This is a genomic window from Citrobacter sp. JUb117, from assembly GCF_024809055.1.
Classification (GTDB): Bacteria; Pseudomonadota; Gammaproteobacteria; order Enterobacterales; family Enterobacteriaceae; genus Citrobacter; species Citrobacter gillenii.
On record NZ_JANUFB010000008.1, the window covers coordinates 113,038 to 200,255 of the forward strand.

At 53.0% G+C, this 87,218-nt stretch carries 72 protein-coding genes, 2 tRNA genes, 1 other RNA gene and 1 pseudogene (1 of these 76 running past the window's edge); 42 read left to right on the forward strand and 34 right to left on the reverse strand.

The window, feature by feature from the left end; all coding sequences use genetic code 11:
- On the reverse strand, window positions 1-48 hold the 5' end (the start) of the coding sequence (gene aroH / locus M2374_RS18270; protein ID WP_096757239.1) for a 3-deoxy-7-phosphoheptulonate synthase AroH. The gene continues 999 nt to the left of window position 1, outside the view; the window shows 48 of its 1,047 coding nt (coding positions 1-48); the start codon lies at window positions 46-48; its stop codon lies off the left edge, out of view.
- 155 nt (window positions 49-203) lie between these two features.
- Window positions 204-1,037 carry a posphoenolpyruvate synthetase regulatory kinase/phosphorylase PpsR gene (gene ppsR, locus M2374_RS18275; RefSeq protein WP_096757238.1) on the reverse strand — a complete coding sequence of 278 codons (834 nt, stop codon included), beginning with the start codon at window positions 1,035-1,037 and terminating at the stop codon, window positions 204-206.
- Window positions 1,038-1,366: 329 nt separating this feature from the next.
- Between ppsR and ppsA the strand changes: the two genes are divergently transcribed.
- On the forward strand, window positions 1,367-3,745 hold the full coding sequence (ppsA, locus tag M2374_RS18280) for a phosphoenolpyruvate synthase (RefSeq protein ID WP_117343008.1): 2,379 nt from the start codon (window positions 1,367-1,369) through the stop codon (window positions 3,743-3,745).
- A 93-nt stretch (window positions 3,746-3,838) separates the two neighbouring features.
- On the opposite strand, the gene fadK is transcribed toward ppsA, so the two are convergent.
- From fadK to M2374_RS18305, 5 genes are all read right to left on the reverse strand, one after another.
- On the reverse strand, window positions 3,839-5,464 hold the full coding sequence (gene fadK / locus M2374_RS18285; protein WP_181688190.1) for a medium-chain fatty-acid--CoA ligase: 1,626 nt from the start codon (window positions 5,462-5,464) through the stop codon (window positions 3,839-3,841).
- Window positions 5,465-5,545: 81 nt separating this feature from the next.
- The gene (locus tag M2374_RS18290) at window positions 5,546-5,839 is read right to left on the reverse strand and encodes a ferredoxin family protein (RefSeq protein WP_096757235.1); all 294 of its coding nucleotides are present in this window, start codon (window positions 5,837-5,839) and stop codon (window positions 5,546-5,548) included.
- Window positions 5,836-7,125: an FAD-dependent oxidoreductase gene (locus M2374_RS18295; protein WP_181688189.1), complete on the reverse strand. Its 1,290-nt coding sequence runs from the start codon at window positions 7,123-7,125 to the stop codon at window positions 5,836-5,838. Before M2374_RS18295 ends, M2374_RS18290 begins: the two co-directional genes overlap by 4 nt.
- Before the next feature lie 57 nt (window positions 7,126-7,182).
- A complete protein-coding gene (locus tag M2374_RS18300) occupies window positions 7,183-8,118 on the reverse strand; it encodes an electron transfer flavoprotein subunit alpha (RefSeq protein ID WP_117343011.1) in 936 nt (311 codons plus the stop codon).
- Between the two features lie 21 nt (window positions 8,119-8,139).
- Window positions 8,140-8,904 (reverse strand): electron transfer flavoprotein, encoded by a 765-nt coding sequence (locus M2374_RS18305; RefSeq protein ID WP_117343012.1) that lies wholly within the window; start codon window positions 8,902-8,904, stop codon window positions 8,140-8,142.
- A 507-nt stretch (window positions 8,905-9,411) separates the two neighbouring features.
- Here M2374_RS18305 and M2374_RS18310 point away from each other — a divergent pair.
- Window positions 9,412-10,302: an AraC family transcriptional regulator gene (locus tag M2374_RS18310; RefSeq protein WP_181688188.1), complete on the forward strand. Its 891-nt coding sequence runs from the start codon at window positions 9,412-9,414 to the stop codon at window positions 10,300-10,302.
- A 53-nt stretch (window positions 10,303-10,355) separates the two neighbouring features.
- Here M2374_RS18310 and M2374_RS18315 read toward each other — a convergent pair whose 3' ends face one another.
- The 7 genes from M2374_RS18315 to M2374_RS18345 all read right to left on the reverse strand — a co-directional run bounded on the left by M2374_RS18315 (window position 10,356) and on the right by M2374_RS18345 (window position 18,044).
- Window positions 10,356-11,507 (reverse strand): acyl-CoA dehydrogenase, encoded by a 1,152-nt coding sequence (locus M2374_RS18315; protein WP_115258643.1) that lies wholly within the window; start codon window positions 11,505-11,507, stop codon window positions 10,356-10,358.
- Window positions 11,508-11,520: 13 nt separating this feature from the next.
- Complete coding sequence (locus tag M2374_RS18320) at window positions 11,521-13,116, reverse strand: acyl CoA:acetate/3-ketoacid CoA transferase (RefSeq protein ID WP_115258642.1); 1,596 nt, start codon at window positions 13,114-13,116, stop codon at window positions 11,521-11,523.
- Between the two features lie 155 nt (window positions 13,117-13,271).
- A complete protein-coding gene (aroD, locus tag M2374_RS18325; protein ID WP_181688187.1) occupies window positions 13,272-14,030 on the reverse strand; it encodes a type I 3-dehydroquinate dehydratase in 759 nt (252 codons plus the stop codon).
- A gap of 35 nt (window positions 14,031-14,065) precedes the next feature.
- Window positions 14,066-14,932, reverse strand: coding sequence for a quinate/shikimate dehydrogenase (gene ydiB, locus M2374_RS18330; protein ID WP_115258641.1), 867 nt, complete (start codon window positions 14,930-14,932; stop codon window positions 14,066-14,068).
- A gap of 21 nt (window positions 14,933-14,953) precedes the next feature.
- Window positions 14,954-16,189: an MFS transporter gene (locus tag M2374_RS18335; RefSeq protein WP_117343014.1), complete on the reverse strand. Its 1,236-nt coding sequence runs from the start codon at window positions 16,187-16,189 to the stop codon at window positions 14,954-14,956.
- A gap of 239 nt (window positions 16,190-16,428) precedes the next feature.
- The gene (locus M2374_RS18340; RefSeq protein ID WP_181688186.1) at window positions 16,429-17,640 is read right to left on the reverse strand and encodes an MFS transporter; all 1,212 of its coding nucleotides are present in this window, start codon (window positions 17,638-17,640) and stop codon (window positions 16,429-16,431) included.
- Window positions 17,641-17,687: 47 nt separating this feature from the next.
- Window positions 17,688-18,044: a YdiL family protein gene (locus tag M2374_RS18345; RefSeq protein WP_146717030.1), complete on the reverse strand. Its 357-nt coding sequence runs from the start codon at window positions 18,042-18,044 to the stop codon at window positions 17,688-17,690.
- A gap of 272 nt (window positions 18,045-18,316) precedes the next feature.
- Here M2374_RS18345 and M2374_RS18350 point away from each other — a divergent pair, with 272 nt between their 5' ends.
- Window positions 18,317-20,692: a glycoside hydrolase family 3 N-terminal domain-containing protein gene (locus M2374_RS18350; RefSeq protein WP_181688185.1), complete on the forward strand. Its 2,376-nt coding sequence runs from the start codon at window positions 18,317-18,319 to the stop codon at window positions 20,690-20,692.
- A 3-nt stretch (window positions 20,693-20,695) separates the two neighbouring features.
- On the opposite strand, the gene rprA is transcribed toward M2374_RS18350, so the two are convergent.
- Window positions 20,696-20,803: antisense sRNA RprA (gene rprA, locus M2374_RS18355), an RNA gene on the reverse strand.
- Window positions 20,804-20,988: 185 nt separating this feature from the next.
- Window positions 20,989-22,098 (reverse strand): AI-2E family transporter YdiK, encoded by a 1,110-nt coding sequence (gene ydiK / locus M2374_RS18360; protein WP_115258636.1) that lies wholly within the window; start codon window positions 22,096-22,098, stop codon window positions 20,989-20,991.
- A 213-nt stretch (window positions 22,099-22,311) separates the two neighbouring features.
- Between ydiK and M2374_RS18365 the strand changes: the two genes are divergently transcribed.
- The 3 genes from M2374_RS18365 to M2374_RS18375 all read left to right on the forward strand — a co-directional run bounded on the left by M2374_RS18365 (window position 22,312) and on the right by M2374_RS18375 (window position 26,041).
- Window positions 22,312-25,368, forward strand: coding sequence for an FAD-binding and (Fe-S)-binding domain-containing protein (locus tag M2374_RS18365; protein WP_181688184.1), 3,057 nt, complete (start codon window positions 22,312-22,314; stop codon window positions 25,366-25,368).
- Entirely contained in the window at window positions 25,365-25,775 is a 411-nt protein-coding gene (gene menI / locus M2374_RS18370) for a 1,4-dihydroxy-2-naphthoyl-CoA hydrolase (protein WP_115258634.1), read from the forward strand. The genes M2374_RS18365 and menI overlap by 4 nt, the downstream gene beginning before the upstream one ends.
- 77 nt (window positions 25,776-25,852) lie before the next feature.
- Window positions 25,853-26,041: a YdiH family protein gene (locus M2374_RS18375; protein WP_135912127.1), complete on the forward strand. Its 189-nt coding sequence runs from the start codon at window positions 25,853-25,855 to the stop codon at window positions 26,039-26,041.
- Window positions 26,042-26,109: 68 nt separating this feature from the next.
- Here the strand turns inward: M2374_RS18375 and M2374_RS18380 are convergent, their stop codons facing one another.
- Complete coding sequence (locus M2374_RS18380) at window positions 26,110-26,961, reverse strand: Vmh family MBL fold metallo-hydrolase (protein WP_181688183.1); 852 nt, start codon at window positions 26,959-26,961, stop codon at window positions 26,110-26,112.
- Window positions 26,962-27,083: 122 nt separating this feature from the next.
- Between M2374_RS18380 and M2374_RS18385 the strand changes: the two genes are divergently transcribed.
- From M2374_RS18385 to M2374_RS18420, 8 genes are all read left to right on the forward strand, one after another.
- Entirely contained in the window at window positions 27,084-27,959 is an 876-nt protein-coding gene (locus tag M2374_RS18385) for a LysR family transcriptional regulator (RefSeq protein WP_115258632.1), read from the forward strand.
- 497 nt (window positions 27,960-28,456) lie between these two features.
- Window positions 28,457-28,825 (forward strand): Fe-S cluster assembly scaffold SufA, encoded by a 369-nt coding sequence (gene sufA / locus M2374_RS18390; protein ID WP_115258631.1) that lies wholly within the window; start codon window positions 28,457-28,459, stop codon window positions 28,823-28,825.
- 8 nt (window positions 28,826-28,833) lie between these two features.
- Window positions 28,834-30,321 (forward strand): Fe-S cluster assembly protein SufB, encoded by a 1,488-nt coding sequence (sufB, locus tag M2374_RS18395; protein WP_096757217.1) that lies wholly within the window; start codon window positions 28,834-28,836, stop codon window positions 30,319-30,321.
- Between the two features lie 16 nt (window positions 30,322-30,337).
- On the forward strand, window positions 30,338-31,084 hold the full coding sequence (gene sufC / locus M2374_RS18400; protein ID WP_115258630.1) for a Fe-S cluster assembly ATPase SufC: 747 nt from the start codon (window positions 30,338-30,340) through the stop codon (window positions 31,082-31,084).
- Window positions 31,059-32,330: a Fe-S cluster assembly protein SufD gene (gene sufD, locus M2374_RS18405; protein WP_153880380.1), complete on the forward strand. Its 1,272-nt coding sequence runs from the start codon at window positions 31,059-31,061 to the stop codon at window positions 32,328-32,330. Before sufC ends, sufD begins: the two co-directional genes overlap by 26 nt.
- Complete coding sequence (gene sufS, locus M2374_RS18410; RefSeq protein ID WP_117343024.1) at window positions 32,327-33,547, forward strand: cysteine desulfurase SufS; 1,221 nt, start codon at window positions 32,327-32,329, stop codon at window positions 33,545-33,547. The genes sufD and sufS overlap by 4 nt, the downstream gene beginning before the upstream one ends.
- A 12-nt stretch (window positions 33,548-33,559) precedes the next feature.
- Window positions 33,560-33,976: a cysteine desulfuration protein SufE gene (sufE, locus tag M2374_RS18415; protein ID WP_181688182.1), complete on the forward strand. Its 417-nt coding sequence runs from the start codon at window positions 33,560-33,562 to the stop codon at window positions 33,974-33,976.
- A gap of 123 nt (window positions 33,977-34,099) precedes the next feature.
- The gene (locus tag M2374_RS18420; RefSeq protein WP_115258626.1) at window positions 34,100-35,101 is read left to right on the forward strand and encodes a L,D-transpeptidase family protein; all 1,002 of its coding nucleotides are present in this window, start codon (window positions 34,100-34,102) and stop codon (window positions 35,099-35,101) included.
- 69 nt (window positions 35,102-35,170) lie between these two features.
- Here the strand turns inward: M2374_RS18420 and lpp are convergent, their stop codons facing one another.
- Together lpp and pykF are read right to left on the reverse strand one after the other, a co-directional pair.
- On the reverse strand, window positions 35,171-35,407 hold the full coding sequence (gene lpp / locus M2374_RS18425) for a murein lipoprotein Lpp (RefSeq protein ID WP_003029373.1): 237 nt from the start codon (window positions 35,405-35,407) through the stop codon (window positions 35,171-35,173).
- A 308-nt stretch (window positions 35,408-35,715) separates the two neighbouring features.
- Window positions 35,716-37,137, reverse strand: a complete 1,422-nt coding sequence (pykF, locus tag M2374_RS18430; RefSeq protein WP_096757211.1) for a pyruvate kinase PykF — start codon at window positions 37,135-37,137, stop codon at window positions 35,716-35,718.
- Window positions 37,138-37,709: 572 nt separating this feature from the next.
- Between pykF and M2374_RS18435 the strand changes: the two genes are divergently transcribed.
- From M2374_RS18435 to M2374_RS18445, 3 genes are read left to right on the forward strand one after another with little or no spacing between them, the layout of a single operon-like run.
- The gene (locus M2374_RS18435) at window positions 37,710-38,732 is read left to right on the forward strand and encodes a methionine ABC transporter ATP-binding protein (protein WP_115258625.1); all 1,023 of its coding nucleotides are present in this window, start codon (window positions 37,710-37,712) and stop codon (window positions 38,730-38,732) included.
- Window positions 38,725-39,393, forward strand: a complete 669-nt coding sequence (locus M2374_RS18440; RefSeq protein WP_117343026.1) for a methionine ABC transporter permease — start codon at window positions 38,725-38,727, stop codon at window positions 39,391-39,393. Before M2374_RS18435 ends, M2374_RS18440 begins: the two co-directional genes overlap by 8 nt.
- 21 nt (window positions 39,394-39,414) lie before the next feature.
- Window positions 39,415-40,227: a MetQ/NlpA family ABC transporter substrate-binding protein gene (locus tag M2374_RS18445; RefSeq protein ID WP_096757208.1), complete on the forward strand. Its 813-nt coding sequence runs from the start codon at window positions 39,415-39,417 to the stop codon at window positions 40,225-40,227.
- Between the two features lie 87 nt (window positions 40,228-40,314).
- On the opposite strand, the gene ttrA is transcribed toward M2374_RS18445, so the two are convergent.
- The 3 genes from ttrA to ttrB are packed head-to-tail and all read right to left on the reverse strand — an operon-like array spanning window position 40,315 to window position 45,136.
- Window positions 40,315-43,386 (reverse strand): tetrathionate reductase subunit TtrA, encoded by a 3,072-nt coding sequence (gene ttrA / locus M2374_RS18450; protein ID WP_181688181.1) that lies wholly within the window; start codon window positions 43,384-43,386, stop codon window positions 40,315-40,317.
- Entirely contained in the window at window positions 43,379-44,401 is a 1,023-nt protein-coding gene (gene ttrC, locus M2374_RS18455) for a tetrathionate reductase subunit TtrC (RefSeq protein WP_181688180.1), read from the reverse strand. The genes ttrA and ttrC overlap by 8 nt, the downstream gene beginning before the upstream one ends.
- A complete protein-coding gene (gene ttrB, locus M2374_RS18460; RefSeq protein WP_217439024.1) occupies window positions 44,402-45,136 on the reverse strand; it encodes a tetrathionate reductase subunit TtrB in 735 nt (244 codons plus the stop codon). It abuts the gene before it with no gap.
- A 179-nt stretch (window positions 45,137-45,315) separates the two neighbouring features.
- On the opposite strand from ttrB, the gene ttrS reads away from it, so the two are divergent.
- The 9 genes from ttrS (at window position 45,316) to ydhT (ending at window position 54,338) form a co-directional block, all read left to right on the forward strand.
- A complete protein-coding gene (gene ttrS / locus M2374_RS18465) occupies window positions 45,316-47,049 on the forward strand; it encodes a tetrathionate respiration histidine kinase TtrS (protein WP_181688179.1) in 1,734 nt (577 codons plus the stop codon).
- Window positions 47,050-47,071: 22 nt separating this feature from the next.
- Complete coding sequence (gene ttrR, locus M2374_RS18470; RefSeq protein ID WP_181688178.1) at window positions 47,072-47,656, forward strand: tetrathionate respiration response regulator TtrR; 585 nt, start codon at window positions 47,072-47,074, stop codon at window positions 47,654-47,656.
- 93 nt (window positions 47,657-47,749) lie between these two features.
- Window positions 47,750-47,959 carry a fumarate hydratase FumD gene (fumD, locus tag M2374_RS18475; protein ID WP_096757203.1) on the forward strand — a complete coding sequence of 70 codons (210 nt, stop codon included), beginning with the start codon at window positions 47,750-47,752 and terminating at the stop codon, window positions 47,957-47,959.
- Between the two features lie 510 nt (window positions 47,960-48,469).
- Entirely contained in the window at window positions 48,470-49,096 is a 627-nt protein-coding gene (locus M2374_RS18480; RefSeq protein ID WP_096757202.1) for a ferredoxin-like protein, read from the forward strand.
- Between the two features lie 120 nt (window positions 49,097-49,216).
- A complete protein-coding gene (locus M2374_RS18485) occupies window positions 49,217-51,319 on the forward strand; it encodes an aldehyde ferredoxin oxidoreductase (RefSeq protein WP_115258620.1) in 2,103 nt (700 codons plus the stop codon).
- 10 nt (window positions 51,320-51,329) lie between these two features.
- Window positions 51,330-52,007 (forward strand): YdhW family putative oxidoreductase system protein, encoded by a 678-nt coding sequence (locus tag M2374_RS18490; RefSeq protein WP_115258619.1) that lies wholly within the window; start codon window positions 51,330-51,332, stop codon window positions 52,005-52,007.
- A gap of 64 nt (window positions 52,008-52,071) precedes the next feature.
- Window positions 52,072-52,740: a 4Fe-4S dicluster domain-containing protein gene (locus tag M2374_RS18495; RefSeq protein ID WP_096757199.1), complete on the forward strand. Its 669-nt coding sequence runs from the start codon at window positions 52,072-52,074 to the stop codon at window positions 52,738-52,740.
- Entirely contained in the window at window positions 52,737-53,522 is a 786-nt protein-coding gene (gene phsC / locus M2374_RS18500; RefSeq protein WP_181688177.1) for a thiosulfate reductase cytochrome B subunit, read from the forward strand. The genes M2374_RS18495 and phsC overlap by 4 nt, the downstream gene beginning before the upstream one ends.
- Window positions 53,523-53,525: 3 nt before the next feature.
- Window positions 53,526-54,338, forward strand: coding sequence for a protein YdhT (gene ydhT / locus M2374_RS18505; RefSeq protein WP_117343031.1), 813 nt, complete (start codon window positions 53,526-53,528; stop codon window positions 54,336-54,338).
- A 9-nt stretch (window positions 54,339-54,347) separates the two neighbouring features.
- Here the strand turns inward: ydhT and M2374_RS18510 are convergent, their stop codons facing one another.
- Genes M2374_RS18510 through M2374_RS18525 form a run of 4 tightly spaced genes read right to left on the reverse strand, consistent with a single transcriptional unit; the run spans window position 54,348 to window position 57,453 of the window.
- On the reverse strand, window positions 54,348-55,025 hold the full coding sequence (locus M2374_RS18510; RefSeq protein WP_096757196.1) for an amino acid ABC transporter permease: 678 nt from the start codon (window positions 55,023-55,025) through the stop codon (window positions 54,348-54,350).
- Complete coding sequence (locus tag M2374_RS18515) at window positions 55,015-55,800, reverse strand: amino acid ABC transporter permease (protein ID WP_181688176.1); 786 nt, start codon at window positions 55,798-55,800, stop codon at window positions 55,015-55,017. Before M2374_RS18515 ends, M2374_RS18510 begins: the two co-directional genes overlap by 11 nt.
- On the reverse strand, window positions 55,800-56,618 hold the full coding sequence (locus M2374_RS18520) for an amino acid ABC transporter ATP-binding protein (RefSeq protein WP_115258615.1): 819 nt from the start codon (window positions 56,616-56,618) through the stop codon (window positions 55,800-55,802). Before M2374_RS18520 ends, M2374_RS18515 begins: the two co-directional genes overlap by 1 nt.
- Window position 56,619: 1 nt before the next feature.
- Window positions 56,620-57,453 (reverse strand): ABC transporter substrate-binding protein, encoded by an 834-nt coding sequence (locus M2374_RS18525; protein WP_181688175.1) that lies wholly within the window; start codon window positions 57,451-57,453, stop codon window positions 56,620-56,622.
- A gap of 272 nt (window positions 57,454-57,725) precedes the next feature.
- On the opposite strand from M2374_RS18525, the pseudogene M2374_RS18530 reads away from it, so the two are divergent.
- Window positions 57,726-57,818 (forward strand): annotated as a pseudogene (locus M2374_RS18530) (LysR family transcriptional regulator); the annotation flags it as partial.
- Window positions 57,819-57,857: 39 nt separating this feature from the next.
- On the opposite strand, the gene M2374_RS18535 reads toward M2374_RS18530, so the two are convergent.
- The gene (locus M2374_RS18535) at window positions 57,858-57,998 is read right to left on the reverse strand and encodes a hypothetical protein (protein ID WP_096757192.1); all 141 of its coding nucleotides are present in this window, start codon (window positions 57,996-57,998) and stop codon (window positions 57,858-57,860) included.
- Window positions 57,999-58,540: 542 nt separating this feature from the next.
- On the opposite strand from M2374_RS18535, the gene M2374_RS18540 reads away from it, so the two are divergent.
- Window positions 58,541-60,022, forward strand: a complete 1,482-nt coding sequence (locus M2374_RS18540; RefSeq protein WP_096757191.1) for an APC family permease — start codon at window positions 58,541-58,543, stop codon at window positions 60,020-60,022.
- Window positions 60,023-60,056: 34 nt separating this feature from the next.
- On the opposite strand, the gene M2374_RS18545 is transcribed toward M2374_RS18540, so the two are convergent.
- Both M2374_RS18545 and M2374_RS18550 read right to left on the reverse strand, forming a co-directional pair.
- Window positions 60,057-60,755, reverse strand: coding sequence for a cache domain-containing protein (locus tag M2374_RS18545; protein WP_096757190.1), 699 nt, complete (start codon window positions 60,753-60,755; stop codon window positions 60,057-60,059).
- A gap of 24 nt (window positions 60,756-60,779) precedes the next feature.
- A complete protein-coding gene (locus tag M2374_RS18550; RefSeq protein WP_181688174.1) occupies window positions 60,780-61,505 on the reverse strand; it encodes a FadR/GntR family transcriptional regulator in 726 nt (241 codons plus the stop codon).
- Between the two features lie 291 nt (window positions 61,506-61,796).
- Here M2374_RS18550 and M2374_RS18555 point away from each other — a divergent pair, with 291 nt between their 5' ends.
- The 4 genes from M2374_RS18555 (at window position 61,797) to M2374_RS18570 (ending at window position 66,898) form a co-directional block, all read left to right on the forward strand.
- Window positions 61,797-63,224, forward strand: a complete 1,428-nt coding sequence (locus M2374_RS18555; RefSeq protein ID WP_117343037.1) for an aminobutyraldehyde dehydrogenase — start codon at window positions 61,797-61,799, stop codon at window positions 63,222-63,224.
- An 11-nt stretch (window positions 63,225-63,235) separates the two neighbouring features.
- Window positions 63,236-63,709: an ester cyclase gene (locus M2374_RS18560; RefSeq protein WP_117343038.1), complete on the forward strand. Its 474-nt coding sequence runs from the start codon at window positions 63,236-63,238 to the stop codon at window positions 63,707-63,709.
- Window positions 63,710-63,790: 81 nt separating this feature from the next.
- Window positions 63,791-65,683, forward strand: coding sequence for an FAD/NAD(P)-binding protein (locus tag M2374_RS18565; protein WP_115258602.1), 1,893 nt, complete (start codon window positions 63,791-63,793; stop codon window positions 65,681-65,683).
- 3 nt (window positions 65,684-65,686) lie between these two features.
- Window positions 65,687-66,898, forward strand: a complete 1,212-nt coding sequence (locus tag M2374_RS18570; RefSeq protein WP_174361082.1) for a cytochrome c — start codon at window positions 65,687-65,689, stop codon at window positions 66,896-66,898.
- Between the two features lie 91 nt (window positions 66,899-66,989).
- Here the strand turns inward: M2374_RS18570 and M2374_RS18575 are convergent, their stop codons facing one another.
- Window positions 66,990-68,465, reverse strand: a complete 1,476-nt coding sequence (locus tag M2374_RS18575; protein WP_259155595.1) for a PLP-dependent aminotransferase family protein — start codon at window positions 68,463-68,465, stop codon at window positions 66,990-66,992.
- A 107-nt stretch (window positions 68,466-68,572) separates the two neighbouring features.
- Here M2374_RS18575 and puuE point away from each other — a divergent pair, with 107 nt between their 5' ends.
- The 4 genes from puuE to M2374_RS18595 all read left to right on the forward strand — a co-directional run bounded on the left by puuE (window position 68,573) and on the right by M2374_RS18595 (window position 72,819).
- Window positions 68,573-69,838 (forward strand): 4-aminobutyrate transaminase, encoded by a 1,266-nt coding sequence (puuE, locus tag M2374_RS18580; protein ID WP_115258599.1) that lies wholly within the window; start codon window positions 68,573-68,575, stop codon window positions 69,836-69,838.
- Between the two features lie 185 nt (window positions 69,839-70,023).
- A complete protein-coding gene (locus M2374_RS18585) occupies window positions 70,024-71,079 on the forward strand; it encodes an ABC transporter substrate-binding protein (RefSeq protein WP_181688173.1) in 1,056 nt (351 codons plus the stop codon).
- Window positions 71,066-72,070 (forward strand): iron ABC transporter permease, encoded by a 1,005-nt coding sequence (locus M2374_RS18590; RefSeq protein WP_181688172.1) that lies wholly within the window; start codon window positions 71,066-71,068, stop codon window positions 72,068-72,070. The genes M2374_RS18585 and M2374_RS18590 overlap by 14 nt, the downstream gene beginning before the upstream one ends.
- On the forward strand, window positions 72,067-72,819 hold the full coding sequence (locus M2374_RS18595) for an ABC transporter ATP-binding protein (protein WP_115258596.1): 753 nt from the start codon (window positions 72,067-72,069) through the stop codon (window positions 72,817-72,819). Before M2374_RS18590 ends, M2374_RS18595 begins: the two co-directional genes overlap by 4 nt.
- On the opposite strand, the gene M2374_RS18600 is transcribed toward M2374_RS18595, so the two are convergent.
- Both M2374_RS18600 and M2374_RS18605 read right to left on the reverse strand, forming a co-directional pair.
- Window positions 72,803-73,528 (reverse strand): substrate-binding domain-containing protein, encoded by a 726-nt coding sequence (locus M2374_RS18600; protein ID WP_174361084.1) that lies wholly within the window; start codon window positions 73,526-73,528, stop codon window positions 72,803-72,805. The two genes, M2374_RS18595 and M2374_RS18600, sit on opposite strands and share 17 nt — an antisense overlap.
- A 99-nt stretch (window positions 73,529-73,627) precedes the next feature.
- Window positions 73,628-74,563, reverse strand: coding sequence for a LysR family transcriptional regulator (locus M2374_RS18605; protein ID WP_115258594.1), 936 nt, complete (start codon window positions 74,561-74,563; stop codon window positions 73,628-73,630).
- 545 nt (window positions 74,564-75,108) lie between these two features.
- On the opposite strand from M2374_RS18605, the gene M2374_RS18610 reads away from it, so the two are divergent.
- From M2374_RS18610 to M2374_RS18620, 3 genes are all read left to right on the forward strand, one after another.
- The gene (locus M2374_RS18610; RefSeq protein WP_181688171.1) at window positions 75,109-78,993 is read left to right on the forward strand and encodes an inverse autotransporter beta domain-containing protein; all 3,885 of its coding nucleotides are present in this window, start codon (window positions 75,109-75,111) and stop codon (window positions 78,991-78,993) included.
- 54 nt (window positions 78,994-79,047) lie between these two features.
- On the forward strand, window positions 79,048-79,710 hold the full coding sequence (locus tag M2374_RS18615; RefSeq protein WP_223240221.1) for a ZirU family protein: 663 nt from the start codon (window positions 79,048-79,050) through the stop codon (window positions 79,708-79,710).
- A gap of 75 nt (window positions 79,711-79,785) precedes the next feature.
- Window positions 79,786-81,447 (forward strand): hypothetical protein, encoded by a 1,662-nt coding sequence (locus tag M2374_RS18620; protein ID WP_181688170.1) that lies wholly within the window; start codon window positions 79,786-79,788, stop codon window positions 81,445-81,447.
- 162 nt (window positions 81,448-81,609) lie between these two features.
- On the opposite strand, the gene M2374_RS18625 is transcribed toward M2374_RS18620, so the two are convergent.
- Window positions 81,610-81,686: transfer RNA gene (locus tag M2374_RS18625), tRNA-Val, on the reverse strand.
- 4 nt (window positions 81,687-81,690) lie between these two features.
- Window positions 81,691-81,767 (reverse strand) — tRNA-Val (locus M2374_RS18630).
- A 1,858-nt stretch (window positions 81,768-83,625) separates the two neighbouring features.
- Between M2374_RS18630 and M2374_RS22390 the strand changes: the two genes are divergently transcribed.
- The 3 genes from M2374_RS22390 to M2374_RS18640 all read left to right on the forward strand — a co-directional run.
- Complete coding sequence (locus M2374_RS22390) at window positions 83,626-83,907, forward strand: LysR family transcriptional regulator (protein ID WP_181219691.1); 282 nt, start codon at window positions 83,626-83,628, stop codon at window positions 83,905-83,907.
- A 496-nt stretch (window positions 83,908-84,403) separates the two neighbouring features.
- Complete coding sequence (locus tag M2374_RS22295) at window positions 84,404-85,147, forward strand: hypothetical protein (protein ID WP_181688169.1); 744 nt, start codon at window positions 84,404-84,406, stop codon at window positions 85,145-85,147.
- Window positions 85,126-87,218: autotransporter-associated beta strand repeat-containing protein (locus tag M2374_RS18640; RefSeq protein ID WP_259155607.1), on the forward strand; the 2,093-nt coding region annotated here is incomplete at its 3' end. The genes M2374_RS22295 and M2374_RS18640, both read left to right, overlap by 22 nt.

Here is an 87,218-nt window from a genome sequence, read left to right on the forward strand (position 1 = left end):
GACCAGATTGTCAATACGCGCAGTACGGAGTTCATCAGTTCGGTTCATTACGTGTCTCAGAAATTTGTTGCTTCAACGGCAGGACTACCGGGAAGTGATGCGCATCACGATAAACCAATCCCTGCTGATTTCAAGTGCGAGGCGTGTCACACCTCGCAAGCCAAAGTTTATGCTAACAAAAAATGAACCATTGCACTAGCATTCTAGTACATGCGGCGATTTAGTCCCATAATATCGAGGATCTTGGTGGCAATTTCTTCTACCGAATAGTTGGTACTGTTGAGCCATGGGATCTTGTTTTTACGGTATAACGCTTCAACTTCGGCTACTTCCATGCGGCACTGACGCAGCGAGGCATAACGACTGTTTTCTCTACGCTCCTCGCGGATCGCCGTCAGACGTTCCGGATCAATGGTCAGACCAAAAAGTTTGTGTTGCAGCGGTTTTAGCGACGCGGGCAGTACCAGGTTATCCATATCATCGGCAATAAAGGGGTAGTTCGCCGCCCGAATGCCAAACTGCATCGCCAGATACAGGCTGGTTGGCGTTTTACCGCAGCGGGAGACGCCGAGCAAAATAACCTGCGCCTGATCGAGGTTGCGCAACGAAATACCGTCATCGTGGGCGAGGGCGTAATCAATGGCGGCAATGCGTGCGTCGTACTTATTGAGGTTGCCGGGATTCAGTCCGTGCGTGCGATGAGCGATTGGAGTCGGGTCGAGTTTCATCTCATGTTGCAGCGGTGCGACCAGCGCCTGGACGATATCCTGACAGAAGCCCTCGCTTTGCAAAATGATTGCGCGAATCTCCGGCAAGACAATGGAGTAGAACACTAACGGGCGTACGCCCGTTTGCTGGTAAATGGCGTCAATCTGGTCTTTCACCGCGCGGGCGCGGCTCTCATTTTCAACAAACGGCAGCGTAATACTGCTGATCGTAACCGGAAATTGCGACATCACTGCGTGGCCCAATACCTCTGCGGTGATGGCCGTGCCATCAGAAATATAAAATACGTGACGATCAACAGCATTATCCATTTTGCTCATCCTGGGGGCAGATATAATTCTCTGAAAGCATAAATTAAAATGCGTCAGAAGCGAATATTGTTGTCGCCATTTTATAAAATGAAACGGTATTTTTATATTTACTGAAAAGTACATTTCATTTTTCGGAACGAATGTTTAGACCGACTGTTTTTGTGGTGATCCCGTGCCGCTCGTGGGTTTGCGCAAATGCGGAAACAATCTGAAAAAATAAAAAATAAAGTTGCTTGAACGATTCACCGTTTTTTTCGCCGCGGTAAATATGCCAAGATAATTACGCAAAATTGAGTTTCCTAACCTCGTTCATATATAAGGATTGTTCGATGTCCAACAATGGCTCGTCACCGCTGGTGCTTTGGTATAACCAACTCGGCATGAATGATGTAGACAGAGTTGGAGGCAAAAATGCCTCCCTGGGTGAAATGATTACTAACCTTTCAGGTATGGGTGTTTCCGTACCGAATGGTTTTGCAACGACCGCCGATGCGTTTAACCTGTTTCTGGAGCAAAGCGGTGTAAACCAGCGCATTTATGAACTGCTGGATAAAACGGATATTGACGATGTCACCGAGCTTGCCAAAGCCGGGGCGCAGATCCGCCAGTGGATTATCGACACTCCTTTCCAGCCTGAGCTGGAAAATGCCGTCCGTGATGCCTACGCGCAGCTTTCCGCGGACGATGCCCATGCCTCTTTTGCCGTGCGCTCCTCCGCCACTGCAGAAGATATGCCTGATGCTTCATTTGCCGGTCAGCAGGAAACGTTCCTCAACGTCCAGGGCTTTGATGCCGTGCTGGTGGCCATCAAGCACGTCTTTGCTTCGCTGTTTAACGACCGTGCAATTTCTTACCGTGTGCACCAGGGTTATGACCACCGTGGCGTAGCGCTTTCTGCTGGCGTTCAGCGGATGGTGCGATCCGATCTGGCCTCTTCGGGCGTCATGTTCTCTATCGACACAGAATCTGGCTTCGATCAGGTGGTGTTTATCACCTCTGCATGGGGCCTGGGCGAAATGGTGGTGCAGGGTGCCGTTAACCCGGATGAATTCTATGTGCACAAACCGACCCTGGCGGCTAACCGTCCGGCTATCGTGCGTCGCACCATGGGTTCGAAAAAAATCCGCATGATCTACGCGCCGACCCAGGAACACGGCAAACAGGTGACGATCGAAGATGTGCCGCAGGAACAGCGCGATATTTTCTCACTGACGAACGAGGAAGTGCAGGAACTGGCGAAGCAGGCGGTGCAAATCGAGAAGCACTACGGTCGTCCGATGGACATTGAATGGGCGAAAGACGGTCACACCGGCAAGCTGTTTATTGTGCAGGCGCGTCCGGAAACCGTTCGTTCTCGCGGCCAGGTGATGGAGCGTTATACGCTGCATGCGCAGGGCAAAATCATTGCTGAAGGCCGTGCTATCGGCCACCGCATCGGTGCGGGTCCGGTAAAAGTCATTCATGACATCAGCGAAATGAACCGCATTGAACCTGGTGACGTGCTGGTTACTGACATGACCGACCCGGACTGGGAACCGATCATGAAAAAAGCGGCGGCGATTGTCACCAACCGTGGTGGTCGTACCTGTCACGCGGCAATCATCGCCCGTGAACTGGGGATCCCGGCGGTAGTAGGCTGTGGTGATGCAACCGATCGCATCACGGAAGGCGAGAATGTGACCGTCTCCTGTGCCGAAGGTGACACCGGCTACGTGTATGCCGATATGCTCGACTTTAGCGTTAAGAGTTCCAGCGTCGAAACGATGCCGGACCTGCCGTTGAAGGTGATGATGAACGTCGGTAACCCGGACCGTGCATTCGACTTCGCTTGCCTGCCAAACGAAGGTGTCGGGCTGGCGCGTCTGGAATTTATCATCAACCGCATGATTGGCGTGCATCCTCGCGCGCTGCTGGAATTTGATGACCAGACGCCGGAACTGCAAAACGAAATCCGCGGAATGATGAAAGGTTTTGATTCGCCGCGTGAATTCTACGTCGGTCGTCTGACCGAAGGGATCGCGACGCTGGGTGCGGCGTTCTATCCAAAACGCGTCATTGTGCGGATGTCAGACTTTAAGTCCAACGAGTATGCCAACCTGGTCGGCGGCGAGCGTTACGAGCCGCATGAAGAGAACCCGATGCTGGGCTTCCGCGGGGCAGGCCGTTACGTGGCAGACAGCTTCCGCGACTGCTTCGCACTCGAATGTGACGCGGTGAAACGTGTGCGCAACGAGATGGGACTGACTAACGTTGAAGTGATGGTGCCGTTTGTGCGTACCGTGGCGCAGGCCAAGGCAGTGGTGGAAGAGCTGGCTCGTCAGGGTCTGAAGCGCGGTGAAAACGGGCTGAAGATTATCATGATGTGTGAGATCCCATCCAACGCCTTGTTGGCTGAGCAGTTCCTTGAGTACTTCGACGGTTTCTCTATCGGCTCGAACGACATGACGCAGCTGGCGCTGGGTCTGGACCGTGATTCCGGCGTGGTGTCTGAACTGTTTGATGAGCGTAACGACGCGGTGAAAGCGCTGCTGTCGATGGCGATTCGCGCGGCCAAGAAACAGGGTAAGTACGTGGGTATTTGCGGTCAGGGCCCCTCTGACCACGAAGACTTCGCGGCCTGGCTGATGGAAGAGGGGATCGACAGTCTGTCGCTGAACCCGGACACCGTCGTACAGACCTGGCTGAGCCTTGCGGAACTGAACAAGTAATACCCTGCCGGATGGCGGCTTAAATGCCCTATCGGCCTACGGTCAGCATTATTCGTAGGCCGGATAAGGCGCGAGAGCGTCGCCATCCGGCATTCATACCTTGCTCAGGCGCTGAATAATATCCTGACGAAGTTGATACTTCTGAATTTTACCGGCGGCGGTGCGTGGTAATTTATCGACAATCACCAGATGTTCTGGATATTTGTATTTTGCTACCCGCTTACGGCTAAAGAAGGCCACCACCGATTCCAGCGACAGCGAGTGATGTGGCGGTTTAAGCACTACGTAAGCGCACGACCTTTCCCCTAAACGCTCGTCCGGCATCGCCACCACGCAGGCATCGTGAATACGCGGATGCTGCAATAAAATGTCCTCGACCTCACGGCTGCTGATATTTTCGCCACCGCGCACGATAATATCTTTCTTACGTCCGGTAATCTTAATGTAGCCCGCCTCGTCCATGCGGCATAAGTCACCGCTGTAGTACCAGCCGTCTTGATCCAGTGCTCTGGCAGTCATTTCGGGTTCATCAAGGTAGCCCATAAACACGTTCGGCCCGCGCGAGGCTTCTTCGCCCTCCACGCCAGGTGGCAGCGTATTACGTGCCTCGTCAACCACTTTAATTTCAACGCCCGCAGCGGCGTAGCCGTCGGTATTCATCATGTGGGAAAGCGAATCATCGAGATTCACCACTGCATGCGGTGAGCTTTCGGTCGAGCCGTAAACACTTAACAACTTAATGCCGCGCTGCTGACACTCGCGGGCAATTTTCTGCGGAATGGTGGTGCCCCCGCATAAGAAAAAGCGTAACGATGAGAGGTCGTAAGGCCGTTTTTCCACGCAGCACAGCATGTCATAGACGAAGGGCGTGGCGCCGAGGACGCAGGTACAGCGCTGTTGCTCCAGTAGTTCAAGACAGGCTGTTGGGGTAAAAATATCCAGCAGCACGCTGCGTGCGCCGATTAAAAAGGGGGCCGTGACACCGTGCAGAAAACCGGTGGCGTGCCCCAGCGGTGCAGGCATTAAAAAAACATCCTGCCAGTTGAGGTTAAGGCGGGCGCAGTAGGCGCGTTCGCTGGCGAGAATATTGTTATGAGTCAGCATTACTCCTTTTGGCATACCCTCTGTGCCGGAAGTGAACAGCACGGCGGCTAACGCGTCGGCGTGCACGCTAACGGTGTGGGTTAACGGGGGGTAGGTCAGAAGCTGGCTTAGCGCCAGCGAAGCAGTTGCTGGGGCCAGTTTATCCACGGCAATAATTTGTTGCAGGTGCGGCAACTGATTCTGTAAGGGCAGGATCAGATCCACCGGGCGAGTCTGTTTAAACAGGGTTGGCGCAAAGAAGAGCTTCGCCTTGCATTTGTTTAGCACCCATACCAGCTCTGCTTCGCGCCAGGCAGGCAGTAGCGGTACGGAAACGGCACCAGTTTTCAGGCAAGCCAGATAAATCACGGTAAATTCACACCAGCCCGGCAACTGGAAGGCCACACGATCGCCGGGTTGAATGCCGCTGGCTAAAAACCAGGTGGCCAGGCTGCTGGCGGCGCGGTCGAGTGCGGCGTAGGTGTAGGCATCGCCGTGATTATCGACCACGGCAATTTTATCCGGTACGGCTCGGGCGGTCTGGCTCCAGTAATCGCCCAGTGAGGCATCACCCCACAGTCCTTGCTGTCGCCAGGCATGACGACGCTCGGCGTTAAACGTTAATCTGACACTCATTGCTTTGTCCCTGGATGATTGCGGCATACGTCTTGCCGGACGGCGACTGGGCCTTATCCGGCCTGCAACTGGCAATATCCGTTATCCATAACGAAAATCGATGCCAAAAGTGCCGAGCGGGTACGTCCATTGTTCAAGTATTGTTTCGCCGCACAGCACCCGACAGGTTCCGCACTCCAGACATCCGGCGGAATCAAAATGGATATTTCCGGCCTCGTCCTGCTTGTACAGTCCGGCGGGGCAGGCATAGAGCAGTTTGCGAAACTCGTTCAGATCCGGGTGGGTGGCCAGAATAATGTGCGGATGTCCTTCATCAACGTTGAATTTATTGACGCCCAGCTTGACGTCAACGTTCACGGTGTTGTCCTGGTTCATAACGCGGTCGCTCCCTTAATGCCGTCTTTCAGTAAGTTCATTAACCCAATGCGTTTTACATGGGGCATGATCCTTTTGCGCATTGGGGGCGTCGGACGTCCGTCAACGGTGAATATTTCGCTCATAATATCCGCCACCATGCGCGGGTACTGGGTGAACAGACGTGGGTTTTCCATCAGTGCCGGGATCTTGCGAAAATGCTGTAACTCATGCATGACGCAACCCTGCTCGAGGGAGCGCTTGTATTCCATCAAGCTGTTGGCGGAGAAATCCCGGCGTTCTTTCGCCGCGATAGCCGTTTTCGCCGCCGCCTCTGCGGAGGCAATGGCCAAATCCATGCCGCGGATCGTATACCCCAGATTCAGGCAGAACCCGGCGGCATCGCCGACGATCATCACACCGTCATCGACCAGTTTAGGCACCATTGCCAGGCCGCCTTCTGGCACCATATGCGCTGAATATTCCAGCAGTTCACCCCCGGCAATCAGCGGACGAATGGTTGGATGCTGCTTAAAGTCTTCCAGCATTTGTGGAACGCTCTTCGTTGCGTGGGCGATATCGCCCAGCCCACAAACCAGGCCCAGAGAAATTGAATCCTGATTGGTGTACAGAAAACCACCGCCCATCAAGCCGTTTGACGGGGAACCGGCAAACAGCCAGGCTGCGCCGTCGTTGCCCGAAAGATTGAAACGGTCTGCAATGACCGCGGGCGGCAAGCCAATCAACTCTTTAACGCCGACGGCGTAGTGGTGTGCTGAAGCGGGCGGGACCATGCCGAGCGAGCGACCGAGTAGGGAGTTGACGCCGTCAGCGAGGATGACGATGTTAGCCTCCAGAACATCGTCACCGGCCTGAACGCCCGTAACCTTATTACCTTCGCGGAGTAATGCATCGACGCGTACGCCTGGAATAAACTGCGCGCCGGCCTGTTCGGCTTTATCCATTAGCCACGGGTCAAAACGGCTGCGTAAAACCGTGTACGAATCCTGCGTTGCGGCCGTGTTTTTTTCACCATGAAAATCGAGCGTGACGGCGCTTTCTTCGGTTAGAAAAGAGATTTTTTCGCGCGTCACTTTGCGTTCGACAGGCGCTTCCTCGGCAAATCCTGGCATGATGCTTTCAAGGCTGTGTGCATAGAGACGCCCGCCGGTCATGTTCTTACTGCCCGCACGGTTTCCGCGCTCGATGACCAGTACGTCCAGTCCGGCTTTTGCCATTACGTAGCCAGCGACCGCTCCCGCCACGCCAGCACCAACCACAATGGCATCAAATTTTTCATCTGACATGCTTATGCTCCCTTCCCGCCGCGAGCGCAGCGGGAGATGTGGATTAAATGAGGGGGGTTAGCGGCTTAACTGTTCGATCAGGGCCGGCACAACTTTGTAGATATCGCCCACCAGGCCGTAATCGGCATAATTAAAGATCGGCGCTTTTTTATCTTTGTTGATGGCGACGATGACTTTTGCACCATTACCGCCGACCATATGCTGGATTTGTCCGGAGATGCCCAGCGTCAGGTACAGGTCAGATTTCAGCAACACGCCGGAAACGCCAATGTAGCGTTCGCGCTCCATCCAGTTTTCGCCTTCAGCAATCGGGCGGGAACAACCGACCTCTGCGCCCAGCACGGCCGCCAGTTTATGTACCATCTCCAGATCGGCTTGTGCCACCAGACCGCGGCCGACGCCCACCACGCGTTTGGCTTTGCTGAGATCCACGCTGCTCAGGGGTTTGGCGCGACGCTCCTGACACATAATTTCATGGCGAGGGGGGATGTACGGCGCAGCGGTAACAGGGCAGGTGTGTGCCGGGTTGGCCTCGCTCGACTCCAGTACGCCGGATGCAAGCGTGATTATGGCCAGCGCGCTATTGAGTTTTTCTTTACCGAATGCCAGACCGCCATACATGCGGTGTTCAACGAACAGTGCGCCAGCATCAAGACTTACCGAGGTGGCGTCATTCACCATCGCCGCATTGAGTTGAATGCTCAGACGCGCGCCAAGGGATTTCGCGCGCTTGGTGGCGGGCATCAGCAGTAAACCGTTGTGATCTTGCAGCAGCGAAGTGAAGGTTTCGGCATAGTTTTCAATGCGCTGTAAGCCGGAAGATTGCTCAAGCACGATAATGCTATCGGCCCCCAGCGGCAGAACCTGATTTGCCTGCTCGCTACCTTGCACAATGATATGGACCTGTTCACCCCATTGACGCGCGCCGGTCATTAATTCTGCGTAGCGTTCAGCGTTATCGCTAAATACCCAGACGTTGGCTAATTTACTCATAATGTTTTCTCTCCGTTGGGCTTAATTCAGGGCTTTTTTCAGGTGGTCGGCCAGTTCAGCAATGGCGTCCGCTGAATCATTTTCCAGAATGATGCGTTTACGCTCGGTTTGTGGCGGAACCGTTATTGCCACCAGTTCCGCTAACGGCGGCACAGGCGTCCAGCCAATATCGCTGGCCTGCCAGGGGGTGACGGCTTTTTTCCCGGCGCCAAGAATGGCTTTCATTGACGGAATACGCGGCGTGTTGATATCTGACGTGACGCAAAGCACGGCGGGGAGCGGGAGTTCAAGCACTTCGATCTCGTTCTCAAGCGTGCGCTCGACCAGAATCCGCTCACCGTGACGTTCAATCTTGCTCACCGCGTTGACGACGGGCAACTGCAGGAGTTCGCCTACCAGCAAGCCCACCTGCTGTGCATAGATATCGCCCGACCCTTCGCCGAATAACATCAGGTCACATTCGATTTTTGTTGCGGCGCAGGCCAGCGCCTGGGCGGTATCTCTGGGCAGTGCATGTTCCAGTTGCGCATCCTGGACCATAAACAGGCTGTCCGGCCCGCGGGACAAGACGTCTTTACGCACTTTGGAGTTTTGCAACAGCGAGCCGCCAACCGTTAAGGCGACGATCTCGTCACTTTCTGCAGCCAGTTGCGCTGCGGCTTCGATGGCGTTTAAGTCAAATTGGCTGATTTTGGCTTCGGCTCTGTCGAAATTAAGCGAACGCTCAGGGGTAACGACAATGTCCTGTTCTTCAGGGACCAACTTAAAGCAGGTGACTATTTTCATGGCATCTCCGGTGAATCATGTTCAGATGATGACGGGGAGCGTCATTATCGGCAGTAGGGAAAGTTGACTGAAATTAGTGTGCGGCAGGTGAGGGGCATTTTCGACGGGACAATCTGTTTTCGTTTCCAACAATCTTGCAAAAAAAAGTGTCGACCGGACGCTTTACTGATAAGCGCTGATTAAACGTCATGGGGGGCGGCAATAAACAGAAAAAACGCGCAGGATGTGAAAATTGCGAAATGCATCATGTTTTTAATCAACATATGATTATTTATGTTTCTGTTATGTGAATAATTGACGGCTAAATAATAACATTTATGCTTTTTATTAATTTTAAAACGTTAATAAGCTGTGCGGATAATGCCTGTTGACTATGCGTACCATCTTGCAGGAGGCCCCAATAATTTTGTTTCTTCAGGGTGAAATAACGTTGTATAACATGCTCAGTCTCTTTATTTCATCGCTATTATTCATCCAAAATTATCCGGTCTTAAGGTGGAGGTTGTCATGTATCAACGATGTTTTGATAATGCCATGGAAACCCTTTTTGAGCAGGGGAAAACCCCTGTGTTTTCACGCTTCGTCATCAGCGACGATCCGAACTGGGAGTCAGGCCACCATGTCCATGACAATGAAACCGAGCTCATTTATGTCAAAAAAGGTGTCGCCAGGTTCATTATCGACTCGTCACTGTATGTTGCCCACGCCGGCGATATTGTGGTGATAGAGCAAGGCAGGCTGCATGCGGTCGCGTCTGACAGCAGCGCACCGGCAACCACCTACACTTGCGCACTGGCAGGATTCTGCTTTAACGGCTGGCAGGATAACCAACTGCTGCAGGCGCATTCGTGCCCGGTTATCAGCGTCGGACAGGGAAAGGAGGTGATTAAAAGTATTTTTAATGAACTGAGTATTATGCTGCCACGAAGCAAAAATAACCCGACCTCGACGGCTTACGCAGCTTTCGCCTATGCGTTAACCGTGCTGTATTATGAAAATTTCAAAAATGCGTACCGTTCGGAGCAGGGATATATTAAAAAAGATATCTTAATTAAAGATGTGCTGGTGTATTTAAATAACAACTTTCGGGAAAAAATTACACTTGAACAGTTGTCAAAAAAATTTCGCGCCAGCGTTAGTTACATTTGTCATGAATTTACTAAAGAGTATCGGATCTCACCGATTAATTATGTTATTCAGCGGCGAATGACGGAGGCTAAATTTTCTCTGACCAATACCGAATCATCACTGGCAGAAATTTCGTGGCGAGTGGGATATGAAAATGTCGATCACTTTGCCAAACTCTTTCAGCGCCACGTAGGCTGCTCGCCCAGCGAGTATCGCAAGCAATTTAAAAACAATCTGCTTGAGCAGGAATGCCTGATGCCGGAGATCTAATTAGCGGTTTTCTGCGTGCCCGGTAAGTTTGACGCCTACCGGGCCATTAACGCTTACTTGTTCTGGTAATCTTTCAGGATCTGACGGCCCGCAACGTAAATCATGATTTCATCCGTGCCGCCGCCAATGCGCTCACAGCGTACGTCGCGCCAGAAGCGGGACACGCGAGCCTCATCGGTATACCCCAGTCCTCCCATAATTTGAATCGCGTCGTCAATCACTTCCATCGCCGTACGGGCGCAGTACAGTTTTGCCAGCGCAGCGCTGGTCCTCAGTGATTGCTTCTGATCGGCCTGCCAGGCGACCTTCAACACCATATTGCGCATGTTTTCGATTTTAACGGCCATTAACGCCAGTTTTTCCTGGATCATCTGGTTGTGGCCGATCGGCTTGCCGAAGGCAATTCGTTGATTAGCATAACGCGCGGCATCTTCGAAGGCACACTCGGCAAAGCCGGTACTGCGTGCGGCGTTGATCAGCCGCTCCATTTCGAAGTTGTACATTACGTTAAGGAAGCCCATGCCTTCTTCGCCAACCCTATCGCTTTCGTCAACTTCAACGTCGTCGAGGTAGACTTCGCAGGTGCTTAACATGTGCCAGCCGATCTTGTGCAACGGGTTCACCTTAATACCCGGTTTACTGGAATCGACCCACCACAGCGTAAAGGCTTTCTTCGGATCTTTTGGCTCCGGGTCGCGGGCCAGTACCAGCATGTACGGGTACTCTTTAGCACCGGTAATGAACGTTTTTTGCCCGTTGAGATACACTTTGCCGTTTTTACGCGTGTAACTGGTGGTGGCACTGTTGTTGTCAGATCCGGCACCCGGTTCGGTTAACGCCAGCGCATATGCGGGATCACCGGTTTCCATGGTGCTTTCCGCCGTTTTACGTAACTGCTCGGCGGAACCAAAACGGAGCATGCTGTGAATACACTGCCCGTTAGTGATTAAAAATGCCGGAGCGCCGCATTTTGACACTTCCATCAGCGCCAGCATCTGGGTGACATAATCTGCCGGTATGCCGCCGAACTCTTCCGGCACGCCCAGCATCGAAATACCGTTATCCGCAAGGGCGCGCATAAACTCTTTTGGGTAGGTGGCGGTCTGATCGCAGGTGCGGAAATATTCTTCCGGAAAATGGCTGGTGATCAGTTCGCGAATGCTGGCAAGCAGCAGCTCTTGTTCTTCAGTTAACGAAAAGTCCATTAGGGTACTCCTTTTAATTGGCTGCGTCGGGCAAGACAAAACCCATGGGGGTATTGATAAATAATCTTTCGTCCATCAGTTTTAACTCAGGAGAAATAACCGGGGCGAAATCCATTTTGTCCAGAATATCGTTTTGCAAAGAAACGCCGGGGGCAATTTCTACCAAATGGAGACCATCCTCTTTTAAGGTAAAGACGGCACGTTCGGTGATGTAACGCACCTCTAATCCGCGTTCGAGAGCAATTTTTCCACTGAAGGTTATTTCAGGTAATTCACTGACGAATTTTTTCACCCGACCTTCCTGGACAATATTCAGCTTGCCGTCGGCGACGTCTGTTTTCAGACTTCCGGCAGTGAGTGTGCCGCAGAAAATAATTTTCTTGGAAGTGGCGCTAATATCGATAAATCCACCGGTGCCCATAATCTTGCCATTGAATTTATGTACGCCGACGTTGCCGTGGCTGTCCACTTCAGCAAAACTCAAATAGCATACATCCAGACCGCCGCCGTGGTAGAAATCGAACTGGGTGGTCATATCCATAATGGCACGGGTGTTAACGTTGGCACCGAAGGCAATGCCTTGCGAGGTTATCCCTCCCACTGGGCCGGTTTCGACCGTCAGAATAAAGTCGTCGGCGCAGCCTTCTTCACGAGCAACCAGACCAATACCGTCAGCGATACCGACCCCCACGTTACCCACCGCGCCTTTGCGCATTTCGAACAGGGCGCGCCTGGCCACCAGTTTGCGCTGGTTGAGCGGCAGGGCGATTTGCTGGCTGTCATCAAGGACAAAGTCGCCGGAAATAAAACGGTTAACCGGCGCCCCGCCGTACAGTTGGGTCTGATCAGGGTCAACCACCACGATGTCCACCAGATAGCCCGGGATCCGCACCGCTTTGGGGTGTAAGGTGGCTTTCTTGACCATTTTTTGTACCTGCATCATGACGATGCCGCCGTGGTTATGCACGGCCTGGGCAATCACCAGCGCATCGAGGTACATCACCTCATCCTCAAAAGTGGCGTAGCCTTCGCTGTCACAGGTGGTAGCGCGAATGAAGGCGATGGTGGGCGCGATGGCCTTGTAGTAGAGGTACTCCTTGTTGTCTATCTCCACCAGTTTGATCAGATCGTCGGTGGTTACGTCATTGAGCTTGCCGCCCTGCTGGCGGGGGTCAACAAACGTGCCGATCCCAATATCACTCAGAATACCCGGCTGGTGGGCTGCGGCTGCACGCAGCGTTTGCGTCAATACGCCCTGAGGATAGTTATAGGCGGCGATTTTATTTTGTTCAGCTAAATCGGAAATGCGCGGTGATTGCCCCCAATGTCCGCATAGCGCCCATTTGACCAATCCTTCTTGTGCCAACGGGCTAATACCCCGGTCGGCGCGATCGCCCAATCCCGTCGGACTAATTAGCGATAAATTACGCGGAGTTTGGCAGGTTTTATATTTTTCGGCCAGTGCGCTAATTAATGTGGTGGCCTCCAGAATACCGCCGCCGGCGCCTAATACGCAGAGCGTGGCTTCATCAGGAATATAATCAACTGCATCCGCTGCCGATAATACCGGCACCCGACCGTTAATGCGTTCAGGTCTGTTAAGTTTCATATAAACTCCAGGTTACAGGCGTAAGGCTGCCTATCGTTTTATTCGATAAAAGAAATTTATTTATTTTAAAAATAACTAACCGTCTGCCCGATATTCAAAATAATATGAATAACAGGGCAGGGGGGTATTTAAAACAGTACAGAAATATTCTGTTATTAAGCCTGATGTAAAATGGTCAGTACGCTGCGCAAATCTGAAACCGAGATCTGCCCGGGCGCTGAGGCTTTTTTCACCGCACCAAAGGTCGCCGCAGAACCAAAAACTTCACCCGCCAGTCGCGAAATTACGCCGGTTTTGGCCATCGACATAGTAATGATTGGGCGGTCGGCGTAGTGCTCCTGCATCTCAAGCGTAGCGCTAAGCAGTGTCAGGACATCCGTCTTGTTTTGTGGCATCAGCGCAATTTTCGGGATATCTGCGCCCAGTTCCTGCATTTTACGCAGCCGCTGGATAATCTCTTCTGCCGCCGGTGTTTTGTGGAAATCATGATTCGACATAATCACCAAGACCTGCTTCGCGTGCGCATGCTCGACGGTGGCTTTGACCTGTTCATCGCCGGTGAACAGCTCCAGATCGATCATATCCACCAGCCCGCTATCCACCGCCGCACGGTTAAGCGCAATATAGTCTGCAACAGACAGCGCCTGTTCACCGCCTTCTTTGGCGCTGCGGAAGGTGAAAAGTAGCGGCTTATCGCTCATCACGTCGCGGATTGTGCGGGCCGCTTCCAGCACCGCGTCAATGGAAGAGACATCGGCAAAATGGTCAACACGCCATTCCAGGATGTCGAAGTCCGCGTCGCGGTAGGCCAGCGCTTCGGTTTTTACCATGGCGATGTCTTTACCCATTAACGAAACAATGATCTTCGGCGCACCCTCGCCAATCACGAGGTTTCTTACGGTTACGGTTTTCATTGATTACCCTTTAAAAATTCACAGATTGTTGCCCGTCAGGCGGCAAACCCCATAACCTGCTTAACGTATTCCAGCGGAAAATCTTTCCCGGTCCACAATTTGAACTGCTCAGCACCTTGCCATAACAACATGCCGTAACCATCAATGGTTTTGCAACCGGCACGCTGCGCCTGCTGCAGTAACTTGGTCATATGCGGATTGTAGACGCATTCGGTTACCAGCAGATCCGGGCGTAACAGCGATTCATCGCTAACAATGGATTCGTTTTCCAGTGGTTTCATGCCGACTTTTGTGCCGTTGGTCAAAATGTCTGCGCTGGCCAGGGCCTCAGCGAAGGCCTGTTGGTCGGCCAGATCGATAACGGTCACCACACAGTCGGTGTTTTCATTCACGCGTTTGGCGAACTCAAGCGCCTTGCTAAAGAAATCATCCTGACGGTTAAACAGTTTAATCTCTTTAATGCCCTCAATGGCGGCCTGTGCGCCGATCGCGGTCGATGCACCGCCCGCGCCCAACAGTACCATGGTTTTGCCTTTTATATCGAAGCCGCTTTCCTTTATGGCGCGAATATGGCCGGTGCCGTCGGTGTTGTAGCCACGAAGATAGCCATTGTCATTGACGATGGTATTGATGGCACCGACCAGTTTAGCTGCCGGGGTTAATTCATCGACATATTCGCACGCCAGCTGTTTATTGGGCATCGAGACGCCGGTACCGCGCATTTTTAACGCTTTCAACCCTTCAATGGCACCCGCAAAGGTTGTGTTATCGACTTCAAATGCCATATAGGTAAACGGCAGTCCGGCTTTTTCCAGCGCCTTATTTTGCATTTCTGGCGACAGGCTGTGTCTGATGGGGTAGGCCATCAGGCCAATCAGTTCATATTTTGCAGTAACATCCATTTTTAACTCCTTGTGAACTCTTTATTGAAAATAACGTTCGCCCAACCGCACATCGTTTTTGGGTATATCAAATACGCGGTAGTAACGGATAAAGACGATAATGGCCGTGATAAATGCCAGCAGGGCAAAGACCAGATCGAGCAAAATAATGTATTGCAGGCCGATGTTAGACAGGTATCCGGTGATCAGCGGGATAATGAAGTTAGCAACGCCGCCCATCATCATATAAACGCTGGTGACTTTGGCTTTGCTCTTCGGGAAGAACTCCGACATCACCGAGACGCCCAGTTGTAAAATACCGCCAGCGGCAGAGAACCCGATGAGAAATGAGCCTGCGTTGCAAACCAGCGGCGAGGGGTACAAATAGATAACCGCTGCTGTGATCGTTGCCAGCCCGGCGTTAAAGACGTTGGCCCAGATCGGACGGACTAATTTCTTCAGCAGTGCAGCAAAAATAAACACGCAGACCAGGGAACCCATACTGTAGTAAGAGATGGTTTTCAGCGCGTCGGCTTCGGCCATCCCGGCAAAAGCCATGGCGTATTTCGGCATCCACACCACGATGACGTAAAAGGTTGAAAATGCGGCCACGCCGAACATCACTGATGCCACACCTTCCAGCCACACCAGCGGCTTACTGTTCATCTGCGGCAGATCTTTCGCCACGCCTGCGTCCACCACTTGGCTGGGGAAGCGACTCTTGAGCAGCATTAAGGTAATCACCACGAACAGGATGCCCGGGACAATGACGGCATAGCCGTACCAGATATGATTCAATAACATGGTGCTGACAACGAGCGGGTAGATCATCTGCCCAAAAGACACCATCGCCTTCACCAGAATAACCGCCGAACCGGACGCTTTGGGGAAGCACTCCATTAACGCCGGATAGCCACCGGTATCCAGCGCGGAGTTGGCGACGCCCACACAAACCGCCAGAATAAAAGCAATCATCAGATTTGGGCTGGCGGGAATACCGAAGAAGAACAGCATATAAAGAATGACGCCTAACAGGATAATGGCCCGACGACCAAATTTATCGGAGAGTACGCCAAAGAATAAAATACTGACCAGACGGCCCAATCCGATACCGGAAATTAAATAGGCAATCCCCGCATTGTCGGTGGAAAATTTCTCTGCCAGGGAAGTCATGTTTTGTGCCAGCGTAATGACACTAATGCCATGCAGGAAATAACTGAGATAAATACAGGTTATCGCCAGAAGAAATGGCGTATTAAAAGCCTTGCTCTGAGACATTTCGCATAACTCCTTGCAGATTTTAATAGGGTTCATTTTCATCGTGATAATATTGATTGCGATGATGATGTCATTACTATACCGAGTGACGGATGCTGTACCTACATAGCATGACGCTTAAGTGACCAGGTATATTGCATAGCAAAGTGTGAAATTAATTCTTCCTGTTGCCGTTTTGCTGTTGTTTTAAATAGTCCGCAAATTATTTTGCAGACGGGGGGAACAATATTGCATCCGTGCTATTCGGCGAGTGGCGCCATTTTTAATGGATACTTTGTCGCCATGCGGCTGCGATAACCAATGAACAGTGCCAGCAAGAAGCCGATGGCAGCCATGCCGGTATCAAACCACATGATATGGGCAATGCTGGATTGTGAGAGTTTTGCTGTAATCAAGGGAATGGTGAAAGTGGCAATACTGCCCGCACTGTAATAGATCCCGGTGGCTTTCCCCTTGGCATGCGGGAAGCGTGCAGCCATCAGCGTTAGCCCGATTTGCACCACGCCGCCAGCAGATGAAAAACCGATGACAAAAGCAAACGCGATCACCACCGTTGGCGTAGGGTGCAGGCAGACCGCCAGCAGAGCAATAAACGAGATGAAGGTGTAAAGCATTAACAGCGTCGGTGCGCGTTCGGCCTTCCTCGCCAGCGGGGCGGTGATCAGCACGCACAGTAGCGAACCGCACGTGTAAACGCTCAACAGCTTGATGGATAACGTATAGGACATGCCAGCGACAAACTGACCGTACTGAGCCAGCCACTGGCTCACCAGGTAAAAGGTGGCCATTGAGATGTAGCCGTACAGGGTGTAGCTGCCAAGATCGATCAGGGAACAACGATGCGTAGCCATCGTTGTTTCGGGTGCTTCCTTGACGGTGGGTTGGCGTCCCGGATGCGCAGGAAATCGGCAGCGAAATAAAAATATGCCGTTGGAAATCATGATGCCTGCCGCCAGCAGGAAGGACCAACCAAACCAACATTCGCCCCACACCAACAGGCTGATGATCATCGGCAACAGGAACTGTCCGCTGGAGACAAAGGCTTTAATCAGAATATTGGCGGTGCTGGGGGAGCGAGGAAACGCCTCCATCAGGCTGGGATAGGTACCTGCATCAAGAAAACTGTTTGCCATCCCGGCTAAAAAACCAAACGCGTAGGCAATATAAATGCTGTGCGTATTAATAATACCTACAAAGAAACACAGGTAGCAGATCATACCGAGCAGGATAAACGGTCTACGTCCATAGCGATCGGAGAGTAAACCTGCCAGTAATAAGACGCTTAATCGACCGATACCGAGAGAGGAAATGACAATTGAAACACCAGCCGTATTGGTTTGCCACTGTTGTTCCAGTGAGGACATATTGAGGCTCATCAGAATGACCCCCATACCGTGTACCAGATAATTAAGGTACAGCCCTATCGCAGTGGAGAAATAGGTATTTTTCATAATGTGTTACTCAGCGAAGAGGCTAAAGGGTGTGGCGTCGCGGTTTCCTAGCACAAACGCTCGAGGTCATGGGCAAAAAGTTCAACTGCCGTCGATTGATAAATTTTCCAGTCGAGGAAATTATCGTCGTGATAGACCGCCTGAAAAGACATCAGGTCGGGGAAAAAACGCATCGTATTATTACCAATACGATTGTTGATTTTTTCGATGATGGCATTAATTCGCAATTTGCGCTTTGCTTTCATTTCTGCACAGCGCTGTACAATGCTCTCTGGTATATCACGATCACCATTTTCCCATTGTTGCCAGGTGGTAACATTGCCATCACCCGCAATATAACTCGCACTTTCTTCAATCGATAGCGCAAAAAGGTGGCGGAATGCCTGCAATTCGAATGCGTTCATCATGTCATCACTTAATAAAAACGGTGGAGTAGTAATAACATTACTGTGGATATTTCAACTTGAAGAGAGTCACACTATCTTGTGCAATATTATTTGTTATTGATCTGTAAATACGACGGGGATTGGCCTTTCAGGTCGCGAGTAAATCACCCCTTGCGGCCGATCACATTAACTAAATAACGTAATTCCACTGGCTATTTCCGCAATTGTTCACGTTGTCGCGCCTCTTGATACTTGTCAGAGCAATGGTTGATGGAGAGAGGGGAGTTACAATGATGAGTATTTACAAGGATGCAAAACGGCCGGTGCACGAACGCGTGGCTGATTTGCTGGCGCGCATGACACCTGAAGAGAAGTTCGCGCAAATGCATGCTTACTGGTTGGTGCTATCTGAAAAGGGCGACCACCGGGAACGCAGCGACATGAGTGACGAGTTTGCCGGTATGAGCGGTCAGGCTGCACTCACCGAGCGACTGAGAATGGGTGTTGGACAGATTACGCGCCCGCTGGGTACCCATATCGTTGAGGCAAAAACGGGCGTGCGGGCGGCGAATCGTTTACAAAAGATGTTAGTGGAAGAGACGCGACTGGGCATTCCCGCGCTGTTTCATGAGGAGTGCCTGGTGGGGTTGTTATGTAAAGATGCCACCCTGTTTCCCTCGTCGCTGAACTACGGTTCAACCTGGGATCCTGAACTGGTCAAGCGTGCCGCCAGGCAGATTGGCCTGGAGGCGCGTTCAACCGGATGCCGCCAGGGGCTGGCACCGGTGCTGGATGTCTCACGCGATGTCCGCTGGGGTAGGACGGAAGAAACCTTTGGTGAAGATCCATGGCTAGTGGGGGTGATGCCCTGTGCCTATGTGCAGGGCTTACAGGGCGAAAAACGCGATGTGCTGGCGACGCTGAAGCATTATGTCGGGCATTCGTTCAGCGAAGGTGCGCGCAACCATGCGCCGGTGCATCTGGGATTCTGTGAGCTTAACGATACCTTCCTGCTGCCGTTCGAGATGGCAGTTAAATTGGCCAATGCCGGATCGGTAATGCCTGCCTATCATGATATTGATAACCAGCCGGGGCACAGTGACAATTATCTGTTAACCACCGTTTTGCGCGAGCAATGGGGATTTGATGGGATTATTGTGGCGGATTACGGTGGTGTGAGTTTGCTGCATCAGCATCATGGCGTGTCGCATGATGCTGCGCAATCTGCAGCGCTGGCCTTTAATGCCGGGTTGGACGTTGAGTTGCCGAAAGACGACTGCGCCCGCCATTTAGCTATGGCGGTTGAGCGTCGACTGATGACCATGACCAAAGTCGATGAGATTGTCTCCCGCATCCTGACGGAGAAATTCCGACTTGGCCTGTTCGAACAGCCGTATACCGATGTATCCGCGATTGACCTACAGTCCGATGAGGCACGCAAGGCAGCGCGTGATGTTGCCACTAGCTCAATAACGCTACTGGAAAATAACGGTATTTTGCCGCTGCAGGGCAGACCGCGCGTTGCGGTGATCGGCCCCACGGCGGACGACTCGCTGGCGCTGCTCAGCGGTTACAGCTTCTCGGTGCATCTGATCATCAGCGATATGGCTGACAGCGCCGTGCAGGTGACGACCCCGCTGGCCGCGCTGCGCCACTATCTGGGCTATGACCATATCGACTATGCGAAGGGCTGTCATATCATAGAGAAACGGTTGGCGGGCGCACCGGTGTTTCCCGGTGACAGCAGTGGCAAACCGATGCAGTCCTCCCCGGTCTCCACTGACCAACGTTTGATTCCTGAAGCGGTTGCCGTCGCCCGTCGCAACGATGTGGTGGTGGTCTGTGTCGGCGATCTGGCCGGACTTTTCCAGAGCGGCACGGTGGGAGAAGGCTCGGATACAGACAGCCTCACTCTGCCGGGTGTACAGCAACAACTACTGGAGGCTCTGGTGGCGACGGGTAAACCGGTTGTTGTGGTGATGACAGGCGGTAGGCCATACAACCTGCAGGGGCTGGAGGACCATGTCGCCGGGCTGTTAATGGCCTGGGCGCCGGGTCAGGAAGGTGGCTGGGCTATTGCCGATGTGCTGACCGGACGGGCTGAGCCGCTGGGCAGGCTGGTGGTTAGCGTGCCGAAAAGCGCAGGTGCTATGCCCTATTACTACAATCACAAACTGAAAAGCGGCGGAACGCCGTTTGCGTTCCACTTTGGATCCCGCTATCCCTTCGGCTACGGCAAAGGCTGGACCGAGTTTGCCTGTGAGGAGGTAGCAGCGCTGGCGAAGGATGTCCCAGTGGAAGGCGAGATTGCTTTGCAGGTAAGGTTAAGTAACCGTGGCGAGCGCAGGGGAAGTGAGGTGGTGCAGGTGTATGTCCACGATAAAGTGGCTTCGATGGTACGCCCCGTTAAAGAGCTGAAAGCGTTTCAACGCCTCACGCTGGAGCCCGGTGCACGCGCGACGCTGACCTTTTATGTGCCGGTGGATATGCTTAACTTCACCCGCCGGGATGGCAAACGGGTGGTTGAACCTGGCGAGTTCGACCTGATGGTCGGGAATTCATCTGCGAACATCTGGGCGAGCACGACGGTCAATGTGGTTGGTACGCTACAGATTATGCCGAAGAATTGGCAGATGATGAGCCGCTGCGTGGTGAGCTGCGAGTAAATGTTAAAAAAAAGCCCATCGTGGGAGATGGGCAAAGACTACACACAGCAATTCGTTGTTTCACTCAGGGGATTTCCATGCTTATAAATCAATGTGTTGATCTAAAGCCTTGAGACAATAGTAGGCATGTCGATTTTTCACGTCGATCAGATTCATCTCAATAGTTTAAAAACTGTAAAGAAATTGCGACACAAATGAGGGTTTTAAGGCAGGAGGCGTGGGATTGGGGCAATGAGTGCTGAAGCATCAATAAGCAGCGTTAAACAATCAGGCGGCGATGCCGCCTGATGTCAGGGTTATTTGTTGTTTTCGATTTCAGCGATTTCTTCGAGGATTTCGTCCGGATCGTTACCTGGCGCCGGGGCTTCGTTCACCCAAGCGGAGAACAGACGCCAGGATACCGCCAGGACCACTGGGCCGATAAACAAGCCAATCATGCCGAAGGCAATTAACCCGCCGATGACACCCGACAGGATGAGGATCAGCGGTAAATCGGCGCCCATACGAATCAGCATCGGGCGGATTACGTTATCCAGCGTGCCGACCACGGCACTCCAGACCAGCAGCACCGTGCCCCAGGTGGAGTCCCCCGTCCAGTACAGCCAGATAATGGCCGGGATCAGCACCGGTAGAGGACCCAACTGCACCAGGCAGGACAGGATCATCAACACCGCCAGCAGCGTGGCGTACGGCACACCCGTTACCGCCAGACCAATACCCCCGAGAACGGCCTGCACCAGTGCGGTGACGACCACACCCAATGCCACCGCGCGGATCGCTTGTGCCGCCAGCAAAATAGCAGCATCACCACGCTTAGAAGCCAGGCGACAGGCGAAGTGCCGAATCCCTAATGCCACCTGCTCGCCGCGCCAGTAGAGCAGGGCGCTGAACAGCAGCATCAGGCCACAGTGCATCATAAAGCGACCAATGTGCGCGGCCTGACCAACAAACCAGGTCGTTGTGGAGCCGATATAAGGACGCACTTTGGCCATAATTGCCGCGCCGCCCATATCCAGCAGGCTGTGCCATGCGCCATAAATTTTGGCACCTACTAACGGAATACTGTTCAGCCACTCCAGGTCCGGCAAGGTCATATCGCCTGCGGTTACGGCATGGATCAACGGTCCGCTACCATCAACAATACTGTTGACCAATAGCGCGATGGGAATGATAAACAAAAGGACCAGCAGCAGGGTCATTACCAGCACGGCCAGAGAACGGCGTCCCCATAACAATTTCTGTATACGTAGCAAGATAGGCCAGGTTGCAATGACCACGGTTCCAGCCCACGCAAAACCAAGGATAAAGGGCTGCACTATCCATAAACAGGCCACAATCAGGATGGCTAAAAACAGCACCGAGAGCAGCACTTGTGCGATATCCCTGGGCTGACGGAAATTTACCATAAATACTTTTTCACCTTTTCTGTACGTCAGGACGTTGACGCGACGTGAACGCTATAACCCCACCCTATAATGATGAGCAATTTCAGCGGTTTTTAACAGGTAGATTCTGCCTTTAAATCTGCCGGGCGTATTAGAAAAAAATGTGATACAACAAACAAAGCAACACGCAAACGATTAAATTCACAACACAGACCGCAGGAAAGGGTCACTATAATGATTCCACAAATTTCTCAGGCACCTGGTGTCGTTCAACTGGTGCTTAATTTTTTGCAGGCGCTGGAGCAGCAAGGGTTTACGGGCGACACGGCAACGAGCTATGCCGATCGCCTGACAATGTCGACAGATAACAGTATTTATCAGCTTCTTCCTGATGCCGTGGTTTTTCCCCGTTCAACGGCGGATGTGGCGCTGATCGCCCGTCTGGCGGCAGAACCTCTCTTTTCCTCGTTGATTTTTACCCCGCGCGGCGGCGGCACGGGTACCAATGGTCAGGCGCTGAATCAGGGCATTATCGTGGATATGTCCCGTTATATGAGCCGCATTATTGAAATCAATCCGCAGGAGGGTTGGGTACGGGTCGAAGCCGGGGTGATAAAAGACCAGCTTAACCAGTATCTAAAGCAGTACGGCTATTTCTTCGCACCAGAATTGTCGACCAGTAACCGGGCAACGCTTGGCGGGATGATCAACACCGATGCGTCCGGACAGGGCTCGTTGGTATACGGTAAAACCTCCGACCACTTACTGGGCGTACGTGCGGTACTGATGGGCGGCGATATCCTTGATACGCAGCCGATGCCGGTGGAACTGGCTGAAATGCTCGGTAACACCAATACCACCATCGGGCGCATCTATAAGACCGTTTACCAGCGCTGTCGCGAAAATCGTCAGCTGATCGTGGATAAGTTTCCGAAGCTGAATCGGTTTTTAACCGGCTACGATCTGCGGCACGTCTTTAACGATGAGATGACCGAGTTTGATTTAACCCGCATCCTCACCGGTTCCGAGGGCACGCTGGCATTTATTACCGAGGCTCGCCTCGATATCACGCCATTGCCGAAAGTGCGGCGGCTGGTCAACGTCAAATATGACTCATTTGATTCCGCTTTGCGCAATGCCCCGGTAATGGTTGACGCGCGCGCGCTGTCGGTAGAAACCGTGGACTCCAGGGTGCTGAATCTGGCGCGCGAAGACATTGTCTGGCATTCGGTTAGCGAACTGATTACCGATGTACCGAATAAAGAAATGTTGGGACTGAATATCGTCGAGTTTGCCGGTGACGACGAAGCATTGATTGATGAGCAGGTCAGCGCGTTGTGTGAACGCCTGGACGGTTTAATTGCCCGTCAGGAAGCTGGCGTCATTGGCTGGCAGCTGTGTACTGAGCTGGCGGGCGTGGAGCGTATCTACGCGATGCGCAAAAAAGCCGTCGGTCTGCTGGGTAATACAAAAGGGGCCGCCAAGCCGATTCCGTTCGCGGAGGATACCTGCGTACCGCCTGAACATCTGGCGGATTATATCGCGGAGTTCCGTGCGTTGCTTGACGGCCACGGCCTGAGCTATGGCATGTTTGGTCACGTGGATGCCGGGGTGTTACACGTCAGGCCGGCGCTGGACATGTGCGATCCGCAGCAGGAAGTGCTGATGAAACGCATTTCTGATGACGTGGTGGCATTGACGGCAAAATACGGTGGCCTGCTGTGGGGCGAACACGGCAAAGGATTCCGCGCGGAGTACAGCCCGGCTTTCTTTGGCGATGAATTGTACGGTGAACTGCGCAAGGTTAAGTCGGCGTTTGATCCGCAAAACCGACTGAACCCTGGTAAAATATGCCCACCGGAAGGCGTCGATGCGCCGATGATGAAAGTCGATGCGGTTAAACGCGGTACCTACGATCGCCAGATCCCACTGGCCGTAAGGCAGGAGTGGCGTGGGGCGCTGGAGTGTAACGGCAACGGGTTATGTTTTAACTTCGATGCCAACAGCCCCATGTGCCCGTCGATGAAAATCAGCATGAACCGAATTCACTCCCCCAAAGGACGCGCAACGCTGGTACGGGAATGGTTACGCCTGCTGGCTGACCGCGGCATCGATCCGGTTCGCCTGGAAAAAGAGTTACCGGAAAAAGGTGCCAGCTTGCGCACGTTAATCGCCCGCACGCGTAACAGCTGGCATGCGCGCAAGGGGGAGTACGATTTCTCGCACGAAGTCAAAGAGGCGATGTCCGGCTGTCTGGCGTGTAAAGCGTGTTCCACGCAGTGCCCGATCAAAATTGACGTCCCGGAGTTCCGCTCTCGCTTCCTGCAACTGTACCACACGCGTTATTTACGCCCGCTGCGCGATCATATGGTGGCAACCGTCGAAAGCTATGCGCCGCTAATGGCGCGCGCGCCAAAAACATTCAACTTCTTCATTAACCAGCCGCTGGTGCGTACGCTGGCCAAAAAGCATATTGGCATGGTGGATTTGCCGCTACTGTCCGCGCCGTCGTTACAACGTCAGCTGGTCGGGCACCGCTCCGCCAATATGACGCTGGAACAGCTCGAGCTATTGAGTCAGGAACAGAAAGCCCGCACGGTGCTGGTGGTCCAGGATCCGTTCACCAGCTATTACGATGCACAGGTGGTAGCTGATTTTATCCGCCTGGTGGAAAAACTCGGTTTACAGCCGGTCCTGCTACCGTTCTCGCCTAATGGCAAGGCGCAGCACATTAAGGGTTTCTTAAACCGTTTTGCCAAAACGGCGAAAAAGACCTCTGAATTTCTCAATCGGGTGGCGACGTTGAACATCCCGATGGTCGGCGTCGATCCGGCGCTGGTATTGTGCTATCGCGATGAATACAAGCTGGCGCTTGGCGATCAGCGTGGAGACTTCCATGTACTGTTGGTGAACGAGTGGCTGTCAACCGTCCTGGCCTCTCAGCAGCCTGCTGCTGTTGCGGGTGAGCCGTGGTATTTCTTTGGACACTGCACCGAAGTAACGGCCCTGCCGGGTGCGCCAGCGCAGTGGGCGGCCATTTTTGCCAAATTTGGCGCGCAGCTGGAAAACGTCAGTGTCGGGTGCTGCGGCATGGCGGGCACGTACGGTCATGAAGTGAAGAATCACCAGAACTCGCTGGGCATCTATGAGCTATCATGGCATCAGGCGATGCAGCGACTACCGCGCAATCGCTGTCTGGCTGCGGGATATTCTTGTCGCAGCCAGGTGAAACGCGTGGAAGGTACGGGCGTTCGCCACCCATTACAGGCACTGCTGGAGATTATTGGATGATCTGGAAACGTGAAGTTTCACTCGAGGCGCTCAATGCCATGGGTGAGGGAAATATGGTTGGTCTGCTTGATATTCGTTTTGAGCACATTGGTGACAATACGCTGGAAGCCACGATGCCGGTGGATCACCGGACCAAACAGCCTTTTGGCCTGTTACACGGTGGCGCGTCGGTGGTGCTGGCCGAAAGCATTGGCTCGGTGGCCGGGTATTTATGCACTCAAGGTGATCAAAAAGTGGTGGGTCTTGAGGTCAATGCCAACCATATCCGCTCCGCGCGGGAAGGGCGAGTGAGAGGGGTGTGCAGCGCGCTGCATACCGGTTCTCGCCATCAGGTCTGGCAAATCGAAATCTTCGATGAACAGGGACGGTTGTGTTGCACATCGCGTCTGACGACTGCTATTTTGTGATGCATGTTGCGTTTGGTCATTATCTGCGCAGGGAAAGGTGCTATACTGTGCAGGTTTTGAACACAAGCGAGGATGATATGTCTACCCAATTAGACCCGGCCCAACTGGCAATAGAATTTATACGTCGTGATAACAGCGATCTTTCACCGGCTCAGTACCTGAAAAGACTGAAACAATTAGAGCTGGAGTTTGCTGATTTACTGGCGCTCTCTTCGACTGAACTCAAAGAAGAAATCTATTTTGCCTGGCGGCACGGCGTTCATTGATTCCGGTATGCTTATCGTGATGAAAACCCCGACACCTGTTCGGGGTTATTTTTTGCCTTAAATCGGGTTTACCATTTCATCTCCCCGGTATTGACCTTCGCACTCAGCTCCAGCGAGCTGTCGTCCGCAAGCCCAGGCCATGCCGCCTTCATCGTCTGAATCACATATGCAGACCCTTTTTTTGCGCCCAGCGCCTGCTCAAAAGCGTGCAAGTAATCACCGGTGAAGCGGATCGCTTGATCGCCTGCCGGGCGTTCGCCGATGTAGTGACCGGGGATCACCTCGGTTGGGCGTAAGGTTTGCATTTCGCTCAGCACGTTGCGCCATGCGCGACGCTGTTCAGGAGACTGTGTGTCCGCAGTCCAGACATGAATACCGGAAGCCACGCCGGTGCCGCCGAGGATCGCCCGGTTAGCCGGGATCCAGACATAGGCAGCGTAATCATTTGAGCGGCGCAGTTCCAGCGTTTCACCATCAATGGTAAAGCGCGTTTGCGTCGTGACCTGCGGCACGATGAGCGTCGTTGGTGCGCCGTCTTTCATCTGCGGGCCCCAAAACTGCAGTTTGGCATCTTTGGTAGCACGAATGTGCTCCACGACGTGCGGTGTTGCCAAAATCTTTACCTCGGGAAAGGCGTTAACAATCGGCTGCAGACCAAAATAAAAATCCGGATCGCCGGAGGTGATCACGATGGCCTGCAGTTTTTTGCCGCTGTTGCGAATTATCTGCGCCAGCTTTTCACCGTCTTTGGTGCTGAATTGCGCATCAAATAAAATGGCCTCTTTCGGGCCGGACACCAGCGTTGAGGATACCGGGAAAATAGCTTTTTCCTGGGGATTGTAGACGTCAAGCTGGAGTGGCGCGGCGAATACCGGCGAGGCAAACAGAGGTAACAGCAGGGCGAGGGCGTTCACTTTCATGGGGGATAACCTTTTGCAGATGAAATGTCTTTTTCTTGTTCTTTATTTTACGGATATTTGGATCTGTTAGAATTCCTCTATCAGGACATGCTGAGTTTCATAAAACGATCGGATGGGATGCAATGGACAGAGTCATGGCGGCAACGGTGTTTAACCACATCTGCGATTTGGGCAGCCTGAGCGCCGCAGCGCGCGCGCTGGGGCTTTCCCGTCCGATGGTCAGTCGCTACCTCGACGAGATGGAAAAATGGGCGGGTGCAAGGTTAATCCACCGTTCATCGCGTCGGCTGACCATTACGCCCGCGGGGGAAGAGGCGTTAGTGAAGACGCGCTCGCTGGCGCAGCTGTCGCTGGATATCAGCGCCGCCAGCGCAGCAGAGATTCCTTCCGGCACGCTACGTGTGGCTTGCGCGCATTTTACTGCGATGCATATTTTGGCGCCGGTACTGCCCGTTTTTCTGGCGCGTTTCCCTGAACTGCGCATTGAGGTTGAGATTAACAATCAACCGGTGAGCCTGGTCGGTGAACGTATTGATGCGGCGATCCGCATTACGGATAATCCTGAACCGGGTACTATCGCCCGTCGTCTGGGTGACTGTGAGTCGGTGTTATGCGCCTCTGCGGACTACCTGCGCCAGCATGGCATTCCGCAAACCCTGGACTGTCTCGCCCAGCATAATTGCCTTTACTACAGCGGGTTTGCCGGAAAATCATGGCACTTTGATGATGAGCAGGGCAACGCTGTATCGGTGGCGATAAAGGGAAATCTCAGCGCGGGGATCTCTGCGCTATTATGTGAGTCGGCGTTGGCTGGTATGGGTATTGCGCTGGTGCCGGAACAAGAGGCGCGTGAAGGGCTGGCACGCGGCCAGTTGATCCGGCTTTTGCCCCAACTCAAGCCGCGACGTCTGCCAATTTACGGCTTATACCTGTCTCGTGAGCATCAACCGGCAGGGCTGCGTCTGCTATTGGATGCCCTGCATGAGATTCTGGTCTGAATATGTGAGCTGCGTCCGCCTGTAAATCAGACAAACCGCAGTTTGTGTTAAAAACACGGCGTCAGGTCGTGAGACTATTCTTATCGCCCCTTCAAGAGCTAAGCCATCGTGAGTGCCGGAGATAAGCGCCGGATGGGGTCGGAACCCTTAAGCCTGCTAACATAGCAGCCTTAAGGGTTTTTTATTGTCTGTCTGCGCCGTTTTGCACGCGGTTACCTCTATTTCTCCGTCTTTCCCCTATCTCTTAAATAGACATTTTCTATACATCTTTTTGCGTTTTACCTTGCTGAACGATTAACGGTTTGTAACCCATTATTTATCAAAGCATTGAACAAAATAATCCCTCTCTGTAAACCCTCGCCGCAGGGTCTATGCTTAATAAAAGTAACCAAAAAGGGCGGTTAACCCGAATGCCCCTGCTGAACAGGGGTTGAAGTGATAATCATTATCACTAACATGGTGTTGTAGCGTGCAGGTTAATGACTCGAGGTAACCCTATGGAATTGCATTCAGGAACATTTAATCCGAACGATTTTGCATGGCGTGGGTTGACGTTAACGCCAGCCGCAGCGGCGCATATTCGTGAACTGGTGGCAAAACAGCCCGATATGCTGGGCGTGCGGTTAGGCGTGAAGCAAACAGGATGTGCGGGGTTTGGCTATGTGCTGGATACCGTCAGCCAACCGGAAAAAGACGATCTGGTGTTCGAAACCGATGGCGCCAGGCTGTATGTGCCGTTACAGGCGATGCCGTTTATTGACGGAACCGAAGTCGATTTTGTTCGTGAAGGATTAAATCAGTTATTTAAATTTCATAACCCGAAAGCCCAGAACGAATGCGGCTGTGGCGAAAGTTTTGGGGTATAGGCGGTACTATGTCGCGTAACACTGAAGCAACTGACGATGTCAACACCTGGGCTGGCGGACACCTCAATTATAAAGAGGGATTCTTCACCCAACTAAAAACCGATGAACTGGCGAAGGGCATCAATGAAGAAGTCGTGCGGGCGATTTCCGCGAAACGCAACGAACCGGACTGGATGCTGGCATTTCGCCTGGATGCGTTTAAGGCGTGGCTGACGATGGAGGAGCCGCACTGGTTAAAAGCGCATTACGATAAGCTGAATTATCAGGATTACAGCTATTACTCCGCACCTTCCTGCGGCAACTGCGATGAGACCTGCGCCTCAGAGCCGGGAGCGGTACAGCAAACGGGCGCGAATGCGTTTTTAAGTAAAGAGGTTGAGGACGCTTTCGAACAACTTGGCGTGCCGGTACGTGAAGGGCGAGAAGTGGCGGTCGATGCCATTTTTGACTCGGTATCGGTGGCGACCACCTATCGTGAAAAGCTGGCTGAGCAAGGCATTATTTTCTGCTCGTTCGGTGAGGCCATTCATGATCACCCGGAACTGGTGAAAAAATATCTCGGCACGGTGGTGCCGGGCAACGACAATTTCTTTGCCGCGCTGAATGCGGCGGTTGCCTCAGACGGTACGTTTATCTATGTGCCGAAAGGCGTACGCTGCCCAATGGAGCTTTCCACCTATTTTCGTATTAATGCGGAAAAAACCGGGCAATTTGAACGCACTATCCTGGTGGCGGATGAAGGCAGCTACGTCAGCTACATTGAAGGATGTTCTGCTCCGGTGCGCGACAGCTATCAGCTGCACGCGGCGGTGGTGGAAGTGATCATCCACAAAGATGCTGAAGTGAAATACTCGACGGTGCAAAACTGGTTCCCTGGCGATGGCAACACCGGCGGCATTCTGAACTTCGTGACCAAACGTGCACTGTGTGAAGGCGAAAACAGCAAAATGTCGTGGACCCAGTCGGAAACTGGCTCGGCCATCACCTGGAAATACCCCAGCTGTATTTTGCGCGGCGATAACTCCATCGGCGAATTCTACTCCGTTGCGTTGACCAGCGGTCATCAGCAGGCCGATACCGGCACCAAGATGATCCACATCGGCAAGAACACCAAATCGACCATTATCTCGAAAGGGATCTCCGCCGGGCACAGCCAGAACAGCTATCGCGGCCTGGTAAAAATCATGCCGACGGCCACCAACGCCCGTAACTATACCCAGTGTGACTCGATGCTGATTGGTGCGGACTGCGGGGCGCACACCTTCCCGTACGTAGAGTGTCGCAACAACAGCGCCCAGCTTGAACACGAAGCCACCACCTCACGTATTGGTGAAGACCAGCTGTTCTACTGTCTGCAGCGCGGTATCAGCGAAGAAGACGCCATCTCGATGATCGTCAACGGGTTCTGTAAAGACGTGTTCTCTGAACTGCCGCTGGAGTTCGCTGTTGAAGCGCAAAAACTTCTCGCCATCAGCCTTGAACACAGCGTCGGTTAAAATTTAAGGAAAGCACATGTTAAGCATTAAAGATTTACAGGTCAGCGTCGAAGAGAAGGCGATCCTGCGTGGGCTGAGCCTGGAGGTCCGCCCGGGTGAAGTTCACGCCATTATGGGACCGAACGGTTCAGGAAAAAGCACGCTGTCGGCAACATTGGCCGGGCGTGATGATTATGCCGTCACCGGGGGAACGGTGGAATTTAACGGTAAAGATTTACTGGAACTGTCGCCGGAAGATCGGGCCGGTGAAGGCATCTTTATGGCGTTTCAATACCCGGTGGAAATTCCCGGCGTCAGCAATCAGTTTTTCCTGCAAACCGCGCTTAATGCAGTGCGCGGTTACCGTGGCGAAGACGCGCTGGATCGATTCGACTTCCAGGATTTGATGGAGGAGAAAATCGCGCTGTTGAAAATGCCGGAGGATTTGCTCACCCGCTCGGTAAACGTCGGTTTCTCCGGCGGTGAGAAAAAACGCAATGATATTTTGCAGATGGCGGTGCTGGAGCCTCAGCTGTGCATTCTCGACGAGTCTGATTCGGGGTTGGATATTGATGCACTAAAAATTGTCGCTGATGGCGTCAATTCGCTGCGCGACGGCAAGCGTTCATTCATTATTGTCACCCACTATCAGCGCATCCTCGACTATATCAAACCCGATTACGTCCATGTTTTGTATCAGGGACGCATTGTTAAGTCCGGCGATTTCACGCTGGTTAAACAGCTGGAGGAGCAAGGATATGGCTGGCTTAGTGAACAGCAGTAATGTGCTGCAGCAGTGGCATCACTTGTTTGAGTCACAGGGCGAAACCCGCTCGCAGCACGCGCAGCAGCACTTACAGCAGATGCTGCGTCTTGGGCTGCCTACGCGTAAGCATGAAGACTGGAAATACACGCCGCTGGAAGGATTAACCAGTAGCCAGTTTGTTAGTCATCTTGCCGCGATAACCCCGGCGCAGTGCGAGGCGTTAGCCGCTGGCATTGATGCTGTGCGTCTGGTGTTTGTCGACGGGCAATTCTGCGAAGCGCTTAGCGACAGCACGGACGGTAGCGGCTTTGACATTACCGTTGACGATGCGCACCTGTCGCTACCGGCACCGATTCAGCCAGAGGTTTTTCTGCATCTGACGGAAAGCCTGTCGCGCAGTGTGACGCATATCAAGGTGAAGCGTAATCAGCGCCCGGCGAAACCGCTACTGTTGATGCACATCACCCAGGGAGTGGCGGGCGATGACGTCAATACCGCGCATTATCGCCACCACCTTGAACTGGCGGAAGGCGCAGAAGCCACCCTCATCGAACATTTTGTCAGCCTCAATGCGCTGAAGCACTTTACCGGCGCGCGCGTTACGATGAACGTGGCGGCCAATGCCCACTTGCAGCATATCAAGCTGGCGTTTGAGAACCCGGTCAGCCATCACTTCGCCCATAACGACATTCAGTTGGGCGCAGATGCTACGGCGGTGAGCCACAGCTTTTTGCTCGGCGACGCGGTGTTGCGCCATAACACCAGCACCCAACTGAACGGCGAAAACACCACGCTGCGGATTAACAGTCTGGCGATGCCGGTGAAAAACGAAGTCTGCGATACCCGCACCTGGCTTGAGCATAACAAAGGCTATTGCAACAGCCGCCAACTGCATAAAACCATCGTCAGCGATAAAGGTCGGGCGGTGTTCAATGGTCTGATCAACGTGGCGCAGCACGCGATTAAAACCGACGGACAGATGACGAACAATAATTTGCTGCTCGGTAAGCTGTCGGAAGTGGACACCAAACCGCAACTGGAAATCTATGCCGATGACGTGAAATGCAGCCACGGCGCGACGGTAGGGCGGATCGACGATGAGCAGATGTTCTATCTGCGTTCGCGTGGGATCGGCCAGCAGGATGCTCAACAGATGATTCTCTATGCGTTTGCCGCTGAGCTGACGGAAGCCCTGAGCGATGAAACGCTTAAACAACAGGTTCTGGCGCGTATAGCCCAACGCCTGCCGGGAGGCGTAGCATGACATTTCCGATTGAAAAAGTGCGGGCCGACTTTCCGGTCCTGACCCGTGAAGTGAACGGCCTGCCGCTGGCGTATCTGGACAGCGCTGCCAGCGCGCAAAAGCCGAATCAGGTGATTGATGCCGAAGCTGAGTTTTACCGCCACGGCTATGCGGCGGTTCACCGTGGTATTCATACCTTAAGCGCCCAGGCGACGGAAAAAATGGAGAATGTGCGTAAGCTGGCGTCGCTGTTTATTAATGCCCGCTCCGCTGAAGAACTGGTATTTGTGCGTGGCACGACCGAAGGCATTAATCTGGTAGCCAACAGTTGGGGCACCAGCAATGTGCGGGCGGGGGATAACATCATCATCAGTGAGATGGAACACCACGCCAACATCGTGCCATGGCAGATGCTGTGTGCCCGCGTGGGTGCTGAGCTGCGTGTCATTCCCCTGAATGCTGATGGCACCTTGCAGTTGGATACTCTGCCAACTCTGTTCGACGAACGCACCCAACTGCTGGCGATTACCCATGTATCCAACGTGCTGGGCACCGAAAACCCGTTAGCGGAGATGATTGCGCTGGCGCATCAGCACGGGGCAAAAGTGCTGGTCGATGGCGCGCAGGCGGTGATGCACCATAAAGTAGACGTGCAGGCGCTGGATTGCGACTTTTATGTCTTCTCCGCCCATAAGCTGTATGGACCCACGGGCATTGGCGTGCTGTATGCCCGTGAGTCGCTGTTGCAGGAGATGCCGCCCTGGGAAGGCGGGGGTTCAATGATAGCAACGGTTAGCCTGAGCCAGGGAACCACCTGGACGAAAGCGCCGTGGCGTTTTGAAGCGGGAACGCCCAATACCGGCGGTATTATCGGCCTGGGCGCTGCCATTGAATATGTGAGTGCGCTGGGTCTGGATAACATCAGCGAGTACGAGCAGTTCATGATGTGCTACGCGCTAGAACAGCTGGCCAGTGTGCCGGATCTGACGTTGTACGGTCCGCAGGCGCGTCTGGGCGTCATCGCGTTTAACCTCGGTAAACACCACGCCTACGACGTGGGTAGTTTTCTTGATAACTACGGTATTGCCGTACGCACCGGGCACCACTGCGCCATGCCGTTGATGGCATATTATAACGTCCCTGCGATGTGCCGGGCTTCGATTGCCATGTACAACACTCAGGAAGAGGTGGATCGACTGGTAACGGGACTTAAACGTATTCATCACTTATTGGGATAACAGGGAGGGGGTATGGCTGCGCTACCGGATAAAGAAAAGTTGTTGCGTAATTTTCAGCGCTGCGCGAACTGGGAAGAGAAGTATCTGTATATCATTGAATTAGGTCAGCGTTTACCAGAATTAAATGCTGATGATCGCTGTGAGAAAAATAGTATTCAGGGCTGTCAGAGTCAGGTATGGATAACAATGCGTCAGAATGCTGACGGAATTATTGAATTACAGGGCGACAGTGATGCGGCAATTGTGAAAGGACTGATTGCTGTGGTATTCATTTTATATGATCGAATGACTGCCGAAGATATTGTGCGTTTTGATGTGCGTCCGTGGTTCGAGAAAATGGCACTGACGCAACATCTCACGCCATCGCGTTCACAGGGGCTGGAAGCGATGATTCGCGCTATTCGTACGCAAGCGGCAACTCTTAGCTAAACTGATAAAACACGTTATCCGGCAAACCTTGCAGGATAGCGCTGAGCAGATTTATGCAATGACTCGTCGGCCGGATACCGCAGCAGCCGTTATCCGGCAATAACGCCAGGGGGGTGAGTGAGTATGAAACGCGCGTCTATTATTACTCTAATGCTAATTGGCGCTTACAGCGCTATACAGGCCGCCTGGGCGGTCGATTATCCTTTGCCTGCGGCGAACAGTCGTCTTGTCGGGCAGAATCAAACCTACACCGTGCAGGAAGGCGATAAAAACTTGCAGGCAATAGCCCGCCGGTTTGATACCGCCGCGATGCTGATCCTCGAAGCGAATAATACGATCGCCCCGGTACCCAGCCCCGGCACCCTGATTACGATTCCTTCGCAACTGCTGTTACCGGATGCGCCGCGCGAAGGTATTATTGTTAATCTGGCAGAATTGCGTCTGTATTATTTCCCGCCGGGAGAGAATATTGTTCAGGTATTCCCGATTGGCATTGGTTTACAGGGACTGGAGACCCCGGTGATGGAAACTCGGGTGGGACAGAAAATCCCTAACCCTACATGGACCCCAACACCAGGCATCCGTAAGCGTTCTCTGGAGCGCGGCATTACGCTACCCCCTGTAGTGCCCGCCGGGCCCAATAACCCGTTAGGACGCTTTGCGCTGCGTCTGGCGCATGGAAACGGTGAATACCTCATCCACGGCACTAGCGCACCCGACAGTGTAGGCCTGCGCGTCAGCTCTGGCTGTATCCGCATGAACGCGCCGGACATCAAAGCCCTGTTTGCTCAGGTCAGAACCGGCACGCCGGTCAGAGTGATTAATGAGCCGATAAAGTACGCCATCGAGCCTAACGGCATGCGTTATGTTGAAGTGCACCGACCATTGTCGCCAGAGGAAGAACAAAACGTACAGACCATGCCGTATGTACTGCCTGCCGGTTTTACCCAGTTTAAAGACAGTAAAGCCGTAGACCTGGGGCTGGTGGATCGGGCGCTGTATCGTCGGGCAGGTTATCCGGTTACCGTTACGGCCGGGCAGGCACCGATTGTGGCCAACGGGCCAGAGGTGAAGTCGGCACAGAATGGATTGCCAGAAGCAGGGGACGTGCGGACGATGCAGTAACAGGGAAGGAGGAATGAAGGGCAAAAAAAATGGCGCACAATGTGCGCCATTTCTATTACACAGATACTATTACTTACGGTATTTAGTAGCTGCGTTGTCCAGACGCTGGTTAGCGCGTGCTGCGTCATCTTTAGCAGCCTGAACGTCGGAACGCATTGCGTTCACGTCGTTGCTCAGCTGGTCAACTTTAGCGTTCAGAGTCTGAACGTCAGAAGACAGCTGATCGATTTTAGCATTGCTGGAGCAACCTGCCAGCAGAGTAGAACCCAGGATTACCGCGCCCAGTACCAGTTTAGTACGATTCATTATTAATACCCTCTAGATTGAGTTAATCTCCATGTAGCGTTACAAGTATTACACAAAGCTTTTTAGGTTGAGAATATTTTTTTGATGCGAATGCACTTATTTTTGATCGTTCGCTCAAAGAAGCATCGAATTGTGCAAAAACGGCTAAAAACCCGAGTGAAAACAGAAAGCTTCCATCGGATTCATCTTAGATAATCTCTAATTAGATAGTGAAATCCGATTTGATTTTTTATTAATAGTAGCTAACGCGGAAATAAAAAAAGCGCCGCAAGGGCGCTTTTTAGGCAAATTAATTCCCGATGGAATTATTACAGCACGTGAACAGATGCCGTGTTGGTGGTGCCGCTCGGTACCAGCGCACCGGAAACCATCACTACAACGTCACCTTTCTGTGCCAGGCCGCGCTCAACTAACTGCAGCGCAACTTCTTTACCCAGACGGTAGAAATCATCAGTAGAAGCGATTTCTTTCACCAGGTGCGGCACCACGCCTTTGCTGAGAACCAGCTGACGCGCAGTCACTTCGTTGGTGGTCAGCGCCAGAATGGTCGCGTTCGGGAAGTATTTACGTACGGCTTTAGCGGATTTACCACCCTGGGTCGCTACGACGATCAGCGGAGCTTCCAGTTTTTCAGCGGTTTCTACAGCACCACGGCAAACGGCTTCGGTAATACGCAGTTTGCGGTTGTCATGGCTGTTGTCCAGACGGCTGGTCATCACGCGGTCGGTACGTTCACAGATGGTTGCCATGATAGAAACGGCTTCCAGCGGGTATTTACCTTTAGCGGATTCACCAGACAGCATGACTGCATCAGTACCGTCGAGGATGGCGTTTGCCACGTCACCGGCTTCAGCACGGGTCGGACGTGGGTTTTTGATCATGGAGTCCAGCATCTGAGTCGCGGTGATAACCACTTTACGTGCGCGTACGCATTTTTCGATCATCATCTTCTGCGCGAAGATAACTTCTTCAACCGGGATTTCTACGCCCAGATCGCCACGTGCAACCATGATGCCGTCAGACGCTTCGAGGATCTCGTCGAAGTTGTTCAGGCCTTCCTGGTTTTCGATTTTGGAGATGATCTGAATGTTTTCGCCGCCGTGCGCTTTCAGGTGCTCACGAATTTCAATGACGTCAGAACGTTTACGGATAAAGGACGCCGCAACGAAGTCAACGCCTTGCTCGCAACCGAAGATCAGGTCCTGTTTGTCTTTTTCAGCCAGTGCTGGTAGTGCGATAGAAACGCCCGGCAGGTTAACGCCTTTGTTTTCGCCCAGGTCGCCGTTGTTCAGCACTTTACAGATAACTTTGTTACCTTCGATTGCGGTAACTTCCATGCCGATCAGACCATCGTCAACCAGCACGGTGTTGCCAACGGACAGGTCATTGGTGAAGCCTTCATAAGTAACAGCAACGATTTCGTTGTTACCTACGACAGATTTGTCGGTGGTGAACGTGAAGGTCTGACCCGCTTTCAGAGAAACGTCGTTACCGCCTTCCAGTTTAATAGTACGGATTTCCGGACCTTTGGTGTCGAGCAGGATGGCCGCTTTCTTGCCGGTCTTGCTCATCACGTTGCGCAAGTTCTTAATGCGCTGACCGTGTTCTGCGTAATCGCCGTGGGAGAAGTTCAGACGCATGACGTTCATGCCCGCGTCCAGCATTTTGGTTAACATCTCTTCGGATTCGGTTTTCGGACCGATGGTGCAAACAATTTTCGTCTTTTTCATGACAGTCTTAGTCTTTAAGTTGAGAAGGATATGGAAATCTGGCTTCCGTCGCGCACGGATGGGAAGCTAAACCTGAGTTACGAAAGTTGTGATGCCTCGCTCTAAGGATAGGTGACATCGAAAGAGCGTGCAGAGGAATGTGTGCTTGCGTTTCAGCCCAACGGGTAGGAGAGTTTTGTAGTCGTTGAGTTTTACAGGTCAATGTGCTGAAACCATTCAAGAGACAATTGGCGCGCATTATACGCTGAAAATTATCTAAAAGGAAAATGGAAACGGTGTTTCAAAAGCGTTCTGTGCAGTTTCACGAAAAAATATTCACGAATTTGTTCATTGCTATGGATAAAGAGGTTGTCCGCAGCGGTGGTCTGTTGCGCAACAACACGAGGTTCTTCATTCCCGGCTCTTGCAAACGACAATAGTGCAAAACAGTTATTCCTTAAAGTTATATCAAATTCTTTTTAATTCATATCAAAAGCCCATTTCCCTGATTACACTCGTTTGGACATCCATACTGCTAAACAGCCAAAAGCGTTAGCAGGATAACGATAAGCAGCAGCGGATACCCAAACGACATGATTGTCCTGAAAAATATTTCGAAAGTGTTTACGCCAGGCAGGCTTGCTATTACCGCTGTCGATAACGTCAACCTGACGGTTGAACAGGGGCAGATTTACGGAATTATTGGCTACAGCGGTGCCGGTAAGAGCACCCTGATTCGCCTGCTTAACGGCCTTGAACAGCCAACTTCCGGCAGTGTGACCGTCAATGGTCACGATATCTCCACGGCGCGCGGGGAATCGTTACGCCAGGCACGACTGAAAATCAGCATGGTGTTTCAGCACTTTAATCTGCTGTGGTCGCGGACCGTCAGCGAAAACATTGCCTTCTCAATGCAAATCGCCGGTGTACCAAAAGCAAAAATTAAAGCACGTGTGGCCGAACTGATTACATTGGTCGGGCTGGATGGTCGAGAAAACGCCTGGCCGTCGCAGCTCAGCGGTGGGCAAAAACAGCGTGTCGGGATTGCCCGTGCGCTGGCGAACAACCCGGACGTGCTGTTGTGCGACGAAGCCACCTCCGCGCTGGATCCGCAAACCACCGATCAAATCCTGGATTTGCTGCTCGATATTAACCGGCGTTTCAAATTAACCATTGTGCTGATCACTCATGAGATGCACGTGGTGCGCAAAATTTGCGATCGCGTGGCGGTGATGGAGAACGGCAAAGTGGTTGAAGAGGGCGATGTGCTCAGCGTGTTTAGCCACCCGCAGCAGCCGATCACCCGTCAGTTTGTCCGTCAGGTAAGTCAATATGCCGAGGAAGATGAGTTTAATCCGCAACTGGCAAGCGAACTCGGCGGTGCGGTGATTAAGTTAACGTTTACCGGACAGCGTACCCATCGGCCGGTGGTCGGGGAGCTGACGCTGCGCTACGGCCTGCCGTTTAACATTCTGCACGGCAAGATGACGCAAACCGCCCATGGCGCGTTTGGTCAACTGTGGGTGCACGTGGTGGCCACTGAAGAACAACTCAACAATATTCTGGCCGATCTGCGCCACAGCGACGTTGACGGCGAGGTTATCCAACATGGCTGATTCCCTGTTTCCCCATCTGAAATGGGACCAACTGTTCGCGGCAACTCAGGAAACGCTCTACATGACCGTGCTTTCCGGTGTGGCGACCTTTGTACTGGGTATTGCGCTCGGACTGGCGCTATTTCTGACCGCGCGTGGCGGCCTGTATCAGAACCGCACGCTGTACAGCGCCATCTCGTTGATCGTGAATATTTTCCGCTCAATCCCGTTCATCATTTTGATCGTGCTGCTGATCCCGGTGACCAAAACGCTGGTTGGCACCATTCTTGGTGCCAACGCCGCGCTACCCGCGCTGATCGTGGGTGCCGCACCGTTCTATGCCCGTCTGGTCGAAATTGCCCTGCGTGAAGTAGATAAAGGCGTTATTGAAGCGAGCCGCTCCATGGGGGCACGTCTGAGTACGCTTATTTTTCGGGTTTTACTGCCGGAATCATCGCCCGCTCTGGTGTCCGGTATCACCGTGACGCTGATTGCCCTGGTTAGCTACAGCGCAATGGCTGGTGTGATTGGTGCCGGTGGTTTAGGGAATTTGGCTTATCTGGAAGGATTCCAGCGCAACCACAGCGACGTTACGCTGGTGGCGACGGTGACCATTCTGGTTATTGTCTTCATCATCCAGTTTTGCGGCGATGTGATCACCTCTCTGTTAGATAAACGCTAATAAAATACGGAAACCATTATCATGAAAAAATCACTGACATTACTCGCCGCCGCCACCTTAAGCGCCCTGAGCTTTGCGTCGTGGGCAGATACGCTGACCGTGGGCGCGTCCAACGTGCCGCACGCTGAGATCCTCGAACAGGCGAAACCGATCCTGGCAAAGCAGGGGATCGAGCTGGAGATTAAACCGTTCCAGGACTACATTCTGCCAAACACCGCGCTGGCGGGGCGTGAGATTGACGCCAACTACTTCCAGCATATTCCGTACCTGAACAGCGTACTGAAGGATCATGCGGGTGATAAGACCTATGATTTCGTCAGCGCCGGGGCGATTCACATTGAGCCGATTGGTATCTATTCTAAAAAGGTAAAGTCGCTGAAGGACCTGCCGGAGGGCGGAAAGATCATCATGCGTGATGCGGTGTCCGAAGAAGGGCGCATTCTGTCGATTTTCGAAAAAGAGGGTGTGATTAAGCTCAAGCCAGGCGTTGATAAAGTCACCGCGCGCATCAGCGACATCGTTGAGAACCCGAAAAAGCTGAAGTTCCTGCCTAACGTTGAAGCGGCACTGTTGCCGCAGATGTATAACAACGATGAAGGCGATGCAGTGGTGATCAACGCCAACTACGCTATCGATGCCGGGCTGGATCCGGTGAAAGATCCGATTGCTGTCGAAAGCGGCGAAAACAACCCGTATGCCAACATCATTACCGTGCATCGCGGCGATGAGAAGAAAAAGGATATTGTGGCGCTGGTTGACGCACTGCACTCAAAAGAAATTCAGGACTGGATCCGCACCAAATATAAAGGCGCGGTGATCCCGGTAAATAACTGATCCACTTTCTGCCGGGTGGCGGCTTCGCCTTACCCGGCCTACAACGTCTGTAGGCCGGGTAAAACGCAGTAGCGTTGCCATCCGGCGCTAGAGTTGCACTCGCTCGATTCTCGCCGGTAGCCCTTGGCGCACAGACGCTCCTGAGACCCAGTCCAGCCAGGTATTGGCCACCTGACGCGTCGGGTCGGCAAAACCCAAATCGTTAATATTAATCCCCGATTTAATCTTTTCATCAAACGCCATCGGCTCTCCGTCAAGCGTATGCTGTGCTGCCCCCATTTCTTTATGTCCGTAGCCATGTTCAATTGCGATAACGCCCGGCATAACGCCGTTGAGCAGGCTGACCTGCGCTTGTGCGTGTCCACCCGGCGTGATGATGCGCACCGTGTCGCCGTGTGACACACCATAACGCGCGCCGTCCTGCGGGTTGAGCGCCACCAGATTCACAGGCTTGAGATGGTGAAGACGTGGGATCACCGCCGAGGCGCTGGACATGGTATTGGACTTAAAGGAGATCATCTTCAGTGGCCATTCCTGCTGCGGAAACAATTCGTCCACCGAACGCCCGTCGGACAGGCGGGAAGGATACCAGGCCGGACAGCCGCTGTAGCGCTCGCCGGTGATCGCATGGCGGTGTGCGGCGACATCCGCGTTCCAGATTTGCAGAGGTTTCTCCCACGCATTACCGACGCGGTTATCGGTGCGGCCACTCTTATCTGGCGCAAAACGACCACCGCGCGAGTAGACAAACGCCACGCGACGAACTTCGTCGGCTTTTAGCGTGTCGGTGATGACCGGCAGGATCCGCGTCACGCCGGTCAGCGAGATATCTTCCGGCGCGGCTTCGGCGACCGGCGCCTTACCCATAAACGCAATGTTGGCGGCCAGTCGCAGGTAGTAATCTTCCGCGCGGTTCAGCGGATAGTGATTGCCCTGCGGATCGGTAATGGCGTTATCGCCAAAGCCCGGCAGCCCAATGCGTTTTGCCACCGCGATGCAAAATGACTCCATGGATGCTGGTTGGCCGTCGGCGGTTTTGCTGGTGGCGGGTGCAACAATCGGCCAGCGGGCGGTGGTGGCCTTGCTCGCCACGCCTGCCCACGGGGCGCTGAATCCCCAGCTTTCGAAGTTGTGGGTATCCGGGACAATATAGTCCGCCAGCGCGGTGGTTTCGTTCATAAAAGCATCAATGGCAATAAATAGCGGCAGACGCGCCGGATCTTTGAGCTTTTCTTCCGCTACGCCACGCAGCCCCGCAATGCCGTAAAACGGGTTGGTCATGTTGGAGATCCAGGCTTTTAGCGGATACGGGTAGCCTTCGAGCGCCGAGACGAGTAATTCGGTCAACTGCCCGGCGACAAACGGATACCATGGGGCTTTCGCCGGGAAGGGCGATTGTCCGGCAGCCACTTTATTACGGTACTCTTCCGAGGATTCATAGGCGGTTTTACTGCGCGCGATGCTCAGGCCTTTCGGCTTCACCTTTCCGGCGAAACTGTCCATATTGTAGCGCGGTCCGTCAGTGGCACCGTTGAATTTACCGCCGCCCACAAAGACCCCGCCTTCGAGGCTGAGGTTGCCAATCAGCGCATTCAGCATCATCACCGCCCAGGCGTTGTAAAATCCGTTGCCTGCCATCATCCCGCCGTGGGTGATCACCGCCGCTTTACGCCCGTGACGGGTAAAGGCGTCTGCCAGCGCGCCTATTTTTGCCTCCGACACGCCGCACTGCTGGCTGTATTGCGCCAGTGACAGCTTTTCGGCAGACTCTTTCAGACGCTGGAATCCGCTTTTGACCGTCACGGTTTGCCCGTCGGCCAGCGTTACTTCGCGGGTCACGAACAGCTGTGCGCGTTGACAGCTGCTGGCTGCTACCATGTCACCGGCCTCGTTAACGGCCAGCGGTTCGCCAGGCGCGTCGGTGTTCAGATGGGCGAGCGTGAGATGCTGTCCGGCAAGCGTTGGGATCTCATCGGTAATCACCAGATGCGTGGCGTTGGTCCAGCTTTTTTCTCCGGCCTGTTGCATGGCCTGGACACCAGGGATGGCGAGGTAATCGGCGTTGTAACGCTGCTTTTCGATTATCCAGCGGATCATTCCCATTGCCAGCGCCGAGTCGCTCCCCGGGTGCACAGGCTGCCAGTGACCGCGATCGTCAGCCAGTACCGTGGTTAATGGCAGGGCGGGTGCGACAACGACATACTCGAAATCATTGCGTAAGCGGGCGCTGGCGAGTTGGCGAGCCTGGCGCTTAAACGGGTTGCCGGACTGCGCCGGGGAGGTGCCCATAAATAACGCGAACTCAACGTTATCCCAGTCCGGTTTGACGTGGGTGTTTTTATCCAGATCGCCCATTAGCGCGCCGGAACCGGCCCGATACGCTAGCCCACAATACGCACCGTGCGCGCCGAAGTTTTTACTACCAAAACTGTTCAGTGCGAAACGGCGGATAAACGTATCGCGTCCCTCGTCGCTGGTATTGGTGACCAGCAGTTGATTGGATTTCGGGCCAAAGCCGGGGTGCTTAGCATCTAACGGGGTGATGGGGTCGTGGATGGCCCGCAGGCCGTCAATGTGACCTTCGCCAAACAGGTTGCCGCCTTCCACCACCTCTTTGATGAGCTGTTCAAAGCTGATGCGCTGCCATTTACCTTCGCCACGTTTACCGACGCGCTTCATCGGCTCCAGAATTCGCAGCGGGCTGTACAGGCCTTCGAGCAGGGTTGCGCCCCGGGCGCAGGCGGTGGAACGCGCATCAAGACCGCTTTCGCCCGCCAGTTGTTCCATTGCCGTGGCAAACGGAACCGACGAATCAATGTGATGTTCATGCGACAGTGGGTGGTAGGGGTTGCCCGCAATGCGCAGAACTTTCCCCGCTTTGCTGTCGACGCGGACTCGCACACCGCACTGGGTCCAGCAGCCGAAGCACTGGGTCATGGCGATCACCTGCTGCGGATCCTGCTGCCAGCGCGGTTGGGCGTTGGCTTCGGGGATCAGCGCATTGCCGAAGATGCGATCGCGGGTGATTTTCCCCGAGGTGCCATCCAGCAAACCGTCAATCGCGCGCTTTGCCACATCCCGATAACTCAGGCCAAAGGTCACCATCCCGCCAACGGCGAGACCAACTTTAAGCCACTGACGACGGGTTAAATTAGCCATGTTGCATTCTCCTTGCGATCGCGTTGAGGCCTTCATGAACAATAATGAGTAGCGCAACCCACAGGCCAAAGGTGCCTACAATGGCCAGCCAGCCATCTGTGCCGCCGGGCAGGGAGTACGGATTGAATTGCGCGTTAAATTTGGGGATGGTCTGCACCTGAATCAGTATCGTCCAGCGCATCAGCCAGCACAGCGCCATGGCGCTGAAGGCCAGCGTAATACGCAGCGGTAATGACGATGGGTGACGTAACACCCATCCGCAAAGTGCCAGTGAGACAGCCCACAGCACTACCCAGCCGATGGCGTAGTGCCGTGCAGACGCGGCGACATCCAGCCACTGGCGAATCGCCGAGCCGGAAAGCGTATCGCCGCTCACCCACCACGCCATCACAATGGCCAGGGCGATCAACGTGACAATCTGCCCCCATGCCAGCTTGCGCGGCAGTGTGCTGTCGCGGTTTATGCTGGCGATAAGCAGGGCGAAGAAGGTTTGCAGCGCGCTGAGGAACATCGCCAGCGGGAAGGCATAGCTGAACCAGATGGGACGCGCCTGCACGACGGAGACTTCGCGGCCGGTATACACCAATAATCCAATGGCTGAGAGCGCGCTGCCCACAGCCAGCCATCTAGTGACACTGTAACTTTTATGCGTAAACCGTTTGACCTGCTGCGCCAGAAACCACAGCCCGAGAAACCCGGTGAACAACGGTAAAAACAGTGCCCCCCACGGCATCCATGACCACGGTGTCGGATAGGCATAGAAATGCCAGACGCGCGCGGTCTGGTGCAGATCCGCGGTCAGCGCCAGCGGGGCGGTGATGGCACAGGTCAGGGCGATCAGCAGCGTCAAGTTTTCTAGCTGCGGCTGCGCTTTTTTACGCCAGTGGAGCACGCAGGCGAACAGCGCCGCGCAGGCGGCAATGCCAATGAAAAAGAAATACTGTACCGCCCAGGGTAACCAGCTTATTTCCTGCGGATGGGCCAGCACCTCTTCGATAATCAGTGAATGGGTCATTTAAACCTCCTGCCACAGAGCGGGTTGAGCACGTCCCATCAACGGGGTGACGAAGGCGTCATCTAGCCCCAGATAGAACACGTGAGGCGAGGTGCCGCTTTCCGGTTTCAGGACTTTGATGGTGTCATGGTGTTCGTGCAGCATGCGTGAAATCCGGCTGTGCGGATCGTTGATGTCGCCAATGATGCGCGCGCCCCCCACACAGGACTCCACGCAGGCCGGGAGCAGCCCGGCTTCCAGGCGGTGCACGCAAAATGTGCATTTGTCGGCGGTCTGCGTTTCATGGTTAATAAACCGAGCATCGTATGGGCAGGCTTGCACGCAGTAGGCGCAGCCCACACAGCGCGTATTGTCGACCACTACAATGCCATCTTCACGCTGAAAGGTGGCCTGCACGGGACAAACGGGCACACAAGGTGGGTTATCGCAATGGTTACACAGGCGCGGCAGCAGCACGTTGGTGACGCTTTGCTGACCCTCAACCTGTACCTGATACTGGTTGACGTTGGTACGAAACGCGCCCTGAGGCGTCTGGTTTTCAATGGCGCAACTGACGGTACAGGCCTGACAGCCGATACACCGCCGCAGATCAATCAACATGGCGTAGCGATGCTGGCGCGACCCCTCATGGCGTTCTGGCGAGAAGGGAAACTCGGCCTGAGCCAGGGGAACCAGGGATGCGCCTGCGGTCAGAACGCCCAGTTGCTGGAGAAACTGCCGTTTACTGCTGTCCATATTTTCTCCCGTCACAATGCAACAACGAAACATTGGTCACGCCGTTGGTTTGCGTGTGATGAATAAAGAATCTTGATGATTTACAGTGTAAAAATCGTGGCGGGGGGTACTCTATTGTGGTTAACCACATACCCGACTTGTTGTTGATCTAAAACAACATAAATGACAGGGATAATGGCGTGAGATGTAAAGTAGTACATTGCCTGACGGTGCTGGCAGCGTTGTGGATGCTGAGTGGAGCGGCCTGGGCGCAGACATGGAACATTGGCGTCTTAGCCATGCGTGGGGAGGTCACCACACGTAATCACTGGCAGCCGCTGGAAACCCTGCTGAATCAGCAAATCGCCGGTGAACGATTTCATATTCAACCGCTGGACCTGCACCAGATGCAAGATGCCGTGAACCGGGGAACCGTGCAGTTTGTGGTGACCAATCCGGCGCAGTTTGTGCAGTTAAACAACCGCGCAGCGCTACGCTGGCTGGCATCCTTACGCTCCACCCGCGGCGGAAAAGCGACCAGCAATGTGATTGGTAGTGCGATCCTGGTCAGGCGTGACGGAGAGATCGCGTCGGCACACGATCTGATCGGCAAAACGGTTGGGGCGATCGATGCCCAGGCATTTGGCGGCTATTTGCTGGGTTATAAAGCGCTTATCGATGCGGGATTGCGCCCGGAGCGCGATTTGCGCCTGAGGTTCACGGGTTTTCCTGCCGATGCGTTAGTGTATTTATTGCGTGAGAAAGCCGTTCAGGCCGTGATTGTGCCGGTGTGTCTGCTGGAAAAAATGGATGAAGAAGGGCTGATCCATAAAGCCGATTTTAAGGTGGTGCTCAACCATCCGACGTCGATTCCCTGCCTGAGCAGCACGCCGCTTTATCCTGACTGGTCCTTCGCCGCACTGCCTGCAGTGAGTGATGAACTTGCCGATCGCGTCACCCGGGTTCTGTTTAATGCACCACAAGATGCGCCTTTTCGCTGGGGAGCTCCCGCCTCGACCCGCGAGGTCGAAACGTTACTACGTGACGTTCGTCAGCACCCGCAGCAGCGTCAACTGTGGCTGGATATCAAAAGCTGGTTTATCCAGCATCAACTGGTAATGGGGGCAGCAGCGGTGGTTCTGCTGTTGCTCACACTCAACTACATCTGGGTGATGCTGTTGGTCCGTCGTCGCGGCAGGCTGCTGGAGCGTAACAATGTGCTGTTGCGCAAGCAGGAGCAGGCACTGGAAACCGCGCGTCAGATGAGCGTCCTCGGCGAGATGACGTCCGGGTTTGCCCATGAACTTAACCAGCCGCTCTCGGCTATCCGTCACTATGCGCAAGGCTGCCTGATTCGCCTGCGCGGTCAGGATCAACAGCATCCGCTGTTACCTGCGCTTGAACAGATAGATGCTCAGGCACAGCGGGGGGCCGATACGTTGCGCAATCTGCGTCTGTGGGCCAGCCAGGCCCAGGGCAATCCAGTAATGACGGATGACTGGCAGGCGATCAACATCCGTGATGCTGTCCACCACGTGTGGCAATTATTGCGTATGACACAGCAATTCCCTGACGTCACGCTGCAAACGACGGTCAGCGCAAACTTAACGCTGACGCTGCCCAGCGTTCTGCTGGAACAAGTACTGGCAAATCTGGTGCTTAACGCCGCTCAGGCAGGGGCCAGCACGGTGTGGTTTACCGCTCAACATGAGGACGACGGTATCAGCATACAGGTACAGGATAACGCCGGGGGAATCGATGAAACTCAGCTTTATCAAGCGTTCCAACCGTTTATGACTACCCGCAAAGAAGGAATGGGGCTGGGATTGGTCATATGCCAACGCCTGGTTCGCTATGCCGGCGGCGAGATTAGCATCAACAATCAACAGGCTCCAGATGGTCGGGCGGGTGTCGCGGTAAGATTACAATTTTAGCCAACACAGAAAGGGGGCGATTGTGGCGATCATTCATCTGCTGGATGACGATGTAGCCGTCACCCAGGCCTGCGCATTTTTACTGGAAAGTCTGGGATACGAGGTCCGGTGCTGGCAGCACGGAGAAACCTTCCTGGCCGAGGTCAATCTGCATCAGGTCGGGGTTGTATTGCTGGATATGCGTATGCCGGGACTGGATGGACAAGGTGTACATGACGAGATGCTACGGCGCGGCAGCACGCTGGCGGTGGTCTTTCTTACCGGGCATGGCGATGTACCGATGGCGGTCGCGCAAATGAAACGTGGAGCGGTCGATTTTCTGCAAAAGCCGGTTTCTGCCGGACCACTTCAGGTCGCGTTGGAACATGCTCTGCAGGTTTCCATTACGGCATGCACGCGCCATGAGATTGTCGCTTGCTACCAACAGCTTACCCCAAAGGAACGCCAACTGGCCGGTCTGGTGGCACAAGGGTTGATGAACCGGGAAATCGCAGATGCAATGAATATTGCGGTCCGTACCGTTGAGGTTCACCGGGCAAGAGTGATGGAAAAAATGCAGGCGGGGAGCCTGGCTGAGCTGGTTCACCGACTCCAGCAGATTCTGTAGATTCATGACAGTTATTTGATTTTCATTGATTTTTTGTCTAATAAGCCAGACTGATATATGCTGTTGGTTTGAGCTAATGACGAGCAGGCAAATATGGGTAATCAGACCAAAGATGACGAACTGTACCGCGAGATGTGCAGAGTTGTTGGTAAAGTAGTACTGGAAATGCGCGATCTGGGACAAGAGCCTAAGCATATCGTCATTGCCGGTGTACTGAGAACCACCCTCGCCAATCAGCGTGTGCAACGCAGTGAGTTAGAAAAACAGGCCATGGAGACGGTGATTAAAGCGTTAGCCGGTTAATCCTGAAAAGGGCGGTGGAGAAAGGCTACCGCCCTGTAATTCTGCCACGGTATTCTATCAATATATATAATTCATCTTTGAAAATAAAAAGTGCAGAAAAATGTATTTGTCGTTATGTATTATATTATATATCGATTAAAACAAACGCTTATATTTGGAGGTGTAATCACAAATATTTGTAATGCAGATGAAATACTATTTCAACCTGCCTTAATGATAATAAATATCACTCCGCATTAATTATTCTCCTTCCCGTTTTTACTTGATAACGATCAAGGTTACAGGCTATGAATAACCACATTATTTATCCGCCTAACCCTAAAGGGTTATTCCTGTCTTGAGGGTAAAGATTCACTCCGTTTAACCACCGTCATTGATGCGATCAGGTTAGGGCAAAAATATCACGTGTTGTCGGCAACATCAGTGGCCCGATTTGGCCTGCCCGGCGCGTATAAACATGAGCACTGGATGTGTTGCTGCTACAGCGTTTGCGAAGAGGAAGCGAAATAAATGAACCAGGTTGATCGTCCATTTTTAGATTGTGGTTTAACGCGACTTGAATTTCTACGGATATCAGGAAAAGGTCTGGCAGGGTTAACCATTGCCCCCGCACTGTTATCACTTTTTGGCTGTAAGCAGGAAGATGTCGATAGCGGCACTGTCGGGCTGATTAACACGCCGAAAGGAGTGCTGGTGACGCAACGCGCACGCTGCACAGGATGCCACCGCTGCGAAATTTCCTGTACGAATTATAACGATGGCGCCGTTGGCACCTTCTTTTCCCGTATCAAAATCCATCGCAACTTTTTCTTTGGTGACAACGGTGTCGGTTCCGGTGGCGGACTATACGGCGATTTAAACTACACCGCCGATACCTGCCGCCAGTGCAAAGATCCGCAATGTATGGCTGTCTGCCCGATAGGCGCAATTACCTGGAAACAGGAAGACGGTTGTATTGCGGTGGATCACAAGCGCTGTATTGGCTGTAGCGCGTGTACCACGGCCTGTCCTTGGATGATGGCGACCGTGAATACCGAAACTAAAAAATCCTCGAAATGTGTGTTGTGTGGGGAATGCGCCAATGCTTGTCCGACTGGAGCATTAAAAATTATCGAATGGAAAGAGATTACCGTTTGATGGATCGCAGGCTTGCCTGATACGCGTCATTAATTGCCAAAAAAATTGCCGCTATGTACAGAAATGCGGCCAGTAAAATGACGGGTATATCTATTAAACCTTCTCGCAAAGGAAAACATGATGGCTAATGGTTGGACAGGTAATATTTTACGGGTCAATCTCACGACGGGTAATATCACCGTGGAAGATTCCAGTAAATTTAAAAAATTTGTCGGTGGGATGGGCTTTGGTTATAAAATTATGTACGACGAAGTCCCGCCAGGCACAAAACCTTTTGATGAAGGGAATAAACTGGTTTTCGCCACCGGTCCCCTCACTGGCTCGGGCGCACCCTGCAGTTCACGCGTCAATATCACCTCATTATCAACCTTTACCAAAGGTAATTTAGTCGTTGATGCCCATATGGGCGGCTTCTTTGCGGCACAAATGAAATTTGCCGGCTATGACGCGATTGTGATTGAAGGTAAGGCGGCATCGCCTGTCTGGATCAATATCAAAGACGACAAAGTCAGCATCGAAAAAGCCGACTTCCTGTGGGGCAAGGGTACACGCGCTACGACCGAAGAAATTTGTCGCATCACCAGCCCAGAAACCTGCGTCACCGCCATCGGTCAGGCGGGAGAAAATCTGGTACCTCTGTCCTGTATGATCAACAGCCGCAACCACAGCGGCGGTGCTGGCACCGGTGCGGTGATGGGCTCGAAGAACCTGAAAGCCATTGCGGTTGAAGGCACAAAAGGGGTCAACATCGCCGATCGCAAAGAGATGAAGCGGCTGAACGATTACATGATGACCGAGCTTATCGGCGCTAACAACAACCATGTGGTGCCGAGCACGCCACAGGCGTGGGCTGAATATTCATCGCCAAACTCACGCTGGACGGCGCGTAAAGGGCTGTTCTGGGGCGCGGCGGAAGGCGGCCCGATTGAAACGGGGGAAATCCCGCCAGGCAACCAAAATACCGTCGGCTTTCGTACCTACAAGTCGGTGTTCGATCTCGGACCGGCCGCAGAAAAATACACGGTCAAAATGAGCGGCTGTCACTCATGCCCGATTCGCTGTATGACCCAGCTCAACGTCCCGCGTGTTAAAGATTTTGGTGTACCGAGTACCGGTGGTAACACCTGCGTGGCGAACTTCGTGCACACCACGATTTTCCCGAACGGCCCGAAAGATTTTGACGAGAAAGATGATGGCCGCGTGGTGGGGAATCTGGTTGGCCTGAACCTGTTCGACGACTACGGTATCTGGTGTAACTACGGGCAATTGCACCGTGATTTCACCTACTGCTATGCCAAAGGCGTTTTTAAACGCGTGCTGCCGGCTGAAGAGTATGCCGAGATCCGTTGGGATCAGCTGGAAGCGGGCGATCCTAATTTTATTAAAGATTTCTACTACCGCCTGGCGCATCGCGTCGGCGAACTCAGCCACCTTGCAGATGGGTCATATGCCATTGCCGAACGCTGGAATTTAGGCGACGAGTACTGGGGCTATGCCAAAAACAAATTGTGGTCGCCGTTTGGTTTTCCTGTTCACCATGCTAACGAGGCCTCGGCACAGGTGGGGGCGATCACCAACTGCATGTTTAACCGTGACTGCATGGCGCACACCCACATCAACTTTATCGGCTCTGGTTTGCCGTTGAAATTACAGCGTGAAGTGGCGGGTGAGTTGTTTGGCTCACAGGATGCCTACGACGAAACAAAAAACTACACCCCAATCAACGCCGCCAAAATTAAATATGCCAAATGGACGCTGCTGAAGGTCTGTCTCCATAACGCCGTCACGCTGTGCAACTGGGTCTGGCCGATGACGGTGTCGCCGTTGAAGAGTCGAAACTATCGTGGGGATCTGGATCTGGAAGCGAAATTCTTCCAGGCGGTAACCGGTGATGAAACAACGCAGGCAAGCCTGGATCTCGCCGCCGAGCGTATTTTTACGTTGCACCGTGCCTATACAGTGAAACTGATGCAAACCAAAGATATGCGCAATGAGCACGATCTTATCTGCTCTTGGGTCTTCGACAAAGATCCTAAGATCCCGGTGTTTACCGAAGGGACCGACAAAATGGATCGGGAAGATATGCGCCAGTCATTGACGATGTTCTATCAGGAAATGGGCTGGGACCCGGAACTCGGCTGCCCAACGCGTGAAACCCTGAATCGCCTCGGTCTTGAGGATGTGGCAGCCGATCTGGCTGCGCAGAATCTGCTGCCGGCGTAAGGAACGCGAGATGACTAACGTGAGCGACGTTCTGGTCGCCGATGAGGAAGCGTGTATAGCGCTTCCTGATGAGGTGGATAGCCAAAAACGACAGTGGCTACAGGCGTTACACCCGGCCGTAGAGCACAGCAACACGCCGCAGGTCGAAGAGCCGGTGACGGCGGAGTCAATAATGGCGGATTTTATCCGCCAGCACTCTACGTCGGGCCAGTTGGTGGCGCGCGGTGTGTTTTTGCAGCCACCTTATTCAATGCCTGAAACAGACCTTACGCTGCTGCTGGACGCCATGCATGAGCAGGCGGGAAGTGCGGATATTACCTGCGTGCAGGGTGCGGAAGATGTGTATTTCTACTCGACGCAGACCATGACGGCTAACTATGCCGACATGTGCGTGCAGGTGGTGGAAAACGATATCTGCCGGGCGATCGCCGAGGCTGTGCGCTTTGACTGCCGAACGTATCCTCGCCCGTATAAGGTCGCCATGCTCGGACAGTCGCCGTATCACTTTGCACCTCAACAGATAGCCGCGGCGCTGACTGCCATGGAAACGCACCCGGATTACGCAGATATACGCGTTGTGGAAGCGTCGAATGCGGAACCTTATCTGTTTAGCGAGCGCTTTATGCGCTACGGCAAGGCGTACGGCCTGTGTGAATGGCTTGAGGTTGAGCAGTACCAGAACCCCTGAATTGATCAGGTAAATGTCATGGAACGTGTGGACGATCACTGTCACAGCATTAGAGGATAACCCGATGTCCTTCACCCGACGAAAATTTGTCATTGGCATGGGGACGGTGATTTTTTTCACCGGCCCAGGCCAAACCTTGTTAGCAAGTACCAAAAATACGCAAGCGGTTCGTTATGTCATGATTCATGATGAGTCATTGTGCAACGGCTGTAATATTTGTGCCCGAGCGTGCAGAAAAACCAACCATGTTCCAGCCCAGGGTAGCCGTTTGTCGATTGCCCATATTCCGGTGTCGGATAACGACAACGAAACCCTGTATCACTATTTCCGCCAGTCCTGCCAGCATTGTGACGATGCGCCCTGTATTGAGGTGTGTCCGACTGGTGCTTCCTGGCGCGATGAGAATGGGATTGTGCGGGTTGACGCCGCGCGTTGCATTGGCTGTAGCTACTGCATAGGGGCCTGTCCTTATCAGGTTCGCTATCTTAATCCGCAAACCAAAGTGGCCGACAAATGTGACTTCTGCGCCGAGTCACGTCTGGCAAAAGGCTTCCCGCCTATCTGCGTGAATGCGTGCCCGGAACATGCGCTGATATTTGGGCGTGAAGATAGTCCGCAGGTTCAGGCCTGGCTGCGCGAAAACAAGTTTTACGAGTATCAGCTGGCAGGTGCCGGGAAACCCCATCTGTATCGTCGGTTCGGTCAACATTTGATTAAAAAGGATAATGTATGAACGCGTCGCAGAATGCCGAACAGTTTCATGCGCAACTGGCGCAGTACGTCCCCTTGTTTAAGCCCGACTACTGGCCCGTCTGGCTGGTGGCTGCCGGGTTAATGCTGGTGGGGATGTGGCTGGTGCTGGCGCTACACGCCATGTTGCGCTTTCGCTCTGCCAATAAAGCGTCAGCCGGGCACGGTGAGAAAGTTTATCTGTACTCTAAGGCGGTCCGCCTGTGGCACTGGTCGAATGCGCTGCTGTTTTTACTGCTGCTGGGCAGTGGCCTGGTCAACCACTTTTCTGCCGTCAGCGCCCCGGTAATGAAAAACCTGCATGCTGTGCACGAAATCTGTGGCTTCTTGCTGCTGGCGTGCTGGATTGGCTTTGTGCTGATCAACCTGATCGGTGGCAACGGGCATCACTATATGATTAAACGCCAGGGCTGGATTGGGCGGGCGCAACGACAGACGCGGTTTTATCTGTTTGGCATTATGCAGGGTGAGGCACACCCGTTCCCGGCATCCACGCGGTCTAAGTTCAACCCGTTACAGCAGGCGGCCTATGTCGGCGTAATGTACGGACTGTTACCGCTGTTGCTGATTTCTGGTTTGCTGTCGCTGTATCCGCAAGCGGTGGGCGATCTGTTCCCGGGTGTGCGTTACTGGTTGCTGCAGGCGCACTTTGCGCTGGCGATAGTGAGTCTGTTTTTCATTTTTGGACATCTTTATCTCTGCACCACGGGACGCACGCCGGGCGAAACCTTCAGGTGCATGGTGGATGGCTATCATCGCCATTAAGCAATGATGATAACCTCTAGTGACTTACGGGCCTGGCGCGTCGGGCCCGTGTTGTACCGCTGGTTTCTGCGTTCGTTTCCGGACGGTGGCAGCTATGCGGATGTTCACCGTGCGCTTGAGCGAGAGGGTTTCGGCGACTGGGCGGACAGCCTCGTGGAATATGGCTGGTCTAAATGGTTGGATGAAGCACGTTTTGTGCAGCAGGATATTTTCGCGATGGCGCGTTTAGCCAGCCCGCAAACGGCAGACGACAATGGCAGACAGCTGGCGAGTGCAACGGACAGCGACAGCCTTGGCAGTGCAGGTGATAACGTCAAAATCGCCAGCGCCGGGTACGCCGCACAGATTGCCAGCGCGGGGTACAGCGCCCGCATTGGCAGCGTGGGGTACAATACGCATGTCGGCAGCTCCGGCAATCGCAGCAGAATTGCGGTTGCGGGAAATTCCACGCGCGTCAGCAGCGTGGGAAACGGCACGCGCATCGCCAGTACCGGCATGCGTGTGCGTATCAGTTCGTTGGGCGAGCGCAGCCGTATTGCCAGCAGCGGCGATCTCACGCAGATCGCCAGCTTTGGCCCTGAGTCAAAGATTGCTAACTGTGCTGACAATGTGCACATTATTGCCAGCGGTGAAAATGCGGTCGTTGCCAGTACCGGCGAGGTCGATTCAATCATTCTCGGCCCCGGTGGATGTGCCGCGCTTGCCTATCACGACGGGGAGAGAATGCGGTTTGCCGTTGCCATCGAGGGTGAGAATAATATCCGTGCCGGTGTGAAATACCGGCTCAACGACGACCACCAGTTCGTGGCCTGTTGAGCCGTGGCATTATTTTAGCGCGAACCGATGCCGGGCGACTTTCTCCAGCCCAAAACACAGCAGGTAGTAAACCAGTCCGGTAAAGACAAAAATCGCAGCCGGGTAAATCTGCACGCGGCTGTTCACCTGACCGGCAACCGTCGTCAGTTCAGGGACGTTGACGATAAACGCCAGCGACGTATCTTTTAGTAACCCAATAAAAATCCCCGTCAGCGATGGCAGAATATTACGCAGCACCTGTGGCAGTAAAATCAGCCACAACGTCTGAAACGGGCGAAATCCTTGAGCCACTGACGCTTCATACTGACCGCCAGGCAGCGCGTTTAAGCCCGCATACACGGAGTGCATTACCGAGGCGGCGGTAAACCAGGCTAGCGCCAGCGTGACGGTCGCCGCCCCTGGCAGATCGCTGCCTGTCAGCATGGGCAGCAGGTACCACATCCAGAAAATGACAAAAATGAGCGGAATGCCACGAATAAACTCCGCCCAGACAAACAGTCCCTTGCGCACCACGCCCGGGAACCGCCACGCGCAGCAGGCGAGGAGAATCCCGGCGGGCAGCGCCAGCACCGCAGCGCCAATTGCCATCAGTAACGTGAGCAGAACTCCCCCCGGCTGTCCCTGTGCCGCGCGTCCCCACAGGAGATAGTCCAGATTGTCGGTAATCACCGAAATATTAGCGATCATGCTGTGGACTCCGGATGCTCAAAATGTGGGTTTTTACCGCAGATCGCTTTGCCGGTACGGGCCGAGGGCCAAGTCGCGTGAGCAGCATTCCCAGCACAAGCCCAGTGAGCAGATACAGCCCGGTGCCGACGGCAAACGCTTCCAGTGCGTGGGCGTTATAACTCTCGATTTGCCGAACCTGGTAGGTCAGTTCAGCGAAACCAATACCGCTGGCAAGCGATGAGAGCTTCATTAAATTGAGATACTGCCCGACGATTGGCTGCCAGGCGTTCGCCAGGCCCTGAGGCAACAGAATATGCCGAAAGGCCGCCCAGGAAGAAAAACCCTGCGCCACGGCGGCTTCCCGCTGCCCGCTGGACACCGCCTGTAAACCGGAGGCGATTTCCTCCACCAAAAAAGCTGACGTAAAAATCCCCAGCCCCCAGGCCGAACAGAGAAACTCCGGCGTTAACCACCAGACCTCTCCCGGCAGAATGGACCACGGGTGCTCAGCATTGATGAAGGTAATTACCCCCCGGGGAAGCAGATTCCATGCGGCGAAATACCAGAACATCAGTTGTACCAGTAACGGCGTGTTGCGAAAAACTGAAACCCACACGCTGACCATGCCTCCGGCGATGCGATTACCCGAAAGGCGCAGGCCGAGCAGTAAGATGGCCAGCAATGTGGCGAGTACGATCCCCACCAGTGTCACCCATAGCGTGGTCAGAAAACCTGACATTATCCATTGCAGAGGTTGCCCGCTCAGCACTCCCTGCCAGTCCATTGCGTGCATTATAACGATGACTCCTGATGTAACGGGTCGAGAACTTTTTTCAGGAAGCGTCGGGTCCTTGGGTGCTGTGGGCGGGTAAAGAACGCCTCGGGGGGCGCCACTTCGAGAATGTCGCCGCCATCAATGAAAACCACCCGATCGGCAATCTCGCGGGCGAAATGCATTTCGTGAGTGACGACAATCATCGTGATGCCACTATGGGCGAGGTTTTTCATCACCAGCAGCACTTCGCCGATCATTTCGGGATCCAACGCGGAAGTGGGTTCATCAAACAGGATGATTTGTGGAGAGGAGGCCAGGGCGCGGGCGATGGCAACGCGCTGTTGCTGACCGCCGGAAAGCTGTGCGGCGTAGGCCTCGGCTTTGTCAGCCAGTCCGACCTGTTCCAGCAGCTCAAGTGCGCGTTGTTTCGCCTCCGTTTTATTCCAGCCGTGAACATATTCCAGCGCCAGCGAGATGTTCTGCTGCGCCGTCAGATGTGCGTAAAGATTGAACTGCTGGAATACAAAACCAATGCGACTGCGTAACTGACGTAAGGCCGCGCCGCGCAGCTGGCCGATCGGGTGGTCATCAATGAAAATATCGCCCCCGCTAAGTGATTCAAGCTGATTGATCAGGCGAATAAGCGTAGATTTCCCTGAGCCGGAAGGGCCCAGAATGGTGACCACTTCACCGGGCTCCACGGTCAGGTTAACGTCATTTAACACCACCTGCGCGTCATACTGTTTATGCACATTGCGCAGCTCGACCCGCGCCTGACGCAACTGCGTAAAATCCGCAGCTGGCGCTGCGGAGCGAGGAAACAGACCTGAGAGCATATTACTTCGCTTCTATTTTAAAGGCGCGGGGCTGGGGATTTTTGGTTTCAGGCCCAAACCAGACATCGTAGATTTTGGCCGCCTGACCGGTCGACTCAAGCTTCAGCAGCTCGTCGTTTACCGCGTTTAACAGCGCCGTTTCGCCTTTTTTCACCCCTACGCCGATCTCTTCTTTACTCAGCAGGTCAGGTAAAATTTTGAAATCTGCTTTATCCGGTGCGCCACCTAACAGGCCCGCCAGAATAGTACTGTCCTGGGTGATGGCCTGAACATTGCCATTGCGCAGTGCGGTCAGCGCCAGCGGAATATCGTCGTAAGCCAGCACGCGTGACTGTGGGAAGCGCTGATGTAGCGCTTGTTCACCGGTAGTGCCTTTCACCGCGCCGATGCGTGCCTTGCTGTAATCATCAAGCTTGTCCGGGGATTTTGCGGGCACCAGGAACTGCTGTCCGGTGACAAAATAGGGGACCGAAAAGTCGATGACCTGCGCCCGCTCCGGCGTAATCGTAATATCCGCAACGATTAAATCGGCCTTACTGGATTGCAACAGCGGAATGCGGTTGGCCGGATTGGTTGCCACCAGTTCCAGTTTTACACCGAGTGATTTTGCCAGCGCTTCGGCAAAATCCACGTCATAGCCGACAATTTTATGTGTTTTCGCATCAACAGAGCCAAACGGTGGGTTAGCGTCGAACGTTGCGACTTTCACCACGCCTGCAGCTTTGATATCGGCCAGTTGATCGGCCTGAGCCTGCGAAGCCATCATGCCCGACGCGGACAATATGCTAAGTGCCAGGATTGATTTTTTAGCGCGCTGAATTTTCGTTGCCATCATTATATGAAATCCCTGTAGTTATTGGTTTGTGCTATTAACGCTCCCATAACTTATCGATGGCGCAAAATAAGAAAAAATTCTTATCTATATACAAAATGATATTAGTGAAATAGCTGTTAATAATGGGTAAATACAATGCAAATTATCCAGAAACGCTACTGTATTTCCATGCGGGCCTGTACCATAAACCGATAACCGATGTGGAATTGGGGGCCAGTCATGCTGCGTGATAATTTTAACGATCTCTATTATCTCAAAGACGGCCAGGCGCGCCGTTTACGGGTTATTATTTGTATTATCCCAGTCGCAAACAGCACTCCGCTGCCTTTGCACAGCTGATTGAGGCATTGCGCTATACACGCTGACTGGAGATAAAAAAAACCGGCATTACGCCGGTTCAGGGATTAGATTTTGCAGGCATCGCCGCAGTCATTATCCGCAATCATTTCCTGTGCTTTTTTGTCTGCATCTTCCAGACGTTCCGCATTGCGCTCTTGCGCTTCATCGAGCCCATCAAAGACCAGATTATCGAGATCAATTTCCATCAGTCACCTGTTCAGGTTCAGCGTTTAACATTCCCTTATTATATTGCAAAAATGTTGCTGAACAGCAGCGATTCTTGCGATTTAGAGGCGACTATCAAATCAGATGTGCGTATTTTTCCGGTAGCGTGGTCCACAGATGTCGGTTGGCGGCGCTCAGGATGAGTATTGTCGAAAACCCGGCTGGACCTTAACGGATGAGGATAGAAATACGGTCGATCGCTTTATTGAACAGTTCGGTTTGTCGGTGTTGTCCGAACCGATAACCTGACATGCACGCCAACGCCGCGCCCCTGAACTGAAACACCGCTCCGGTGCGCGGCGGACCTCGCTAACCCCCTCTTTTTTGTCCGTTTTTGAACCCGTCACAACTCGCCAAGATGTTAATAAGATGTTTCGCAATCATGCGGCAAGCCTGTTTATTCAGGAACGTGATGAGCGATCATTTTTAACAATATCATGACAAAATCACTATACATATAACTTAATATCTTTTATACATTAATCGTTAACCCCTGTGACTATTCCACAAAAGAGAAAGAGATATGGAACAGATACCTGATAATAAAAACGATAATTTTCAAAAAGATGGCAAAGAGCAGTTCAACCGTTCGATCGGACTTATCTCTAACTTTGCGCTGGGTTTTACCTACCTGTCGCCACTCACCGCCGTGTATTCGCTGTTTGCGCTTGCCGTAACGCTGGCAGGGCCACCGGCGGTATGGTGGATTTTAATCGTCGCCTGTGGGCAGCTTCTGGTTGCGCTGGTGTTTGGCGAAGTGGCGTCTCAGTATCCGATTACCGGAGGGCTGTATCCCTGGGCCAGAAGGTTGTGGGGGAAAAAATATGCGTGGATCGCCGCCTGGATTTACCTGTGGGCGCTGGTGGTGACCATCACCTCAATCGCGGAATACACCTCAACCTTCGTCGAGTCATTATTCCACTATGGTCAGACTCCGGCCACCATGCTGCTGACATCCGTGGTGCTGCTGCTCTTGATGATGGCGGTGAATATGTCCGGGACAAAGAATCTTGCCCGGGTCGCCAAAATTGGTTTCTGGTGTGAGATCGTCAGCGTGATTGCGCTGGGGATTTACCTGCTGATATTCCACCGTTCACAGCCATTCTCGGTGATATTTGATTCAATGGGCGTGCTGGCCCAGGACGGGAGCTACTCCACCGCCTTTATGTCTGCCGCGCTGATGGGCCTGTTTATGTTCTTTGGCTTTGAAGCCTGCGGCAACGTTGCGGAAGAGGTGAAGAACCCAAGCAAAAAAATCCCGATTGCGATGATCCTGAGTATCGTGTTTGGTGCGATCTCGGCCATTATTTCCGTCATGGGGTATCTGCTGGCTTCGCCGAATCTGGTCAGTATTGTCAACGGTAAAACGGCCGATCCGATCCCGGCTATCCTCAATGAGGCTCTGGGGGAAACCGGCGCGACGGTCTTTATCATCGTCGCGATTATCGCCATGCTGTCGTGTATTCTGTCTCTCCAGGCTGCGCTGAGCCGCCTTATCTTCTCTTTCTCCCGTGACAGAATGCTGCCGGGAAGCGAGTGGATGTCCAAAATCTCTAAAAATGGTGTTCCCGATAATGCCATGGTGGTCAGTTGCTTACTGCCGGTGATTATCTGTGTTTGGGTCTATTTCCAGCCCGATAATCTGTCGCGCATTACCGCGTTTGCCGTTATCGGTATCTATATTTCCTTCCAGATGGTCGTGCTGGCAGCGCTGCGCCAGCGCCTGAAAGGCTGGAAACCGGCGGGTGAGTGGACCATCGGTGGTTGGGGGACTCTGGTTAACGTGCTGGCGTTAGCTTACGGATTGTGCGGGATCTGGCTGCTGGCCCAACCCGCCGACAGCAGTGATTTCATCGACCGCTGGACGGTGCTGTTTGGCCTGGCGATTGTGGTGGGTTCGGGGCTTATCTACATGTTCCTGACGCGTCCGTTTGGTCGCTCTGCTGCGCCGGAAAATGATGCGATAGCCTACGCAAACAAGCTCAATATGGGGCAGGATAATTAAACAAAGGGCCTTCGGGCCCTTAGAGCCTATCCCCTTAGTGTTGATAGTGGTAAAGAATGAAGTAGTCGCTCTGATACACAATACGGGTATTCGTCGGTGACAGTAATTCTCCCACGCGACAGCGCGGCCAACTGGAAAAGATAATCCGGTTTTCCAGATTGGTCAGAATGACATAGTCAGGTTGGGGGCAGGAGAGCAGTTCTGCCTCGATCTGGCTAACCAGCAGATCGACAGCGGCGACGCCAAGAAACTGGTCATGGTAGTAAACGGGCACCGCCGAGGTCAGTGTGTAAGAAATGTTGCAGATATAGTCGACGTAAGGCCCGTGAATATAGGCTTCACCTGCAGGAGGAGAATGCTTAAACCACTCGAAGGTTCTGAAATCCAGCCGCTGTTGGGTAGCCTGATCTAAATCCAGATGCGCCTGACTCAGACCGTTATCTTTCTTATACCACCACTCCAGCAGCCAATACTCGTTGCGGGTTGGCGTATTCTCAATATGGCTGGCGAATCCGGCACCCGAGCAATAGTGATTGTGATTCAGCGTGTGTTTAATGTGCTGCTGAACAGTGGCTCTCACTGCCGGGTCGAGGACCACTTCTGCCGAGCCTTTTTGTACACCGGCAATCGCCTCGTGGATGCTCCTCGCCAGCGCAACGGTAGACTCTACGGTAGAGACAGTAATATCATCAATTTTACGGATTAATGCGCTAAGGGATGTCGAAGAGCTCATGGTCTTTCCTGCCTTCACTGATGGTCAGTTCGCGTTATATTTCAGCTTTTTTTCAATAAGATAATAGGTACAGGTATCGATAATCTGGGTGGCAAATTGCACCGATTCTGTCTCATTATACGCGGCCAGCGCATCGGCCAGCGCAGAATAGAGCGCAATGATCTCGGCGTGAATAGTGCCAGAACGATAGAGTATAGCGACCAGCGAAGCCCACTCCGCCTGCACCTGCAGCTCCTGATTCGCCAGCCGCGCTGAATGCGAACTGGCGGCGATCGCCAGCAGGCAACGCATATCGGCCTGAGTCATTAATTCGGGTGAATCAGCCTTTCTTAACACCTCAACAAACTCGCGAAATTTAGCGATATCCGCATTGGTCATGCGCCGGGAGGCCAGCCTGGCGCTGTGGCTGATAATGGCGCAATGCATTTCGCCTAAGTCGGAAAGGTAATCGGTGCCAATCGATTTAAACGGATGCAGGACGCTATTTTTGCCATCAATATTTTCGCAAACGAAGCTGCCGCCATTTCGGCCACGAACCGTATGGATAAGATTATTAGCCCGAAGCGTGTTGAGTGCTTCTCTGATGGTGATATGTGAGACGCCCATCATCTTTGCCAGGTCGGTTTCGTTGGGCAGTTGCTCTTTTGGCTCGAGCAATCCCGTAATGATGGCGTTTGAAAGGCGCTGCACAATCTGGTCGGAACGACTGACCTGCCCGATAGGCGCAAATATGACCGCATGAGTAATCATAATCTTTTCTGCACTCAATTCCCTGAAACAACAACCCTTTCTAACACAAGCCTGTCAGGCAAGGAAGGTCAGAATGGTCGCGTTATTTTACCTGCCCATGCACAAAACCGTTGCACAGGCGGATGTGTGTCCCGTTAGCGTCAAATGACGATGAATAACCTTACCGCGAAAATGTAAAATTTAAGTTAAAAATGCGACGTTTATCATACTGTCAATGTTGCGCATTTGAAAAAATTTTACAATATATATATTACATAAGATTCTTTATGTATTAACGGGCAGGAGACAGTCATGAAAACCCTGAAGCATTTTATTAACGGACACTACGTGGCGGGCAGTACCGAAGACGCGTTTGAGCTGGTCAGCCCGGTGGACGGTGAAACATACGCGTTATCGCCCAATGGTGGGGCAGCAGAAGTCGATCTGGCCTACTCGGCCGCCGCTGCCGCGTTCAGTATCTGGAAGAAATCGACGCCCGCACAGCGGCAAAAAGCGCTTCTGGCGCTGGCTGATGAAATCGAACGCAATGTAGAGCGACTGGTTAACGCCCAGAGTCAGGAAACTGGACAGCTGCGCCATTTTATTGAGAAAGAAGAGATCGCGGCCTCCTGCGACGCCATTCGATTTTTTGCCGGTGCCGCGCGCTGCCTTGAAGGGAAGGCTGCCGGTGAATATTCTGCCGGGTTCACCTCAACCATTCGTCGCGAACCGCTGGGTATTGTGGGGCAAGTCACGCCGTGGAATTACCCGTTTATGATGGCGGTGTGGAAGATAGCCCCTGCGCTGGCGGCAGGCAATACGGTGGTGCTTAAACCGAGTGACACCACGCCGGTCAGCACGCTGTTGCTGGCTGAGCTGGCCGCGCCGCTGTTCCCGAAAGGGGCGTTTAATGTGGTATTAGGGAAAGCCAAAACCGGTTCGCTGGTGGTGTCGAACCCGACGGCCTCACTGGTTTCGATTACTGGCTCGGTACGTGCGGGTCTACAGGTGGCCGCGTCGGCGGCGGCAAACCTGACCAAAGCCCATTTGGAGTTGGGCGGTAAAGCGCCCGCCGTGGTATTTGCCGACGCGAATATCGACAGGGCGATTGAGACGATCGCTACCGCCGGCTTTTTCAATGCCGGGCAAGATTGTACTGCCGCCACGCGAATTCTCGTCGAGCAGTCCGTTTATGCTGAGTTTTTGGAAAAATTGATCCAGAAAACAAAAAGCATCAAATTTGGTCCCCCGCAGGATAGGGATGCGCTATATGGCGCGTTGAATAGCCGGAACCAACTGGAGCAGGTGCAAGGTTTTATTGCGCGTCTGCCTGCGCATGCAAAAATTGAAACGGGTGGCAGAGCAGGGCCCGGACCGGGCTTCTACTTTGAGCCAACCATCATCTCCGGTCTGCATCAGCACGACGAAGCCATTCAACATGAAGTGTTTGGTCCGGTAATGGCGATTCAGTCCTTTTCGACTGACGAAGACGCGTTGCACAAAGCCAATGATGTGGAATACGGCCTGGCCGCAAGCGTCTGGACCGGTAACCACGGCCGCGCACAGCGTTTTTGCATTGATCTCGATTTTGGCACGGTGTGGATCAACAACCATATTCCACTGTGTGCGGAAATGCCGCACGGCGGGTTCAAGAAATCCGGCTACGGTAAAGATCTCTCCTCTTATTCACTCGATGAGTACACCCGAGTGAAACATATCATGTGCGATATTTCTGAATAGCGGGTAATACGATGAAAACATTAAAAATAGCTGCGCTGTCGCTGGTGATGTTCTCGGGGTTTAGTCTGGCAGACAGCTCCCCGCTGAACACCGTAAAAGCGTATATGGCGGCCTGGAATGCGCATAACGCGCCGCTCGCAGCGCAGTATCTGGCCGACGACGCGGTCTATTACGATGCCGCTGCCGGGGAGCCGATAACTGGCAGGGAAAAAGCCGAGAAAGAGGTGATTGGAGCATTCATTAAGGCGGTCCCGGATCTGAACTGGAAAATGGTCGGCAAACCCGTCTATGACGAAGATACCGTGGCATTTCGTTGGGAGTTCTCGGGTAAAAATAGCGGCGAATGGGCAGGAAGTCCGCCGACAAATAATCCGATCAAATTTGAAGGCGTCAGCTATATTCATGTTAAGGCAGGAAAAATCACCTGGCAGGGTGATTATTATGATTCTAAAAAACTGGATGAAGAACTCAAGCCAGTGAAGTAGTCGGTGGTTCCCCTTGTGAGAGGGGGGCCTCTCATTTGTGCTGTGTTTAGGGCAGTGTGTGCGTGGCAAAAGGACAAGTTAATGGCAATTACCCGACGTGATTTTCTCAACGGTGTGGCGGTCACCATCGCCGCGGGGCTGACCCCTCTGGATATGGTCAGAGCGGCAGGAAAAGAACATGAATTTATCGATGGAAGTTATTACCCTCCCAGCCTGACGGGGCTGCGCGGTAACCATCCGGGCTCGTTTGAAATGGCTCACGCGTTGGGCCGGGAACAGAAAAAATTTGATTTAACGGCGCTTCCGGTCGAGGAAGAGTACGACCTGGTGGTGGTCGGTGGCGGCATTAGCGGGCTGGCGGCCGGATGTTTCTGGCGGCAACTTGTCGGGCAAAACAGCAAGGTTCTGATCCTCGACAACCATGATGATTTTGGCGGCCACGCCAAACGTAACGAATTTAGCACAGCCGGAAAAAAACTGATCGGCTATGGCGGCAGTGAGTCGTTTCAGTCGCCAGCGCATAATTTCAGCCCGGACGTACAAAAGCTGATGGAAACACTCGGCGTGAGCGCCACCAAGCTCAAAGAGAGTTTTGACGTCAACTTCTATCCAGACTGGCAGCTCAGTCGCGGTGTCTTTTTCGACAAAAAGAATTTTGGCGAGACCAAAATCGTCAGCGGCGATCCGGGACGCGCGGTTTCCGACGATATTCCACCGGACCGGCTCAACGGTCGTAAGATTGAAGACTTTATCAATGATTTTCCGTTGAGTGAGAGCGACCGAAAAGCGCTTATCGATCTGCATGTACGCCCTGGCGACTACCTTCCGGGCATGACGGTCGAGGAGAAAAGTAGCTGGCTGGATACCCACAGCTACAGTGAATTTCTGGCCACGAAAGTCGGTTTAAGCAAAATGGCACTGCTCTATTTCCAGCAGCGCTCCAACGATTTCTTTGCTATCGGCATTGAGGGCATTTCCTGTAGCGATGCCCGGGCATGCGCCTTACCGGGCATGGAAGCGTTAGGTTTGCCGCCGCTGGACGGCGAGTCACTGGCCGACCTCGAAGAGCCGTATGTTTATCACTTCCCCGATGGCAACGCGGGACTGGCGCGAATAATGGTCAGATATATGCTCCCGGATGCCTTGCCGGGGACCACCATGGAGGATTCCGTCCTCGCCAGATTGCATTACGAAAAGCTGGATCTGCCGGAAAATACCACGCGTTTGCGCCTCAACAGTAGCGTGATTAATGCGGCCAACGTGCCGGGCGGCGTGGCCGTAACCTATCTGCGTGACGGCAAATTGCATCGTGTGCACGCAAAAAACGCCATCATGGCGGGTTATAACATGATGATCCCGTACCTGGTGCCGGAAATGCCGAAACAACAACAGGCAGATCTCAAGCTGAACGTAAAGGCGCCGCTGGTGTACACCAACGTAGTGGTGAAAAACTGGCAGGCGTTTAAGCAACTCGGCGTACATGAGTTTTATTCCCCGGCTGCGCCGTACAGCCGCATTAAGCTCGACTATCCAGTCAGCATTGGCGGCTATCAGCACCCGGCGACCCCGGACGATCCGATGGTGATTCATATGGTCTATGTGCCAACCTATCCGGGCAGTAACTTACCGGCGAGAGAACAATTCCGCCTGGGACGGGCCTATCTGCTGGGGACCACGTTTGCTGCGCATGAAGAGATGATCCGTGGTCAGTTGCAGGAGATGTTTGGCTCGACAGGCTTTGACAATCAACGTGATATCGCGGCTATTACGGTTAACCGCTGGGCACATGGCTATGCCTATTACGCCAACCCGCTGTTCGACGACATGGATGAAATGGAGAAGGTTGTTGAGCGGGCACGCCAACCCATCGGCCGAATTGCGATTGCTAACTCTGATGCCGACTGGAGCGCGTATGCACATGCGGCGATCGATCAGGCATTGCGGGCGGTTAACGAACTCAAGGGTATGAGGTGATCTATGCGTAATGTAACCGTTCTTGTCGCCTGTTTGTTTAGCGCGACGGTTTCCGCCGCGGACTCTCACGGTGAGTACATCGCCAGAATTTCAGACTGTGTAGCCTGTCACACCGCTGAGGGTGGGGACGCGATGGCAGGGGGCAAAAAGTTTCCCACGCCGGTCGGTGATATTTTCTCGACAAATATCACGCCGGACAAAACCCACGGCATCGGTAACTATTCCTACGAGGATTTTGAAAAAGCGGTGCGTCAGGGCATTGCCAAAGATGGCCATCCGCTTTACCCGGCCATGCCATATCCGTCTTACGCAAAGCTCTCCGACGAAGATGTCCAGGCGCTGTATCGCTACTTTATGCATGATGTCACGCCGTCTGCGACAGCAAATAAAGAGAATGAGATCCCCTGGCTGATTTCAGCCCGCTGGCCGCTGCATATCTGGAACTGGCTCTTTACCGACGCTCCTGCAACGGCTGCGGTAGGTAGCAACAGTACCGATGCCAGTGCCGCGCGGATCCAGCGCGGAGCTTATCTGGTTGAAGGACCTGGCCACTGTGGCTCCTGCCATACCCCGAGGGGAATGGCGATGAATGAGAAAGCCTATACTCATGCCGATGCACAGTACCTGAGCGGGGCGATGATTGACGGCTGGTATGCGCCGTCCCTTCGGGGCACCGGGATGTCTGAGCAGGAGTTAACGTCGCTGTTACTGACCGGTAAAAGCAAGCATGCTGCGGTTTCGGGTTCAATGGCTGAAGTCGTCAGTGAGAGTACACAATACCTGACGGATGAAGATGCAGCAGCGATTGCACAGTATCTGCGGAGCCTGAAAAACGTCAAACCGGAGCCGACACGAGCGGGCACCACCACGGCGTCCTGGTCGAATTCACCGCAGGCGGGAAAAGTGGTCTACAACCGTTATTGCTCGACCTGTCACGGTCTGGAAGGCAAGGGCACGGATAACAACGCGCCGTCACTGATCCACAATCCGCTGGTGATGGTTGACGATCCGACCCCGCTGTTCAGGGTGATTTCGCAGGGCGCGGAAACGCCGACCACGCGGGGCAACGTGTCGTTTAAGATGCCAGCGTATAACGGATTGCTGACCGAAGTTGAGATGCGCGATGTGATCAACTATGTACGAAAAAGTTGGGGTGAAGGCAATGGCGAGGTCAGTCAGGAGGAGCTTGCCGGACTTAAACCAGCTACACACTAAGCGTTATGCCTGATGGCGCTGCGCTTATCCGACCTATAAAAACCGTATTGTAGGTCGGATAAGACGCGTTAGTGACGCCATCCGGCAACGTTTATCCTACGTTTGCCTTGATAATGCCCGCCAACCGGGAAAACGCCGCGGCCATCTCATGTTCTTCAATACTGGCAAAACCCAGCAACAGACCGCTGCGTTTCTCTTCGTTGACGTAGTAACGTGACAGCGGTCGTACCAATAACCCCTGCGTATTCGCCAGCTGTGCAATCATGCTGTCGTCGGCATGGGCTGGCAATTGTAATATCAGATGCAGCCCGGCGTTACTGTTGAACGGTCCCAGATAATCCTCTCCGAGTTGTGTGGCGATCAGGTCCACCAGCGTCTGACGACGGCGGCTGTACAGTTGGCGCATTTTACGGATATGCGCGGCGTAGTAGCCTTCGCGGATAAACTCTGCCAGCGCGGCCTGAATCAAAAGGTGTCCGCCGCGATAGAGGTCGTTATGCACTTTCTTCAGCGGTGCAGCGAGCGGTTTGGGCAGCACAACATACCCGAGTCGGAGGGCAGGATAGAGCGTTTTGCTGAATGTGCCGATGTAGATAACTGGACTTTCTTCCTCCAGTCCTTGCAGTGAAGGAATAGGCTGCCCCGAAAAGCGAAACTCGCTGTCGTAGTCATCTTCCACGATCCAACTGCGTGTTTCACGTGCGCGAAACAGTAACTGCCGTCGCCGGCTCAGGCTCATCACCGACCCCAGCGGATACTGATGTGACGGTGTCACAAAAATCAGCTTCGGGGACACCGCTGACGACACTGGCGGTACCATGCCCTGTTCATCAACCGCCATCGCCGAGAAGTTAACCGCGTTGATGCGCAGAATATTTTTGATTCCCCAATAGCCTGGCTCTTCAATCCAGGCGTTATCGCCAGGGTTACACAGGGTGCGGGTCACCAGATCCAACGCCTGGTGAATGCCTTCGGTGATCAGTATCTGTTCAGGAGCACACCTGACGCCGCGCGCGGTACGCAAATAGTCCGCCAGCGCTTCTTTTAGTTCACCGTCGCCACCCGCCGCATCATAGGTGAGAAACTCCGGGCGCAGGCGTCTTGCCAGCCGGTCCTGAATTTTTTTAAGCGTGCGGTGGGGGAAATGTTGCACATCCGGAACGCCAGGAATAAACGCCCCCCACTGGCGTGGGCTGGCGCTGGCATTACCGAGCAGCTCCAGGCAGCGGGCGGACAGGCTGGCGCGGTCTTCCTGTGCGGGGGGCACGTTTTTTTTATCGGGCCGTTGCGCGAGGTTGTCCAGCACGCTGTCGGTGACAAACGTGCCGCTGCTGGTACGTGCAGAAATATACCCTTCGGCTTGCAGTTGCTCATACACTCGCAAGACGGTATTGCGCGATAACGCCAGTTCGCCCGCCAGATCGCGCGAAGGTGGCATACGGGTGGCGGGTTTCAAGCTGCCTTCAAGAATGCAGCTGCAGATGGCGGCATACAAACGCCGGTGCAGTTTCTCGTCGGTTTGCTGGCTAAATGCATGCTTGATCACATCTCCGGCAAGTGAACGCATTTGGATCCTTAAAATAAAACGATTTGGCTCTCGATTAAAGTACCAGATGGCGTCTAGATTTAAAGGGTAATTCAACCCTGAATGTGTTTATGAACAAGGTGTAGAGAATGAATAATAAAAACCTGCAACAACGTCGTCTGGATGCAACCCCGCGTGGCGTGGGCGTAATGTGTGACTTTTTCGCCCAGTCGGCAGAAAACAGCACCATTACCGATATCGAAGGCAATCAATATATTGATTTTGCTGCCGGGATTGCCGTCCTGAATACTGGACACCGTCATCCTCGTATGGTGCAGGCGGTTGAAGCGCAACTTCAAGCCTTTACCCACACGGCCTATCAGATTGTCCCGTACGAAAGCTACGTCTCGCTGGCGGAGAAAATCAATGCGGCCGCGCCGATTGACGGTTTGCGTAAAACCACGTTCTTTACCACCGGCGCAGAAGCCGTCGAAAACGCGGTTAAAATTGCCCGCGCGCACACCGGCCGTCCCGGCGTGATCGCGTTTGGCGGGGGATTTCATGGCCGTACCTATATGACGATGGCGCTGACCGGCAAGGTCGCACCGTATAAAAAAGGCTTCGGGCCGTTCCCGGGATCGGTTTACCACGCACCGTATCCTTCTGAGTTGCAGGGCATCACCACCGCAGATTCGATAAAAGCCATCGAGCGTCTGTTTAAAGCTGATATCGACGCCAGTCAGGTCGCAGCGATTATCTTCGAACCTGTCCAGGGTGAAGGGGGCTTTGTGGTGGCCCCACCTGAATTCGTTGCCGCTATTCGTCGCATCTGCGATGAGCACGGTATTGTGATGATTGCCGATGAAGTCCAGAGTGGTTTTGCCCGCACCGGCGAGCTTTTTGCCATGGACCATTACGCCCACAAAGCCGATCTGATGACCATGGCGAAAAGCCTGGCGGGCGGTATGCCGCTGTCTGGCGTGGTCGGCAAAGCCGAAATTATGGATGCCCCTGCACCGGGTGGTCTGGGCGGTACCTATGCCGGTAACCCGCTCGCCGTGGCGGCCGCTCACGCGGTGCTTGATATCATTCATGATGAGCAACTGTGCCAGCGAGCAGCGGCGCTGGGTGAACAACTGCGTGCCACGCTGACCGATGCCCGTGCGTGGTGTCCGGAACTTGCCGAAGTGCGTGGGTTAGGATCGATGATTGCCGCTGAGTTTTGTGATGCCAGCACCGGAGAGCCTTCTGCGGCCACGGCGCAACGCGTACAGAAGAAAGCCCTTGAGCAGGGGCTGCTGCTGCTTACCTGCGGCCAGTACGGCAACGTGATCCGTTTCCTTTACCCGCTGACCATTCCGCAGGATCAGTTCGTAAAAGCGCTGGAAATTATTAAATCCGTCACTAAATCGTGATAGTGCGCGTATAGCGTCAACCCTGGCCGACGGTGGTACACATCGTCGGCTTTTTTGTTCCTGTCGGTTTCTTAACGTCAATTGATCTTCATCGGTAGAGTTACCTGATTATTGGAAATTCGTTGCCAGATACCTCGTTATATAATTTAATATATATCGATTTTTCTCCTGTCCAGATGGTATCTATGTTAACTCTTCGTTCATTTTTGCTGGTATGCGCCAGCATGTTGTTTGCGTTTTCGGCGCAGGCAGACCGCACGATAACCGATCAGCTTGGCCGCCAGGTCACGATCCCCGATAGCGTCAATAAGGTGGTGGTGTTACAACACCAGACGCTGAATATTCTGGTTCAACTGGATGCCACGCAGGACATTGTCGGCGTGATGTCGAGCTGGAAAAAACAGCTTGGACCGGCGTTCGCCCGCTTTATGCCGACGATTACGACCCTGCCGACGCCGGGCGATCTCACCAGCGTGAATATTGAAAGCCTGCTGGCTACCCACCCGCAAGTGGTGTTTGTTGCCAACTATGCACCTGCCGAGATGATTCAGCAGATTCAGAATGCCGGGATTCCGGTGGTGGCTATCTCATTACGTCAGGATGCTGCTGGCCAGCAGAACAAAATGAACCCGACTATGGCTGACGAAGAGCAGGTCTACAACGAAGGCTTAAAGCAGGGGATTCGCCTGATTGCCGACGTGGTGGGACGTAAACCGCAGGCTGAAACGCTGATCGACTACGTTTTTTCGGCCAGGGCTAAATTCAATGCGCCGGTAGCGGCGATTGCACAGGCGCAAAAAGTCCGTATCTATATGGCCAACCCCGATCTCATGACTTACGGTGCCGGAAAGTACACGGGCCTGATGATGCAGCATGCCGGAGGGCTAAACGTGGCTGCGGCGAGCGTTAAAGGCGCGCGGCAGGTTTCGCTGGAGCAGGTGTTAGTGTGGAACCCGCAGGTGATTTTTGTCCAGGACCGCTACCCGCAGGTGGTGACGGAGATCCTAAACGATCCCAACTGGCAGAACATCGATGCGGTAAAAAATCATCGCGTCTGGCTGATGCCGGAATACGCCAAAGCCTGGGGATATCCGATGCCGGAAGCGCTGGCGCTGGGTGAATTGTGGATGGCAAAAAAACTCTATCCGAATGCCTATAAAAACATCGATGTTGATGTGCAGGCACAGGATTACTACCACCGTTTTTACCGCGTGAACTGGCAGTCCGATGCTGCTAAGTAATCGCGCTTTCCCCCTGCAACCGATACTGATTACCGTGGTGCTACTGCTGGGTGTTGGTTCACTGTGTGTGGGGCAATATCCGCTGTCGCTGTGCGATGTGTTCTCACTGTTGAGCCATTACGCAGACTCGCAGGGTATGGCGCACCAGGTCGTCTGGACCGTCAGACTCCCGCGTATTTTGATGGCACTGCTGGCGGGCGGCGCGCTGGGGTTATGTGGGGCTACGCTGCAAGGCGTGTTTCATAATCCGCTGGTGGACCCGCATATTATTGGGGTGACCTCAGGCTCAGCATTTGGCGGCACGCTGGCGATTTTGCTTGGGCTTGATCCGTTCCTGATGATGGGGTCGACGTTCTTCTTTGGTCTGGCGGCGTTGATTCTGGTATATGCCATTGCCGCGCTACAGGGGCTGGAAAACACGCTGGTGCTGATCCTCTCGGGCATTATTTTGAGTGGTTTTTTTGCCGCGCTGGTGAGCCTGATTCAATACCAGGCCGATACCGAAGAGACGTTACCCAGCATTGTATTTTGGCTGTTGGGCAGTTTTGCAACCGCCAACTGGCATAAAGTGTGGCTGCTGGCGGTGCCGGTCGGCATTGCGGCCATGCTGTTGTACCAGTTGCGCTGGCGAATCAACCTGTTATCACTCAACGATAAAGACGCCACAGCGCTCGGGGTGGCGGTGGTTCCGCTGCGGCGCAGTGTGTTGCTGTGCTGCGCATTGCTGGTTGCGGCGCAGGTCTCCGTCAGCGGCAGTATTGCCTGGGTGGGGCTGGTGATCCCGCATCTGGCCCGCCTGCTGGTAGGCGTTGATCACCGTCGGTTACTCCCCTGCGCTTTCTGGCTGGGCGGCGGTTTTATGATTGTGGTAGATGATATTGCCCGCACGCTGCTACCTGCGGAAATTCCTCTGGGGATCATCACCGCCTTGCTCGGCGCGCCGCTGTTTGCCTTTTTGCTGATTCAGTCCAGCCGACGGGGGAAACGATGATATCTGCCGCACTTAACGTCGATCAGCTGGAGTATGGTTACCGGATGCCGTTGTTTGCGCCGCTCACGTTCCGCTGTGAGAAAGGCAATATCTGGGCCGTGCTCGGGCGTAACGGTTTGGGGAAGAGCACGTTGCTGGATACGCTGACCGGTACGCTGCCGTTGTTGGGTGGAAACATACAAAGTGAGGGGGGAATGGGTATTGTGGCGCAGCATACGCGCTTACCGTTTCCCTACACCGTTAGCGATGTCGTGCTGATGGGCCGCGCGCAGCATGTAAAGTTATTTGCTCAACCGGGCCAGCAGGATAAAAAGCGGGCGATGCAGGCGCTGGAGCAGCTCAATATTGCGCATCTTGCGTCCTGTACCTTTTGTTCACTTTCCGGCGGGCAGCAACAGTTGGTAATGATCGCCCGGGCGTTGGTCACGGATTGTCAAACGCTGTTGCTTGATGAACCCTGTTCCGCGCTGGATTTAGCCAATCAGCAGGTGGTGCTGCAGCTTATCAGCGATCTGGCGTATCGCCAGGGCTGCAGCATTCTCTTTACAACGCACGATCCGCAGCATGCACTACAGATAGCCAGTCATACGCTGCTGTTGTTGCCGCAGGGGAGATGGCTGGCGGGGCCAACTCAGGAGATTGTGACGGAAGATAATTTGTTCCAGGCGTACGGTTTACCGCTGCGAAAATTTAGCGTGGACCCGCATCCGACGCCGTTTATCGCGCCGCTGTTTACCATTCATCGTTAAGTGTTTTAAAACCGGCGCTGGCCAAACATGTTTGTCCGTCGCGCGCGAGGATAAAATCAACCAGCGCTTTGACGTTTTTAGACGCCTCGAGCACCGCCAGCTGGTATTCACAGCGAATGTTATGGTCCGTGGGGATCGTTACGCAGCGAATATCGGGCTGCCCGGCAAGTGCTGTTGCATAGTGCGCGTAGCCAATAAACAAATCCGCCAGGCCCTGGCGAATAATCCACGCGCTGGCCAGTTCGCCATTTGGCACCTTAACCGTGTCACGGCCACCGACAAGGGGAATAGCGCGTTCGCGCAGGCGCTGTCCAAGGCCGGGTTCGAGCACATCTAGGCTGTCGAATAATGCCCAGGTATAATCCCCGGAAGGGTCACAGCCGGGGGTTGAGGTGCCAATACGCAGGGTTGGATCTCGCAGTAACTCCAGCCATTCGCCGGTTTTGCGGGTGGTGAGGCTCAGTTGGTTCCAGCAAAAGGTATGCGCGGACAGTGCCCTACCGCTGGCCAGCAACTGCTGCGGATGTGCACGATTGGCCGAGGCAAATAAGGCACAAGGTTCACCGGCTTCTATACGTTCGCGTAATAATCCGGCCGGGCCGTATTCCACACAAACGTCAATTCCGCTTAGAGACGTGAACTGGTTTATCAGCGGGGTAAAGGCCAGCCGTAAACTGCCAGCAGCGAAGAGCGTGATGGGGCATGACATAATGTAGCGAGTCCTGAATTCGAGGTCCGAAATGAATGACAGACATCTTAAACGTCATCATATTGTATATGACCAACTATTCGATGCAAATGGCAATAATTATCTGGGTAATAATTTTTTTAAGATATTAACAATTGAATTAATGATTAGCTGTACCCGGAAAGGCTGCTGGGTCTTTTTACTGTAAATCACAAACAGATCCAGATGGGTGGAGAAGTTATCAGGAAGTGTAGGGACCAGACCGTCGATATCTGTTTCTTTAATGATCAACTCGGGCATAAATAAATAACCAAGACCCGCTTTGGCGAGTTCGATTGCGGCATACGAGTTATCGCAGGCAAAATCACCGCTAATGATTATCTTTCTTATTTCTTTATGTGAGTCGTCATTTATATACCAGATGTTATGATTGTCTTCCATATGTGAGAAAAAAAGTATACAGGGACTGTGTCCATAATCTTCAATGGAGTGGATCGGATATCTCGCAATCATGTCGCGGGTGCCATATATATTGGCCGGAATCGATGCGATATTTCGCGCAATAAGTTCGTCATTGTCGGGCAATGAATGCGTAAACAAGATGTCGCAGTCATCACTAAAAGGGACGCCAAGGGTAAATTCAGCGTTGCTGAGGTTACTGGTGGTCAGCATTAATTTAATTTCCGGATGCTGCGCTTTCAACCCAGGAATGACGTACTTGGAGATAAATAACAGCTGACCGGTAGGGGCATGGATCCTGACAAACCCATCAGACGCCAGCTTATAGGCCATTGTAAACTTCTGGATATCTTCACATGACTTCATGTGTTTTTTGACGTAGGGGAGAAGCTCTTCACCGAAACGGGTCAATTTTATCGGCCGACAAGAGCGATCGAACACGGAGAATCCAAAACGGTCCTCCAGTTGTTGTAAGGTTCTACTGATATTGGGTTGCGCAATTTTTAGCGTTTCCGCAGCCAGACTCAAACTACGGGTACACGAAAGTTCATAAAGGATACGGAGTTCGTTATCGTTAAAGCTGATTTTCTGGACCACTGAGACCTCAGATATGCCTTGTGAATATTATCTGTATACATTCCCGCACGGCTTCGGCCAGTGTCTTTTGAAATTGAATGTATACAGTCCAGCCAACAAAAATAGCGCAGGCATGTTACGTGAACATACCTTTTAAACGGTTGCACAATAATATTTCAACCAATTCTTATCCATTAAAAGATAGCATGGTTTGTGTAAGAAAACAAAAAAGCAAAATGCGAAAATTACAATGAATAAACGTGTTGTTACGGGGTTCATGACTATTTTGATAATGGGTGGGCGGTAGATAAAGCCTGTTTCTACCCATTTTAAGGTTACTGCAGGAGTGTAGGTAACGCATTATATCTATTACGCATAATGTTATGCACATTGTTTGCGAGACGCATGAGGTGAATCTGACTAGAATACCGCGCAAATTTATGGTCACAGGCTGGATTCAGGGATAACGAGTTAATACTTAAGCAAATTTTACCGAATGAATAACGTTTTATTCACTTTTATTACAAATTAAACCCTGAGCCCTCTGTAAAAGTCGCACACTTATTATGATCGAAAGAACTGCATGGCTTTGCCTGATTGTACACCTGTCGATCATTACGACGCCGGTACTGGCAACAATAACAAGCGAACCTCAATCGTCGCAATGGCAAAGCGAATTACTTGCACGACCTTCTGTCGTATATGTGCTTCAGGCCGAAGAAACGACGGATTCCGTTGCCGAACGCTTAGGTCTGACGACCACCCAACTGCGCTATTTCAACCAATTCAGAACATTTAACAAACCGTTTGAACAATTAGATCAGGGTGATGAGCTTGATATTCCGGCCTCAGCCTCCGGTGGGAATAAGGCGGCAGGCGCGAGTGACAAGCTACACCAGGAACAGGAAAACGACGCCGGGGTTAAACGCCTTGCCAGCGGTGCTTCGGGCCTGGCGAATATTCTGGAAAACGGCGATGCGGCACAAGCGGCCAGCGGTCTGGTCCGTTCAGAAATTAACAGTAAAGCGAATGAAACAGTCACTGGCTGGTTAGGGCAGTTTGGCACGGTACGGGCGCAGTTGAATGTCGGCGAACAGTTTTCCCTTGATGATAGCAGCGTAGATTGGCTGGTGCCGGTATATGAAACACAGACGAATGTCTTATTCACCCAACTGGGTTATCAGAATCAGGACGACCGTAATACGCTGAACGTTGGCGTGGGCGTACGTCATTTCAGCCATGACTGGATGCTGGGATTTAATACCTTTTATGACGCCGATTTGAGCGGCGATCATCGTCGCCTTGGCGTTGGGGCTGAACTGTGGCGCGACTATTTTCAACTTGCTACCAACGGGTATTTCAGACTGTCTGACTGGAAGGCCTCGAAAGACGTGGAAAATTATGACGAACGCCCGGCGAACGGTTTTGATGTCAGAGTGCAAGGTTGGTTGCCTGACTATCCGCACCTTGGCGGCAAGTTTATCTATGAGCAGTATTTTGGCGATGAGGTCGGGCTGTCTGGCGAAGACGAACGTGAGAAAAATGCCTGGGCCTTCACGACCGGTATCACCTGGACGCCGTTCCCACTGATGACGCTGGGTATTGAGCAGAGTATGGAAAAGGGTGATGAGCGAGACACCAGCGTGCAAATGGAGCTGGCGTGGCGACCGGGTGAAACCCTGGAGTCTCAACTTTCGCCTGATGAAGTGGCCTCTCTGCGCGAGCTGGAAGGTAGCCGCTACAGCCTGGTTGATCGTAATAATGTCATCACTCTGGAATATCAGGCACAGGATCTTGTGCAGTTGACGCTTTCTGAAGAGGCGATTCAGGACGCTGAATATACAGTGCATACGATTTCGACCGATGTCACGAGTGAATACCCGCTGGCGCAGGTCACCTGGGATAACGCGGCGTTTCTGGCGGCTGGCGGAGAGTTTCGCGAGCTGAGCGTGAATATGTTTTCACTGACATTGCCTCCTTACCAACGCTCTCCATCCTCAGACGGGACGGCAAACCAGTATCGCGTCGTTGCGATGGCAGAGGATACCGAAGGGAATACCAGTAATGCCCAGACCTTGCTGATTGAGGTTCTACCCGTAAATCTGGCGTTTGGCGATGCGTTACAGGTCACCGGTAACGGTGCGCCCGCTGATGGTAAAACGCCGGTTACTGTGACCGCAACCCTGGTCGATGATGACGGCAAACCGGTTAGCGGAAAAAATATCACCATGGGAATGACATTCGCCGACGGCAGTATCACCGCTGAGGATGTGATGAGCGATGCGGCAGGGCGGGCGATGTACAGCGTGGTCTCTCACGTTGCGGGTCAGGCAACGGCGACGGCCAGGGTGCATGAACTGAGCCAGAGCGCGAAAGTATTGTATAGCCAGGCGAATTCGGGTGTCGATGAAATGTACTCGGCGTTGCTGGTGAACCCGGCGGTGATTCGGGCCGATGGCGAAGATGTTGCTGAAATGACCTACAAAGCCAATAACAGCGAGGGCGAGCCGGTAACGGGCCTCGAGAACGTGTCGTTTCAGGTGTCCGGTGTGCCCAATACCACCTCCACAGTAGTGCGTGAAGTCGCGCCGGGTATCTATCGTGCAAAGTTGAGCGGTATTCATGCCGGGAAAGGCGTGGTGCAGGTTATGCAGGGAAATGTCGTGGCGAAGACCTTGCGCCGTCCGGTTACCCTCATCTCCACCGGTAACCCTGTCGACCCGCAGCAATCTTCTTTAAATGCGACGCCGGGAAGAATATCCGCCAATGGTAACGCGGAATCGACTCTGGTTCTGCAGTTAACCGACAGCAGCGGGAACCCACTGAAAGAAAAAAACGTCCGATTTACCAGTAGCCTCGCCGGAACGACGATCGGCAACGTCACTAACCGGGAGGATGGTACGTATACCGCCACATTGACGGGTACCGCAACCGGAAACGCAAAAATAAGGACGCATGTTAACGGGTTTCTGACCACTATCGCGCCGACGGTGGTCAAGCTGGTACGTGATGACAATTCGGTCAGTCTTGAGGCTGTGGTGGTGCTTGACGATCATGCGCTGGCGGATGGTGTAGATGAGAATGTCATCAAAGTCACCACCTTTAACGCGGATGGGACGCCTGCTGCGGGTGAAACCGTACGACTGTACGCGAACAATCATGCGGATATTCCTCCAGCAGCCACCACCGATGCTAACGGTGAGGTCTCGGTGTCGTTGACCAGTCGGGTCGCGGGTGAGGTCACGGTGATTGTCGAACTTAACGGCAGCACAGAGGAAGTTGAAACGAGTTTTGCCGTTGATGATGACAGCCTGGATCCAGCGAAATCTCAACTGAATGTCGTCCCTGAACGTATTGAAGCGAATGGCAATGCTGAATCATTTATTCACTTTTTATTAAGGGATCAGCAGGGCAACCCGGTTACCGGGCAAAAAGTGACCTTCACCAGTCCTCTGGAGGGCACGACTATCAGTCAGGCTAAGGATAACCATAACGGCCTGTATAAAGCGTCGTTATCTGGCGTAACAGCGGGCGTGGCCGAGATTTCTGTCAACGTGAATGACCATCACTTTGCGGTTACTCCAGTGAGCGTAACGCTCACGCCAAAAGTGGGTGAGGCCGGGCAGGGCGTCACGCAGGTGGTGGCAGACAATGCGCCGGCCAATGGCAGATCGGCGAATCAGGTGAAGGTCACCATACACCATGCGGATGGGCGTCCGGCCAGCGCGCAGGCGGTGCGATTCGTGGCGACTAACGGGGCGGCAGTACCCACCTCGGTGATGACTAATAGCGAAGGCGAAGCAATGGCCATGGTGACCAACCGCATCGCCGGAAAATCCGTGGTGTCGGTGATGTTAAACGGACATGTCCAGCAGGTTGAACTCACCTTTCTGTCTGATGAAGGCAGCGCCACCATTTTCCCTGGCGACCTGCGCATCATAGCGGACAACGCATTAGCTAACGGCGCTGCTGAAAATAAAGTCAGCGCGACCGTCAGGGATGCGTTTGGTAATCCTGTGGCGGGGCAGCAGGTGAAATTTAAGGCCAGCCACGGCGTACGTGCTTCTGCACAGGGTGTGACTGATGCGAACGGCGTGATAACAGCGACCCTGACGAGCGCGACTGCGGGACGCAGCGAGGTTGTGGCGCTAATTAATCGTCGCGGCGAGCACGTGTCGGTTAATTTTGCCCCCTTTGCATCATCGGTGAAAGTGCTACGCAATGGGCAAGCGCTGACCACCCATCCGCAGGTGGGCGACCGTTTATCCGCTGTCGTCATGTGCGGTGAAATTGTCTGCGAAGAGCAGCCAGAACATTTTCAGTGGCAGGGGGAAACCGCTGCAGGCAGTAACCAGTTCACCGCGATTCCACAGGCGACGGGCCGTATCTATGTTGTGTCTGGCGAATGGCAAAAACGTGCTTTGCGCGTGGAAACACAAGAATCACCCTGAAACCCGTAATTTCCCGGCTGACGCCTTAATCCCTTTTTATTATTGAGTACGCAAATGAAACGCAAAAACTTTACCTTAACCGCCAGTAGCGCGATGTTAATCCTGTCATTTCCCGCCCTGGCCGTCTTGTCCGATCCAACCGATACCGTAAAAGGACGCGTGCCGGTTATCACCCAGAGCACGATTGTTTCTGCTGATACCAACAGCAACGGCGTCTTCGACATTGGCGATGTGATTTCCATCAGCCAGCAGGGCGCGTTCAGCGACCCGGACGGGGATGCAGAATCGCAAAGAACCTTTCAGTGGCAGGCGGATGGGGCAGATATTTCGGGCGCCACCAGTGATACCTACACCGTGACGGCGAGTGATTTAGGCAAAAAGATCACCGTGTTGGTTACGCCGCATACTGATCCAACGATAACCGATCCGGATACCGGTATCGCAGTTGCGTCAAATGAGCTGTCAGCGGCTTCTGCATCAACGCCGATCGCCGTACAGATTGATGGCGCAGTGAATGGCTTCCCGCAGGTTGATACTGAACTTAGCGCCGTCGTACAACTGGCTGACGGCAGCGCCGGTGATGCTGGCACCTATCAGTGGAAGATTGAGACCGCGATTGGTTCTGGCGTATACCAAAATATTCCAGGTGCGAACGGTAAGACTTACAAACCGGTAGCCGGGGATCAGAAACGTAAGATACAGATCGAGGTGAATTAATGTCACCCATTGTGCAGCAGCGAAGTGTTCAAGCGCTGCTGCGTATAATCGCCGTTTATTCGGATTGCCTGAGCTATGAAGCTGAATAGTGTCGCGCTCACTCTGCGCAGCGCCGCGGGTGTGCTGGTTGTTTTTGTCGCCACTGAAGCCCTGGCGGTGACAGCACAGACCGCGACGGTAAAAGGACGCCCGCCCGTGGCCGGTCAACTGCAGGTGATTAACACCTCTGCGCCGGGATTAAATCCGGCTCAGGGAGATACGCTGGAGATTGCGTATCAATTTCACGATCCTGATGGTTTGCAGGAAAGTCCATCAGAGACCCTGTTTCGCTGGTTGGCCGACGAGCAGGTAATCTCAGGGGCGAATGAGCGTCTTTACACGCCCGGCCCCGCGCAGAATAAACGCTACCTGACGGTTAAGGTGTTGCCGGTTGAGATTGAACCTTCCGATCCCGACCGACCGGATGCGCCTTTTGTCAGCCCAAACGCGAACGCGCCGGTGCTACCCGCGCGAGCAGACTTGTCGGCCGCGTTTCATTATGCTTCGCCAGCGCTGCGCTGGGGGGATGCGTATATGCACTGTGCGAACAACGGCATGCGTTTACCAGATGAGGGCGATCTGCAGGATATGTTTGTGACCTACACTCGGGCAAATCGTGTGGGGCAAGATTCTAAAGGCGATTTACGGCATACCTATGGCATTGCTGGACGTAACGCTATCTGGACGACACGCGCGCTCAATGATACGCACCATGCGGTGATTAATGCTTTTACCGATGGGCGTAGTAGCGCGGCGGCAAACGCCAGCAGACAGACAGTGGTGTGCGCGCAAACCGGTACGCCGGACACGCTCCCGGCGATCGTCAATTTAGCGATACCGGCGCCCCGCGAAGGGGAAGATGTCACGCTTTCCTATCTTTATCAGGGGAATGAGACTATTCCCGACCGGTCGCGTTTTCAGTGGTTTCGTGCGGATAATGCCGCAGGAACAGCCGGAAAAACGGCAATTCGTGGGGCGGTTGAAAAAAGCTATACCCCCGTTGCGGAGGATGTAAATCGCTATCTGGTGGTGGAGGCCACGCCGGCAAGCTATGACACGGTAACGGGGACAATGGTCAGTGCGGTCAGTGAACGCGTCGCAGCAGGTGGCGTCAGCGTCGTTCCCGGAACAACGACGATTCACGTCAATGGCGCCACGTTTGATACTCAGAGCGGATTTCCGCGCAGTGGATTGGTCGGCGCCAGCTTTCAGTTGCGTATGAATGGCAATGCTGCCAGCAACCGCGATTACAGCTGGAGCGATAATCGGTCGTGGTTGAGCGTGGATGAGAAGGGCGTGGTGACGTTTAACCGTCGGCCTGAGGGGGCGGAGAAAACCGCCACCATTACCCTACGGTCGAAAAATGATGGTGGATCTTATGCTTATACCTTTACGGTCACGAGGTGGCTAATTACTGACGGCAATCCAACAGGGTTTAATAATGACTGGTGCGGTAAACAAGATGATGGCTATCGCCGACCGACCGCTGAAGAATCGACCCGCAACGGCGAGCGAGCGGCATCAACCGGACGCTGGTGGAGCGAATGGGGGCCGTTGTACAACTTTGGCGGCAGCTGGGTCAACGCGTCGTACTGGATAGATGAACTGGGCAGTAAAAATACGTTGAATATGAGTAACGGGATAGTGACGAATACCAGAAAAAGCAGTCATGTGGTCTGTATAGCAGATGTGAATTAAGGCGTTTTTCTAAACGGATGGTTGCCTGTAGGACGGTGAGGATGGCAGGCAGCCACAGCCAATTGTTGAAGGCTGAATAGCAATCAGTGAAATTATTTTTTGAGAAAGTGAAAATATTGAGGGAAAACGAGAGAGTAAGCACCAAATCAACGGGAATTGATTTGGTGCGTCCGAGTGGACTCGAACCACCGACCCCCACCATGTCAAGGTGGTGCTCTAACCAACTGAGCTACGGACGCAAGATGGTGCGTTCAATTGGACTCGAACCAACGACCCCCACCATGTCAAGGTGGTGCTCTAACCAACTGAGCTATGAACGCAACGTTGTAGGTGACAACGGGGACGAATATTAGCGGCACAGACCGAATGAGGCAAGAGGGAAATTGTGTTTTTCTGCATGTTTTCACGCGATTGCAGAGTAATTAAGCAAGTTGATTATATTTTGTTGATTTTTCAGCGTGTTTTTTAATCAGGCTGTGTGTTTGCATTTCTGAATCGGCCTCAGAGCGTTAGTTTCAGTGCCTCCCGCAGTATCTCCTTATCCATACAGTTTCTCCAGCCGCTGATTTTCATCCTGCTACTATAGACGCCGCAGCTCGGTCACGCCGGTTCGGCAAATGTTGTCAGGGGGAGGGTCAATACCTTATCAGCCTGAATTGGCGACACATCACATCAATTGGCTGATTTCATAGTTATCTTTATATATAAACACGTTAAATCACTTTATGTTACCTTAACACTTCATCAGCTGTATTTTTCAGGTACTTGCGAAAAACTGGTTAAACTCCGATCAAGTAGGATTTATCCTTGGGATAAATGCTAAATAATCGTGATTTGCATCACGCAATTGCAATTAATATGCTCTATAAGCCTAACATTTATGAATTCATAAACTGTTAAATATGGCTAATCATTCCCTTGTTCATTGCGTATGAAGTAGGACTTAAATTGATATATGTCAATTTACAGTGGCGGTTGTACGCATGCTAACATTAGCACATGCTTATAATTTTAAAGATCGCAATAATTTTAAGCTTCAAAACAATTAAGAGGCGTTTCTGTTTTGATTATTTTGAAATTTTTAACTATTTAAAAAATATAACTATTTATTAATGTTATATAAGATATAACTATTTAAAATCAACTGGTTATGTTTTTATGCCGACTTGGTTTTCTTTGTTGAGCCAGAATGCGTGGTATGAGTTTTCTTTATGTAATACCCCCACCTAACAAACAGTATCTAAATTTAACTCTTATGTATTTATGTATTACTATCTGAAAATAATGTTTCATACTGTAAAAGCATCAGAGACGGATATGACTAAAGAAATTTTAAAGGTGAGCATGGCGGGAGAGGTTTTCTCTCATAAATGTGGATTGACTAAAATTATCGCGATCGTTGATGAATGCGTTTATAACAGACTGACAATTGAGAAATTCATTTCCTGTTTCACTAAGGAAAGCGAAATTTATTCGTTTTCATGCTTCACAGATTACAAGAGTTGGGACAGTTTCCGCAATGATGACAAGGAGTCTTGCTATGTGATCATCAATACGTCATCAGCCTCTTTATTTGGTGATGATGTCGTGAGTTTTCTTCGATATGAGAGATTACGAGCTGATGCTTCAGGCGTTGAAAGGCCTGTTTTATTGTTGAGGAAAACTCAGGATAATTTGACTTGCCAGAATGCGATTATGAATCATTATCTACTACAAATACAAAAATCATCGTTGTTAACTGTTGTGGACTGTGACAGTGACTTACCTTCGAAAAAATTGATAAGGCAGCTATTTAATTTTATAAAACAGGGGGTGACCTATTCGATACGGGATGCTGCGAATCCTTTGCGTGAGCATTTAGGTACTGGATATAACAGGACTGTCAGAGTGATATTATACTCGCGTAGCCTCTCATATTGGTCAGCCTGTTATAATACTAAAGTGCGATACACGCAACGAGCATCATTACTATTAAAACTACGAAGCAAACCGGTCACTACTTAAAGTTAGATAAAGTGTTAGCCATTAAAGATGGCAGTAATGTAACTGTAAAATATGATTGCGGTACGGTAGTGAAGAATATTGGGCGAATTCAATGCGCTAATATTTATAAGGAGTGAAGGACGACACTGTCAAGTTAATGGTAATCTCTATAATCATAATGGATTAAAATAAAATATGGTATCAATTTATGGGCTAAAAGACATTGATTTGAAATCAATTATTTCATTCATCGTTACGATGGAAACAGGCAGTCAATATAATGCCTCGCGATTGCTTGGGTGTTCGGTGGCGACCATTAGCCATAACATCAAGCGCACGCAATTATATTGTGGTACACCATTATTTATTCGTGAGGGACGGAGGTTGACGCCAACTAAAGATGCTGTTTTATTAAAGGCTGAACTAAAGTCATGTTTACTTCAGCTTAGTTCTGTTTTATGCAAAGAAAATGAATGAGGATATATGTATCAGCAATCGTCAAAGTAATTGAATGATAAGATTCTTGCTATTGGCGCTCTAGAATTTACTTGAGATTATTTATTAAAAACAACATGTTTTACAGATGGCGTGAATTATCTAATTATCATTTCATTTGGGAAGTGTGTTGGTGTGATTTATGTATACTGAAACTAAGGAAGAATAATAACCGCATCGGAGCTTTGCTTTGCGGTAAATAATAAAAATATGCAATGACCATTTTAAAACATCAATCAAACATGTGGTTTAATACAACGGGGAAATATTAACATGATGAAAACACAAGTAATATCACGCATAAATTACAGCGACAGCACCTATAGACGGAGTGATATACCGTTGGTCTTCAATACCAGAGGTGCGATGCATATGACAGCAACGCGCCTTACTGTTATTGCAGCAGCCGTATTATTTGCACTTTCAACGCTGCCGGCGCCCGCATGGGCTCTATCTACTGGTGGTAATGGTGGCGGCGATGCCGCAGGCCAAGTTGGTGGAAACGGTGGAATCGTTGGCGGGGATGGTCAATCTGGCCCTTCAGGAGCCGCTGGCGGCGGCGGTGGTGGCGGCGTGGGTGGCTCTAATCCAGTTAACAATGACCCTGGCGGCAACGGTGGTGCGGCTGGTGCTAACCCTACTACGCCATCCTCAGGCGCCATCACCAATACAGGTGTGTTGGTTGGTAACAGCGGTGAGGCAGGATCTAACGGGTCTTCTGGTACTTCTGCTGGGGGTAATGGCGGCGGCGGCGGCGGCGGCGGAACTGGCACCAATGTTGGTTCTGCAGGCTCTGCAGGCTCTGCTAGTGCAAGTGGCACGGGTGGTACAGGTGGCACAGGTGGAGGCAACGGAGGTTCTGCGACTAATGGTGGTGGCGGCGGCGGTGGCGGCGGAGGCAGTAGCGGCGGTCTCGGAGGGGCTTTTGGCGGTCTCGGTGGAACGGGGACTACGGGCTCGGGTAACACAGGCACTGGCGGTAATGGAGGAACTGGTGGCGGCGGTGGTGGTGGTGGCGGCGGTAGTGGCCTGGCCGGTGATAATATTGGGGGTGGCGGTGGTGGTGGTGGTGGCAACGCCGCGATACGTTTTACCAGTGGCATTGACAGCCTTACCAACAGCGGCAGCATTACTGGCGGCGCTGGCGGCGCTCCTGGTAACGGTGGACGAAGCGGTGGCGGCGGCGGGGGTGGTAACGCTGTGGAATTCCTGTCGGGATTAGCATCCACGTTAACCAATTCTGGCTCAATCACTGGTGGTGCGGGTGGTTTTGGACCCACTCTGGTGAGTCCTGGTGGTGGTGGGGGCGGACTGGGGATCTATGGCAGTCATGTTACGATAACCAACGAATTAACGGGCCAGATCTCCGGTGGTCAGGGCAGCTCGGGTGGCTCAGGCGGTAGTGGTGGTTCTGGGATTGGCGGAGCCAATTTGACTATTATTAATGATGGCACAATCACAGGGGCAAACGGGATTGGGCTCGGTGGCAATGGTATTACCGGTGCAGATCTTAATATTATCACATCGGGTAGAATCGCAGGTGGTAGGAAGATTATCAACGGGGCACCCGACGGCGTACAAGCCAATGCGATCCAATTCAACAGCGGTACTAACCGCCTGGAGTTGCAAAATGGTTATGTCATCGATGGTGCGATCATGGGGCAAACGACGAATGACACTCTCGCATTGGGTGGCAACAGCGCGACTCCATCCACCTTCAATATCGCCAGCCTCAACGCAGGTCAGGAGTTTGCTGGCTTCGGGCTTTTCGAAAAAGTAGGCACTAGCAGTTGGACATTACTCGGCACGACCTCGGCCAAGACACCGTGGACCCTCGCACAAGGGATACTGAGAATATATAGCGACGACGCGTTGGGCGTACAAGCAGGTACTCTGACATTTGGCAGCACCGGAGGTAACACGTTCAACAACGGTACTCTGCAGGTGACGGCGAGTACAGCCGCGAACCGCAATATCGTTATGAATGGGGTCAGCGGTACCATTGACGTCACTAGCGGCAGTGTATACACGATTGCTGGCGTGATCAGCGATGGTGCAGCGGGCGAAGGCTCGTTGATCAAAACCGGCGCTGGCACCACCGTGCTGACCGCCAATAACACTTATACTGGTAGTACCACTATCAGTGCAGGGACCCTGCAGCTCGGTGACGGCACTACCTCTGGCACAATTGTGGGTAATATTCTCGATAATGCAGCCCTGGTCATTAATAACCCGACGCAAATAAACCTTGTGGGTACGATCTCGGGAACCGGCTCACTGACTCAAGAGGGCACAGGTACCACCGTGCTATCCGGTGTGGGCAGTTCAGTAGGCAGTGCAGAAGTCACCGCAGGCACGCTGCGCTTTGAGCAGGTAGACGGGTTCACTACGGCTGGGGATTACACCACGCAGACCGGTGCCACAACTGATATCGGACGAAATAGCTCCACTCTGGCGGTAGGGGGTATCTTCACCCAGGCAGCAAACTCAGTGCTGAATACTACACTGCGAGCTCCAGACGCACCTGTCATTACGGCTGATACGGCCAGCATTGATGGTCAGCTCATCGTCAACGGATTTGTTGCTAGCCCTACGCCGGTTAAGGCCAGCGAAGTGGCCAACAACACGTGGACAGTCATCCATACCACGAACGGTATCACAGGCGACTTCGTCAACAACCCACTTGATGAGTCCGGATTGGACTACTTGCTACACGATGGGCATCTCTCTTTAGATGGTAAGGATTACAACCTTGGCTTCCGCCTGGCATGGACTGAAGGCTCACAGGAGAAAGGTACCGGTAACTTTACGGTAAATGACGGTACTGCATTTGATGTCGACACCGTGCTGGCAGATCAGACAGTACCTGCGGGCGGTTTCACGACTGGCTGGGATGGTAAAAGTCTGACGAAGGCTGGCAACGGATTGTTAGTCCTCTCCGCCCTCAATACCTACACCGGCAGCACGACACTCAATGGCGGTACTTTGCGTACCGACGCTGTAGACAGCATTGCCAGCAGCAGTGAGCTGAACATTAATGGCGGCCTGTTCGACCTGAACGGTAATAACCAGCAGGTAAATCGTCTGGGAGGTTCCGCTGGCGACGTGCGCCTTAATGGCGCAACACTGACCGTTAACAATGCAGCGGTAACGGATAACACAGCTTTTGCCGGTAATATTGTTGACGGTTCATCGCAAGGAAGTCTGACCAAAGCCGGCGATGGCACCCTGACGCTGTCCGGCAACACCCTCTGGACCGGGGACACCCATATCGACGGCGGTGAACTGGTGCT

Bases quoted from the DNA above. Each gene is read 5' to 3' on its own strand.
- M2374_RS18380 (WP_181688183.1), bottom strand. From the start codon at position 26,961: ATGAAAGTGAACGCCCTCGCCCTGCTGTTACCTCTGTTTGCCTCGCCG.
- M2374_RS18320 (WP_115258642.1), bottom strand. From the start codon at position 13,116: ATGAAACTTAACAGACCTGAACGCATTAACGGTCGGGTGCCGGTATTA.
- sufS (WP_117343024.1), top strand. From the start codon at position 32,327: ATGACATTTCCGATTGAAAAAGTGCGGGCCGACTTTCCGGTCCTGACC.
- fumD (WP_096757203.1), top strand. From the start codon at position 47,750: ATGGGTAATCAGACCAAAGATGACGAACTGTACCGCGAGATGTGCAGA.
- M2374_RS18420 (WP_115258626.1), top strand. From the start codon at position 34,100: ATGAAACGCGCGTCTATTATTACTCTAATGCTAATTGGCGCTTACAGC.
- fadK (WP_181688190.1), bottom strand. From the start codon at position 5,464: ATGAGTGTCAGATTAACGTTTAACGCCGAGCGTCGTCATGCCTGGCGA.
- sufB (WP_096757217.1), top strand. From the start codon at position 28,834: ATGTCGCGTAACACTGAAGCAACTGACGATGTCAACACCTGGGCTGGC.
- M2374_RS18555 (WP_117343037.1), top strand. From the start codon at position 61,797: ATGAAAACCCTGAAGCATTTTATTAACGGACACTACGTGGCGGGCAGT.
- M2374_RS18305 (WP_117343012.1), bottom strand. From the start codon at position 8,904: ATGAAAATAGTCACCTGCTTTAAGTTGGTCCCTGAAGAACAGGACATT.
- M2374_RS18550 (WP_181688174.1), bottom strand. From the start codon at position 61,505: ATGATTACTCATGCGGTCATATTTGCGCCTATCGGGCAGGTCAGTCGT.
- ydiB (WP_115258641.1), bottom strand. From the start codon at position 14,932: ATGGATGTTACTGCAAAATATGAACTGATTGGCCTGATGGCCTACCCC.
- M2374_RS22295 (WP_181688169.1), top strand. From the start codon at position 84,404: ATGCCGCAGGCCAAGTTGGTGGAAACGGTGGAATCGTTGGCGGGGATG.
- M2374_RS18615 (WP_223240221.1), top strand. From the start codon at position 79,048: ATGAAACGCAAAAACTTTACCTTAACCGCCAGTAGCGCGATGTTAATC.
- M2374_RS18520 (WP_115258615.1), bottom strand. From the start codon at position 56,618: ATGCTCTCAGGTCTGTTTCCTCGCTCCGCAGCGCCAGCTGCGGATTTT.
- M2374_RS18445 (WP_096757208.1), top strand. From the start codon at position 39,415: ATGAAAAAATCACTGACATTACTCGCCGCCGCCACCTTAAGCGCCCTG.
- ydiK (WP_115258636.1), bottom strand. From the start codon at position 22,098: ATGGTAAATTTCCGTCAGCCCAGGGATATCGCACAAGTGCTGCTCTCG.
- lpp (WP_003029373.1), bottom strand. From the start codon at position 35,407: ATGAATCGTACTAAACTGGTACTGGGCGCGGTAATCCTGGGTTCTACT.
- M2374_RS18590 (WP_181688172.1), top strand. From the start codon at position 71,066: ATGCTGCTAAGTAATCGCGCTTTCCCCCTGCAACCGATACTGATTACC.
- ppsA (WP_117343008.1), top strand. From the start codon at position 1,367: ATGTCCAACAATGGCTCGTCACCGCTGGTGCTTTGGTATAACCAACTC.
- M2374_RS18545 (WP_096757190.1), bottom strand. From the start codon at position 60,755: ATGAGCTCTTCGACATCCCTTAGCGCATTAATCCGTAAAATTGATGAT.
- M2374_RS18300 (WP_117343011.1), bottom strand. From the start codon at position 8,118: ATGAGTAAATTAGCCAACGTCTGGGTATTTAGCGATAACGCTGAACGC.
- M2374_RS18610 (WP_181688171.1), top strand. From the start codon at position 75,109: ATGATCGAAAGAACTGCATGGCTTTGCCTGATTGTACACCTGTCGATC.
- M2374_RS18510 (WP_096757196.1), bottom strand. From the start codon at position 55,025: ATGATCGCTAATATTTCGGTGATTACCGACAATCTGGACTATCTCCTG.
- M2374_RS18375 (WP_135912127.1), top strand. From the start codon at position 25,853: ATGTCTACCCAATTAGACCCGGCCCAACTGGCAATAGAATTTATACGT.
- menI (WP_115258634.1), top strand. From the start codon at position 25,365: ATGATCTGGAAACGTGAAGTTTCACTCGAGGCGCTCAATGCCATGGGT.
- M2374_RS18440 (WP_117343026.1), top strand. From the start codon at position 38,725: ATGGCTGATTCCCTGTTTCCCCATCTGAAATGGGACCAACTGTTCGCG.
- M2374_RS18315 (WP_115258643.1), bottom strand. From the start codon at position 11,507: ATGGACTTTTCGTTAACTGAAGAACAAGAGCTGCTGCTTGCCAGCATT.
- M2374_RS18435 (WP_115258625.1), top strand. From the start codon at position 37,710: ATGATTGTCCTGAAAAATATTTCGAAAGTGTTTACGCCAGGCAGGCTT.
- M2374_RS18535 (WP_096757192.1), bottom strand. From the start codon at position 57,998: ATGGAAATTGATCTCGATAATCTGGTCTTTGATGGGCTCGATGAAGCG.
- M2374_RS18575 (WP_259155595.1), bottom strand. From the start codon at position 68,465: ATGCGTTCACTTGCCGGAGATGTGATCAAGCATGCATTTAGCCAGCAA.
- M2374_RS18385 (WP_115258632.1), top strand. From the start codon at position 27,084: ATGGACAGAGTCATGGCGGCAACGGTGTTTAACCACATCTGCGATTTG.
- ttrC (WP_181688180.1), bottom strand. From the start codon at position 44,401: ATGACCCATTCACTGATTATCGAAGAGGTGCTGGCCCATCCGCAGGAA.
- M2374_RS18585 (WP_181688173.1), top strand. From the start codon at position 70,024: ATGTTAACTCTTCGTTCATTTTTGCTGGTATGCGCCAGCATGTTGTTT.
- ppsR (WP_096757238.1), bottom strand. From the start codon at position 1,037: ATGGATAATGCTGTTGATCGTCACGTATTTTATATTTCTGATGGCACG.
- puuE (WP_115258599.1), top strand. From the start codon at position 68,573: ATGAATAATAAAAACCTGCAACAACGTCGTCTGGATGCAACCCCGCGT.
- M2374_RS18365 (WP_181688184.1), top strand. From the start codon at position 22,312: ATGATTCCACAAATTTCTCAGGCACCTGGTGTCGTTCAACTGGTGCTT.
- sufC (WP_115258630.1), top strand. From the start codon at position 30,338: ATGTTAAGCATTAAAGATTTACAGGTCAGCGTCGAAGAGAAGGCGATC.
- M2374_RS18600 (WP_174361084.1), bottom strand. From the start codon at position 73,528: ATGTCATGCCCCATCACGCTCTTCGCTGCTGGCAGTTTACGGCTGGCC.
- M2374_RS18490 (WP_115258619.1), top strand. From the start codon at position 51,330: ATGACTAACGTGAGCGACGTTCTGGTCGCCGATGAGGAAGCGTGTATA.
- M2374_RS18295 (WP_181688189.1), bottom strand. From the start codon at position 7,125: ATGTCAGATGAAAAATTTGATGCCATTGTGGTTGGTGCTGGCGTGGCG.
- M2374_RS18335 (WP_117343014.1), bottom strand. From the start codon at position 16,189: ATGTCTCAGAGCAAGGCTTTTAATACGCCATTTCTTCTGGCGATAACC.
- M2374_RS22390 (WP_181219691.1), top strand. From the start codon at position 83,626: ATGGTATCAATTTATGGGCTAAAAGACATTGATTTGAAATCAATTATT.
- M2374_RS18565 (WP_115258602.1), top strand. From the start codon at position 63,791: ATGGCAATTACCCGACGTGATTTTCTCAACGGTGTGGCGGTCACCATC.
- M2374_RS18345 (WP_146717030.1), bottom strand. From the start codon at position 18,044: ATGAACGCATTCGAATTGCAGGCATTCCGCCACCTTTTTGCGCTATCG.
- M2374_RS18290 (WP_096757235.1), bottom strand. From the start codon at position 5,839: ATGAACCAGGACAACACCGTGAACGTTGACGTCAAGCTGGGCGTCAAT.
- M2374_RS18350 (WP_181688185.1), top strand. From the start codon at position 18,317: ATGATGAGTATTTACAAGGATGCAAAACGGCCGGTGCACGAACGCGTG.
- M2374_RS18560 (WP_117343038.1), top strand. From the start codon at position 63,236: ATGAAAACATTAAAAATAGCTGCGCTGTCGCTGGTGATGTTCTCGGGG.
- sufE (WP_181688182.1), top strand. From the start codon at position 33,560: ATGGCTGCGCTACCGGATAAAGAAAAGTTGTTGCGTAATTTTCAGCGC.
- M2374_RS18480 (WP_096757202.1), top strand. From the start codon at position 48,470: ATGAACCAGGTTGATCGTCCATTTTTAGATTGTGGTTTAACGCGACTT.
- M2374_RS18495 (WP_096757199.1), top strand. From the start codon at position 52,072: ATGTCCTTCACCCGACGAAAATTTGTCATTGGCATGGGGACGGTGATT.
- M2374_RS18570 (WP_174361082.1), top strand. From the start codon at position 65,687: ATGCGTAATGTAACCGTTCTTGTCGCCTGTTTGTTTAGCGCGACGGTT.
- M2374_RS18340 (WP_181688186.1), bottom strand. From the start codon at position 17,640: ATGAAAAATACCTATTTCTCCACTGCGATAGGGCTGTACCTTAATTAT.
- phsC (WP_181688177.1), top strand. From the start codon at position 52,737: ATGAACGCGTCGCAGAATGCCGAACAGTTTCATGCGCAACTGGCGCAG.
- aroD (WP_181688187.1), bottom strand. From the start codon at position 14,030: ATGAAAACCGTAACCGTAAGAAACCTCGTGATTGGCGAGGGTGCGCCG.
- M2374_RS18310 (WP_181688188.1), top strand. From the start codon at position 9,412: ATGTATCAACGATGTTTTGATAATGCCATGGAAACCCTTTTTGAGCAG.
- M2374_RS18525 (WP_181688175.1), bottom strand. From the start codon at position 57,453: ATGATGGCAACGAAAATTCAGCGCGCTAAAAAATCAATCCTGGCACTT.
- M2374_RS18515 (WP_181688176.1), bottom strand. From the start codon at position 55,800: ATGCACGCAATGGACTGGCAGGGAGTGCTGAGCGGGCAACCTCTGCAA.
- ydhT (WP_117343031.1), top strand. From the start codon at position 53,526: ATGATGATAACCTCTAGTGACTTACGGGCCTGGCGCGTCGGGCCCGTG.
- M2374_RS18595 (WP_115258596.1), top strand. From the start codon at position 72,067: ATGATATCTGCCGCACTTAACGTCGATCAGCTGGAGTATGGTTACCGG.
- sufA (WP_115258631.1), top strand. From the start codon at position 28,457: ATGGAATTGCATTCAGGAACATTTAATCCGAACGATTTTGCATGGCGT.
- sufD (WP_153880380.1), top strand. From the start codon at position 31,059: ATGGCTGGCTTAGTGAACAGCAGTAATGTGCTGCAGCAGTGGCATCAC.
- M2374_RS18540 (WP_096757191.1), top strand. From the start codon at position 58,541: ATGGAACAGATACCTGATAATAAAAACGATAATTTTCAAAAAGATGGC.
- pykF (WP_096757211.1), bottom strand. From the start codon at position 37,137: ATGAAAAAGACGAAAATTGTTTGCACCATCGGTCCGAAAACCGAATCC.
- ttrB (WP_217439024.1), bottom strand. From the start codon at position 45,136: ATGGACAGCAGTAAACGGCAGTTTCTCCAGCAACTGGGCGTTCTGACC.
- ttrA (WP_181688181.1), bottom strand. From the start codon at position 43,386: ATGGCTAATTTAACCCGTCGTCAGTGGCTTAAAGTTGGTCTCGCCGTT.
- M2374_RS18620 (WP_181688170.1), top strand. From the start codon at position 79,786: ATGAAGCTGAATAGTGTCGCGCTCACTCTGCGCAGCGCCGCGGGTGTG.
- M2374_RS18485 (WP_115258620.1), top strand. From the start codon at position 49,217: ATGGCTAATGGTTGGACAGGTAATATTTTACGGGTCAATCTCACGACG.